The sequence below is a fragment of the Cohnella rhizoplanae genome (genome assembly GCF_948329515.1).
GTDB lineage: Bacteria > Bacillota > Bacilli > Paenibacillales > Paenibacillaceae > Cohnella > Cohnella rhizoplanae.
The window spans coordinates 354,426-469,768 of record NZ_CAOJCN010000002.1 but is presented as its reverse complement, the minus strand read 5'-3'; the positions used below and the strand labels follow the sequence as shown (position 1 = coordinate 469,768).

Genomic DNA, 115,343 nt, shown 5'->3' with positions numbered 1-115,343 from the left:
TCCAGCCGGATACGCGGCTGATCGCGAAGATCGGCGTGAACAGGTCGCGCGGAATGCCGAGCAGCGTGTAGCACGAAGCCGAGTAGAAGTCGACGTTCGGCTTCAGGCCCTTCTGGCCCGTCACGAGCTCTTCGATGCGGACGGACATGTCGTACAGGCGGCTGTCGCCGTTCAGCTCGCTGAGGTTCTTGGACATTTGCTGCAGGTGCTTGGCGCGCGGGTCGCCCGTGCGGTAGACGCGGTGGCCGAAGCCCATGATCTTCTCTTTGTTGTTCAGCTTGTTCTGGATGAACGGCTCGACGTTATCCAGCGTGCCGATCTCGTCCAGCATGACCATGACCGCTTCGTTGGCGCCGCCGTGGAGCGGGCCCTTCAGCGCGCCGATCGCGGACGTAACGCCGGAGTAGATGTCCGACAGCGTCGCGACGGTGACGCGCGCGGCGAACGTCGAAGCGTTGAGCTCGTGGTCCGCGTGCAGCACGAGCGCCTTGTCGAGCGCGGTGACGGCCACGTCGGACGGCTCCTCGCCGGTCAGCATGTACAGGAAGTTATGCGCGACGCCGACGCCGGACTTCGGCGCGACCGGCTCCTTGCCTTCGCGCAGGCGCGCGAAAGCGGCGATCACGGTGCCCATCTGGGCTTGCAGCTTGATCGCCTTGCGGTAGTTGGCTTCCTTGCCCGGGTCGTTGGCCTCGGCATCGTACAGCGCCAGGCTCGAGATCGCCGTGCGAAGAGCGGCCATGGAGTTCGCGCCCTTCGGATAGAGGCGCAGTCCGTCGATGACCTCGCTCGGAACCTTGGCCGCTTCGCTCAGCTGCGCGTTCAGTCCGTCGAGCTCGCTCTTGGTCGGAAGCTTGCCGTTCCAGAGCAAATATGCGACTTCTTCAAAGCTAGCCTTTTCGGCCAACTCGTCGATGTTGTACCCGCGGTACGTCAGCACGCCGTCGATAATGGAACTGATGGACGAGGATGCGGCGACGATTCCTTCTAGGCCTTTGGTAGCTGTCATGGTTCTCTCTCCTTCAATTCCAAGATAACGAATCAAATAAGCGCACGATGCGCTTCGGAAATTAACGGGCCGGGCGGTTCTGACGGGCAGTCAAGCCGGCCGTCGGCCTTATCCGCGTAAACCCATATTACTTTCGGTTTTTGACGCCTCATTTAATGATAAACGATTTCAATTGCGAATGGAACCGAACGAAGCATAAAAATGCTTTATCGCATATATAGACGAATACTCTCACGGTCGCGCGCTGACGCGTCGTCGCGGCGATTCCGGGAGCTTCCCGGACCGCCGCATTTTGGGCGCTTATAGACCGCAGATCCGCCTGCCTCGTTTACATCGAATTAACGTCCATCGTCGCGATATGGCGCTTGGTCTCTTCCGTTCCCCATTCGCTCAAACGGTTATAGACTTCCTTCAAATAATAGTCGTAGCCGTCGTTCTCCGCATCGTTATGGTACTCCAGATACGGCAGGTGAGCCCGCCAATATCCGGCTTGGTCGAATTCGTCCATCGAGTCGAAGAGCTCCCGGAGCTGGACGAGTTCTTCGTCGCCGGCCTCGATCTCGAACTCGTAAGCGGCGTCACCGCGCTGCGTATTGATCGTTCTGGCCTGGACCGACACATAATAGGTTGATTTGCCCATAGGATCCTCCCTGAACTGGCTGATGTTACATGTATTGTGTCCCAGCGGTCCGCGACTTTATGCCGGCGCGACTCGGCGCCCCATAGCTGCGCTTTTGCGCGGGCCCGCGTGATGTTAGAATAGACGATAAAGTGTTCAGGGCGGCCGCCGCGTCAGCGCCAGCGCCGCCGGGGGAGGATTGTATGTCATTCACAGCCCAAACGACGGGCATGATCGATATCGGATCGAATACGGTGCGTCTGTCGGTCTATCGCGTGACGGAAGAGGGCGCTTACCGCGTCATCGATCAGGGCCGGTGGCCCGCCAGGCTGAGCCAGCGCCTGACGGGAGACGGCAGGCTGCCCGCCGAAGCCGTGTCCGAGCTCGGCGAGGTACTCCGCCACTACAAGCGGATCTGCCGCATTCACGGCGTGGAGCGCATCCGCACGGTGGCGACCGCGGCGTTGCGCCAGGCCGCGAACCGGGACCAAGCGCTGTCCGCGCTGTTCGAAGAGACGGGCCTGACCATCGAGCTGCTGCCCGGCGAGGAGGAAGCCCGGCTCGGCAGCCTTGCCATGCTAAGGACGATGAACATCGAAGACGGCTTCGTCATCGACATCGGCGGCGGCAGCACCGAGATCACCCTGCTGCGGGATCGCCGGATCGTGTCTTCGGTCTCTTTTCCTATCGGCTGCGTCAATACGTCCACGCGATTCGGGCTTGGGGAGGATCCGGTCGCCAGAACGACGCTCGACGCGATGGAATCGGACATTCGCGACAGGCTGTCCGCGCAGGAATGGATCGCGCAGCATCCCGGACTCCCGGTCATCGGGCTGGGCGGCACCGTGCGCGCGCTCGCCAAGCTGCGCCAGCGGCTGGACGAATATCCGTTCGCGAATCTGCACGGCTACGAGATTCCCGCCGAAGGACTGTCATCCGCGATCGAGCTGCTCGCGCCGCTTACGGTCGACAAGCGCCGCAAGCTCCCCGGCCTGTCCAAGGACCGGGCGGACGTCATCGTACCTGGCCTCGTCATCCTCCAAGCCGTGCTGCGCGCGTGCCGCTCCGCCCGCATCGTCGTATGCGGAGCCGGGCTCCGGGACGGCTTGTTCTACGATACCTGCCTTCCGGATCTGCGCTTGGACGGGGAAGACGCCGTCGCGGAGGAGGGCATCCGCAACTTGCTCGCCCTGTACCCGGGTGCGCCCGCGAGTCATCTCCAGCAAGTGAACCGGCTCTCGCTCGCCCTATACGATCAGCTCGCGCCGGACGTCCAACCGCCGGCCGAGGGCCGCAGGCTGCTGAGCGCGGCGTCGCGTCTGTTCAGGATCGGCGCCGTCATCGATTACAACGATTGCGCCCAGCATACGTTCTACATGCTGATGCACGCGCACTGGAACGGGATGTCCCACCGCGAGATCCTGCTCGTCGCGGCGATCGCTTCCTACCGGAACGCGAACGCGCTGAAGCGCAGCCTCGCGAATTACCGGACGCTGATCCGCGCGGGCGACGAAGAGCTCGCGGCCAAGCTGGGCATGCTGCTCCAGCTGGCTGCCGCCCTCGACCGGAGCGAATCCCAGGCGATCACCTCGCTCTCCGTATCCAAGGGCGCGAGCGGCCGCCTTCTGCTCGAGGCCGCAGCGAGCCATGCGCTGCCGGTGGAGACGACGGAAGTCCAATCGCTCGCCAAGGACTTCAAGAAATGCTGGGGTTTGACGCCGTCGCTGCGACTCGTCTAATTCTCACTCGGATCCATCGCACGCATTCTGCCGCCGCTTCATCCGGACATAAAAAAAAGGACGCCTTCGGGCTTCCTTTTTTTTAATATAAAATTCTGCGCATCACTCTTACTTCATATCCGTATTTCCCTTGCATCAGCTTCATCTGTTCGTTGATGTAGTCGTACACTTCCTTGAGCCTCGACGTATTCGGCCGGAGCGTCTCTTTGACTTCGCCGCCTACGATGATGTCGAATTCGATCATCCTCGTACCTCCTCTCCATTTCCGTCCCGCATACCTATCGTATGCCGCGAATGTTAATGGCAGATTAGGCGAAGTCGCGTTTCATATCAATTCTTTCGCGTCGGCCGCCGTTTTCCACAGCGGAATGTCGCAGGAGGCGAATTGGCTGCGGAGCGGAGCGAGGTCGTTCTCTACGCGGGCGTAGCTGCCCGACGGCAGCAGTTCCCGGGCCTTGACGTTGTCCTGCAGATTCAGCTCCAGCATGTTGCGAAGCGCAAGCCGGAGCCCCTTGTCGTATACCGGGCACAGGAGTTCCACCCTGCGGCTGAGATTGCGGGACATCCAGTCCGCGCTGGAGATATAGACCTCGTCTTCGCCGTCGGCCGATACGTACAGAATCCGAGCATGCTCCAGGAACCGGTCCACGATGCTGACGACTCTGACGTTGTCGCTAAGTCCGGGCACGCCCGGACGGAGGCAGCACACGCCGCGTACGATGAGATCGACCTTGACGCCGGCCTGGGATGCCTCGTAAAGCTTGTCGACCATAGGCTGGCTCGAGAGGGAATTGATCTTCGCGACGAGCCTGGCCGGCTTGCCCGCCTTCGCGCTGGCGATCTCGCGGTCGATTAATTCGTACAGTCTTGGGCGCAAGCCTACCGGCGCTACCGCGAACGCCCGCCAGTCATGCGGCGTCGAATAGCCCGTCATCTCGTTAAAAAGAGCGGAAGCGTCCGCGCCGATCCAGGGATGGCAGGTGAATAACCCGGCGTCCGTATAGAGCTTGGCCGTATTCTCGTTATAATTGCCCGTGCCCACGTGCACGTACCGCCGCAGCGAGCCGGCCTCCCGTCGTACGACGAGCGTGATCTTGGCATGCGTCTTCAGACCGACCAAGCCGTAAACGACATGGCAGCCCGCCCGCTCCAACTGCTTGGACCAGGCAATGTTCCGCGCCTCGTCGAACCGGGCCTTGATCTCGACGACGACCGTCACCTGCTTGCCCGACTCGGCTGCCCTCGCCAGCGCCTGGACGAGCACGGAGTTGACGCTGACCCGATACAGCGTCATCTTGATGGCGAGCACGTCGGGATCCTCGGCGGCTTCGCTGATGAAGTCGTTGACGACCTCGAACGATTCATAAGGGTGATAGACGAGGGCGTCGCCCCGCTCGCGCAGCACGGAGAGGATGTCGTCTTCGACGTCGAAGGCGGCGGGGTATACCGGCTCGATGGGCGGAAATCGCAAATGCTCCATATCCGGCAGCGAACCCGTGAACTTGGAAAGGAACGTCAAATCGAGCGGCCCGTCGATCTCGAAGATCTCCTCGTCGCCGATCTCCAGCTCCTCCATCAGCAATTCCCGGGCTTGGACGGACATTCCCTTTTCGATCTCCAGGCGTATAGGAAAACCTCTCCGCCTACGGCGCAGCTCCTTTTCCATCTCCTTGAGGAGATCTTCCGCCCCCTCCTCGTTGAGGGCGAGGTCGGCGTTGCGCGTCACGCGGAATGCGTGCACCGACTCGGTCACATAACCGCTGAACAGCTGACCGATCTGCACGCGGATCAGCTCCTCCAAGAGCAGATAAGCGTTTTTGCGGCTCCCCCGCCGCTTCGAGACCTGTACCGTTCTGGACAGGATGGAAGGCACCTGCACGATCGCAAAATAAATTCCGTTCTCATTTACGGGTCCGAGCGTCCCCTCCGGCCTTAGCACGACGGCCAAATATAGCTCCTTATTGTGCAACAAGGGAAACGGACGGCTCGTATCGACCGCCATCGGGGTGAGCACGGGATAGACGATCTCCTGAAAGTAGGCCCGCATCGCCTCTTGCTGCTCGCCGTTCAGATCCTCCCACGACGCCAGCGCGATATTTTCCTTGGACAGCAGGCGCAGCAATTCCCTGTAGGTCTTGTATTGGTGCCGAACCATGCGGCCGACGCGCTTGGACAGCCGCTTGAGCAAGCCGCCTTGCGTGTAACCCGTAAAGTCGGGCTTGTTGAATCCAGCCTTCAGCTGCTCGCGCAGTCCGGCCACGCGGACGCTCATGAACTCGTCGAGATTGCTCGATACGATCGATAGAAATTGAAAGCGTTCGAGCAGCGGGGTGCCGGCGTCCTCCGCTTCCTCCAGCACCCTCCTGTTGAATTCCGTCCAGCTTAGGTCCCGGTTGATATATTTCTGGGATCCGTGCATTCGTGTCGCTCCCCTTTTTAAATGAACGATTGCGCTGCGCGTTATCGTATGACAGTCCTATGATCATTATGTTAGAACGATGTTATCGCAGCGTCAAACGAACGTGAAGGGAATGTAAAAACGGGCGACGATAATAAACCGCTCAGAACCTTCGGAAACCGCCGCCCGTAATCCGAAATGAGCCGGACTGGACCTTTTTCGCGAGCCAACCGTACAATCCGAGCCTAAAGATCGACCGCGTCCAGGGAAACAGCAGCGCTAGACCGACAATGTCGGACAAAAAGCCGGGCACCACTAGCAGCAAGCCGCCGACGAGCACGCAAATCCCGTCCAGAATCGCATGACCTGGCATCTGCCCGGACGACAGCTGCCGGTTTGCCTCTCCCCAAACCTTTCGGCCTTCGGACTGCATGAGCAGGGCGCCGCTCACGGCGCATGCGATCAGCAGCAGAAAAGTCGGCCAGCCGCCGATCCATCGCTGCATCATATAGATGCCGGCCGTCTCGAGCAGAACGGCGGCAATAACGATCCACATCAGACGCTTAACCATGGCGTAGCTCAACCTCCGTCTTCTGTAATACGGCCGCGCGCGAAGCTGCGTTGCAGGAAGGAACTGTACAGTAAAGCGGATCAAACGCATGAATCATGCGCGTTTTAACGGTATCCCCTTTAATCAGGGAAAGGACGGGATCGTCTTCCGGGCGTTTTAACAGTATCCCCTTCGCGCAGGATCGCAGCGCTCCCTGATCGAAAGGGATATCGTTAAAACGGGACCATGCCATGCCGTTATGCTTCGGCCAGCGCCTTGAACGCAGTCCATACGTCAGGCAACTCGCGGTCCAGACGCACCGGCTTCCAATCCTTGTTAACCCACACATGCTTGGTTCTGCCCGATACGAGCAGTTCTCCGGCCGGATCGTCCCGGGACACGCGTCCGACGGACGCCGTCAGATCGCCCTTCAGCACCCGCGATTCGAATTCGATCCGCAGCGCCGTCTTGTCGGCGACGCGCGTGCAGACCGTGATCCAATCGTCGTAACGGGCAGGCTGCGCAAAGTTGACGTCAAGATGGACGAGCGGCAATAGCAGCCCCTTCGCCTCGATCGCGCGGTAGTCGCAGCCGATCCGCCTCACCCACTCCGTCCGTCCGATCTCGAACCAATTCACGTAATTCGCGTGGTAGACGACCCCCATCTGGTCGCATTCCTGGTACCGCACCCGCAGCGGATGCAGCAGCCATGCGCTTGCCATTCCCGATCCCTCCAGAGACGTGATGTAAAAGAAACGGGACGAAGCGGAGCAATCTCTCTCCGGCTGTCGTCCCGCTTGTCCTATTAATTACAGTACTTTGGCTTGTCCGGTGTAGATGACGCCGTGCTCCGCGTACAGCGTGATCTCCATGCCGTCGTGCAGCAGCTGCGTCGCGTTCTCGACGCCGATGATGACCGGGATGCCGAGGTTGAGGCCGACGACCGCCGTATGCGACGTGATGCCGCCCGTCTCGGTGATGACCGCAGCGGCTTGCTGGATCGCAGGCATGTATTCCTTGTCCGTCGCCGGGGTGACGAGGATGGCGCCCTCGGTCATCTTGCGCACGGCTTCGTCCGGCGACGTGGCGACGACGACGCGGCCGGTCGCGCTCTGCGAGCCGATGCCTTGTCCCTTCGCGATCAGCTCGCCGATGTTGTGGATCTTGATCAGGTTAGTCGTGCCGGAACGGCCGACCGGTACGCCAGCCGTGATGATGACCGTGTCGCCGAGACGCACGATGCCGGAGTGGATCGCGCCTTGAACGGCGATATCCACCATCTCGTCGATCGTCGAGGCGGACTTGCCGTCTACCGTGATGACGCCCCATACGAGTTGCAGGCGACGGCGTACCTGCTCAACCGGCGTTACCGCGATGATCGGGGACTTGGGACGGTACTTGGACACCATCCGCGCCGTGTAGCCGCTCTCCGTAGAGGTGACGATCGCCTTGGCGTTCAGGTCCAGCGACGAGTTGGCCACCGCTTGGCTGATCGCCTCGGTCACGGTCGTCTGTTGCGCTTCGGCCTGCTTGGTGAAAATCTCGCGATAGCGAAGGGCGGACTCGGCGCGCTCGGCGATGCGGGACATCGTCTGCACCGACTCGACCGGATACTTGCCCGCCGCGGTCTCGCCCGACAGCATGATGGCGTCGGTGCCGTCGAAGATCGCGTTGGCGACGTCCGACGCTTCGGCGCGCGTCGGACGCGGGTTGCGCTGCATCGAGTCGAGCATCTGGGTCGCCGTGATGACCGGCTTGCCGACGCGGTTGCACTTTTCGATCATTTGCTTTTGCACGAGCGGCACTTCTTCGGCCGGGATCTCGACGCCGAGGTCGCCGCGCGCGACCATGAGGCCGTCGGACACTTCGAGGATCTCGTCGAGGTTGTCCACGCCCTGCTGATTCTCGATCTTGGAGATGATCTGGATGTAGCGCGCGTCATGCTTCTCGAGCAGCTCGCGGATCTCCAGCACGTCGCTCGCGCGGCGGACGAAGGATGCGGCGATGAAGTCGACGCCCTGCTCGATGCCGAAGCGAATGTCGTTGGCGTCCTTCTCGGTGATGCCCGGCATGGAGATGGCGACGCCAGGCACGTTGACGCCCTTCTTGCTCTTGATCGGGCCGCTGTTCACGATCTGGCACTTGATCTCGGTGCCTTCGACCTTGACGACCGTCAGACCGATGAGGCCGTCGTCGATCAGGATCGTGGAGCCGACGTGCACGTCGCCCGGCAGGTCCTTATAGGTAACCGGAATGCGATCGCGGTCGCCGAGGATCTCTTCGGTCGTGAGCGTGATATGCTCTCCGGCTACGAGCTCGATCGGCTCTTCCTTGAGCTTGCCTAGACGGATCTCGGGACCTTTGGTGTCGAGCAGGATCGCGACCGTCTTGCCGAGCTCCTCGCAGGCTTGACGGATGTTCTTGATGCGGTTGCCGTGCTCCTCGAAGTCGCCGTGGGAGAAGTTCAGGCGGGCGACGTTCATGCCGGCGTTGATCAGTTTCTTCGTATTTTCCAGCGACTCGCTGGATGGGCCGATCGTACAGACGATTTTCGTTTTGCGCATAATTAGTGTTACCTCCATTGGATGTCGGGCGGACGGATCTTGCCGTATACCACCGATTGTGCCCGCCCGGCGGCCGATTCAGACGCCGGGAGCGGCTTTGTAACCGTTAAAAATCATGCCGAACGCCCGTCCGAGTACCGGAAGGGCGCGTGGCCTTGCTCATACCAACTCGGGCGCGGCGAACTTGCCTACGCTGCGGAACTTGCGGTACCGGTCTTCCACGAGCGCTTCCGGCGTCATCGCGGACAGTTCCTCCAGGTGGCGCCAGATCGACGTCTTGACGGCCTGGGCCGTCACGGCCGGATCCATGTGCGCGCCGCCCTTGGGCTCGGGGACGATCTCTTCGATGATGCCGAAGCCGAGCAGGTCCTTGGCCGTGATCTTCATCGCCTCGGCGGCCTGGTCGGCCTTGGAGGCGTCCTTCCAGAGAATCGAGGCCGCGCCGTTCGGCGAGATGACGGAGTAGATCGCGTTCTCCAGCATCAGGACGCGATTGCCGACGCCCAGCGCCAGCGCGCCGCCGCTCCCGCCCTCTCCGATGACGACGCAGATGACGGGCACCCGCAGCAGCGCCATCTCCTTGAGGTTGCGGGCGATCGCTTCGGATTGTCCCCTCGCCTCCGCCGAGTCGCCGGGATAGGCGCCCTTGGTGTCGATGAAGGTGATGATGGGACGACCGAACTTATTGGCCTGCTGCATGAAGCGCAGCGCCTTGCGAAAGCCCTCGGGATGCGGGCTGCCGAAGAACCGCTGAATGTTGTCCTTGGTATCCTTACCCCGCTGGTGGCCGACTACCGTCACCGGCATGCCGTTAAGCTTCGCGATGCCGCCGACGATCGCCAGATCGTCCCCGTACAGCCGGTCGCCGTGCAGCTCGATGAAGTCTTCGAATATCTCATTGATATAATCGAGCGTGGTCGGCCTGGAATGCACGCGGGCCAGATGCATGATCTGAGCGCCGGACAGGTTGCTGTATATCTCGTCCTCGAGCTTCTTGTAGGCTTCTTCGAGCCGGGCGATCTCTTCGCTGAAGTCGATCTTCTGCTCGACGCCGACCTTCTTGAGGTGGTCGATCTTGCGTCGCTGCTCGGACAGCGGGCCTTCGAAGGGCAGCTTATTGTCCATCTGAAGAACCTCCTACGCCGTGCATTTCAAGCAGCTTCGCCAGGAATGCCTTCATGTCTTTGCGGTGTACGACCTTGTCCAGCTGGCCGTGCTTGAGATTGAACTCGGCCGTCTGGAAGTTGTCGGGGAGCTTCTGCCGGATCGTCTGTTCGATGACGATGCGGCCCGCGAAGCCGACGATCGCGCCCGGTTCGGCCAGAATATAATCGCCGAGGCTCGCGAAGCTGGCGGACACGCCGCCGAGCGTCGGATCGGTGAAGACGGAGATGAACAATCCGCCCTGCTCCTGGAACCTGGCGAGCGCGGCGCTCGTCTTGGCCATCTGCATCAGGCTCAGGATGCTCTCCTGCATCCGGGCGCCGCCCGAAGTCGAGAACAACAGCAGCGGCAGCTTCTTCTCCGCGGCCAGCTCAATGGCGCGCGTCACCTTTTCCCCGACGACCGAGCCCATGCTGCCGCTGAAAAAGTCGAAGCTCATCACGCCGACGACGACCGGGATGCCCCCGATCTCGCCTTCACCCGTGACGACCGCGTCCTTCAGGCCGGAGCTCGCCTTCTGCTGCTCCAGCTTGGCCTTGTAGCCCGGGAACTCGAGCGGATCCTCGGAGGTGAGGTCGGCATCGATCTCAAAAAAACGCCCGTCGTCGAGCGTCATCGCGATGCGCTCCAGGGCGTTAAGCCGCGAATGGTGACCGCAGGTGGAGCACACCTTGAGGTTCTTCTCCCATTCCTTGCTGAACTGGATGTTGCCGCACTTGGGGCAGCGGTTCATCAGCCCTTCGGGAATCTCGCGCTTGGGACGCTCCCCGGCCGCTGGGGCCTGAGAGACGGAAGGAACGGTAGCATATTTCTTCTTCTGGAATAAATCCTTAAACACAGCGACACCTCACAAGGCGCAAAAATGGCGGTCCCGCCGGCGGCGGGCGATGCTCCGCGCGGGAAAGACCCGTACGGAGGGAACGCGGCCCGCGCGGACGAAATCCGCAGCTATCAGGCGCGACATGCATAGGACGATCCGACCCGCGAAGGACGGCAATCTGCCGCATGAGTCACATATGCAATATACTGCCGAGCACTTCTTGTACTTCCTGCACTTCACCGGAAGGCACCAATATCTCGTACTGCGGCTTGGTCAGATTGATCGCCCGGACCCGAACGAGGAAGCCCTCGCCCTCCAGCCGATTCTGAATCCGCTCCGCAATCTTGGCGGTCGGCGCAATATAAATGACCGTCCACATGACGCGGTACCTCCAAAGGTGATCGATTCTACAATAAGGAAATGATAGCATACAAAGATCGGGACTAGCAACCGTGCGCAGCGGCGACGGCGGCGGCCGCGCGCGGCGGCGAGGCCTAACCGGACGCGGTGGACCTGGCGGAAATCGCGTTAATTTCCGCTTGCGGCGCGGCTTTGAAGCAAGATGGCTTAACCGCCGGGCCGAGCCTTGGTCGCGCCGAATAAAAATTCGCGCAGTCGCCGGAACGCCGCCGCGCGGGAAGCGGTGCGCGGGAAGCCCGGCTTCTACTTCACCCGGGCGGTACCCGCTCCGAGCAAGCTCTCGACCGCTGCTGTCAACTCGGGCGAGGGATGGACGCGATACGCGTCGTTCAGCGCCATTGTTCTGCGCTCGCGCTCGTAGAAGAGGACCGTCGCCAGCGGACCGGCGTGCGCGGACAGCAGCGCTTTCAGGTCCCGGAGCACGGACGGCGCCTCGTGTCCGGTGTCGATGCGCACGTAGAAGCGCTGCGCGGGCTCCGCCGCAGCGAGAGACTCGGTCTCCGCTCCCTTGGCCCGGACCGCGCCGGCCGCGGCGGCTATCCTCGCCATGTCGGGGGCCGCGGCCGGCTTGACGACCGACGTCGTCCTCCGCGTGCCCTCCGCAGCCGGTACGGGCGGCTGCGCGGCCGCACGGCCAGCACGCGGCGCGTCCGCACCGGCCGCGGGCCGCGCGCCCCGGTAGCCGCCGGAGCCGCCGCCTCTGCGCATGCGGGCCGCCTCGCGGCGCAGCGTGTCCGCCGACAGCGGCACGAGCTCGTCCGCCAGCAGCTTGAAGTCCTCGTCGCCCTGCTGGAGCTTGGCCCGCAGGAGTACGAGCGCCCCTTTCCCCGCGAAGGCAGCCGCCGTCTTCCACACGGAAGGGAAGACGACGAGCTCCGCGCCCATGATCCGGTCCTCCAGCTCCAGGAAGGCCATCGCCTGCCCGCTCTTGGCCACGATCGGCTTGAGCGAGACGACCATGCCCGCCGTGACGACCTGGGTCCCGTCCTCGGCTTCCGTCAGATCGGCAAGCCGATCCAGGCCCGCCTCCTCCCACAGCCCGTCGAAGGCGTCCAGCGGATGCCCCGAGAGATACAGTCCGAGCAGCTCCCGCTCCAGCTCGAGCGTCTGGGTCGACGTGTACGGCGACACGTCCGGCAGGTCGACTTCCCAATTCGGCGCGTCGCCGAGGTCGAACAGCTCCAGTTGCAGCTCTTCCTTTTCCTTGCGCCAGACCGCGGCCGCCTCGACCGACTCGTCGAGCGCGGCGAGCAGCTGCGCACGGTGTCCCGGCAGCGCGTCGAGCGCGCCGCACAGCAGGAGCGACTCGAGCACGCGCTTGTTGCAGGCGCGCGGATCCACCCGCCTGCACAGATCGGACAGGTTCTCGAACGGCCTGTCGGCCCGCTCCTTCATGATGCTCTCGATCGCCTGCGTCCCGACGTTCTTGACGGCGGCGAGGCCGAAACGGATGGCGTTGAACGCCATCGCAGGGTCCCCGTCCGCCGCATCGCCGACGTCAGCGGGAGCGGCCCCAGCGCCGCCGGTGCGCACCGGCGTGAAGAGCACCTTGCTCTCGTTCACGTCCGGCGGCAGCACGGGGATGCCCATGCGCCGGCACTCGTCGACGTACTCGGCTGTCTTGCGCTGGTTGCCGATGATCGAGGTGAGCATGGAGGCCATGAACGGAACGGGATAGTGCGCCTTGAGATACGCCGTCTGAAACGCGAGCACGCCGTAAGCCGCCGCGTGCGCCCGCGGGAACCCGTAATCCGCGAAGCGCAGGATCATGTCGTATACCCGGTTCGCTTCTTCTTCCGTATATCCTTGCCCCGCGCTCCCCTTCACGAAGTGCGCGCGCTGCTCGTCGAGAATCTCGCGCTTTTTCTTGCCGACCGCGCGCCGCAGCAGGTCCGCCTCGCCGAGCGAGAAGCCCGCCATCGCGGAGGCGATCTGCATGATCTGCTCCTGGTAGACGATGATGCCGTACGTGTCGCGCAGGATCGGCTCGAGATCCGGATGCGGGTACTCGGCCGCCACCTCGCCGTGCATCGTCTTGATGAACTGCGGAATGAAGTCCATCGGGCCGGGACGATACAGCGCCACGACGGAGACGATGTCCTCGAACGACCGGGGCTTCATGTCGCGCAGCACCCGGCGCACGCCCGCGGACTCCATCTGGAACACGCCGGTCGTGTCGCCCCGTCCGAGCAGCGCGTACGTGGCGGGATCGTCGTACGGAATGTCCTCCCACCGCAGCGCCTTGCCCGTCGATTCCAGCACGCTCTGCATCGCGCGCTCGATGATGGACAGGTTGCGCAGGCCGAGGAAGTCCATCTTGAGCAGGCCGACCGCCTCCAGATGCTCCATCGAATACTGCGTCAGAGGCACGCCGTCCGTGCCCTCCTGGAGCGGCACGTAGTCCGTGAGCGGCTCGGAGGAGATCACGACGCCCGCCGCGTGGGTCGACGCGTGGCGGGGCATGCCCTCCGCGCGCCTGGCCATCGCGATGAGGTCCGCGATCGGCCCGCCCTTCTCCGTCAAGGCGCGGAAGTCCGGGTTGTCCCGGGCGGCGCGCGCGATGGACATGCCGGGTATGCCGGGGATGAGCTTGGCCGCCCGATCTACGTCTCCGTACGGCAGGTTCAGGACCCGGCCGACGTCGCGAACCGCCGCGCGCGCGGCGAGCGTGCCGAACGTGATGATCTGCGCCACGTGTCCGCTGCCGTACTTGGCTGCGACGTAGCGGATGACCTCGTCCCGGCGCTCGTCGCTGAAGTCGATGTCGATATCGGGCATGCTCACGCGCTCAGGGTTCAGGAAGCGCTCGAACAGCAGCTTGTGCCTCAGCGGATCCACGTCCGTGATGCGCAGGCTGTAGGCGACGATGCTGCCCGCCGACGAGCCCCGCCCCGGACCCGTGGCGATCCCCTGCTCGCGCGCGAAGCGGATGAAGTCCCAGACGATCAGGAAGTAGTCGCTGAAGCCCATCCGGGCGATGACGTCGAGCTCGTACCGCAGCCGCGCCTCCGCTTCGGCCCAGCGCGCTCCGGCGCCTGCTGGCGTGCCGGATATGCCGGACACGCCGGATTCGCCTTCGCTGACGATCGCCCCGCCGCCGTACCGTACCCGCAGGCCGGCCAGGCACAGCTCCTCCAGATAAGTCTCCGCCGTATGCCCCTCCGGAACCGGCGAGAACTTCGGCAGGATATGCGCCCCCAGCTCCAGCTCGAGCTCGCAGCGATCCGCGATCAGCGCCGTATTGGCCACCGCCTCCGGCCGGTGGCGGAACAGCGCGGACATCTCCTCCCCACTCTTCATGTACAGCTGGGAAGTGCCGATCCGGAACCGGTCCTGGTCGTCCACCGTCTTGCCGGTGCCGATGCAGATGAGCACGTCCTGCAGGACGTGGTCCTCCTCGTTCAGATAATGCGAATCGTTGGTCGCCGCCAGCGGAATGCCGAGCTCGTCGGCGAGCCTGAGCACGCCGGCCGTGATGCGCTTCTGGTCGGTCAGGCCGTGGTCCTGGATCTCGAGAAAGTAATCGTCGCCGAACAGCTCCCGGTAGCGCAGCGCCGTCTCCCGGGCCTCCGCGTCGCGTCCCTGTAGCAGATGCTGGGACAGCTCGCTGCTCATGCAGCCGCTCAGGCAGACGAGTCCCTCCGCATGCCGCGACAGCGCCTCGAAGTCGATGCGCGGGCGATAGTGGAAGCCCTCGAGGTGCCCGATGGAGCTCAGCTTCATCAGATTGCGGTAGCCGGCGGCATTCTTGGCAAGCAGCGTCAGGTGGTAGATCGGCTGGTCGCGGCGCGAGGCCTTCTCCAGGCGGGAGCCGGCGGCGACGTACGCCTCCATCCCGACGATCGGCTTGATCCCCCGCTCGCGGCAGGCCTTGTAAAAAGGAATCGCCCCGTACATGACCCCGTGGTCGGTCAGCGCCAGCGCCTTCATGCCCAGCTCCGCGGCCCGCGCCGTCATGTCCTTGATGCGCGAAGCCCCGTCCAGCAGGCTGTACTCGCTGTGATTATGCAGATGGACGAATCCGCACATCGCCATCCCTCCCCGTGTTCCCGTTTTTGTTCCCATTAATCGAATTGTATCATATCGGAGCGGGCACGTCCCATACATATAAGCATGGGAGGGATGGACATGAACCGCGTCTATGCGCATGCGGTGCTAGACTTCTGCATCGCCTTCGGCGTCGTGCTCGGCGGGGCGATGCTGGCCGGCATGGCGGCGCTGTTCCTCTGGCGCCCGCCGGCCGAGACGGTGCTGGAGATCGCGAGCAGAATCAAGATATGGGCGGTCGTCGTCGCGGTGGGCGGCTCGATCGATCCGATCCGCGTGATCGAAGCGAACGTGCTGGAGGGGTATCTGTCGCCGGCGGTCCAGCAGATCGGATATATCGTCTGCGCGTTTCTCGGCGCGCATCTGGCTACGGAACTGGTGCAATGGATGTGCAGGAACCCGGGGTGAGACGATGAGGGTACCTGTATTCGCGAAGTACGGACGGGGCATGCAGGCGGCGGCGTTTTTCCTGTGCGGGATGCTCGTAGGCGCCGCGGTGTACAGCGCGCTCGTCCTCGACCAGACGAACCGGATCGTGCTGAACAATTACGAGCTGAAGGAGCAGGCGGAGCTGGCCGAACAGCAGGCGAGGCAAAAGGAGAAGCCGAGCGCGGGCGAGACGGTGATCTCGAGCATCGTCCTCTACGTCAACGAAGCTGCGGGACGGGAGCCGCTCGACGCCGTCACCGAGAGCGCGCTGAAGGAGAAGCTGCTGGCGAGCCTGAAGCGGAGCTTCGTCGGGCGGAAAATATACGACATCGGATCCGATGCGGCGCTCGCCCGCGGACTGCTCAACGGCGCGGTCTATCCGGATATCGAGAAAAAGGATTATACCGTGCAGATCCGCACGGTGCTGGCGGCGGACGGCCGCCTGACGGTATGGGCGGAGGCGGCGCCGCTGCTCAGGCGCTGAGCGCCGGCGGCATTCATCCGTCAGGGGGAAATATGATACAATGGGGGACAATTCCGCTTAACCGAAGGAGCTGCCCCTCTTGTCCAATCTAGAAACGGTCCTGTCCTGGATCTTCGGCGTCGCCATCCTCGCGTCCCTGATCCTGTCCGTCGGCTTCAGCATCCGCTCGCGGCGAAGCGCCGATCCGACGCAGCGAGGCCTGCTGGCCGCGCGAATGAACATCTGCCTCGGCGTCATGCTGATCGCGCTGGCGCTGCTGCAGATGTTCATTTACAGCGGTTCGACGCTCCGCGTCATCGTCGGCTCCGCTTTCCTCGTGCTCGGCATTTTCAACCTGTTCGCCGGCTTGCGCAATCACGCCTTCTTCACGAAGCGTCAATCGTCTGCGCGGTGATCATCGCCTTCGCCATGACCTCGCCGTCCGCCAGCGCGGCGGTGACCTCCAGCTTGAGGTGGCGGCGGCTCGCCTCGATCAGATGCGGCCGGATGGCGAGCTGCGCGTCGATCGGGATCGTCCTGAGGTAATACACCGTCATATTCTCGACGATATGCTCGTGCCGGCCGAGCTCGGAGGCCGTTCTGGCAACCGCTTGCTGCATGAGCATCGTCAGCACGCCCTCGGACAGCGTGCCTAGCGCTCCCGACATCTGGGGCGTCACGAGGCCCGTGAACGACTGGCGTCCCTCCGCGTCCCGTTCCTCGGAGAAGCCCGCCCATACGAGCGCGTCGAACGTCTCCCCGAGCTGCTCGGGGCGGTTCGCGAACTGCATCGCCCGCAGCAGCTCGGCGCGGCTGACGGCGCCCGCGAGCTTGCGCTGGCGGTCGATGACGGGCAGCAGCTCGATGCCCTCCGTCACCATCCGGTGCGCGGCCGACGCGATCGGCGTATTCATCGTGAACCGTCATCGGCCTGCGCGTCATGATCTTGTCCACCGACTGGTCCGCCGGACAGCCCACGACGTCCTTGGACGTCACCATGCCGACGACGCGATTCCACTCGTCGACGACGGGAAAGCGCGTGTATCCCGTGTCCGCGCTCGTCTTGAGGAAGTCAGCCACGGTCGAGGACTGCTTGAGCGAGCCGACCTTCGCGGTCGGCTCGACGAGGTCGGCGATCATCATGATCTTGCGCTTGATAAGCCGGTCGTACATCGCCCGGTTGATCATCGAAGCGACCGTGAACGTATCGTGCTTGCAGGTCAGGATGGGGAGCTGGCGGTCGTCCGCCAGCTCCTTGACGTCTTCGCTCGTCCCGAAGCCCCCCGTGACGAGCACGCCCGCCCCGTGCGCGAGCGCGATCCGGTGCGCGCCCTCGCGGTTGCCGACGATAAGCAGGCTCCCCGCGTCGATATAGCCCGTCATCTCGTCCAGCTCCATCGCGCCGATGACGAGCTTATGAAGCGTCTTGTCCAAGCCTTCGCCGCCGCCCAGCAGGCTGCCCTGCACGATCTCCAGCACCTCGGCGAACGTGAGCTGCTCGGGGTGGCTGCGCCGCTTGCGCCCGACCCGCACCGTGCCGATCCGTTCCTTGGTGCTGACGTAACCGGCCAAGCCGGCCTCCTTGAGCGCCCGGTAGGCCGTTCCCTCCGATACTTCCCTGTCCTTCGCCATCTGCCGTACGGAGATGCGCGTGCCGATCGGCAGATTTCTTATGTATTCGAGCAGCTGCTCGTGCTTGGTCAGTTCATCCCCGGCTTTATCGTTGCCCGCCATTCGCGACGCCTCTTTTCATACGCTCGTATCACTATCTAGCCCTCAATGTAGCATAGCCCCGCAGCCGAGTCGAGTCGAGCAGCACCACGGCCGCATCGCGCCGAAAAAAGCCGCTCAGGCGTCCTGAGCAGCCTTGTCCCGGCGGCGTCGAATGTCCGTCTCCGTCCGTTAGAATAATAACGCCCAGAATAGCGAAAACAGAACGACGTAGGCCGCGACGGAGAGCGTCACCGCGACGAAGGAATCCCGCCGCTCTACCTCGTGCAGCTCCAGCGCATGGATGACCAGCAGCAGCAGGCTGAGCAGCAGAAGCCCTCCGGTCAGCGCGAGCGATAGTTTGACGGACAGAAACGCGACGACGGACGATACCAGGTAGCCCGCGCCGAACATCAGCTGCGAGCCCCCTTGATGCGTGACGATCTCGATCCAAGACCGCTTGCGCCGGCCGAGCCGGTTGCCTACGGCCGATAGGGAAGCGGTCACGCACAACAGCGACAGCAGCCCGAGCAGCAGCAGCTTGAACGCCAGCGCCGCGCTGAACAGGCCGCCCATGAACAGCGTGGAGAAAAAAGAAAGCCCGTGCTCCACCCGGTTCTGGACCGCCAGCACCCATACATAAAACCCGACCACGGAAGCCGCGGCCCCGATCAGGCCGATCGGCAGGTCCTCGGCGCCTCGCAGCGCGAGCGCCGCCGACGGATTGCGCAGCAAGGCCAGCAACAGCCGCGGGTTCGCGGAGAATCGCTCCCGGCTCATTTTCGAAAACCTCCCTCATGCGATCAAAATTCGCTGCTCCCCCTTTTCGACGCAGACCGCAGGATTCCCTTTATCCCGTTCGCTCAAAAAAACCGCCCTCCGAATATCGGAAGGCGGCTGATGGGCCGTTAACGCGCCGCGGCGGCAATCAGGCCTGCAGCTGCTTCAGTTGATAGAACTCTCCGCCCTTGGCCATCAGCTCGTCGTAAGTGCCGATCTCAGCCACCTGGCCGCGCTTCATGACGACGATGCGATCGGCGTCCCGTATGGTCGACAGCCTGTGCGCCACGATAAACGTCGTGCGGTTCTGGATCAGCTTCTGCATCGCCTGCTGCACGAAGTATTCGGACTCGTTGTCCAGCGCCGAGGTCGCCTCGTCGAGCAGAATAATGCTCGGATCGCGGACGAGCGCCCGCGCGATGGCGATCCGCTGCCGCTGGCCGCCGGACAGCTTGCCGCCGTGTTCGCCGACCGCCGTGTCGAGCCCCTGAGGCAGCTGCGCGATGACGTCCTGCAGGTAGGTCATCCGGATGACCTCGTCCAGCCGCTCGTCGCTGACGGACGGGAGTCCGTACGTAATATTCTCGCGGATCGTGCCGGAGAAGAGCACCGTGCTCTGGTGAACGACGGCGATCCGCGACCGGTAGGCCGTCATGTCCAGCTCGTCCATCGGCACCCCGTCGATCGTCACCTCGCCCGTCGTCGGCCGGCTGAAGCCGATCGCCAGATTAAGCACGGTGGACTTGCCCGCCCCGGAGGCGCCGACCAGCGCGATGCATTCGCCCGCCTTCACGCGCAGGTCGAAGCCGTTCAGAACGTGCCGATCCGAGTTCGGGTAACCGAAGCTCACGTCGCGGAAGTCGAATTCGCCCCGGACCTCGTCGAGCTTGCGCTTGCCCTGGTACTCCTCGGTGTCCTGCGAGAGCAGGATTTCCGTGACCGAATAGATGGATTCGAAGCCCTTGGCGATGTTCGGATAGATGTTGATGAGCTGCGTGATCGCGCCCAATATCATGGCGAAGAACGATTGGTACAGCACGATGTCCCCGACGGGAATCTCTCCGCGGAACGCCAGCAGCACGGTAAACGCGAGACAGAGCACCTGGAACGTCTGGAACGTAACCCAGGCAGCCGAGCCAAAGTAGGCCTCTACGATATCCAGCTTGTAGCCTTTGGAACGCAGCTTGCTCAAGGTGCTGTCGATCTTGTTGATCTCGGTCTCCTGCAGGCCGTGGGCGCGCGTGACCGGCATCATGCCGACCATTTCCGACACCTGGCCCGACATCGATTCGATCTGCTTGCGGAAGTCGCTGTTCGTGCGCTGTATTTTTTTGCGGAAAAAAGTCACCATCGCGACGCCGGCCGGAATCGTGAGCAGGAAGAACAGCATGACCGTCCAGCTCTTGCCCGCCGTGATCGCGACCGCCACCACGACGCTGACGATCGCCGGCAACACCGACAGCATCATCTGCCGCGACAGGAATTCGATCGCCTCCACGTCCCGCAGCACCTTGGACTGCAGACGTCCGGCCGCCAGCTCTCCGTGCGCGGACATCGACAGACGCTGCAGCTTGCGCACGAGCGTGCTTCGCAGGCTGGCCTCGACATAACGCACGGCCTTGCTCATGTAGCTGATGTGCAGCACCTGCGTCGGGATGTTCTGCACGATGACGACGAACAGGATGCCGATATTCCACCATAGCGAGCTCGTGGCGTACTTCTCGGGTTTGGTCGCCATATTGATCAGGTTGGCCGTGACGATCGGGAGCACGTAGACCGGCGAATGCTTGATCAGAAAAAAGAAAGCCGACCAGAACAGCTTGATCCAATGGTCTTTATATAGAAGATACAGAATTCTCGAAGGGCGCCGGTCCGTCAACGCTTCGTTTTCGAACAGATGCTCCAGTCCGTACGAGGTCGGCTCCGACTTCGGGACGGCGGCGGTACTCATTTGCGAACACTCCTTTGAACAAGCTTGTAAACGCGTGTTCACCAATTCAATAACTTCCTTATTTTCAAGCATTCCGATCCATATGTAAACCTGCGCTTCTCATAAGGAGAGGGCTGCACCGGCGAAAAGCGGGCTTATTCGCACGGAATGCGACCCAAACTTCAAGATTGCGCGCTATTAAGAGCAATTAAAGCGATTTCCCTCGAATATCGCGAATACGAGCGCTCAGCCGATGCCGAGCGCCCGCAGCATGAGAAGCATATTGGCCACGTAAAGGCCCGGCGCGAACCGCTCCAGGACGTAGTGTCTGCCGATCGACCGGATCCGTTCGCGGAATCCGCCGTCCAGCAGCAGCGCTTCCCCGAGATCCGCCGCGACCGCAATCCCCTGCTGCGGATACAGCAGTCCGGTCAGGCTGTGCTCGATGAACGCTCTGACGCCGTCCGAGTCCGCCGCCACGACGGGGCAGCGGCATAACAGCGCTTCTCCGACCGCGTAGCCGAACCCTTCGGTGACCGACGTCGAAGCGAGAAAGCCGCCCGAATCCCCGATAATCGACAAGTAGTCGGACATCGCCAGATTCGGCACGTTAAAATGACGCTGAATCCGGCCCGCGAGCCCAAGCCGCGCGACTTCCGCCGCGAAGGCGGCCTCCTCGTCCGGATGACTAAGCGTCGGATCCTCGAACATCCACAGATGCACGTCGTGCCCCCGCCTCGCGAGCTCGGCGCCGATCTGGAGATAAGCCCGCCAGTTCTTGTTGGGCTCGATGCGGCCGATCCACCCGACGATCGGGTGGGGATGGATCGGCACGGGATGGTATCCGAAACGCTCCGTATCGAGCAGGTTGTCGAACGAGAACTGCGCGATGTCGCCGTACATGCCCTGAAACAGTTCGCTTAAATGAGATGTCCGCGGATACAGGATCGCATTCGCGATGCCGCGCAGGAAAGGGGATGCGCCGAGCAGCGTCTCTCGGGCCTGCTCCCGGGAGCCCAGGCCTTGCGTCTCGAAGATCAGCGGCTTGTCGAATCCGAGCCGGCGGAATCGCCCCAGCGTCAGTACGTCGTTGGACACAAAGACCGCATCGTAGCTTTCCCGCTTCAGCAGCTCGCGGATCTGCGCGTCGTCGTTCGTAATGAACGTCGGAATGCCCGCCGTGTTGTTCTTGATCCCTTCGCCGTTCCAGAAATAAAGAAGATGGCAATCCACGCCATGCCGGCGCAATGCCTCCGCGCGAAGCCGGTTCAGCGTCTCCATCCCGCCGCTCGGCAGGTAGTAAACGAATAGAAGCCTCATTCCCATCGGCCTCCCGTTCTGGTCGCGTACGTCCATTCTTACTTATTGTATTCGGCGGGCGGCAAAGCGTATGGACCGGTGCGGGGAAACGCGAAGAAAGAGGATGTCGGCGCCAAGACGAAGAGGCGACGCGCGGCGCGGCGCCACGGTGCGTTGTCCCGACAAACCAAAAACCTTCTTTTCCGCCGCCGTCGAGCGGTGAAAAGAAGGCCGGTCCGCGTCCGGATCGCTCCGGATCAGATTTTCAATTCCCCGAGCTTAATCAGCTCAACGACCGCTTGCGAACGACCTTTGACGTTCAGCTTTTGCATGACGTTCGAAATATGATTTCGAACCGTCTTCTCGCTAATGAAAAGCTGCTGGGCAATGTCGCGGGTCGTCTTGTCCTGTACCAATAGTTCGAACACTTCGCGTTCCCGATTGGTAAGAAGGAATTTGTTCTTGTGGTCGCTGCTTCTCAACGTATGTCACCCCTCCTTGCCCGGGATTCAGATGCTTGCAGGGTGAAGGGTACAGTCGATCTATCATATGAGGAGCGGCATTGGCTGGTGCGGTCGGCAAATAAAATGGGCGCGGAAAGAAAAAAACGAACGGCCTGGCGCATAAACGCGGCAGACCGTTCGTCGTAAATTCAAGCGTTCTTCATGAAAACTACGGGCGGGAAACGTTATTCATATGCGGGTGGCGGGCGAAGCCTTGGGTCGTTCCGCCGCCTCCGTTACCGTTCCCCGCCCCGTTGCCGTTGCCCACACCGCTGCCGCCGTTGCCCGTGCCGTTGCCATTGCCCATACCGTTACCGTTGCCCATGCCGCCGGCGGCCGTACCGTTCAGCGTGCCGGTGCCGCCGCCTTCGTTGCCGGTAACCCGGGTGCCGTCCTCTGCGTTCGGAAAAATGCGGTTCACGATCGCGTTGAACTCCGTCAGGAGTCCTTGGATCGGATGCCCCTGCCGCGCTTGGTCCGCATAGCCGCGCATCCGGTCGCCCCACTCCGGGTTGGACGACACGTACACGTGGTCCGTCGCGGGAGATTGCGCCCGGACCTCGTCGGCGATCTCGCCCTTCAGCTTGCTCGAGAGCTCGCGATCCCCCTGGCCTTCGGACATGATCGCGACGTAGGCGTTGCGGTCGGACTTGACGACGAACGCCGACTTGACGTCCGGTCTGGCGGCCAGGCGGTCAGCGATCCGCTGGTCCGACTCGAGTCGGGTATTGTCGTGCATGCCGACGATATTGTTGTTCATGCGCTGCGTGCCGTTCATGCGGTTCATCTCGTTGCGCTGGTCGTCGGCGAACCGGTCGTTCATGCTCTTCGTCCTGATGTTCGAATTGCCCACTTCGCCTTGCTTGTCCGAGCAGCCCGCCGTCGCGAGCGCCGCCGTCAATATAAGCGCGGCTGCCGTTCGTTTATGCCACATAAGCTCGACTCCCCTTTTTATCGCTGATGGTTGGAACGATTGGTGCGCCAATGGTTAGAATGGCCTGCCGCAAATTACGCTATTCGTAATATCAGCCGATTAAGGCAACTTCCGCGCGGATAGTGAATGTCAGGGGCGGAGCCTGCGGCTTAAAATGGACGTTACATCGCAGAAATGCAAACGCTGCCATCATGGGCAAAAAATCGACCCGATGCGAGGAGGAAACGTAATGAAATTCGCAAAATGGCGCGGCGCCGCGGCCGCCCTGCTCTTGTTCGCGAGCGTCGGATGGTCCGCCGAGGGGGCGAGCGCCGCGGAGAGCGGGAGCGCCTCGTTTGAACTGAAGGCGGCGCATGCCTCCGTCAAAGTGAACGAACCCTTCGCCGTGACGATCGAGGCCTCGGGTCTCAGCCGCATGTATGCGTACGAGGTGTTGGTCCAGCTGCCGGACGGAGTCTCGCTCGTCGGCGCCGAGGACCGGCTGCCCGGCGGCCTGTCGGCCGCTCCGGCCGTGATTGGCCATACGGTCCGATACGGGGCGACGAAAACGGGACGCGATCCCGGAATCGACGGCTCGCATGTGCTGGCCAGCCTCACCTTGAAAGCATCGGCCGCGGGCGACGCGGAAATCACGCTGACAAGCGTCAAGACGCTCGATCCGGATCTGGCGGCCGTGACCTATGCGCAGCCCCGGACGGTTAAGGTGCATGTCGCCGCAGGTGGGGCCCAGGGCGGGAACGGCAACGGGAACGGCAATGAGAATGGGAACGGTAATGGCAATGGCAACGGAAACGGAAACGGAAACGGAAATGGCAACGGGAACGGCAATACGCCTGGCGGCAATAACGGCCAGTCGCGCACGTCCGACGAGCCGATCGCGATCGACGCAAAGGCAGGCGAAAATCTGGCGACCTCGGCCCGGATCGTCGTTGAAGCGGACAAGCCCGTACAGGCGGCGCTCTCTCTGCTGCAGTCCTGGGCGAAGACCAACCCGGATGCCGTCCTTGAACTGAACGCCGGCGGCGCGACTTATTCGCTGCCGCTGGACGAGCTGCTCTCTCCGGCTTGGTTGGCCCGACTCGGCGCAGACGCCGGCCAGGCGAACGTCGTGATCCGCGCGGCCGAGGCGACGGACGACCAAGCGGACCGGGCGGAGCGCGGGGCCGCCGGACTCGGCGCCAAGCTGCTGGCCAAGCCGTACGCGTTCGATGTGTACGCGGCGCTGCCGGACGGCCGGACCGTGACGCTCGACCGGTTCGCGTCGTACGTGTCGCGCTCGTTCAAGCTCGGCGGCGAAGTCGATCCGAGCCGGACGACCGGCGTCTACGTCGACCCGACGACCGGCGAGCTGCGACCCGTGCCGACGTCGTTCGGCGTCGTGAACGGGGAAGCCGTCGCGGATCTGTACCGGCAAGGCAACAGCGTCTATGCCCTCGTCCAGCTGGACAAGTCCTTCCCCGACCTGGCGGGACACTGGAGCCGCGAGACGGTAGAGACGATGGCGAGCAAGCTGCTCGTCCAGGGGATCTCCGAACGGCGCTTCGCGCCCGATCAAGCCGTGACGCGCGCCGAGTTCGCGGCGATGCTGACCCGCGCGCTGGCCCTGAACGATGGGGATGAGGGCCAGCCGTCCGCATTCTCCGACGTCGCGACGGCCAAGTGGTACGCCCAGGCCGTCGGCGCGGCCGCTGCCGCGAAGCTCGTAGAGGGCGATCCGGGCGGCGCCTTCCGCCCGGACGCGCCGATCGCGCGGCAGGAGCTCGCGGCGATCCTGAAGCGCGCGGCCGACTACGTCGGCAAGCCTCTGGCCGGCGCGGGAGCGGGCGCCCCGGCGTTCGCCGACTTGCAGGAAGCGGCCGCCTGGGCGCGGCCGGCGATCGCCGAAGCCGCGGATGCGGGGCTGCTGTCGGGCAGCGGACAGAATGCCTTCAACCCGCTGGCGAAGACGACCAGGGCCGAGGCCGCGGTCGTGCTGAAGCGACTGCTCGCGCACGCCGGCATGTTCGGCGAATAGGAAGTAACGGTACGGCCCTCCTCTTCCCGCAGCGGAAGCCGGGAGGGCTTTTTTCATGCGCGCCGCCGGGTCGCTGCGCCCCCCTCATTTTTAAGACTTCCTGTTCAAAATTAAGATATAGCCTTTCGCGCCGCCAAAAGAGATTATAATGAGGCTAACGATCATCGCGCGCAGGGAGGAATACGATGAAGCTGCTGCTCGTGGAAGACGAACAGTTGATACGCAAGGGGATCTTGCTCAAAACGGATTGGAAACGGTGCGGCATCGAAGAGGTCGAGCATGCGGAAGACGGCAGCGACGCCGTCCGGATCGCGGAGCGGTTCCGTCCCGACATCCTGCTCACCGACATCCGCATGCCCCGCATGGACGGGATCGAAGCGGCCCGGACGATCCGCGGCTTCTGTCCGAACGTGCGCATCATCTTCATGAGCGGATTCTCGGACAAAGAATACTTAAAAGCCGCGATATCCCTGCAATCCGTGCACTATCTGGAAAAGCCGATCCGGCAGGACGAGCTGCAGGAAGCGCTCCAGGGCGCGGTCAACCTGGTGATGCACGAGCGGCGGTCGAACCTCGGCGAATCGGAAAGCCAGCCGCTGATCAAACGCGAGATCGCGGCGCTCCTCCTCGCTCCCGACTATCCGTCGGACAGGCTGGCGCGGCTGCTCCCGCTGCTCGGCCGGCCGGCGTCGGACGGGTCCGCCTGCGTGTGCGCCATCCTCAAGTGGCATCGCCCCGCAGGCGCCGGCCCCTCCTCCGATGCCGTGCTCCTGTCGCTGGAGGATACGGCCGGCGACGCCGAGTTGGACTGCTATTGCCTCCGGAAGGACGATTATCACTTCGTCATTCATCTATGCGCGCGCCAGGAACGCCACCCGGCCTTCGCGGCGCGGCTGCAGGACTGGATCGAGCGCGTCCGGACCCGCCTGCCCGACCACCCCGGCTACCATCTGGCCATCGGCAGACAGGTGCAGGGCCTGAACCGGTCCTACGATTCCTACGTCTCCGCCGTCCTCCAGCTCCAGAAGAGCTTCTACCGTCCGCCGAACGCCGTGCTCCGGGAGACGGACGCTGAGGAGCGCTCCGACGCCTACATGTTCGACGACGAACGCGCGGAGGCGTTCGCCTCTGCGCTCCATCAGGGCGGCGCGGAGCAAGCCCGGCAGTGGCTGGAGAATCTGGCCCGCGAGATCCGGCAGCATCCGCACACGGCGGTGTCCTATACCAAAGGCGTCTATCTGCAGCTGTACCAGATCATCCGGCAATTCGGCAAGGAAAGCGGAATTACCGAGTTTAGGCAGGATGCCTCCGTGGGCCCGTTCGCGGAGCGCCTGCACGCCTGCCAGCGTCTGGAGGACCTGCGCGCGCTCCTGAACGGCGAGCTGGCCGCCCTGTTCGAGCGCCTCGACGCGCGCAAGGGCAACTCGATCGTCCGGCAGGTCATGCAGTACGTCGAGCGGCATTACCAGAGCCGGGAGCTGTCGCTCTCCGAGATCGGCGAGTTCGTCGGCGTGACGGTCCCGCACCTTTGCTCCGTTTTCAAAGAAGGCACCGGCGTAACGATCAAGCAGTACGTGTCGGAATACCGGATCAACCGGGCCAAGGCGCTGCTGGCGAACCGCGAGCTCAAGCTGTTCGATATCGCGCTGCAGGTCGGCTACGCGGACGGGGAGTACTTCAGCAAAATGTTCAAAAAAATCGCCGGCATGCAGCCGTCCGAGTACAGGAAGCGAATCGTCGATGCTTAACGCGCTCAACAGGATATTGCTCAAGCTTAAGCTCAAGCACAAGCTCCTGCTGTCTTATCTGCTCCTGATCCTGCTCCCGATCCTCTATCTCCAGCTGTACGCTTCGGGGAAGATCGCGGGCATCATCCAGGAGATGGTCAGCTTCTCGCTGAACCAGAGCTTCAATCAGACGCACTCGTTTCTCTCCTACAAATTAAAGCGAGTCACCGATACCTCGGACCTCATCGCGCTGGACGAGGACCAGCTGACGCGCATCCTGCGGCGCGATCCGTCCGCGTACTCCCTCTACGAGCAGCTTGAGGACGGGAACAAGCTGAGCGTGTTCCTCGAGTCCTACCGGGACGGCACGGACGTGGCCGCCGTGAGACTGTACCTTCCCGACGGATTCTTGTTCGCGAGCGAGGGCAGCTCTATGTTCAGGCTGAGCGCTGCGCAAAAGACCCCATGGTTCGCGCAATTGGAGGCCGCGCAGGTGAAGCTCATGTGGTTCTCGGGACTTGAGGATCCGACGGGCGGCCCCGATGCGCCTCACGTCACCTCACTCGTCCGGCTCATCCGCGATCCCGATCATTACAACCATACGATCGGCCTGCTGCGGCTGGACCTGGACGAGCGCGTGCTCAAGGAGATCGTGTCGCGCGCCAATACGGTCAAGAACAGCCTGACTTACCTGCAGCGCAGCGACGGCACGATTCTGATCGCCTCGGACGAAGCGCTCTTGAAGCGGTACTTGCCCGACGCGGAGACAGAGGCCAGCGCCTATCCCCTGGAGAATATCGACGCCGGCGCCGCGGACGCTCCCGCCATCCTTCCTTCCATGCCGACTGCGGCGAGCGCGAATGAATCGATCGTGAGCAAGGGAGAGCTCGAATTTCTCCAGCTGCGGATTCCCGATACGGATCTGACGATGGTGACGGCGATTCCGCGGTCGGAGATCGTGGAGAAAAGCGCGAGCCTGCAGCGCAGCCTGCTGGTCAGCCTGATCGGGGTCGCGCTGCTCGCGATGCTGCTCGCCCACGCCATATCGCTGAATATGACCCGGCGCATCACGCACCTGAGCCAGAAAATGAAATCCATGGAGACCGGCGCGCTCGAGCCGATCGTGAAGCCCGCGGGCGAGGACGAGATCGGGGAGCTCATCCATAGCTATAACGCGATGTCGCGCCAGCTCGCCCTGCTCAAGGACGTAGAGGTCAAAGCCGTCAAGTCGGAAATGAAGGCGCTGCAATCCCAGATCAACCCGCATTTCCTCTACAATACGCTCGACCAGATTAACTGGATGGCCCAATTCGGCATGAACGATCAGATCGCCTCGCTCGTGCAGTCGCTCGCACGGTATTACAAGCTGACGCTCAGCAACGGGCAGGACATCATCACGATCGGGCAGGAGCTGGAGCTGATCGCCTACTATGTCGAGATTCAGAATGTGCGGTTCGAACAGAAGATCGAGCTGGTCATGGAGGTCGAGGAGGAATTCCTGCCGGGCCTGATCCCCAAGCTGACCCTGCAGCCGATCGTCGAAAACGCCATTCTGCACGGCATTCTCGGCAGCGAAAACCGCGAAGGCAGCATTACGATCTCCTGCGAGCGCAAGGCCGACAGAATCGTGCTGACCGTCATGGACGACGGCGTAGGGGTCGACGAGGAACAGCTCGGACGGTTGCGGGCCGGCGCCAGGTTCCAATCGTCCGGTAGCGGCTACGGCATACGCAACGTGCAGGAACGCATTAAAGTGTATTACGGCGAGAGCTACGGCCTGCGGTTTTTCAGCTCGCCCGGAGACGGCATGGCGGTGGAGATCCATATCCCCTTCGTCGTCGGCGCGGATCCGGCTTAAGTTCGATCCAATAGGAAAGCGGCGGTTCCCGGGAGGGAGCCGCCGCTTCTTGTTATTCTGTCTTCTTGTTATTCTGCCTTCTTGCTCGCCACGTACGCGTCGAGCTGCTTCTGCATCTCGGCCTGCACCTTGTCGAGTCCCGCCTGCTTCATCTTTTCGATGACCTCCGGGATGCCCTCCGAGGGCTTGACGAGGCCGAAGTAGATCGGGAGCAGGTATGTCTTCTGGACGTTGGCCAGGGCGGCCAGCTCGTTTTTGATGTTGGCATCGTCGAGCGCGAACGTTTCGAGCGGACTGTGAATAATGTTGTTTTCCTTCCACTTCTTATAGAACGATTGGAGCACATCGCCTGCAGGACCGTCGAGCGTGCGGACGAGCTCCGTTCTCCAACCCCATGGACATACGCCGTCGGGCGGATATCCGGTAGCTCCCGCCGGAAGCACCTTGTACCTGTCTTCGCCGACCGGCTCCCAGTGCTTGCCCTTGATCCCGTAGGTCGTCAATTCGAACAGCTCCCGGTCGTAGCGGAGCAGGTCGAGCACCATGAGCGCCCGCTCGGGATGCTTGGAGGTGGCGTGAATGCCGACGCCGTTGTTGATGAGCGGATCCTGGAAGCGCTTCGCTTCCGGCGAGAGATCGTAGATCTCGACCTTCCACTCCGGATGCTTCAGGTTCATGGCTTCCATCGTCGAGGACGCCGTGAGGATGTTGCCGGTGTCCGCCGCCATCTTGCCTTCCTTGAAGGCCGCGTGCCAGTCCGTCTTGGCGACGATCGCGTCTTTGGGCCATGCGCCCGTTTGCGCCATGTCGTACATCATATCCAGCTTCGCAAGCGCTTTCGGGTCTTCCAGATAGTTGGTAAGCTGCGGCGATTCGGACTTCATATCATAGACGAGCGGCGCGCTGCCGTGCACGAAGCGCTTCTCGAGATCCAGGAACAGAATAGGCGCGCCCGAGCCGTTAAGCGTAGTCGGCGGTCCGTTGTAAGCGACGATGCCCTTCTCGTTCTTTGCGATCGTCTTCACGTAGTTGACGAAGTCCTCCTGCGTCTTGAGTTCCGGAATATTGTACTTCTCCCGCAAATCGCCGCGGACCATGGCCACGGAGGAGCCGGATTCGAAGGCGTCCTGCGGCACCATATAGATCTTGCCGTCGATCTTGGCCTGATCCCAGCCGACCGGGTCCTGATTCGCCCACGTATTCGGCGCGTAGGTCTTCATCAAATCTTCCGTCAATTCGAGGAATCCGTCCTTGCGAGCCGTCGGATTGTAGAACGCCCAGCTGGCGGTGAAGGCCATGTCGAAGTCTTCGTTCGCCGCGAAGAGCAGCGGGTACTTCTGGTTCATTTCGTTCCAGTCGAGGAAACGCAGTTCGAGCTCGGCGTTGACCTTCTCCGTCAGAATCTTGTTGACCTGCGCGTATACCTCGTCCGTGTCCGGCGCCTTCGGCCCGACCAATACCATTTTCAGCTTGACGTGCTCCGAGGTATCGATCGCCGGCGCCGAAGCGCTGGCCGTAGGCGAGGCGGATGCGCTCGCCGATGACGTTGCCGTCGCGGAAGCCGACGGGCTCCCCGAAGCCGCGTTATTCCCGTTGCCGCCGCTGCAGGCGCTGGCTAACATGCTCATGGCCAGAACCGCGGACGTGCCTAACCAAGCTTTCTTCTTTTTACTCACATGCGTCCCCCCATTTGGGTTTATAAAATGCTTGCTATGATAAACCGAAAAATCCGGCTTTATCCTTTGACTGCGCCGATCGTCAGGCCTTTGACGAAATAGCGTTGGATGAACGGATACAAGAAGATGATCGGCCCGGTTACGACGATGGTCAGCGCCATCTTCAGGCCTTCGCCCGGCATATCCGGAACGGGGCGTCCGCTTTTCTCCGCCACGATCTTCAGCCCCTCGATGTTGCCGAGCACCTTGTACAAGTAATACTGCAGCTCGTACAAGCGCTGATCGCTGATGAAGAGCAGCGAATTAAACCAGTCGTTCCAATAACCCAGCGCCACGAACAGGCCGATCGTCGCCAGCGCGGGCTTGGCCAGGGGCAGGATCAGGCGCATGAAGATCGTGAAGTCTCCGGCGCCGTCGATCTTGGCGGACTCGGTGATGGCGGCGGGAATGCTCCGCATGAAGCTCTTCATGACCAGAATATAGAACACGTTGACGAGCGGGAGCAGCAGCAGCACCCAGTAGGTATCCTTGAGCTTGAGATAGTTGACGACCAGAATGTAGAGCGGGACGAGGCCGCCGCTGAACAGCGTCGTGAAGTAGAAGAAAAACGAGAAGCCGTTGCGCCACTTGAAGTCCGGCCGCTGCAGCACGTAGCTGCACATCGCGATCACGAACAGCGACAGGACGGTGCCGAGGACGGTCAGGGAAACGGTGACGCCGTATGCCCGGAGGATCTGCTCGGGGAACCTGAAGACGAACCGGTAGGCTTCCAAGGATAAATCCGTTGGGATCAGCTTGAAGCCGTCCATCATAATCGCCCGCTCCGACGTGAACGAGCCGCTGAGGATGAGCAGGAAGGGCAGTATGCACAGCAGGGCGACGAATGTAATCCATACGAACGAGATGGCGTTCATGATCCATTGGTCCGCGCGAATCTTGGGGCGGGGCTTCCGGACGATGCCGGCGGCTGCCACTCGGGTATCGGTTGCCGAATTCATCTAGCGGGATGCTCCTTTCCGATTAGAACAAAGCTGAGTCTTTGTCCGCTCTGCGGACGATTCCGTTCACGAGCAGGATGGTGGCGAAGCAGAGGATCGATTGATAGAATCCGATGGCAGCCGACATGCCGATCTCGTTGTTCTCCACCAGCGATCTGTAGACGAACGTATCGATGACGTCGGTCGTGCCGAACAGCAGACCGTTGTTGCCGATCATGTTGTAGAAAAGGCCGAAGTCGCCGCGGAAGATATGACCGACCGACAGCAGCGTCAGGACGATCATCGTAGGCTTGAGCGAAGGAATCGTGATATGCCAGATGCGCTGGAAGACGTTCGCGCCGTCGGTCTCGGCCGCCTCGAACATCTCGGAATCGATGCTCATGATCGCCGCGAGATAGAAGACGGCGCCGTAGCCTACTGCTTTCCAGGCGGAGAAGAATACGAGGAGGAACGGCCAGACGCCCTTGTCGCTGTAGAAGTTGAACGGCTCGAAGCCGAGCGAGCGAAGCAGGGTATTGATGGTGCCGTGCTCGAAGTTCAGCAGATTGTAGACGATCGTGCCGACCACGACCCAGGATATAAAGTAAGGCAGGAACAGCATCGATTGACTGATCTTCTTGAACCATTTGCTCTTCAGCTCCGACAGCATGATGGCGATGCTGACCTGAAGCACCAGATTGATCGCGATGAAGGCGACGTTGTAAAGGACGGTGTTGCGCGTCACCCGCCAGGCGTCTCCCGAGATAAAGAAAAACTTGAAGTTCTCGATGCCGTTCCAAGCGCTTCCAAGAATGCCTTTGCCGTAGGTGTATTCCTTGAAAGCGAGGATCAGGCCGAACATGGGGAGGTATTGAAACAGGACGACGAAAAACAAAGACGGGACCAGCATGAGCAGCATCGTTTTGTAGTTCATAAAGTCGCGCATGAACGCGGATTTCATGGATCTCTCTCCTTTCGCGGGCTGTATGGCGGCGGTCGCCGCGGACGGCTCGCGTTCTTCCGGTTGTCTGACCTTAATTATAGTGGGGTATTCGGCCGGTTCGTCCCCCCTAAACTTTCGATTTTCTGTCAGGAATTAAGATGTCTCGCAATAAAAAAAGCGCCTCCGCCGATGCGAAGATCGCAAAGGGGAGGCGAAGCTTGAAGCTGCTAGCAACCTATCGATTGAGCGCGTTAAACGGACCCGGCGCCGGCTCTCTTGCCTATCGGGTCGCCTGTCCCGCGCCCGCGAGCTCGGCCAGCAGGCCGCCGACGATCGCTTCGCAGGCGTCGTCTTCGAGCAGGAACAGCTCTTCGCGCGTGCGGCGCGACTTCGGGTGCAGCTCCGATAGGTCGTTCCACAGGAATACCGTCTTGAGTCGCTCCGCCAGCCGCTCCCGGTCTCCGCCGCCGCTCACGTATCGCTGCATGATGTCGAAGTCGCGTATGCCCTTCTGCAGCAGCTTGTAGCGCAGCGACAGCATCGGCGTCCCGTCCCTGCCCGGGTAGACGAAGTTCGTGTCTCCCGCCGGAAAGAACGGCCCGTGGTACGTAATCCGCCTTAGCGGGTCGTTCGGCCACACGGTGTAATTCCACCGCAGAAACCCGTCCATTTTCAAAAACCACGATAGCCACGGAATCAGACGGCTCTCCAGCGGATGCGAGTTGATGAACGTGTTGGGCTGCTTGTGCGTACAGGCCACATAGTAGAGCATTCGCCCCGTCTTGTTCTGCACGAGCTCCGCGACCCGGTCGTGCTCCTTGGCCACGGAGTCGAGATTCAGCACGTAGTCCGTGAGCCCCTCGATATTCAGCTCCACGAACTCGGCATGATCGAGCGCCGCCTTGTAACGGAAAGAAGGCGCCATCTCCTTCAGGGTGTTCAGCCTGCCCACGAATCGCTTGAGATCCGCCGGCTCGTCCGCCACGACCCTGACCCGGTCGATCCAACCGCGGTCGATGAAGTTGCGCTCCAGCGCCGTCACGTAGGCGGCGAGCTCGTCCTTGTCCCGCATGTACTTGTACGTCCGGCTAGCCCCGTCGAAGTAACGAATCCGGACCGCGTCGTCCAACGCCTCAATGACCCGTCCGTAGCCCGCATCCTCGAGCATCCAGATGTTGAGCAGACCGAACACCTCGATCTCCTGTTCGATCCGGTGCTTCATGCACAGCTCCACGTAGCGGTTCAGCGCGCCGAAGTCATAATGCCACTCGCCGTCCGGTCGCTTCGTTACCTGCACGATGTTGTATTCGAACAGATTGGCCGGATCGATGCGGTCGTAGCAGGAGGACTGTCCCGACCAAGGAATCTCCGATACCACTAGCGTGCTCGCCTTTTGCCCGAGCGCCGAGAGCGAGGCTACGTAATTCTCGATGATCTCGAAGTGCCTGTCGCTCCACAGCTCGACGTCGTATTTGCGGGCGATGTTCGCGTTGTGCTGCCACAGGTCCAGATAAAACCCGTGATCGGCCGGATCGTTAAGGGTGACGTCCGCGACATGGACCTCGAACGAGAGCTCGCCGACCGGCGTCTCGTCCTCGAAGAGCGTATGCCGGTAGACGGTAATCCGGGGCTCGTACCGCCCCGGCTTGACGTCCCGGTCCAGCTCCAGCTCGACCCAGACGGGCTGCGCCCTGCGCTTTTCCACGTGGATGCTCGTCTGCGGCAGGATCATGTCCGACTTGAGCTGCCGGTCGTCGTCCTCCACGAGGCCGATCAGATTGGCCTTGATGGCGCCCGGCTTCAGGCCTGGCGCGTCTACGTCCACCCGCACGATCTCGATCGGTCCCCGCTCGTAGAAGCAAGGATCCGCTCCCACGCTGACCAGCATCTCCTCGTCCGAGTAGATCAGCAGCTGGACCGCAGCCCTGTCGTTGCGGCCGCAGGTCAGCGAGATGGACTTGGGCTCGCCGAACGGCGCCGAAAACTTGTGAAGGATGCCGAATACGTACTTGAAGCTCTCATGCTCCAAGCCTAGCTGAATGGGCAAGACGGACACCTCTTTCGTTTGTTGTGCGAGAACGCTGCCCGGGTTATCTAGGCGTCAGCCGGCGGAAATGCTCGCGGGTGACGGTGCCGACCGGCGCTTCGCCCTTCGTGAACCGATGAAGCTCGTCGACGATAAAATCGCAAAGGTCTTGCTTCAGCAGGCCGTGGAAGCCGCCGATATGCGGCAGGCAGAGCACGTTATCCATGGTCAGCCATTCGTGCTCCCTAGGGAGCGGCTCCGCGGCGTACACGTCGAGCGCGGCGAAGATACGCCCCGCGCGCAGCTCGTCCGCCAGCGCCTGCTCCTGCACGATCGGCCCGCGCGCCGTATTGACGAAGAGCGCGCCGTCGCGCAGCCGCGAGAGCTGCTCCGCGCCGATCATGCCCTCGGTCCGGGGCGTCCACGTATTGTGCAGGGACACGATGTCGCTGCGCTCGAACAGCTCGTTCAGCCCGACGAGCTCGGCGCCCAGCGCCGCGGCTTCCTCCGGCGGGCAATATCCCGAGTGGAGCAGCAGCTTCACGCCGAACGGCTTCAGCATCGAGACGACCTGCCTGGAGATCTCGCCGTAGCCGACGAGACCGACGGTCCGCCGCGTCACGCCGAGCACGCGCTCCTTGTTGTTGTTGCTCCACTGCCCCCGCTTCAGGCGGGCGGCATAGCCAGCATGGTCCCAGGCGCCGGCCAGGATAAGCGACACGGCGAGCTCGGCGGTCGAGCGCCCGAGCACCGTGTTGGCGCTCGTCACGACGATCGGCGCGTCGAACGCGTCCTCGCCGACGATCGACGCCACGCTGCCTGCGCCGTGGCCGATGAACTTCAGCTTGCCGGCGCGCGCCAGCGCTTCCGGCGTAAAGAAGGGCGAGCCCCAAGATGTGATGCAAGCGTCGTACTCGCCGATCCGCTCGGCCAGCCGCGCGCTGTCGAACCGCTCGCCGGGCGGGACGAAGTCCGCCTCGGAGAAGCTTGCCAGCTTATCGCGGACCGACGGACGCCAGAACATTTCGAGCAAGCCCGGGTCCGAGATCGTTACCAATGTCTTCATGTTATATCCCTCGTTTCGCCAGAGTCTCAAGCATATGTCGCATCCGCGCCGTATAGTCCGGGAATACCGTCTCGGGCTCCATGCCCGGAACCTGAAGCTCCGGCCGCCACTTGGTCTCCCACTCCAGGGAATAGCTGCCCGCGTACCCCGCGCGCTCGAGCGTCTCCACGATCGACGCGATCGGGACCTGTCCCTCTCCGATCCGCGTATACTTCCAGCTGCTGCGCAGCGGATCCTCGAAGGGGACGCCGTCCTTGACGTGCACGTGCGCGCATTGGGCCCCCAGCAGCTCCACCGTCTCCTCCGGCCGTTCGCCTTCTTCGAGCGGATGGATAATATCGTAGATCACCGCGCAGTTGTCGCGTCCGACGTCGTCCAGCAGCTTGCGCAGCGACCGTCCTGTCGCGAACTCGTTGTGCGTCTCGATCCAGACGGGCACGCCGTACGGCGCCGCGTAGTCGCAGGCTGCCGCGATGTTGGTTACGAGCTGCGCGTAAGGAATCGCGGGCATTTCCTGGTCTCTGCTTACGGTGAAGTACCCCAGGAACACCCGCACGCCGCCGGCATGCAGGTCATGCCCGAGCCGCACGGCCCCCTTCAGATTCTCCAGCTGCGCGGCGTCGCCAGCAAGTCCCGTGAAGCAGACGCCGGAGGCGATGTCCGTCACCCGTACGCCCGCCCGTTCGAACTGGCGCAGCGCTCTTTTCCGCTCCTCTGCCGTCATATCGGACGATACGCCCCAGGGAGCGCCCTCGCGCAGCTCCATGCCGCCGAAGCCGCAGCGGACGGCCAGCTCGAGCATGGCGTCGAGCGTCCAGCCCTCGCAGGGCAGCGTGCTGAATGCCAATCGGTTCATGACGCACCCTCCTCTCCATTCCGTCGCATGCGATCGGACATGATGATTATGGCAGGGCCGCCGGCGAAAGCGCCTTCCTTTTTCCGCGCTTCTTTTGAACATTTCCGAGAATCCGTGTACCATGGAGAGTATAGAACGAGACGCTGCGGAGGTCTTATGCCCGATTATCCGATATACGGTTCCAAAGAAATGCTCGACGACGCGTTCCCGTTCAAGATCGAGGTCCGGCGCCCGGAGACGATGAACGCGGTCCTGCACGCCCACGAGCATATGCAGCTGTGCTACATGCGCTCAGGCAGCTGCCTGCACTGGGCGGGCGGACAACGGCATGTGCTGACCAAGGGAGACTTATTCTCGATCCCCCCTTACCAGGAGCACCGGCTCGAGCGGCGGGACGCGATGGACTTCGTCATGATCCAGGTCGACTTCATGCCCCATGCGATCCATGAGAGCTTCAGGGATCTCGCCAGCATCGAGACGTTCGTGGACTTCGCCTTCATCCGTCCGCTCATCGCCGAGGCCGATCTGATGCCCAAGATGACGCTGCCCCTGCCCGCGCAGGCCGTGGTCGAGAACCTGCTGGACGTCATCGTCGCCGAATGGACGGACAAGGAGGAAGGGTATCGGCTCGCGATCCGGGCCGAGCTGCTCAAGCTCCTCGTGCTCACTTGCCGGCAGTATAAGCGCTATTCCGGCGCGGAGAGCTCGCGCGAGCGGCAGCAGGTCGCCCATCACCGCAAAGCGTTTTTCGAAACGATCGAATATATGGAACGCCACTATGACGAGGAGCTGCATCTGGAGGACATGGCGGCCAGGGCGCTCATGGCGCCGTCGTACTTCAGCAATCTGCTGAAGCTGGTGAAGGGCAAGTCGTATATCGAGCTGCTGTCCGCGCTGCGCATCCAATCCGCCATGGAGCTGCTGCGGGGAACGGACCTGAGCGTGACCGAGATCGCGGCACGCGCGGGATACAATCACATCAGCCACTTCAACCGGACGTTCAAAAAGCATACCGGACTTACGCCCGGCGATTATCGCAAGCATCAGACTTGAGGCCTATGCCCGCGCCCCGAGCAGTCAGATCGTTCATGTTTTAATGACATCCTTTATATCCGCGCCGCTGCAAGCGCTCTTATAATAGAGGAAATACGCGAACAAGCTGCGAATACGGAGGATGCGAACATGAAGAAACTGCCTGTCGGACTGCAATTGTATACGTTAAGGGACGAGCTGGAGAGGGACTTCGAGACGGTCATGGGGAAGGTGGCCGAGATCGGGTATGCGGGAGTCGAGTTTGCCGGCTATTACGGCTACGGCCCGGAACGTCTGCGGGACCTGATGGACCGGCTGTCGCTGACGACGGTCAGCAGTCATGTCAACGTGAACCGCCTCCGCCATCATCTGGAGGAGGAGATCGCCATGAACCTGGCGCTCGGCAGCCGTTACGTCGTCTGTCCCGGGATCGCCGCGTCGGAGCGGATGCCCCTGCCCGAGGCCGCCGCGTTTTTCGAGGAATGCGGCAAGCGATTCGCGGATAAAGGCATCGTATTCGGCTTCCACAATCACGCCGTCGAATTCACGGAGACGTACGAGGACGAGCGCTGGTTCGACGCGTTCTTCGGCCGCACCTCTCCGGCATTCATGAAGAGCGAGCTCGACGTATGCTGGGTCGCGCATGCCGGCTGCGATCCGGTCGAATATCTGCAAAAGTACGCGTGGCGCGTGCCCCTGATCCATCTGAAGGATATGCGCAAGTCCGCGGACGGCTCCGTCGAGACGGTGGAGCTCGGCCGCGGCGACATGGACCTGCCCGCCGTCCTGGCCGCAGCCGAAGCCGTCGGCACGGAATGGCTCATCGTGGAGCAGGACGACTGCGCCGGTCCCGCGCTCGACAGCGTGAGCATCAGCAGGGAGTGGCTCACCGCGCGCGGATACTGAGACGCGGCCGGCCGTCTGTCGGAACCGGGTCGGAGGCTCCGGAGGGGGGCGGGCTCCCGAAGCATGAATCGAAGGAGGTCGTCCCGATGTCGGATACGCCTATGCGCGCCGATCCGCTGTACGTCGGCATGGCGCATCACAAGCGGCGTTCGAGGTATCCCTGCCAGCGGCTCGGCACCTATATCATCCGGCTCCAGACGAGCGGCGGCTGCGAAGCGCTGATCGACGGCGCGTTCGTCCGGATCGTGCCGGGCGACCTGCTGATGTTCCGTCCCGGAGATCCGTACGAGCTCATCCTGAAGGATAACAGCATCGATTATTACGTCATCTGCACCGGCTCCTGGGTCGACCGCTGGTGGGATGGCTTCGCGCCTCCCCGGAAGACGTCCATCCCGCTCGACGACGAGCTGCTGAAGCTATGGAGCCGGCTCGAAAAGGAGACGCTCATCGCGGGCGGTGCGGGCAGCGAGCTGACCGACTACACGCTTCGCGCGTTTTGCCTGACGCTGCAGCGCCTGTACGAGACGGCGGGACCGGAGAAGGCGTCCAGTCCCGCGTACACCGCATACGGCATCAAGCGCTACATCGATCAGCACGCCACGGAGCCGCTCACGCTAGAGCAGATCGCGAAGCACGCGGGCATCAGCATCTCGCGGACGGTCTCGCTGTTCAAGCGAAGCTTCAACCAGTCGATCATGAGCTATGCGATCGAAGCCCGTCTCGCCGTCGCCTGCGAGCGGATCCGGCACACCTCGATGACGCTCGACGCGGTCGCCGGCTCCTGCGGCTTCAACAGCTACACGTATTTTCACCGTCAGTTCCGGATGCGCTACGGGCTGTCTCCCCGCCAGTACCGGGAGGAGCAGCAGAAGGGCGCGAGCCTCTGAGATTGGATAAAAATCGCTTTTCGCACAGCCGATTCGGCTATCGAAGAGCGATTTTTTTGCTTTCTCACGCCCATACGCATTCAGCATTCCTGCTGCAGCGGGTGACTCCCAACCTGCTCGTCTCCGTCGCGGGCGCGCGCATCGTCAGTTCTGCCTTTTCCGCTGCTCGCGGCCAAGCTCTTGACCGAGGCCTCGCTCTTCCTGTTCAGCTATTGGTGGCAGCGGAAACACGTATACTAGCAGCCGTCTCATCGATCACCTCTTGGGCAAATGCTCACGCCGCAGCAGCGAGAACTGCTTGGCCATGAACTGCGGCGTATACGGCATGTCCGCGCGCAGCCAGGCGATGATCGTGCCGATCAGTGCCGAGGACCCGTACCAGACGGCGATATCCCGCTTGATCCCCGTAGCCGCGAGACCCGCCTCTCCCTCCGGACGCTCTACGCGGTCGATGACCATGTCAGAGAGCAGCTTAAGCAGACGCTCCGTGAACACCGTCGTCCGCTTGGTCGCGAGGATGACCTTGTAGAACCGGAAGTGCTCCGCCATATGCTCGAGCAGATTCACCATGAGCGGCCATTCCCCGTCCTTGTCCGCGAGCGGATTCGCCTCGTTCAAGCGCAGAATCGCGCGGATGTCTTCGATCATGTCGTCGGCCATCTTCTCCATCATGTCCGGGATGTCCCGATAATGCAGGTAAAAGGTGACTCGGTTGATCGTGGCCCGCTCGGCAAGACGGTTCACCGATATTTTCTCGATCTCCATCTCCTCCAGCAGCTCCACCAAGGCGTCCCGCAGCAGCCGGCGCGTGCGGACGATACGCGGATCCGTGCGCGATGTCGATTGATTCATTCTTCAAATCCCCTTTCACCGCGGCATAACTTACACATTTCGCAAAACCTGTAGAACTTCTCCGGACTAAACGACAAATCATGAAAATAGTGATGACTAATTTACACATTGCGAATTAATGTCGATTGCAAACCGCGCCGATCCGGTTAAAATCTAATTTATGCCGTGTTGATTATATTACAGAGTGTAAATTTAGTCCACCGTGGACTTGAAAGGGATGGCGCAAGTGAGTAAAAACTTGGCTGGAGAGAGCGGTTCGATCCGCAAGGGGCCGATCCTGTTCATTATGATTCTGGGGGCGTTCCTCGCTACGTTGAACCAGACCATCATGAGCGTCGCCACGCCGGAATTGATGGTCGACTTCGATATCTCGGCGACGACGGCCCAATGGCTGACCACCGGCTACATGCTGGTGAACGGCGTATTGATTCCGATTACGGCTTATTTAATGCAGCGGTTCACGACCCGGGAGCTGTTCCAGGCGTCCATGATGATCTTCCTGGTCGGTACGCTCGTATCGGCCGTCGCCTCGGGCTTCCCCGTCCTGCTGACGGGGCGCCTCATCCAGGCGGCCGGCGCAGGCATTATTATGCCGCTGCTGATGAACGTCATCCTGACGCTGTTCCCGCCGAACAAGCGCGGCGCGGCCATGGGGATGGTCGGCTTCGCCATCATCTTCGCGCCTGCGATCGGACCGACGCTCGCCGGATACGTCCTGGAGAATTTCCCTTGGGAAACGATGTTCTACGGCATGCTGCCGTTCGTCGCCATCGTCATTATCCTGGGCTTCGTGTATCTTCGCAACGTGTCGGAGCGGTCCTTCCCGAAAATCGATAGGGTCAGCGTGGTCCTGTCCACGATCGGATTCGGCGCCGTCCTGTTCGGCTTCAGCCGGGCAGGCAGCCTCGGATGGTCGAGCGCGGAAGTGTTCGCTTACCTGATCGCGGGCGTCGTCTCTCTGGGCCTCTTCACGTGGCGTCAGCTGGCGTCGCACAACCCGCTGCTCGACCTGCGCGCGTTCAAGTACGATATGTTCACGCTGACGACGATCATCAACATCGCCGTCACGATGATGATGTACGCGGACATGATGCTGCTGCCGCTGTATCTGCAGAACGCGCGGGGCTATACCGCGCTCGAGTCCGGTCTCCTCATGCTCCCGGGTTCGCTCCTGATGGGCTTCATGATGCCGATCACGGGCAGGCTGTTCGACAAGTTCGGCGCCAAGTGGCTGTCCGTCATCGGGATGGCGATCACGATCGGCACGACGATCGGCTTCATGAACTTGACGGATTCGACCAGTTATACCTATCTGGTGCTCATGTCGACTGGCCGGCGGATCGGGATGGCGATGTTCCTGATGCCGATCACGACGGCGGGCCTCAATCAATTGCCGCCGAGGCTCGGCGCCCACGGCACGGCGATCTCGAATACGATCAAGCAGGTCGCCGGCGCCATCGGCACCTCCCTGTTGGTCACTGTCATGACGGACCGGACCAAGACGCACTATACGGAGATGGCGGCCGCCGGCGGAACGGATCAGGCGCATATGTCGATGGAGGCGATGATCCAGGGCATCAACGACGCCTATCTGGTTATCGTAGCGATCGGCGTCGTCGGGCTGCTGCTCTCCTTCTTCATCAAGCGCAAGGATCATCCGCATGAGGTGAGGGACCTGTCCGAGCGGCCGACCGCGGCCAGGGCGCAGGAAGCTTAAACATCAAAAAGGATGAAGCGGCCGAGGGGCTGCTTCATCCTTTTTTTTGCCGGCTTGCCCGATTACCCGACGACCTGGCGGGTATCGCTCCACTTGTCGTGGAACGGCGCGCGGCGGCGATTGAAAAAGCACCGGACCAGGTGGACCGCCAGCCATGCGTTCATCGCGAACAGCCCCACGGCGTACGGAATGAGCGCGAGCGGGGGAAAATCCCGCACGGCGACGGCCGGATACGCGAGATTGGCGCCGCCCGCGATCAGGTAGAGCAAGCCGTACCGCACGGCGAGCGCGCCGATCGACGGACGGTCGCCGTCTCCCTTGCCGCGCAAGCGAATGCGCACGACCCACTTGCCGGCGGTCCGTCCCTTCGTCATCCAGGGCAGGACGATAAAATAAACGATGACGACGGCCGGATAGACGTACAGAAAGGGAACGCGCATCACTGCCAGCACGGCGCAGACCGGCAGCAATACGCACCAGTCGATCGCGGCCGCGAGCAGCCTCCGCGTATAGCCTACCCGCTTCGCGGCCAGGTCGACGCCTTCGTCCAGCCGGTCGATACGGGGCAGGCGGCTCGCCAGCCATTCCGCCGTGACGTACCCGATCATGCCCCCGAGCGTATTCGTGATCAGATCGTCGACGTCGAACAGGCGGTACGGATAATCGTAGATTCCATAGATGCCCGTCACCTGCGTCGTCTCGAACAAGAGAGACAGACTCAAAGAGAGCACCAGGCACCGCGCCCAGCGGGCACGCAGATAATACCGCAGGAACAGCCCGAACGGGATCGTCAGCAGCACGTTGAACGCCACCTGGAGTACCGCCCGTTCGCCGAACAAATGCGGGTACGTCGACGGACGGCCGAACGATACGCCGGTCTCCCGGACGATGTCGGCCAGGAAGTGGAACGGTATCCACTGGAAATACGAGTCCGCCTCGAGGGGCGCATTATGAATCGACTGCGGCAGCGGCAGCAAGACCAGGTAAACGGCGTTGAGCAGATACAGCAGCAGGAGGTACAGCATCAGTGCCCTGAACTTGTGGATATAGCCATGACGACGATACTGCACGACCAGGAACGGAACGGTGAAGATCGCGGCCGCGATCGGAAAGCTCAGAAACGCGTAGGAGATCGGAAACAAATAAAAGCCGACCATTTAGAAACACCTGCCATTTACATGTTCAGGCTATACTATACCGCATTCCGAAACAAAACGCCCCCGCTCCAGGTCGATTGACCCGCTCGAATCAGGGAATCCATCAAGTGGCTACGCTTAAGCGCTAAGCGCTACGGGATCCCCATGACTAAAGATTCGCATGAAAAAGCCGGCAGCCCAAATGGGCATGCCGGCTCCGGTCCGCGCGAAGCGGGATTACTGCCTGATCACGAGGATGTCGCGCGGCGGATTGCCCGAGCTCTGAATCCGCGAGATCTCGTTGTTCGTCAGATTACGTCCGACCAGAACAAACGAAGACGTCACATTGTTGAAGTTGAGACTGCCCAGGTTCGCTACGTTCTGGCTGCCGCGGAACACGCGGAACGAGCCTTGAAAGTTAACCTGCGAAAACAGGACAAGCGTGACCTCGGCGCTCTGTACGACGTTGCGAAGCCGGAAGCTGGACAGCAGGTTGTTGTACCGGAACGCTCCCAGATCGCGGACGGCGACGCCTCCCCGTCTAAATATAATTCGACGTCCGGTAAAGTTGGTCCCGGACCAAAGCGTGAGGCGAATATCGCGATTTGCCAATATGAACACTCCCTCTCTTAGGATAAAACAGTATATTCGAGCGAGAAGCAATGGAATAAGACATATGGACGAGGAAAAAAGCTTGTTTTATATTCCCGGCGCATCGCGCAATAAAAAACCGAGCGCGGCAGGAACTGTCTCCTGCGTACGCTCGGTTCATCCTTACTTATGGTCGCGGTACCGTTCAACGCGCAGGATGTCCGGCCGCCAGCCGCCTGGCGCGGTACTCGGACGCCGGGACGCCCTCGAGCTCCCGGAATACGCGGTTGAACTGCTTCGCGTTTTCGAAGCCGACCTTTTGCCCGATTTCGTATATTTTCTCGTCCGTCCGCGCCAGCAGCTCCTTCGCCTTGGCGATCCGCACGGCCTTGACGTACGAGATGAAGCTCTGGCCCGTGAATTCCTTGAACAGCTCGCTGAAGTACGAGTAATTCAGCGACACGTGATTGGACACCGTCGCCATATTCAGGTCCTCCGCGTAATGTTCTTCGATGTAGGCCACGGCCTTCTTCATCTCCCGGTTGTCCGCCAGCGCCGAGCGAACCGTCCGGACGTAATCGTTCAGCCGGAACAGGAGATTTTCCGCCTGGTGGAAATATTCGTGAATGTCCGAAAAGCGATAAATGCTGCCCACTCGCTTATACAGCCGCAAAATTTCCAGCGATTCTTCGCCGTAGGTGCGGAACACATCGTCGAACACCATCTCGTTCAGCAGCTTGCTGAGGCGTTCCAAATAGTCCAGCGAGACCTCCGACGTCTTCTTCAAATCGAACAACCGCAACAGTATCGCCTTCATCTCCGGCTCGCGGTCCGTCCCCAGCATATTGGCAAGCCTGCGGATGTCGTCGACCGGCACCTCCAGCACGTCCTCCCTGTCCATTACGCTCTCGTACCGGATGAGCGAAGAGCCGCAGCGCGGCTGCAGCAAGCTGTAGCCCGCGGCCCTCCGCGCCTCCGCGTAGCCGGCGCGGATCTCCTCGAGCCGCTCCTTCCGGCGGCTGAGCCCGATATGGTAGGCGGAGGAGACGCTCTTCTCCTTCAAATACAGCATCAACCGGTCGAACAGCTCCGCCTCGCCGGTCAATATAATCAGATAGCCGTCCTGATCCTCCAGATGGAACGACGCGCGGCCTTCGCGGCTGCGCGCGAGGTACTCCTGCGCAAGCACGTTCTGCCGACCGTCGCCGGCGAACTTGAGCGCGCCGACGCGGAAGGCCGGCTCCAGGCTGTGCAGTCCCGCGGACCGGCAGCGCTCGGCCGCTTCGGCAGGCTCGACGGCGGGATGCACGAAAATATAGTTCAGCTGGGCCGTCCGCAGCGCCTCCCGGACCCGGTCGGCTTCGCCTAACCGGCTCTCCGCATCCTCGGCGCGGTTCAGTTCCTCCTCCACTCTGTCCAGAATGCCGTACATCTCCTCCCGGACGATCGGCTTCAGCAGATACTCCCGGACATCGAATCTGATCGCTTCCTTGGCGTAGCCGAAGTCGTCGTGGCCGCTCAGGATGATGACCGCCGTCCTCGGGGACAGCTCGGCCGCATGCCGGATGAGCGTCAAGCCGTCCATCCGGGGCATGCGGATGTCCGTAATCAGGATATCGACCGGCCGTTCCTCGAGGAACGCCAGCGCCTCCGCCCCGTCGGCGGCCAGCGACACGGCATACCGCTCCCGGTACTGGCGCTCGATCATGGCCTTCAGACCGCAGCGTATGTTTTTCTCGTCGTCGACGATGAGCAGCGTTCGCATCAGCCGGCGCCTCCCGTCAATATAAAGTAAGGAATCCGAATGACGACGCGCGTATAGGCGCCTTCTTCGCTTTCCACCGCGAGCCCGTATTCCTTGCCGTAATAAAGCTGAATCCGCTGATGCACGTTGCGCAGCCCGATGCCTCCGCCTTCCTGGCCGCCATCCGTCCCGGCCGCCGCGCCCGGCAAGACCGGCATCTCATGGGCGATCGAACGGTTGAGCCGGGCCGCCCGATCGGCCGGCATGCCGCAGCCGTCGTCGCGGACGGCGAGCAGCATCGTCCCCTCGCGCACCTCCGCCTCGATGCGGATCGTCAGCGCCTCCGCGGACGAGGCGCGCAGACCGTGCTTAACGGCGTTCTCCACGATCGGCTGCAGCGACATCTTGAGCAGCTCCTGGTCGGGAAGAGACGGCGGGATGTCGAGGGCCAGACGAATCTTGTTCTCGTAGCGGATGTTCATGATGGCGATATAGTTGGTAATATGCGCCACCTCGTCGCGCAGCCTCACGTATTCGCTCGTCCATTTGAGGTTATATCGCATCAATCCGCCCAATGAGGTCAGCGCATCGGAGATCGGATACTGCCCCTCCACCTCCGCCATCATCTTGATGTTTTCCAGCGTATTGTACAGGAAGTGGGAGTCGATCTGATTTTTGAGCGACCGCAGCTCGGTCTCCTTGGACGCCGCCTTCTTGTTCACCGCGTCCGCGATGAGCTCGTTGATCTTGCGCAGCATCTTGCGGAAGTGATGCGCCAGCTCTCCGACCTCGCCCCCTCCCCGGACCGTCAGATCGAACCCGAAGTCCCCCTTGCGCGCCTTCTTCATCGAATCCGCCAGGATATGAAGCTTCTTAAGAATGAGCGCGTTCAGAAAATACGTCGCGATCCCGAGAATCGCGATCAGGATGACGTTGGCCGCGATAATGCGGTCGCGCGTGTGCCTCGTGCTGTCCAGCACGTGCTGCAGCGAGACGATATTCACCATCCGCGCGCCGAGGGGTTCGATCTCGCGGGTCACGGCGAGGAACGGCCGGCCGCCGAGCGCGAGGCGGAACGACCCAGAGGGCGCCCGGTCTGCCAAGCCGAGCGACGCGGCAAGCTCATCCGGCGTTATTCCGGTGGTAGCAAGCAGCTTCTGGTTCCGGTCGTAATAGAGCCTTCCCTGCGCGTCGGCGATGACAAGCTGGGACAGATCGTCCTGGCTGCTGCCGAAGGTCTTGGGGAAGAAGCTCGACATGAGCATATCGACCTCTAGGATGCCGGCATGGACGCCGAGCGGATACATAATCTCCTTCAGAAAAGCCACCTTGGGCATGCCGGCGCCGGCCGAATCTCCGGCCCCGGTCTTCACGGGGTCCGGGTCCCTCGGCGACAGATACCATTCGGTCCGCTCCAGCGAAGCGTTCAGCCGGTCGAACCAGGGCTCCGAGGCGACGCGCCTCTGATCCCAGAACACGGGCGACATCTCGTTGATCCGCTTGTTGTCGAAGAAGATGCGGATATGCGCGAGATTCGGGTTGTTGTACTGCAGCCGGGTCAGGACCGGTACGACCCGCGTGCTGAAGTCGATCAGCTCGGAGGTATCGGGCTCCGTCGCGCGGGAGATATAATCGAGCACGTCCTGGTCTAGCAGGCTCAGATTGGCCGCCCGCTGCATCGTCTCGATATTGTTGTCGATATTGAGCCGCTCGATCTCGAGCGTGCTTTCGTTTTTCTTTTCCATATCGTCGATCGCGCTGCCCGTGAACTGCCTGAACAGCAGCAGCGAGATCAGGACGCTCGGGATGAGCAGGATAAGCACGTAGGACAGGATCAGCCGCGTCTGCAGCGACCACTGCTCCTGCCGCTCCATCAGTCTCCGCATCGTTTTTTTCCAGGGTATCCGTTTACGCATGCCGTCACTTCCGTTTGCCGTCGTAGTCGCCGCTCCGTCTTCAAAATCCAAAAGGACATGCCGTCCCTCGCGGGACGGCAGCCCTTGGTCACAGCCACTCGGCTTACTTCATGAAATCCGCCAGCTTCTTGGCGTTCTCCTCGAACTTCTTCTGACGGTAAGCCTGCATGCCGTCGTAACCCGCCTTGGCGCGGTCGTCCTTGAACTGCTGCAGAAGCTTGTCGAACTCCGCTTCGTTCTTCGCCAGCAGCAGCTTGGGCAGCGCCTTGCTCCAGAGCGTGTCGATCTTGGTCTTCGCGATTCCCTCGGGCGACGTGGCCGGCGGATCGATCAGATCGTACTGCGAGTAGCTGACCGTCTTGCCCCGGGTCCAGTCCTCCATCTGCTTGGCCGGCTCTACGCTCGGCGGCGCCCACTGAAGGTTCATGTTGGTGTCCATCAGCATCCAGAAGGTGTACGACGAGCCGTACTTCTTGTCGAAGGACGTGCGGTCGGACTGCATGAGCTGCAGCGCCTCCGGCTTGAACTGATCCTTGCCGTCGATCGTGTCGTACGAGAAGCCCTTCTCGCCGAGGTACAGGTCCTTCTGCCCTTCCTCGCTGATGAGGTAGCTGAGGAACTTGATGGCGCGCGCTTTATCCTTGACGTCCTTGGAGATGAGGGTCACCGTCCAGCCTGAGATCGAAGGCCCGGCCAGCTTGGGCGGGTCCTGGTTCGCGTTGGCCGGGCCGTCCACGGCGATATAGACCGAGTTCGGGTCCTTCGCGTACAGCACGTTCTCCTGGGCTGCCAGATCGGACCGCTGATAGATCATCGCGAAGTAGCGCCCCTGCGAGATCTTCTCCTCCATCTGCGTGCGCTTGTCGATGAAGATATCCTTGGCGAGCAGGCCGTCCTGGTTCGCCTGGCGGAATACCTTGAGCCACTTCACGTATTCCTCGTTGTCGACGAGCGCGTACTTGTCGTTCAGCTTGCCGTCGATGTCCCGCGGGATCGCCAGGAAGTCCGCCAGATAGTCCTCGAGCGAGTAGTTGCCCGTCGGCGTGAACTCGTGCAGGCCGAGCGGGATGAGCGGCTGGCCGCCCACGTCGGCGAACTTCTCCTTCGCGGCCTTGAGGGCGGCCAGGAAGCCTTCCGGCGTCCGCATATCCGGCTTGCCCAGCGCCTCGTACATATCCTTGCGCACGAGGAACGTCTGGTTGGACGTGAAGTTCGTGCCGTACTTCTCATAGTCCTTGGGCGAGGACGATGCGTTCGGGTAGCCGTACACGTTGCCGTCCGGCTGCGTATACCAGCTCAGCTTCGCCGGATCGGCGACCTTGAAGAAGTACGGGTCGTACTCCTTGGCCAGCTCGTTCAGCGGCAGCACGAGACCGCCCTCCTGCATCTTCTTGACCGCGTCCTCGTACCAGCCGAGCGTGATGAAGTCCGGCAGCTTGCCGGAGGCGATCATCGTGTTCATCTTCTCGTTCTCGTTGCCCGCAGGCACGATGAAGTTGATATTGACGCCCGTCTTCTTGGTGACGTACTGGGAGGTCGGATCGACGCCCCATTTGTTGGGGAACCAGGAGAAGTTCAAGTACCAGTCGAACGTGATCGGCTTGGCGGCGTCGGCCTGCCAGCCTGGCGCGTCGGCGGACGCGTCGCCGGAGGCTTCCGCGCTCGCGGAAGCGGAGGCCGACGGCGCGGCGCTGGCGGAAGGACTGGCACTGCCTGTAGCGGCGCTTGAGCTCGCCTGGTTCTCGTTGTTGCTGCCGCCGGCGCAGGCCGACAGCGAGAACGTCAGCGCGAGCAGCAGCGTGGAAGCGATCGTTTTGTTGGATACGCGTTTGGTCATGTTCGTTCCCCTTTGCACTTATTTTATCAGCTATGGGTAAGTCGTGGTTGCCTGAATGGATGATGCTGCGCGCGTCAGCCCTTGATCGATCCGATCATGAGCCCCTTCACGAAGTAACGCTGCAGGAACGGATAAGCGAGGACGATCGGCAGCGTCGTGACGACCATCGTCGCCATTTTGACAGAGTTAGACGTGACGGACTTCGTCATGCCGCCCGCGGCCGACGTAACCATCTGGCTCGTATCGTTCTGCGCGACGACGCGGTACAGGAACGTCTGGATCGGCTGCAGCTCGGTATTCTGCGTGATGTAGATGACGCCGGCGAAGTAGTCGTTCCACTGCCATACCCCGTGGAAGAGCGCGATCGTCGCGACGACCGGCAGCGAGACCGGGATCACGACCCGGAGGAACAGCACGAGGTCGTTGGCGCCGTCGATCTTGGCCGCCTCCTCGAGACCCTGCGGCAGCTCCCGGAAAAACGAGACGAAGATAATCAGGTCGAAGAAGCTGAACATGGCCGGGATAATGTAAACGAAAAAGTTGTCCAGCAGATGGAGGTCGCGGATCAGCAGAAAGGTCGGAATCAGCCCGCCGTTGAAGATCATCGTGATCGTGCCCAGGACCATGTACGCATTGCGGCCGATCAGCTCCCGCCGGGAGAATGCGTAGGCGACCATCGCCGTGAAAAAGACGTGAAGCGCGGTGCCCGCCAGCGTCTTGGCGACCGTAATCCCCATCGCGCTCAGAATGCCGGGATTGCCGATGACCGCGGCATAGTTGTCCCAGGTGAACACCCGGGGCAGCCAGTAGATGCCGCCTCGCATGGCGTCCTGCCCGCTGTTCAGCGAGTTGGCGAGCACGTACCAGACGGGGTAGAGCGTCAGGAAGCAGATGACGAGCATGAGGACCATGTTGATGCCGTCGAAGACGGCCTCGCCTCGGGTTCTCCGTTTTAATGCGAACATCGGATGCCCTCCTTTCTCTCGATTTCGGTCAGAACAAGGTGGATTGATTCAGGCGCTTCAGGACGCCGTTCGCGCCTAGCAGCAGCCCCAACGTGATGACCGACTTGATCAGGCCGACCGCGGTCGCATAGGAGTAGCGGGACTGCGAGATGCCCGTCTGGTAGACGAAGATGTCGATGACGTTGCTCGCGCTGTCGTTCAGCGCGTTGCGCATGACGAAGATCTGGTCGAAGTTGGAATTCAGGATGCCGCTGACCGCCAAAATGAACAGAATCGAGATCGTGCCGGCGATGCCGGGCAAGGTGACGTACCGCATCTTCTGGAACCGCCCGGCGCCGTCGATCGTCGCGGCCTCGTACATCTCCGGCGATACGCTGGCCATGGCCGCGAGGTAGATGATCGCCGACCAGCCGAGCTCCTTCCAGATATCCGAGGCGACCACGATCGTCCAGAAGTAGTTCGGGCTGGCCAGATAATCGACCGGCTCGCTGATGAGCCCGAGCGCCAGCAGGAACTTGTTGATGACGCCCACGTCCGAGAGCCAGGTCGTCAAGATGCCGCCCAGGATGACCCAGGACAAAAAGTGCGGCAGATAAGAGATCGTCTGTACGGACTTCTTGAATCGGACCGACCGCAGCTCGTTCAGGAACAGGGCGAACAGGATCGGCAGCGGGAATCCGACGATCAGCTTGAGCAGGCTGATCCCGATCGTATTGCGAATGACGCCGGGCAGCTGGTCGTCCGACAGAAATTCCCGGAAATGCGCCAGCCCGACCCAGGGCGCCTCTCCGACCGACTGGATGATGTTGTATTCCTTGAACGCGATGACGAGGCCGTACATGGGGATGTAGTTGAACACGATCATCCATGCCGCGCCGAGCAAGGCCATCGCCTGCAGATATCGCTGCGCGAGCAGCTTTCTCGCCCACCGGGCCGTCCAGCCTCCACTGGCGCGCGTGCGCGGTCGCGGCGCATCCCGAACCTCCGCGGGGGATTCCATGCGGCCCTTCCTCCTGTCTCCCGGAACATGTAAGTGTTTTCATTTATTTGTATTGTACGATTCGGAACTCGGGGTTGGGTAGGCGCGATATTTCGTATCGCGTCTCCGTTTTTCGGAAGTTGAACCGTCACAATATCGTAATACGTTACCCGTTGTGCAACTTTGCCCAATGGGCAATAATATAAATAGGGCTACTGCTTATGATAGAAATCTAAGATTCAAAAAATCGAGGTGTGCGAATCAGCGCGTATGATGATCAAACAAAGCCTGAGGGATCTGAAGAAAGAGGCGACCGCGCACGCGCTGGCCGACGCGGCCTACGAGCTTGCGCTGGAGCGGGGGCTGGACGGCTTCGTGGTCGACGATATCGCGCAGCGCGCCGGTTACTCCAGGAGAACGTTCGCCAACCATTTCTCGTGCAAGGAAGAAGCGGTCGTCATGGCGACCGTCGCCTTCAAGGAGAAGGCCGAGCCGGAGGATCTGCTGGCCAGCATCGCCGAAGACGCTCACCCGCTCGATACGCTGTACCATCTGCTCAAGATGCGGCTAACCGAGGAGCTCTTCCGGAAAATGCGCACGCTCGTGACCATGTCGAAGCAAGCGCCGACGCTTGAGCCGTACATCCTCATCCTGCTGCGCAAGCTGCAAATGGAGGCGGAGACGATACTCGGCGAGCTGTCCCGCGGACGTTATCCGCACAGCTATGCCCAGCTGCTGGCCGGCGCGACCTACGGCATCATGCTCCCGCTCATCGACGGCAGCCTTCACGTGCGCTTCCCTGACGAGCCCGCGGCCGATTCCCCGGACGCGATGACGTTCGAGCAGTATTTGGACCAAGCCTTCCGGTATTTGCGCAGCGGCTTCTAATCTGGTTTCCCGCAATGACTTTTTATAGATAAAAGGAGAGAATCCCCTGCTATGTCGACATTCCTGTACAAGGTGGGCAAGACCGCCTATGCCAAGCCGTGGCAATTCATCATCGGCTGGGTCGTGATCCTCGGCGTCGTCGGCGCCCTGCTCGGCGCGAACGGCATCCATGTCAGCTCTGAAATGAAGATCGAAGGAACGGAATCGCAGAAGGTGCTGGACCAACTGGCGCAGGAGCTGCCGGCGGCATCCGGCGGACAGGCCAGCGTCGTGTTCACCGTGCCGAAGGGCGAACGGCTCGATACGCCGGATCGGATCGCCTCGATCCAGAAGGCGGTCGGGGAAGTGTACAGCCTCGAGTATGTGATCAATCCTGCCGAGCTGGCGGCGCAGGCCGGCGCATCGGCGGACGGCCAGGCTGCCGGGCAAGCTGCCGGTCAGGCAAGCGGCGGCGCAGGAGGCGGCCAGGCAAGCGCGGAGCCCGGCGCCTCGGCCGCTGCCGGAGACCAGAGCCAAGCTGCGGCAGCAAGCGCTGCCAGCGCGCCTTCTTATGGCCCGCTCATGGCCGGCGGCGTCCCGGTGCCGGGCGTGATCCTGTCCGGGGACGGCAGCGTCGCGCTGTTCCAGTTCCAGTTCACCGTACAGCAGACCTCGCTGCCGCAGGAGGTTCCGGACCATGTCCTTGACGCCGTCGCGGCCGTAGAGCAGGGCGGCTCCGGCATCACCGCGCTGCCGAGCGACTCGCTCTCGAGCAAGCCGGCGATCGGCTCTACCGAGGCCATCGGTCTCGTCGTGGCAGCCGTCGTCCTGCTGATGACGCTCGGTTCGGTCGTCGCCGCCGGCCTGCCGCTGCTGACCGCCCTTCTCGGCGTCGGGATCAGCGTCGGAGCCGCTTACGCGTTCTCCACTTTCTTCACGATGACCGATATTACGCCGGTGCTGGCGCTGATGGTCGGGCTTGCCGTCGGCATCGACTATTCCCTCTTTATCGTCAACAGGCAGCGCCGCATGATTATCGACCAGGGCCTTAGCGCCCGCGATGCGGCGAGCCGCGCCGTCGGCACGGCAGGCAGCGCCGTCTTCTTCGCCGGACTCACGGTCATCATCGCCCTGTGCGGCATGCTCGTCATCGGCATCTCGTTCTTGTCCGCAATGGCGCTCGTCGCGGCGGCGACCGTATTCGTCAACGTGCTCCTGGCCCTCACGCTGCTGCCGGCGCTGCTCGGCCTCATCGGCGAGCGCATCTGCTCGTCGAAGGCGCGCGGCAAGAACGGCACCGCCTCAACCCAAGCGAGCCACGGCTTCGCGCATAGCTGGGTGTACGGCATCGTCAAGACCCGCTGGCTGGTCGTGGTCGCCGTCGTCGTCATTCTCGGCGCGGCCGCGATCCCGGTTGCCGATATGAAGCTGGGCATCCCTTCGGGCGCCACGGCGAACCTCGACACGGGCAACAGGCAGAGCTACGACGCGATATCCGAAGGGTTTGGGGAAGGCTACAACGGTCCGTTGCTCCTGGTCGCCGAGCCGAAGGCCCAGGGCGGCAAGATCACGGCCGAGACGCTGGGCGCGCTGGTACAGGGCCTCCAGCAGCAGGAAGGCGTCGCGCTCGTCTCGCCGATGGGCGTCAATCAGGAAGGCAACATCGGCATCATCAGCCTGATCCCGACCACCGGTCCGACCGATACGGCGACCAAGAACCTCGTGCAGGCGCTCCGCGCGCCGGATTCCGCCTTCGCGCAGAAGAGCGACGTCAGCATCGGCGTCACCGGCTTCACCGCCATCAATATCGACATGTCCGCCAAGCTGGCGGATGCGTTCCCGGTGTATATCGTCATTATCGTCATTCTGTCGCTCATTATCCTGCTGCTCGTGTTCCGCTCGATCATCGTCCCGATCAAGGCGACGGTCGGCTTCCTACTCAGCGTGCTCGCCACGTTCGGGATCACGACGGCCGTCTACCAGTGGGGCTGGCTCCATTCGCTGTTCGGATTCGATACCGGCGGCCCGCTCCTCAGCTTCATGCCGATCCTCGTGACCGGCATTCTGTACGGCCTGGCGATGGACTACCAGGTGTTCCTGGTGAGCTCCATGCGGGAATCGTACGTGCACGGACACAAGGGGATGAGCAGCGTCGTGCACGGCTACGAGCAAGCGAGCCGCGTCGTCGTGGCAGCGGCCGTGATCATGGTCTCCGTCTTCGCGGGCTTTATCTTCGCGCACGACATCATGATCAAGCAGATCGGCTTCGCGCTCGCCGTGGGCATCCTGATCGACGCCTTCGTCGTCCGCATGGCGCTCGTGCCCGCCGTCATGGCCCTCTTCGGCAACGCCGCCTGGAAGCTGCCGCGCTGGCTCGACCGCATGCTGCCGAATCTCGACGTCGAGGGCGACAAGCTGCTCGCGAAGCTCAAGGCGGAGGGCGACCGCTGATCGTTGCCGCTAAGCCCTGGCGCCTGCATCCGTTAACGCGGACGCAGGCGCTTTTCACTTACCTCGCCGGCGCTTTTCACATCCGTTCCCAGCATAGCCGGCCGGCCGATTCGGAAAAGCTAATGGAGCTGTTCCATCATCGATCAGGAGGTGCATCCCATGCCGAACAACAAGCAAAACCAAACGACCCGCAAAGGCAAGAACCAGAACGCGAACCCATTCTCCTCCACGAGCCAAAGCGACACGGAATTCGCGTCCGAGCAATCCCCGGGCACCGGCTCCGTCACGAAGCTGCCTAGCCGCAAGGGCTAATCGACGAATCGCATGGATGGACTGCCGCGCAATCGGCAGTCTTCTTTGCGTTTATGACGCCCCTGGCGACGGTCGCGGAAGGCGACTTGCTGGATATATCCGGGAAATTTGGGCAACGTAACTCCGATCGACGGTCTATGCCGCTCCCGAGAGGATGGACAAAAGTTGAACGTAACGGAGAAGCCGGCCGCGCCTTCCATCGTAGAAAGGCTTCGCTACCAGCTGGGCGGAAGCTCGGACTTTATCGTCAGGTTCATCCATGAAGATCCGAAGGATCCTTTCATGTATGCCGTTTGCTACATTGACGGACTTGTAGATAAAAATTTGCTGGCTTTCTTGCTCGAAGCCGTCGCCGCCGAAGCGCGCGATGAATCCGGCTTGCCACCGGACCTCCCGATGTCGCTCGCCTCCCGCGTACCCGTCGGAGCGTTGACTGACGCGGACTCGGACGACGCGCTCGTACAAGCGATGTTGAACGGCGAAGCCGTCATTGTCGGGACCGGACTCACAGGCGGACTGTGCGTCGCAATTCCCGGCGGCCCCTCCCGCTCCGTCGAGGAGCCGTCTTCCCAGACGGTCGTGCGCGGACCGAAGGACGGCTTTACGGAAAATCTAGCCGACAACCTGTCGCTGGTGCGTAGAAGACTCCGTACGCCACACTTGCGAATCGAGGATCGGGTCGTCGGCCGCTACACGCGTACGAAGGTGGCGGTCGTTTATATCGAGGGCATCGTGCAGCCCGTTATTTTGGATGAACTTCGTCGTCGTCTGGATGCCATCGACATCGACGGGATCCTGGAGAGCGGTTATATCGAAGAACTCATCCAAGATACCGCATGGACGCCGTTCCCGACGATACATAACACGGAACGGCCCGATACGGTCGCAGGCCACTTGCTTGAAGGGCATGCGGCCGTTCTCGTCGACGGCACTCCCTTTGCGCTAATCGTTCCCGTTACGTTTTTTAAGTTTTTTCTGTCGAGCGAAGACTACTATCAGCGGCACGATATCGCTTCATTTGTCCGTATTATCCGGTTCATCGCTTTTTTCGTCAGCCTGCTTCTTCCTTCGCTTTATATCGCGGTGACGACCTTCCAGCAAGAGATGATCCCGACGACGATGTTGATCAGCCTGGCCGCGCAGCGGGAAGGTATCCCGCTGCCGGCGCTGCTGGAGGCCTTGCTCATGGAGCTGACCTTCGAGGTGATCCGCGAGGCAGGGATACGCATGCCCCGAGTCATCGGTCCGGCCATCTCCATCGTCGGCGCCCTGGTGCTCGGCCAGGCCGCGGTGCAGGCTGGCTTAGTATCGGGCGCGATGGTCATCATCGTGTCCTTCACCGCCATCGCCAGCTTCGTCATTCCGGCGCTCGGGATGTCGGCGGCCATTCGTCTCATGCGGTTCCTGCTGATGGCGCTCGCCGGATCGTTCGGCTTGTTCGGGATTCTCGCCGGGATGATTCCGCTGCTCCTACATCTCGTCTCCCTCCGGTCGTTCGGCATCCCCTATTTATTGCCGGTCGCGCCTTTGAAATGGAGAAACTTCAGGGATTTGTTCGTCCGCCTGCCCTGGCGGGCGCTCAAAGAACGGCCGGCCGTGATCGGAAGCCGCAATCCCCGGCGCCAGCCTAGAACCGGACCGAAAAAGGAGGAAAATCGCACTTGAAGCGATGGTCGCTGATCCTCTGCGCGACGACGGTCTGCTGCGCGCTCACGGGCTGCTGGGACCGCAGAGAGTTGAACCAGCTGGGCATAACAGCCGCCACGGCGATCGACCGGTCGGGCAATGAATGGGTCGTAACCTACCAGGTCATCGTACCCTCCGCGATGTGGTCCGGTGCGGGAGGCGGCGGCTCGGCGAGCAGCTCCCAGTCTTCCGTACACGTCTTCACGACGCGCGGCCGCACGATTCGGGAAGCGGTCAGCCGCGCAAATCTGGAATTTACCCGGGAGCTTTACTTCTCTCATACCGACGTTCTCGTGGTGGGCAAGGAAGCGGCGCAGCAAGGGATATCGGAAGTGCTCGATTTATATTTGCGAAGCTTCGACGCCCGGGAAACCGTGCTGCTCACAGTCACCGACGGCGTGGGAGCCCAGATCCTGCGGCAGTTCGTTCCGCCGGAAAGGCTGCCTGGAACGGCGATCGCGGCGATCCTGACCACCGATCAAGAAACGGCGGGTCTGATGCCGGCCGTAAGCGTGTTCGACTTGGCCAAGAGCATGTACTCCGACGCTGGCGCGATCCTCGTCCCGGAGATCGGCATTCGCCGCGCCGACGTCGGAGATGCCGACGATCTGGAAGGCGTCGACGCGTTCAAAACGACAGTGGTGCCGACGAAGCTCCGCTTATTGCGCCTGGGCGTATTCAAAGGAACGCGGCTGGTCGGCTGGATCGGGCAATCGGAGAGCTACGGCATCGACTGGCTGAACAACCGGATCAAACAGTCGACGATTACCTTTCCATGTCCCGGCGCGAAGTCCTCCGCGGAGCAAGCCGCCTTCCAGGTTCGAGCCGCCAAAACGCGGGTCGCGGCCGTTAAGTCGGGAGATGCGTTTCAAATGAGCGTAAAGGTCAAAACGAAAGGCACGCTGAGCGAATCCGCTTGCGTTAAAAGATTGGCGGATCCTGACATGATCGCCGCCATGGAAAGACAGATCGAAAAAGTCATTCAGGAAAAAATCCGGTCGGGCTGGAACGCCTCGCAGCGGTTGCATGCCGATCTGGCGGGATTCGCGGACAGAATTCATCGCAAGTATCCGCAAGCTTGGAGACAGTTGAAGGGAGACTGGGATCAGCGCCTCGAGCAAGTTGAATTGAACGTCCATGTTCGAGCGACGGTCGAAAATCCCGGCATGCTTACAAATACGGTCAGCGACGAGCAGCCATGAACAAAGAAGCCTTCGGGCTTCGCGTTTGAAAGGACGTGCGGGCGGTATGAATGATCAAACGACGAACCCTTCGGGTCTGATCGCTTGTCTTGTCATTTACGAAATCGGCAGCACGACGCTGTTTCTCCAGGCGGCCGAAGCCAAGCAGGACGCCTGGATCGCCATGACGCTGGCCTCGGCCGCCGCCTTTTTTCTGCTCGCGATGTACTTGGCCATGCACAGGCAGGATCCGGATCGCGATCTGTTCGCGTTATGCCGCGCTTATTTGGGCAGTTGGGCCGGCACGGCGTGCGGCTTTTTGTTCGTCGGATACTTCGCGTACGAGTCCTCCCGGAATTTGCGGGACCTGGTGGAACTGACGTCGCAGGTGCTGCTTAACCAAACGCCGTTGTTCATCATCGCGATGATCACGATCATCGTCGTGGCCAATACGGCACGGTATGGAGCGCGCATGTTATTTCTTTGCACGCTCGTTCTCCTTCCGTTTCTGCTCATGGGTTATGCGCTGCTTATCGTGATGCTGGCCAGCCAACAAATGATTCACGCGGAAAGCTTGCTTCCCATGTTGGAAAACGGGTGGCGTCCGGTCTTCAAAGCCGCCTTTCCCGAGCTGGTTTCTTTCCCGTTCGGACAAACGGTGCTGTTTCTCGTCTTTTTCCCGCTTGTCCGTACGGGCACGCCCGGATTCAGCAGATCCGTCTACCTTACCTATGGCGGCGTCTCCCTCTTCCTGATCGCGATGAACCAACTGACGGTGTTCGTGCTCGGGCAATCCATCGCCGAGAATGTTACCTTTCCCCTGTTGGAAAGCGTGCAGTTAATCGAGTTCTCCCAGGTATTCGAGCGCATGGACATCCTGTTCGTGTTCGTTCTTTTCCTGGGTCTCGGCACCAAGCTGGCGGCTTTTTTTATCGGCGCCGCGACCGGATTCAGCCAATTGTCGGGGATCGGTTACCGCAAAGGGATTCTGCCGCTCGCCGCGCTGATCTTCGGCCTATCCTTCCTATCCCCCAACTACACGCATCATATCTGGGTAGGGAAGGCGGTCACTTATTGGTTTACGATTTTTCAAATCGCCCTTCCGCTCCTGTTGTTCATAGCCATGCAAATCAACGGCGGCAAAAAAGGACGCGGTCATGGCTGACCGCGTCGGCGCATCGTCCTGCGTATGTCGAAGCGACTTCTTCATGCCCGCTCATGCCATTCGACTTCCGTCCATCTCCCGTCATCCGGGATCGGAATCTCCTTGTCGGCCCCGCCCTCGCGATACCGCAGCAAGCCGCCGCCACGCGTCGCTCTGACGCGGATGCGCGCCTTGTTCATGTCCACCTCCGCCTCTCCGCCTGCGATCGGCACGGTCCCCTTGAACCAGGTCAGCCCCCCGAGATGCGGCTCGACGGCGAAAGTACCGTAGCCAGGGGTCAGCGGCTTGACGCCGATGAAGTATTTTCCGATCAGATAGATCGGTCCCGCGCCCCAGGCATGGCAGAGACTTTTGCCGAAGGGCATGCCGTACATGCCGTAGTGCGCATCGTCCGCCAGCTTCGGGTCGTACTCCTCCCAGAAGGTCGTCGCCCCAAGCGCGATCATGCCGCCCCAGTAGGACAGCATTTCCCGGCGCACATAATCGTGCTCTCCGCTCTCGCACAGCGTCGCAAGCTCATGAAACCGCATATAGGGCGTCCTGATGTCCGGCACGTCGGGGTTCAGCAGCACGTTCCGGATCACGCTCTCCCGCTGCGCCGGCGTCAAATAATCGTACGTCATTGCGAACATGCCGGCATGCTTGGTCATGAGCGGCTTCGTCTCGCCCGCCACCCTGTGGTGCAGCAGCCCGCCCTGCGTCTCGTCCCAGAACAGGCGCAGCGTCGCCGCCTTGATCTCCTCCGCCTGCGCGGCATACGCGGCGGCATCGTCGTCCTCCCCCATGAGCGCGGCGAACTTCGCCATCGCCTCCAGGCTGCGCGCAAGCAGGATCTGCTCCGTGCTCACCGCGCCCGTATTGTCAAGGTCCGCCCAGTCGACGAATACCCAATCCTGTGGCCTGCCTTCGATCAGCCCCTCCGCGTTGAGCTGCTTCAGGCAGAAGGCCATCAAGGAGACCGCGCGTCCGTAGCATTGCCGGATAAAGGCGAAGTCGCCCGTATACAGATAGTAATCGTACAGGGACACGAACCAGTACATCGAGTAATCCAGGATCGTGTTGATATGCGTCGTCAGCGGGTCCTTGCCCCGCAGGGCGACCAGCGTCCGCCGCGTGACGTCGAGATCGAAGAAGCTGTAGTAATTCATCAGGAATGCCTGATAAGCGTCGCCGCACCATACCCAACGGTCCCGCTTGATGCCGTCGAGGAAAAATTCGCGCGTATTGAGGTGCAGCGTATACAGCGACATCTCGTAAATCTCGGTGAGCTTCGCGTCGTCGCATTCGAACGCGCTTCGGTAGGTCACGGGCACGAACTCGTAGAGCATGGATACCTTTTCCCAGCGAACGCCCGGGTCCGCATGAATCCAGACGTATCGGAATGCCTTGCCCTCTTCTACCGTGTATAGCCCTTCCACGCTCCGGGTCGCCGCCGCCCCGGCATCGAACCGGTCCACCGTGACGCAAGCCTCCGGCGACAGCGCTTCGGACAGGGATTCCCCATAGTAGATCCTCGCCTCGCCGTCGCCCGACAGGTCGTGGAAGCGGAGGTATCCGAACGTCTCCCGCCCGAAATCGAGCAGCGCATGTCCCCCGCGAATCTCCGACGCGACCGGATCCTGCGGCGCCACGGACAGCCGGAACGTCGAAGGTCCCGCCTCCGGCGCATCGAAGGTCCAGGCCCCCGCGGCTACCCATTCGTTCTGATAGGAGGTCGCCTCCCAAGACGGGCCGGACCGGATGCGGTCTCCGCTCACGTACAGCGCCGGAATCTCCGTGTCGTTGAACACGCTGACCGCGATCTCGTGCCGGCCGGCGGGCAGCGTGATCTCGGACCGGTCGGTCCGACTATTGTCCCGGCCGTCCAGATATAGCGAGAATCTCCCCTCGGCCGCGATCCGGATCGTCTCCTCCTGCGGCAGATCGTAGACATAACGGAACTTGACGTTGGAGTAATGACGGTCGAGCCGCCAGTACGCCGGATAGGCGACGCCGCGCGCCCTGCGCCAGGTCGACGCCTTCTCGTGGAGCCGGACTTCGAAGTCTCCGGGATACCAGATCCAGGTTGCATCTTGCGCCTTGGCCGGTTTGCTCATATGCGATTCTCCTCTTTTGCGCCGATTGTCAGGATGATTGTATAATAATCGGAACGGAAACATCGCCGGGAGAAGTGACATCATATATGGGCAAAGATGACATGCCGCTTCATCCGCCGGTACGGGCTGCGAGAGCCAGGGCTCACCGCTCGGACTTGTCGGAGCACTTCCGCGGGGACCTCCCGCTGTTCGTGAACCGCTGGGAGGAGGGCTTTGATCTCAGGGAGCACGATCACGCCTACGTCGAGATCGCGTACGTGATGTCCGGCGAGGGCTATCACTATGTCTCCGGCGCCGCGTCCCGAACGGGCAAGGGCCGGTTGTACATCCTGCCTGTCGGCACCACGCATATCTTCCGTCCGGTCGGCGCGACCGGCTCGTCCAGACTTCTCGTGTACAACCTCGGCATCAAGCCCGATTGGCTGCCCGAGCTGAAGCGCTGGCTGTCGCGGCACGGCGGCGGAGCGTCGCTCCGGATCTTCGAGGGCGAACCCGGCACGCATATCGCCCTCGCGGACAAGGACATGACGCTCGGCCGGACGATCGAGCGCCTGCACCGGGAATACACGGACGGCGTCCCCGGCTTCGAGACGGTCCTGATCGCCGGGCTGCTCGAGCTGTCGGTCCGAATATGCCGGCTGGCCGAGAGCGATCCGGCCGCGCACGGAATTGCGCGCGACGCGGCGCGAGGTACACCGGAGATGTCCGGCCTGCTGACCTTTGTAGACGCGCATGCCTCCGAACCGCTGACCGTCCGCGAGCTCGCGGCCCGGGCCGGGCTGAGCGCCCGGCATATGATCCGTTTGTTCCGGCGGCATGCGGGAATGGGGTTTTCCGAATACGTGCAGCACAAGCGGGTCGAGCAGTCCTGCAGACTCCTCCTCGATACGGAGCGCAAGATCGCCGATATCGCGAAGAGCGCCGGCTACCGCGACCCCGCCCACTTCCGCGAGGTGTTCCGCAAAGTCATGGGCGTAAGTCCTGGCCAATACCGCCGGGCCGGTCGCCATCTTGAGCCCGAATAACGGCCAAAAAGCCGGCGCTGAGCGCCGGCTTTTGGCATTGGACGCGCGACGATCAGCAAACTAGCGATCCAGCGCATGGCTAGGTATATAATAGTCGACGGACTATTGAGTATCATTTCTCGCTGTTCATGGTTTCAAAAGTTTGACAGTTCTTAACGAAGAACAGGATAATAGTGGTAGCAGAATGGATGTACAGCGAGGGCTATCTTTTCTATATTATACTTATTGTGATATTGACAAGGCGGAGGCTTACCATGTACAGCATTACCGATCAAGAATTGCTAGAAGCTTATTCCAGCTCCATGGAATCGGGACTGGACGATGAATTTATAAAGCAAATCAGAAATGAATTAATACGACGCGATATCGTATTAGATAGACGGGAGGGCAGTATTTTGACTAAAATGCTTGGAAAAGCGGAATTGGATTACGATCAACTGGTTAAGTATTCTCTCGAAGCGATATTCGTGCTTCAAAACTGGAAAGTGATCTATGTGAACCAAACCGGTTTTAATTTTCTAGGCTTGTCTTTCCCTGACGAAATTATCGGCGTCGATATCCGGCACTTTTTGCATCCCGATTATCACGGCGTTATTAACGAGCAGCATGAAATTATGAACAGCAGCGCGCCTGTAGAGCTGGTTGAACAGAAAATGATCCGGAAGGACGGCGAGCTCATTGACGTCGTCATCGCGGCCGCGCCCTATTTTCTGGGAAACGAAACCCTTATCCAACTGCGTGTATTAGATAGTACGAAGCGAAAAGCCGCGGAAAAACGATTGTCCGCCGCGGAGAAATTATCCGCGATCGGGCAAATGGCGGCCGGCATTGCGCATGAGGTTCGAAACCCCTTGACCACCGTTAAAGGGTTTGTTCAGCTTTTGCAAAAGCAAATGAGCCACTCTTATTTTGATATCGTCGTCGAGGAATTGGATAATGCCATCAAAACGCTCAACAATCTATTGCAAGTCGCGAAGCCGGATTTGGATGATGAACAAAGCATACCGATCTATCTTTGTTCGGAGTTAGAATCATTGATCTTTTTGTTTCAAGAGAAGCTATACAACATAAAAGTAACGAAAATTTTCCACGACCAGGACAAGCAAATTATGGGCAAGAAAAATTTATTGTTAAAAGCCTTTTTTAACTTGATTAAAAATGCATTGGAATCGATTGAAGGAAAAGGCGAACTTACGGTCGAGCACTATTACAAAGATGGATTTATTCATCTCAAATTCAAAGATTCGGGGGTAGGGATTCCGGAGGATCAAATTAAAATGCTGGGAACGCCGTTTTTCTCCACGAAAAACGAAGGAACAGGCATGGGATTGACGCAAGTATTTACGACCATTCATCAGCACGGGGGGTCTATTAATATAGCCACGAAATTAGGCCAAGGTACGACCTTCCACCTCCACCTTCCCGCGAAGCCTTTTTAATTGACGTAGTCTTGTCAAAGAATCGAACTTAAGCAGCTCTGCCAGGAATGGATTCAATCCCTTGAACCCAACTTGGAGGAGCTGCTGCTTTTTACAGATGGTCCAGAATTAGCGATGCCAGCAGGCCTAAGGCGGCCATAAGACCGATGACGGGTCCACCCTCGTCGTAGGCTTCCGGCAACATGGTAGACGCGATCATGGCCATGATCCCGCCTCCCGCAAAGGAAGCTATAATGGCCGTTGCATATTCGCCTGCGTTTTCCATAAAAAGGTACCCGCCAAGCGAAGCCAAAGCCGAAATCAGGAGAACGACTGCCCAAAGGCCCAAAATTTTGGTCCGCGAATACCCTCCGTTTTTCAAGCCAACAGTGCTGGACAGTCCCTCCGGAATGTTACTGATAAAGATGGCGATAACCAGCAGCATACTGACGCCGGCTCCCGTGATTAGACTGGCGCCGATCATGATGGATTCCGGAACGGCATCAATCACCGTCCCGATAAAGATGCCCAGTCCGCCCGCTTTATCGCCCGATACGTCCGAGGATCGCCCGTCCGATCGTTTTCGGTTGGCGCCGCCCTTCTTGGACACATACCAGTCAAACACCGTGAAGACGACGGCGCCCGCAAAGAATCCGATACTCGTCGGCTCCAGTCCGCCCTTGCGAACGGACTCGCCAACCAATTCAAAGGTTGCCGCACCGATGAGAACGCCTGTGCCGAAGGCCATGATAAAGCCTATCAGTTTCTTTGGAATCTTAAGATACAGGGCGAATAAAGCACCCAGAAGCACGGCCGAACCCGAAATGCCTCCCCATAATGCAGCCAGCCACAACCCGGCTTCCCCCTTAACTTGCGCTTTTACCGGCGCTAGACGCTCAATCGTAAACCATTTAACCTCGTCGTCCACATCCTAAACCAACAAATCCTCTGATTAGCCGGCAACAAAGGACCCGGTCCATCAGGACCGGGTCTTCGAAAGACGAACGATGGAACTGCGTTAAGCATGACGAGGTACCATCGGTCAGGAGGTCAGCTCCAAGGTACCGCCGGCTCCGTCTACGATCACCCATGGCGGTCCGGCGAACGTCTTCGGCCCCGTTGCGGCCCCGCCATTCTCAAAAATGAGTCCCGCAGGCGCGCTCACGACATTGTAAGTGCCTGCCGGAACGCTGGTCAATTGGCCGTAGCTGGCCGTACCGCCCGCATAAGTGCCGTGAGCCGCCAAGGCATGCGTGCCGATGACCGTTCCGTTCAGTTTCACGGTGAGCGTTACGCTCGGTTTGGGGCCAGGCACCGTCGCGGCGTTCAGCTTGAAGCGTCTGCCGGATTCGGACCGGATGGTGAGCACGTTCCCGGTTTTGGTCCAGTGAACGCCTTTGGCGATCATGTTGGCGTCTGCGTTCCCTCCCGAAGCGACCTCCGCGTATTTCTCGTCATAGAGATGGTTCGCAGCGTTCGCGAATTGGACCTCGAGCTCAGGCGCGTCCCCGGAAATGGAGATTTCCGAAACGCTTGCCGCGACGGTTGCCGGAACGTTCGATTGAAGCAAGACTACGCCGTCCTTCTCCAGCCGCACGCCGTCCAGAAGCATGACATTGTCCCCGCGAACGACGGCGGCCGTGCCGTCGAATTTGAAGTTGGCGTTTACCGTGATAAGCCCGCTGCCCGTCAAGCGGACATACACCATCGTTCCGTCGGAGAACGCAAGACTCTGATAAGTCGTATGGTTTTGCGACGTGATGGCCGGAGGCGAAGAACTTTTGAGATACGGCTGGTACGTGGAGATGATCGTCTGCGCCGCAGCCGAAGGAAACGTGAACTTGGCATGCCGCTGCGAGGGCGGCTGCGGGTTCAGATTAGGCGCGATTGTGGTACCGGACGCCGTCTTAAAATCGGAAGTTACCGCTGCGCTTGAAGCGGTCGGATAGATCATTTGGACCTTCATGGCCGCTAGCGTCTTCTCTATCGTCGCCCCTTGCGAATTGCCGTCGACCGTCAGGCTGCCGTCGCCATGGAGCAAGTATTCGAAGGGTACGCTGGACGTCCCCTTCGCATCGAGCTTGTCGATGACGACGAAGGCGTTCGGCTTGACGTAGATGATGCCTCTTCTGGCCAGGTCTAGGCCGGACAGCGAGGAATCCTGATTGTAGGCGTTAGTCGCATCGCCTACGGTTCCGTCGAACGCTCCGATGGACGCGAATCCCGCGATCCTTCCGGATGCGCGGATATCGTTGGTCTTCTGGCCCTTATTGCCGTCGTACGTGATGGCGTTATGGGCCAAGGTCGTCCGGTAGTAATTGTTATGAAAGCTGCTCCCGTAAGCGTCGTAATATCCGGCATCGATCGCCAGCTTTTCGCCGAAGGCATCGATCGTAAAGCTGTTCTGATCGGCGTGACTATGATTGTAGCTGCCGTAAACGCTGGATTTGAAGTACAAAGAAATTCGATTCGGGTCGTACAGACTGGAGTGCATGGCGACCCAGCCGACATCCTTTAACCAGCGGGCCGACGGCAGCTCGAACGGCGGCCGCTTCGCTACGTTATCGTCGCCGTATGGGTAGGTGAACAACTTATACGGATCCAGCGCGACCGGCGCGGCCGCGGCGGCCCACTGGGCGCTCGGGTTTCCGTATATCTGCGCCTGGCGCCTCAGGAGATTGACGGTTTCTCTCATCATCGGCTTCTCGGCGCTGTCGCCGAATCGATTGCTCGGCGACCCGACCGGCAAGAAGTAGGGAACGAGATATTGTTCGTTCCGGGAAAAAGCCTTGTTATACAAATTCACGCCGGTCGCGGCCAACAGGACGTCCGCCACTCGCTTGTCGGCCAAGTGCGACGCTTCCCAATAACCGGTGCCCGACGCCCAGCCTCCCTGCTCTCCTCCCACCGGCGGATACCAGTTGATCCGGACCGGAACCGAATTTTTGAACCACGCCTTGGCGTACTCGTGCATGGCAATGCCGTTAACGGTCCCCGTCTCGTGCATCATGGCCGTCGCGATGATCGCCACATAGCCGGCGGCCGTTCCGCCATGCGAATTATACGGTTGCTTGTATAGCGAGCTGACATCGAGAATGTCGTTGTAGAGCGTTTGCGTCCTCGTATGGATGGCCGCGAGCAGTTTCTGCCGATCGGAAGTGCTAAAAGCGCTGCTGTTCGTCACATTTAACCAGTCGTATGCAACCGCCGCGGCCAATACGATCTCGCGGAACGAACGGTCGTCGTTCTGATAGCTCGTAGTACCGTCCGGGTTCCACTCGATGATGTTCATTAATCGCGTTTTCGTAAAGTTCAGATAATCCGGGTCCTCCGTAATCAGATACATCAACGCTCCGGACAAGATCGTGGTCGTCTCTCCGTAAGTGATCCCGAACACGTCCGAGTTCGAAGCGGGATTGCCGGGCGTGCCGGTCTGAGCTGCGATCATGCCGTCCACTCTCGTTTGTGCAAAAGCATAAATAGGCGCACCCACATTATTCTTAAGCTGTTTGAACGCGTTCAGCGTATTCGCGGTCGTTAAGATTCGGGGCCTGCTGCTCGGTATGCCGTTCAACATCGTGTCGATATCGGGCACCGTAAAAGGGACGGCGTCCGCCTTGATGCCGAATTGCCTGGTGTCGCTCCATGCCGACCAGCCCTGCGGAAGATGGTAGCGCACGCGCCAATAATAGCCGGCGCCCGCAGTCAAGGTGCTCGGAAGGTTAAATACGTTGACGGGGATTCCCGCTTTAGCGTAAACGGTCGTCGTAAAAGAATCGCTCGTCGAGATCTGAAGCTCGTACTGATCGGCCCCTTCTACGTAGCGCCAGGAGAAATCCGGGGGATTCTGCTCGACGGACGACCGGTCGGCGGGCCTGAACGGCATGGACGGCTCGTTTAGCGAGTCGGCGGGCCAGCCGAACCGCAGCTCGGCCGAGTCGAGCACCGCCGTATCGGCAGCAGAAGAATCGGTGGACAGCACCACTCTCACCGACGAAGCCCAGTTAGGCGGCGATACCGAAATTTTTAACGTCTGCCAGCCTGATACGCCGGCGGTCGATTGAACGGCGGCCGAATAATCCGTAAGCACCGCTCCTCCCCAATTTAAGGATTGGAGCGCGAGCTTCACTTTTCCCGAGGTCACGTTGGCTTTTATGGAAGCGGTATAGGTGGAGCCGAGCTTGTGCTTGACGAGCGCGCTCTGCAGCTGCAAGTTGGCATTGTCCGAATCGGCGAGCTTGACGGCCTTACTGCCGTGATCGACCGGGTTAGGGGCAGTTACCCAGCTCACGCCGTTGGCGGGCGTACCGGTCGGGATCCAGCCGTCGGGCAAGGCGCCCGTCCCGGACTCGAAGCTTGGATTGAAGAGCAGCTCGCTGCTTGTAACGGACACTTCGTCGATATATGCGGTCGTGGCGGCGTTCTCGTCGCGCCCGTAAATCATGAGGACGAGGGTCGACGTATAAGGAGCCTGCGGCGTATACGAGAACGACACGGTCTGCCAGCCGGCTGCCGCGGACCGCGTAACGCCCGGAATCTGGCCGTATTGCGCGCCGCTGCCGTCAAAGGACCGGGCAAGCACCGCAACAGTGCCTGCGTCGACTTTGACTTTCACCTGAATGTCAAACGTCTCGCCCGGGCGGATCGGAATCGGCGGCGTCTTCATGCCGATCGTACCGACCGTACCGCTGTTGTCGACGATTTTGACGCTTCGGGCGCCCGCGCTGACGTTAGCCGTCCCCGTCTCCGTCGTCACGGATGAAGGCGCCCCGTTGGCGGCAAACGGCACCCAGCCGGCAGGAAAGCCGTTCGGCGTCCCGGGATCGAGCTCGAAGCCGCCGTTTGCCGCCAGATTCCCCGTATGCCGCAGCGTGGCTTCGTCGATCGTGGCCAAGGCGGACGCGGGCGAGGAAGATTCATACACGGACACGATCGCGGTAGAGCTGAAAGCTTGCGGCGGCGTGAACGTGACCGACAGCGTTTGCCAGCCGGTTATCGAGGTTGAAGCGCTCATATACGACTCGGAACCCAGGTTGCCGCTTGCATCCTTGGTTTGAACCTTGAGATAGACCGTTCCCGTCGTCACGTTTGCCTTTACTTCTGCCGTATACGAAGCGCCGTAGACGATCGGGACCGGATTCGACACGACGCCGACCTCTCTGGTTCCGCCCGCGGTATCCGTCAATTTTAATCCTTGCAATCCGCTGGTCTTGAGCGCAGTATCCACTGAGATATAGGAGGCCGTGTTCGGCATCTTGAGGGTCCAATCGGTGGGGAAGCCGCTAGGGGTCGTTTCGAAATTTCCATTGGCGACACCTTCCTCGCCGTATGGCCAATTCGCCGCCTGCGCCGCTCTCCCCGCGAGGCTCTGGGGCAACAAGCCGATGGCAAGCGCCAGCGTCAAAAACAACAAAGGAAACTTATGGCGAAAAACCGTTTTATCCATCGTTAACCTCTTCCCGGGAGCGTTCTCCCTGTTGGTTGATGTATTGCAAAACGGTAGGAAGGAAAGCGAATCCGACGCCTGCGACGCCGGACTCGTTTGTTTAAGGTTTTACGGTTACCGTGATCTCTTGGCTATTCGTGATGCCCGCTGCGTTGATCAATTCGGCCAGATATACGTAGGTGCCGGCCGCTCTGCCCGAGATCGGCGTGCTCGCCGATTGCGCCTGGGGCGTACCTGCCGTCAGCGTCTTCGTATCGACCAGATGGCCGTTCTCGTACAGCTTGTAGGTCGTCCCGTTCGTACCCCACCACATATTCATGGCGATGGCATAATCTCCGTTCTGATCCCAGTTGTCGTGAGACAATACCGGCTTCCCGGGATTCGCGTCCTTGACGACGACGGTCGCTGGGGCGCAGGCGGTGGCGCCTCGCGCGTTTTTCAGCTCGCAGGTATAGACGTACGTGCCGTTAAGTTTGCCGATCACGGCCGTCTCCGCATGCTGCGCGCCTGGCGTACCGTCCGTCAGCCGCTTATCGTCGATCGGGACGCCGTTCTCGTACAGCGTATACCGCGTGCCGTTCTGTCCCCACCACAGGTTCATCGTCACCTTGTAATTGCCGTCGTGCAGGCCGTTCGCATATCCGCTATCGCTGGCGAGCACGGCTTTGCCGGGTATCGCCGACGCCGTCGGCACCAGCGCATCCAGAGCGGCCTGGATCCTGTCCGCAGCTTCGTCCACCTGCGCTTGCGTCGCTGCCTCGTCTTCGTTCAAGGCGTTCGCCTCCGTCAACGCGTCCTGCAGATTCGCCCAGGATGCAGGCGTATACTCCTCCTCATAGACCGACTGCGCGACCGAGATCTTGGCGGCCAGCGCGGATTTGTCCGCGCTCTCCGTCTCCGCCGATGGAATCAGCCCGACCCAATCCAGATTCATCGGACCGAGAACGTTCCACATCGTCAAAGTGGTCTTGCCTTGCGCCAGCTCGGTGCCGGTCTTGATGCGAAGCGCCTTCCAATTTTGCGGCTGCGTGCCCCAGTCGATCGTGCGCGGCGCTTCGGCCGTATACATGTCTCCGCCGAGCTGAACGAGCCGCGAGGTCTGGTCGTCGCCGGTCAAGGCCCATCCGGCCACGTACTTCACGACGACGTCGTATTTTCCGGCCGCCGGTACGTCCAGCTGCCATGAGATCGATTGGCCCTTCTGATCCCAAGCCGCCACGCCGGTGCCGTTCGACAGGAACGGACGCGACGTATAGACGTCGAACTTGCCGCCGGCCGCGGATTGGAAATGCTCCGCCTCCTTGAAGGAAGCGAGGCTGTCCTTCACCGCGTCATAGTCGTCCGCCGCTTCCGTTGCCGTCAATTCCCCCGAGCCTGCCGTGCGCAGCCGGAGCGTTCCCCCCGCCCCTTCCATAATGACCATGGGCGAAGCGCTCAGGAACATCGAGGTTTTGGGAGTCCCGAACTTCTGGAATACGAGTCCTTCCGGCGCCTCCAGAACCTCGTACAATCCGTCGGGCACATGGGCGAGCTGCCCCCACGCGGCCGTGCCGCCGGCATAAGAACCGTACGCCTTCAGCTCGACCGGCGTGCTCACGCCGTCGAGTTCGACATTCAGCGTGACGGGAGCCTGAGGCGACGGAGCGCTCCCTTCCCTGAGATGGAAGCGGTGATCGCCGCGTCCCGCCCGGACGGTCAGCAGCTGACCGTTTTTCTCCATATAAAGGCCGCGTTCGTTCAGCGCTTCCTGCACGTCGCCGCCAAGCTGAACCGGGTTGTACAGCTCGTCGGTGATCGCCGCGTCGTCAGGAATGGCCACCTGTACTTGCATATCTGTGCCGCTCGATACCGTGAGCGTCTCGTCGTCGATGACGATCGTGGACGGCACGTCGGATTGGATGCGCGCGACCCCGTCCTTGACGAGCTTCGTCCCGCCGACCAGCATGAGGCTGTCGTCCTTCACCGTGACGGCGATGCCGTCGAATTCGATGCCGTCAGCCGTCGTTACCGTACCGCCGTCGGTCAGACGCACGTACACATGGGTTCCGTCGGCAAAGGCCAGATACTGATAGGTTCCGTTGTTCGTCGACGCTGTGATCCCGAGCGGCTGCGAACCAGCGCGGTAAGGCTCGAACGTGGAGACGATCGTCGTGACTTGCGTCTTGGGGAACGTGAACGTCGCATGCCGCTGCAGCGGTTTGGACGCCCAACTGCCCGTCGGCATCACGACTGCGCCCAGCTCGGTCAAGTACTGATCGGTCGCGCTTGCATCCTGAACGGCGGGATAATGGAATTTTACGTCCAGGGCCGCGTTGTTCTGCGTGATCGATGCGCCCTGCTCGTCTTCGTCGATCTTCAGATTCGTCATCGCATGCAGCCTGAATTCGAACGAGGAACCGGCCGGATCCTTGGCCTTCAGATTGTCGACGACGACAAAGGCGCCCGGCTTGACATAGATGATGCTTCGCTGCGCCTGCGCCAACCCGGGGTAATCCGGATTGTTGTACGTGTTGTACGACTGCGTCGCGTCTCCCACGGTAGCATCGAAGGCTTGGCTGGAAACGAAGCCCGTGATTTTGCCGGAAGCCGTCATGTCGAGAATTTTCTGGCCTTTGCCGCCGTCGTACGTTATTGCATTGTGCGCCAGCGTCGTTCTGGTGAAGCCTTTGTCGTGATTGCTCAGATAGCTGTCGTATTGCCCCGCGTCGATCGCCAGCTGTTCGCCGTAGGCATTGATCACGAAGCTGTTCTGGTCCGCATGGCTGTGACCGTAGCTGCCGTAGTTGCTCGACTTGAAATAGAGCGATACCCGCTCGGGATCGTATAAACTGGAATGCATCGCTACCCAATCCGTGTCCTTCTGCCATTTGGCCGTCGGCATGTCGACCGGCGGTCTTCCCTCGAGCGTCGGATCGCCGTAGGAGAAGCCGAACAGGTAGGACAGGTCCCGCGCGTAGCTGCCGGATTCGGCATACCATTTGGTCACCGGATTCTGGTAGATCTGCGCCTCCCGCTGCGCATGCGTAGCAGTGGCTGCAGACATCGGGTCGTGCGTGCCGTCGCCGAACACCCCGTTCGGCTGGCCGTTCGGCAGGAAATAAAGGCCGAAGGCTTGCGCATTGCGAGAGTAGGCCTTGTCGTACAGGCTGAGTCCCGAAGCGGCGAGCAGCACGTCCGCGAACAATTTGTCCGCCAGATGCGAGACCTGCCAATAGTTCGTTCCCGACGCCCAGCCGCCGTCATCGCCCGCTACCGGCGGGAATACGTTGATCCGGGCCGGAACGGACTTTTCGAACCAATCCTTGGCCGTGACGGATATCGGCGATCCGTTCACGATCGTATCGTCGTGCAGCAGCGCGATCGCGATCGTGCCGACGTAGCCGGACGCCGTCCATCCGTGGGAATTCCAAGGATTTTTGTACAACGAGGCTTCGCCCAGAATATCGTTCGCGAGCGTCTGCGTACGTCTGGCGATCATCGGCAAAATATTCGGCTTATCTTCCTCGGCAATAAGCGGATAAATCCAATCGTACGAAATCGCGCCTTTGTACGCGATCTCGCGGAACGCCTGGTCGACTTGCCTATAGTTGGTAGCGCCTTCGGGATCCCATGTCAAGACATTGAGCAGCCGCTCCCTGGCGAAGTTCCCGTAAGCCTCCTCACCGGATACGAGATAAACGAATGCGGCGTTCAGCATCATGTCGGTTTCTTTCCGGGCGTATTGCGTCACCGCAGTGGTATCCGCTACGAAGGCCGGATCCTGCAGATTGTAATAATCGCGCGGATAATTCAGCACCGGCTCGGCAGGCAACGGCGCGTTCAGGTTGACTGCGTTCTTCGCTTGTTCGAAGATCGGTTTGCCTATACCGTCTTTGTACGCGCGGAAATCCTCCAGCTCCTCGGCGTTGGTCAAGATTCGGGGGTGGGTCGCCGACACATTGTCGAACAGATCGTCCAGCTCCGGCACGAGGAAAGGAACGGCATCCGGCGTCAGACGGAATTTGCGGCTGTCGCTCCACTCCGACCATCCGGCCTCGATGTGGAACCGCACCCGCCAGTTGTAAGAGTTGCCGGGCTCCAAGGCGGTCGGCAAATTGTGCAGATTGGCCTTCAGATCGTTTTTGGCATAGACGGGCGCGCTGAACGCGCTGTCCGCAGCCGCGGCGATCTGAAATTCGTATTTGTCCGCGCCGGCGATGTAAGGCCAAGCGAAATCGGGCGCGTTCTGGCTCGTGACGGTCTGATCGGCGGGTTTAAAATGCATGTACTGGCCGGCCACCAGATTATTCGGCCACTCCAGCGAGCTTTGCGGCTCTTCCGTGGCCGGTCCGCTCGCAGAACGGAGCTCCGCGGAATCGAACACGATCGTCGATTGGTCCGACGCCGAAGACCCGAGCAGCACGCGCACGAACGCCGTGCCCGCCGGCGTGGCGCCGCTGGCCGTCAGCTTCTGCCATCCGTCAGCCGTAACCGCGCTCGCTTCGTGCTGTCCTAGCAGTACTCCGTCTCCATCGAGGTACTGCAGGGAGATTCTCGCGGTGCCCGATCCCACATTCGCTCGCACCGAAGCCTTATATTCCAAGTCTCCGGCATGGGGGACGAGACCGCTGCGGATGCCCAGCGGCAGCTGAGCGCTCGTATCCGTCACGCGGACGGCTCGGGACCCGTGGTAGACCGTGTCGGTGACGGAGACGACGCTGCCCGCCGTCGGCTGATACACGCTCCAGCTCTCAGGCAGCCCGGCGGATGCCCTCTCGAAGCTTGCGTTGGCCAGCAGTTCGTCGCTGCGCATGCTCGCCGCATCGACATAAGCCGTTGTCGGCGACGTCGCGTTATTTTCGTAAATATAAACGACTGCATGATGGCTGTAGGCTACCGCAGGCGTATATTGAAAGGTTACCGTTTTCCAGCCGGTCGTCGGGCCCACTTCCTCGAACCTCTGCACGAACTGCCCGGCAGCGTCGAAGGCGCGGAACATCACGAACAGCTTGCCTTGCTCGACCTTTGCTTTTAGATTCACGGTGTAGGTCTCGCCGAAGCGAATCGGAATTTCCGGCGTTTTGACGCCGACTTCCCGGCTTTGTCCGATTCCGTCATCGTGTATTTTCAGGCTTCTCGTTCCTTCGAACACCGTAGCCGTATCCAGAGAGAGATTCACGGCTTGCGCAGAGACGGTCGGAATCCACACGGCCGGCAGCGCGCCCTGCGCATTCTCGAACCCGCCGTTCGCGATCATGTCGACCGCCGGCTGCGGCGAGTTATCCTCATAACCCGTAATGCGCAGCTCCGCCGAGTCGAAGGACACGACCGATTGCGCCTCCTGGCCCGACCAGGCCAGCAGCTTGATCGTCGCCGCGGCGGACGGCGGCGACGCCGTCAAGACAAGCTGCCGCCAGCCGGATCCGGCAGCGGGCGCGGCTTCGGCGCTGCCGATCAGCGTACCGGCTGCATCGAAGTATCGCAGCGACAGCGCGGCGGAACCGCTCTGCACGTTCGCCCAGATCGAGGCGCGATACAGCGCGCCCGCCGTGTGGGCGACGGCCGCGCTCTGGATGCCCAGCGCATCCTGGGCGCTGCTATCGGCCACCTTCACGCTGCGGTCGCCTTCGTAGGCCGGGCTCGTCGCGGAGGTCACGCCGGAGGCCGGCGCGCCATACACGCTCCAAGAGACCGGCAGCCCGCCGGCAGCCGTCTCGAAGCCCGGATTGGCGAGCAGCTCTTCGCTCGTCATCGTCACGGCATCGATGTAGGCGGTCGTCGGCGCCACGCCGCTGCCCTCGTAGACGTACACGACGACATGATGGCTGTAGTCGGCAGGGGGCGTCACGGAGACGGATAGATCCTGCCAGCCTGCCGCGGCGCCGGCGGGCGCGTTTTTCTGCTGGTAGCCGCCGGCGGCATTAAAATAGCGAACCAGCAGGGTTATGCTGCCCTGCGCAACATTCGCTTTGAGAGACACTTTGTAGGTCTCTCCGAAGCGAATCGGTAGGTTCGGCGTCTTGACGCCGACCTCGCGGCTGCCGCCGACGCCGTTGTCGCTGAGCTTCAAGCTTCTGCTTCCCTCGGCGATGGTAGCCGTATCCGACGTGATGTTAGCCTTCTGCGCGGCCACGGTCGGAATCCAAGTCGTCGGAAACTGATCGCCGTCCAGGCTCTCGAAGCCGCCGTTCGCGATCAGTTCCGGCCCCCGCGGCCATTCCGCCGGAGCTGCCGCGCTTGCGGAGCCATACGAGATTAAATTCGCGAACATTCCTCCCAGCATCAATACGATTAACATCATCGATATCTTCTTGTTGAGCGATGGATGAATCAAACCTGTCACCTCTTCCGGTTTAAGTGGCTAACATTTTGACAGCGTTTTCAATTCTCGATTCTCGGATCGCGCGATTCAAGGACTCCTGCGGACCCGCAAGAAATGGATTGAATATTCCCCCTCCTCTTAATTGTTCAACAATATTGATGACCTATTAGAAATGCTATACGCGATGGCGGTCGGTGTCAAGATAAAGATGAGCGCGACCAGGCGGTTCCGGGCAGAAGGATATGTGCCTCTATTCATAGAAAGTTAGAAAGAGTATGAGGAGGGATATCGAAATGGAGATTGAACGCCGCGTTAGCGAATGGGGCTTGTACCTGCCCGAGCCGGCCAAGGTGCCGGCGGACGTCGAATTGGATTTTGCGTGGGCGCGCGTGTATGGGGATCGGGTATACGTGTCGGGACACGGCCCGCAGGCGCCCGACGGCAGCGTCATCGGCCCGTTCGGCCGCGTGGGCGTAGAAGTGACGGCGGAACAGGCGGCCGAGGCGGCCCGACTGGCGACGCTCGCGGTGCTGGGCAGCGTCCGGCGCGCTATCGGAGATCTGGACCGCATTACCGCTTGGCTGCGGGTCGACGGCTACGTGCTGGCAGCGCCGGACTTCAACCGGACGACGAACGTCGTGAACGGATGCTCCGAGCTGCTCCATCGCCTGTTCGGCTGCGAGGTCGCCCAGCATGCGCGCACGGCGATGGGCGTCGCGGCCACGCCGTTGAGCTGCCCAGTCGTCATTGCAGCAGAGCTGGCGTTCAAAGTGTAGATACGACGACCATACACAGCAGCTTAGAAAAGAAAAACGAGGTAATCTCAACGGTGAGATCCCTCGTTTAACAGGTTCTTTTATCGCTGGCGGCTTCCAGTGAAACGGTTTAATTCAGCCAGAAGCTGTAGCTTGCGCTGGATAAACTTCCGGTGTCGGACACGACAAAGTAAGCTTTGCCTCCCGGTCCAACCGTTATTTGAACCGAATCTAAACCACCGATCCCGTTATCCCAAGGATTAAGGTACGTGACAGAGCCGCCCGCACTGTGAACTTCTACCCAGTAGTTATAATTAACGTCTGCAGGGGATAGAAGATTTGCCGTGGTCGTTATCGATTGAGCGGTGTTATTCTTGAAGACGAAAATATCGGCTTCACCGCCTTGCAGAAACGTTCCGTAGCCGGAACCGCGGCTGACATTTATGGCCGTACTCGTCGTATCGCCATATCCATATTGGGCATATGCAGAAGGCACTCCAACCAACATTGCACAGATCGACAGCAAAACGACGAACTTCTTCATCAATATACACCCTCTCGAATTTAGATTGAAAACCGGCCAGTTCTCTACGATAGACGACAATCCCAAACTGGTAATCGTTTTCATAATCTTTTAAATTTATAAAAATATACGGTTGTCTTCGCAGCACCTCCCCATTGACCGGGATGACCCCGCATTGGATCGAAGTTGACGACGGGTGACTGTATTTACTTTTCGTGCATGTATATTTTATAAAGCAAAGCAGCGGCCAACCATTCAAATATTAATCGATACCTATCTTTTTCGATCTCAATTTCCTACGCCCCTAACGATTTATTCAAGAGTTATTGATAAATAAAAAAATCAACTCAGCTCACTCTCCCCATGATGTTTTTGTTTTCTCCAGGCGTTAGGCGTTAAGCCTGTGTACTTCTTATACGTTTTGATGAAATAGCTCACATTATCGAAGCCGCTTTGAAGGGCAACATCCAAAACGGATAAATCGGTATACTTCAACAGGTTGGCGGCTATCCTCGTCCGATGACGGTTAACGTAAGTCACCGGGGTCTCTCCCGATATCTGTTTGAAAAATTTATAGAAATGGTCCACGCCGATCCCCGCTGCCTTCGCAAGATCCGCTACCGTTATTGGGTGGATATAATGTTCCTGAATATACGAAATGGAATTTTGGAACCGTACCAGCTTTTCACTGGGCACTACCGGCTGTTCGTTCTGAGTTAAAAATGCTTTGTTCGCAATGATTTCAGCCAAAATAGCGAAAAAACTGGACTTGATCACCCATTCGTATCCGAAGGGCTGTTGCCGGTACGTCTCGACGATGCGCTTTATTTCGGAGATTACCTTCGCCTGCCAGCCAGGTTTGTTCGGAATATAGGAAGGAAATTGATATCGTCCGCGAAGAAAGGGTTCAAGATACTTGCTTTGGCAGACATCGGGTTCATGGCTGCCTAACATGTCCAGCTTAAAAATAATGCCGAACATGCGACAATGCTCTTCATTCTCGCAATAACCGCTATGTATCTCATTTCCATTGATTATGACGGCGTCTCCCGCATGCACATGGATGCGACGGGTACCGATCTCCATCACGATACTTCCCTCTATCACATAATTGAATTCAATTTCATCATGGTAATGACAGTACACAAGTCTGTCCGACTCATTCACTACGTTCCTAGAGTCGTTGAAGGCTATCCTCACCGGGAAATCAGGCGTTTCAGACGGCCCTTCGAATATGAGTGCTTTATTATTTTTCATACTGCCTCCCATAACAGAATGGTGTTATAAATCTCCATAATATCGCAAGAACAATTCCGGAAATAACAATATCATAACATCACAGATGCGCGAGAGCATTGTTCGAGCTACTGTTAATGATTCATCATTCGGGAGGTCTAAACTAATGCGTTATTTGGATATGTACGTTCAGAATCGGTTTGTAAAGGAAAACGTTTTCTTGAAGTCCGCAGCGGAAAATAAGGCTCTGCCGATTTTCGAGTATGCAAAAGAAATATTGCCAGAGCCCTTTTGGGAGGGCCATGATAGGGCCATCTCTTGCTACTGGAAGGCATGGGAATTGGCTTTTAAAAACTTAAGAAAACCAACGTCCGACAATGGATTCGTAACCAATTACATAGACACCGCTTTTAACGACTGTCTTTTTATGTGGGATTCCAGTTTTATCTTGATCTTTGCCCGATATGGAAAGCGTGCCTTTGAATTTCAAAAGACGTTGGACAACCTGTACGCCAAGCAGCACGAAGACGGTTTTATCTGCAGGGAGATTAGGGAAATGGACGGTAAGGATCAGTTTCACCGCTTCGACGTAAGCAGCACGGGACCGAATATCATGCCGCTTACGGAGTGGGAATATTATTTGAATTACAATGACAAGGCGCGTTTAGAAAAGGTGTTTCCCGTATTGGCTGCTTACCACTTGTGGCTCAAGGAATTCAGAACATGGACAGACGGAAGCTACTGGTCAACCGGGTGGGGCTGCGGCATGGATAACACGCCCCGATTGGAAGAGAAATACCATGAGTCTTTTTCTCATGGGCATATGATCTGGGTGGATACCTGCATCCAGCAGATTTTAAGCGCTAAATTGCTTTTAAAGATGAGCGACGTCATCGGCAGAAGACAGGAGATGCAGGAGTTCGAGGAGGAGATCGCCTTACTATCGGATCTCGTGAACCGTAAGCTGTGGGATGACGATAGCGCGTTCTATTACGATCTTTGGAAAAGCGGGGAGCTTAACCATGTGAAGTCCATCGGGGCTTACTGGGCTTTGCTCGCCGATATCGTACCGGAGAACCAAAAGGAAAGGTTCATTTCCCACCTAAGCAACGAAAACGAGTTTAACCGTCCGCATCCGATTCCCACCTTATCCGCAGATCATCCTGCGTACCAACAGGACGGCGGCTACTGGAGAGGCGGCGTTTGGGCGCCGACGAACTACATGGTCCTGAAAGGCCTTCATACGGCCGGATACGATGCCTTGGCGCATGAGATTGCTACCAAGCATCTTGACTATATGACGATGGTTTATGAAAGCACAGGAACCATTTGGGAAAACTATTCTCCCGAGCACGTAGCCCCCGGAAACCCGGCCAAGCCGGATTTTGTCGGATGGTCCGGGATTACGCCCATTGCTGTTCTGTTCGAATATGTCTTCGGCCTGAAGCCGAATGTGCCCCATGCTACCCTCGAGTGGGATGTTAGGCTTCTGGATGCGCACGGCATATCCAGATATCCATACGGAAACGACGGTATCCTGGATCTCCGCTGTGAGAAGAGAACGTCTCCCAAGGAGAAACCGGTAATCACTGCGAAAGCCAATATTCCCGTTACCCTTGTTGTGAGATGGGAAGGCGGAAAAGAAAGTTTGAAGCTGGGTTAGGTAAGCAGGGCCATTTGCGCCGGACCGGGCTTAAAGCGTATTCTTATAAACGGCTGCATTTTTCATGATGAACCGAATATTGCCTGCATCCGCCAGAATGTCCAGATCCTCGACCGGATTACCTCTGACAACGAGCAAGTCCGCAAACGAACCTTTCTCCAAAACGCCGATTTTGCCCTCTGGATATGGATTCTGATAGGTGGTTAATTGAATGAGTTCATGAATATTCCCGGTCGCCGCCACGATGCCGCGAAAACTGCCAAACCGCGACTTGTATAATCTGAAATCGTCAAGCTGGATTTCCGCTGCTCTATGGATATCGCCAAAGGCGTCGGTTCCGTATAGAATGGGAAGATTGTATTTGTCGATCCACTCGGTCGAACTTCTTTCTCCGTTGCGAAAATCTTCAATGAGCTTGATGGTTGATTTCGGCAAGCCTGTCGTTGGATATTCCCTGCCCAATTGAGGGCCCGGCGTGATCCAAATGCCCTGGTCGGCAACGATCCTGGCAGTTTCTTCATCGAGCAGCGTGGCGTGCTCGAAGCACTTTACGCCCGCTTGGGCCGCGCGCTGCATGGACGCCGGCGTATACAGATGCGCCATGACATAGGTGCCAAAGTCCGCGGCCGCGCAGACGGCGGCTTTCATTTCCTCCAAACTAAACTGTACGGTCCAAATCGCGTCGTAAGCGGAACTGAATCCTCCCCCCGCCATCAGCTTGATCTGGGACGCCCCCAAGAATAGCTGTTCCCTGACGGCGCGAGTCACTTCGTCGACGCCGTCCGCAATAACCGATAGCTTGCTGTTCAGATCGGCAGAGGCATAGATTCTGTCCGTGATCCGTTCTTCCGCATGACTTGCCCTTATATCGCCGTGTCCGCTAGTCTGCGAGATCATGGAATTCGAAGGCAGGATTCTAGGTCCGTCCAGAAATCCGTTGTCGATGTTTTTCTTCAAGCCGAAGGTGATGCCGCCCGCATCGCGCACGGTCGTAAACCCGCGCAGCAGCATTTCCTTAGCGAACCTGACAGAGCGGACGGCCTTCTCGTCGATCCGCCAGCCGTCCGACAACGAATTGCCGGTTATGGATAAATGCACATGCGCATCCGTCAAGCCTGGTATGACGGTATGATGATTCGCATCATACACCGCTTCATAGTCGTCTTCCGGAATAGATCCGCCGACAATTTCCTTCACAAGATTTTGCTCAATGACGATATTGACGTTTTCCTGCAGAGCGGCATGTTTGCCGTCAAACACGTTTGCGTTTTTAATTAAAATATTCAATGCTTTCACCTCGCATTTGGGCTTGGCTCGCAACGCGTCGGATACGGGTCGTCAACCAGGCGATTCCAATGAAACGTTCCATTCAGTAATTGGCTGACTTGGAGCAAGGCGCTCGCGATTCCCGCAGCACCGTGCATATACCCTTTGTTCAAGGTAATCTTGTCCGGCTCAAGCCGCGTCTCTGCAAGAGGCCAAGCGATCGCGTCGTTGCCCACGTCCTCCGCTTCGCCAAGAAGGACTCGGGCGCAGCGCTTCGCCGCATCCAGATAATGCCGATCCCCGAACGCCGCGTATACAGCGACATGAAACTGCAGGATCGCCGCCGTGCCGCAGCACAGGCAGGTATTATTCCAATAGCCCGAGGATTGAACTTCTGGCGCGCCGAGGCTGAGAATGCCTTTACTCATCTCCTCAATCTCGCTCTTGTAGCGCTCATCCCCCGTCATACGGTAGAGCTGATAAAACACCTTCGACGTTCCGCCTGCTCCATGGCACGCGCCTAAATAAAAAGTCCGTTCCTGCGGATCATCCGTCAGTGGAACAAGCGTCCCTTCTTCCTGGGGGACGGAGATTGCGCTCAGATAGTCCGCCGCCGATCTAGCCGAAGTCAAGAAAGCTTCGTCTTGCGTATGCTCATAAAATACGGACATCGCATAGCCGATTCCGGATGTTCCGATCACAAAATTGGGAAAGTTGTGCGGATACCCGGGAGGCTTTATGTTCCATGCTTTTCCGCCTCGGGGGTCCGGATTTTGGCTTTTTAAGATCGTTCTAGCTGAGGCCACTGCCAACGCATGCATCTTCTCGTCGTTCAGCGCAAGGGCCAATCTCAGCAACAGGAGGGCAATGCCCGCGTCTCCCACGGCATAGTAAGGCAGTCCTGTCCAGCTTACATCGCCGTTGTTCTGTTCGGCTGAATCGGCTATATACACGGCAATTTCTCGCAAGGCGGTCAGGCTTTCGGTGTCCGGTGCTTCTTCGTAATACGCCAGAAGCGCGCTTGCAATGCTCCCCACACCCGAATTGACATTCAGTTCGTAATACTTCGCGTTCGGGTTTTGAATCCGCAATTGCTTTCGCCAGTGTCGGCGAATATACCGGAAGCCCTCTTGCGCGATCCGCGAATAGTCGGTATTTTGGGTCGTCTTGTACAGCGCCAGATAGAAATAGGCAATACCCGCTGCGCCGTTTTCAAATCCGAGATCAGTATCGGCATGGGGCGCGTCGATCCAGTAAAAGCCATCCGGATCGGATACGCGGAATTGCTCCATATAGCGATGCGCCTTGTGAACCGCTTCGAGAAAATCGGCCGCTTCCGCCTTGGGGACGGATGCAAAGGGTTTTCCTATCGCATGCGTATGGTCTCTCATTCGACAGCTCCTCAGATGTTAAATTCAACCGGCTTCAAAATTCGTTTCAGAAACTGCCGGGTTCGTTCTTCCTTCGGTCGGACCAATACCTCGTCAGGCGTTCCTTCCTCCACAATGACGCCGCCATCCATAAAAATGACCTTGCTTGCCACATCGTAAGCGAACGAAATTTCGTGCGTTACGATCATCATCGTAATGCCTTCTTGAGCGATCTTCTTGATCAGCGACAACGTCTCCCCGATCAACTCCGGATCCAGAGCCGAGGTCGGCTCGTCGAACAGAATGACTTCCGGGCTGAGTGCGACCGCCCTGGCGATGCCGACGCGCTGCTGCTGTCCGCCGGAAAGCTGCGATGGGTAATAGTCGTGCCGATCCGCAAGCCCCACCTTTGCCAAAGCGTTTTTGGCGATTTCGACGGCTTCCGCTTTCGGCATTTTTCTCCCGACGATCAGGCCCTCGGTGACATTTTCCAATGCCGTTCTATTATTGAAAAGGTTGTGATTCTGGAATACAAATGCTGTTTTCTTTCGAAACGCAACAATATCCCGTTTTTTCGCCTTGTTCAGCTCGACCGTCCTCTCGCCGATGGTGAGCGTGCCTTGATCGGCGCTTTCCAGGAAGCTGATGCTTCTCAGGAGGGTCGTTTTGCCGGAGCCGCTTGCGCCTAGGATAACGACGACCTCGCCTTCGTCGACATGAACGTCCACGCCATTCAAAATTTTATTTTTTCCATAGGATTTGTGAATGTTTTTGATTTCGATCACGCGGGGTCCCCCCTGTACCTTCCGATGCTCTTTTCCACGGATTTCCCCAAGAACTCAATAACGAGACTGAGTCCCCAGTAAACCAAGGCGGCGGCCAAATACGCTTCAAAGTAGCTGAAATAAAGGTTGGCGTACTTCAAAGCGCCGTTCATTACATCGACGACTCCGATCAGGATGACAAGGGACGTGGCCTTCATCAGCGCAATGACGATGCCGGTCAACGAAGGCACGAATACAAGCATCATTTGCGGCAAGATAATCCGGCGAAAGGTCTGCAAAAAAGTTAATCCGACCGTGTATCCGGCTTCATACTGGCCTCTGTCGACCGACAGGAGCGAACCTCGGATAAACTCGCTCATTTGGGCGATCGCAGGAAATGACAGAGCAAATATACCGACATAAATGCGGCTGACATCCCGTACGGTAACAGTCAGATGCAGGAAGCTTGCGATACTGTTAAAATGCGTAACGAATAAGAGGCTGGATACGACTAGAATCAAGTTGATCGGCATCGCCTTGAAAATAATCACGAACCCGTCGGCAGCATGCGAAAGCACCGGAACGCGATAGGTCCGAATGGCCGCGACAATGATTCCGAACAACAATCCGATAACGACAACTACGAGCGTGATGAGGAGAGTAATAGGGATGTAGGATACGGCACTCTTGAAAGCTTCCCATATCAATTCCGGTTTAATATTCATAACGACCCATCCACCGATTTCCTTCCATAGTTCAGTTTCTTAATGAGGATCGCGGAGAGCTTTTCAAGAATAATACTGGCTGCTATAAAAATAATGGCTGCGTCCGCATAACCTTCCAGCGAATGCTGCGAACTGTAGCTGATGGTTGTAATCATGCCCATCATATCTGTGACGCCAAGCAAATAGGCGAGAGCGGTTGCCGGAAGCATGCTTACGACCATGGCGCTCAACCCCGGCAATAGCACCCGGAAAGCCTGCGGCAACACAATCCTGCGAAACGTTTGATAACCGGTAAGTCCAACCATGAGCCCCGCTTCGGTTTGTCCGCGCGGAACGGAGAGAATGGCGGCGCGGATGTGTTCCGCCAAAAAACCTGCTTCGTTCAACCCGTACGCCAAAAATACAAATATCAATTTATTCCAGCCTGATGCGATGTTGTGCCCGAAAACGGCGTTTAAGAGCAGAGGCAATCCGTAATATACGAGAAATAAATGAATCATAATGGGAGTGCCTCTGACAAAAGAGATATAAACGCCGGCCAATTGATGCAGCACCGGTATTTTTCGGATTCGGATCATAGCCAATACTGTTCCAAGGATCAGCGCCAATGCCGTCGACACAACCACCACATACAGCGAAACCGGGAACTTCGACAGTATGATCGGGAAATAATCTAGCAACCGTTCAAATGAAAAGAAATCGCTATTCATCCGCATTTTCCGATTATTCCGGCTTGACGGTAACGTCGATACCTAAAACCTCTTTGGACAGATTGCTCAGCGTGCCGTCCTCAAGCAGCTTGTTGATTGCCCCATCTATTTCATTCCTTAGTGATTCGCTGCCATAGTTATACAAAAGATACGTGCCGTTTTTCTTGCTGGAATCGTAAAACAGATGGTCTCCGGCAATCTCGAACGCGTCCTTGCCGTATGCTTCCAACAGCGCTTTATCGTTCAACGGCTCGCCGAAGAGCGCGTCGATCGCACCGCTTTTCAGATTAGCCTGCTGTTGCTCGACCGTACCGGTGTCCCACACGATTTCGATGGGCTTGTCCGAGTGCTGCTCGTTATATTTTTCTACATCGCTGGCAACGGCAGCGCCAGGCGCAAGCGCTATTTTCAAGCCGCCTAGATCATCCTCGCTTTTTACGACAATACCGGAGCCTTTCTTGACCTTTAATGTGTAACCGGAATTCTCATAGTTGCTTGCCTCGCCATAAAGGTATTTGTCCGCCCGCTCTTTCGTCCAGCTGGCATGTACGGCAAGAAAATCGAATGCCTTCGTATCAAGCCCGACGAAAGCGGCCTGGAAATCGGTGATCGGTTCATATTTGAAAACGTACTGCGGCAGGAGGTCATCGATCTTGACAAGCGTTTCATAGTCGTATCCCTGCCATTTTCCGTTTTCATCCAGAACGCTGATTTTAGGTATACCATTGACAAGACCCACCGTAATCGTCTTCGGTCCGGACGCCGCGCTTTCCTGACCGGATGCACCGGATGTGTTTTCGTTATTGCCGCAAGCGGCAACGGATAGCGCCAATACAAGCGTGAGAGCAAACCTAATAAGCCTATTCATTGTCCAATTCCTCCATTGTCGCTAGTATTCTTAGTGTTCTAAGCACATTACTTGGTTTAGAATTCATAATATTACCACAGAAAAACAAAGTCAATACTTCATTAACAAAAAACATTACCAAGGTAATGAAATGCTATTTATCTTTTAAATGAATTATAATAATGCCAAAGGAGTTGGAAGCAGATTATGAGTACGAGAGGCGCAACCAAAGAAGCGATCTTGACCACAAGCATTGAATTATTTAATAAATATGGATTCGAGCAAGTCACGATCAATCAGATTTGCAAAGAAATCAATGTGACCAAAACCGCGTTCTATTACCACTTCAAATCCAAGGACGAATTGATTTCGGATTTCTTCTCTTTTGAAAATATGGTATCGAACGATGATTTACTGAACCTTCTCTCAGTCACCGATTTTGCCGATCAGGCCATGAAAGCCATGGAGATTTTCGTGAAGCACATCGTTCGTTTAGGGGTCGAGATGACCAAAGAAAATTATAGGGTCCACCTCCGGAATCAGATACCTCCTCTCGATAAGAGCAAGTCTTCTTTGCTCGGCAGCGTGATCCCCACGCTGATCCAACGGGCCAAGGATGCCGGCCAACTCAAAAACCCGGCGAGCGCCGAAGATTTGCTCGATTCGATGTGCAATATCGCTAATGGGGTCATTCTTAACTGGGCTATCATGGGTGGCAGCTTCGATGTTCTGGAAGAAACCAGGAAGCGGTTTGCAATTTTACTGATTGTGAATGAGGATTAAACCCTCTTTAACTTTACTTTGGTGTTGACTTAACTTTACCTCGGTAATATAATCCGATTATTCACTCATCAGATGGGAGAGATCGGATATGGAGAACAGCCATGCAAGATTGATCATGGTTATAGGCGGCACGGGTACGCAAGGCGGCAATGTAGCCCGCGAGTTATTGAAGCACGGTCATCGCGTGCGGATCTTAACCCGGAATCCGGAGTCGGCGGCTTCGCAAGCGATAGCTGCCAAGGGGGCGGAAATCATTCAAGGAGACCTGGCCGACCCGGGATCGCTGGAGCCTGCCATGCAAGGCGTATCGGCCATTTTCTCGGTACAGTACGCGGATCCCTATGACCTGACGATTGAGCCGCGGAACGCCGCGCACATGGTACAGGCCGCGAAGAAAGCCGGCGTCGAACAAGTCGTGCATACCTCAGTCGCTGGCAGCAACCTGTTTCCCCGGTGGGATAAACACAAGTATTTGGTTCAGACTTGGGAGAATAAATACGTCATCGAAGAGCTCGTCCGGAACGGCGGTTTCCGGTATTGGACCATTTTGCACCCAAGCTGGTTTATGGAGAATTTCGTCGAGCCCCATTCGGCCATTATGGCACCGGAATTAAAAAGCGGTGTTTTGTTTGGCACGTTAAAAGGGGACACCCCCTTAAAACTGAATTCCGGAGGGGATACGGCCCAATTCGCCCGCGCAGCATTCGAAAATCCGCCGAAGTTTCACGGAAAGGATATCAATATCGCAAGCGACGAGCTGTCCATGACGGAGATTGCGCAGACGTTGAGCCGCATTCTGGATAAAAAAGTGGCTTTTGAAACGGTCGGCAGCGAGGAAACCCGCGAACGCGGCATGCTGGAAGGAACGATTCACTTTATGGAGTGGCTGGAGGAAGTGCCTGGCTATGGTTTCGATATTCAGGAAACAAAGCAATACGGCGTTCCGCTCAAGTCATTTGCGGAGTGGGTCGAGGAAAACAAACATCGCTTTGACATCAACGAATAAATCTATCCCATCGTTTGTCGCCAGCGCAGGCTCTATGCGTACGACCGGACACGGCGCAGACGCTCCATGAATATGGACTCTATCGCCGCTTGCATGCTACTGCAACCTAGCAGCGCAGCAATACTCGCTCCCTTCGGTGCGCTTATATCCGACTCAAAATACGGCTCCATACACAAAGGCCATGCAGGATTATCCTGCATGGCTCGCGGTGCGCGCCCACTCTGCCGGCCTGATCAAAGTCGGATCCGCCGATGGCATTGACATCCTCCCGATAAAAGCATACTATAATAACACCTAGTATTAGTACCAGATACCATGAATGGAGGCGACCGATGATGACCGAGGAACGCAAGCCTTCCTTTCTTTCCCGCTCCGCCATTACCGCGATCGGCAGTTATGTACCGGACCGGGTACTGGGCAACGACGAGCTGTCCGCCTTGGTCGACACGAACGACGAGTGGATCGTGCGCCGCACCGGCATACGCGAGCGCCGCATCGCCGCGGAGGACGAATTCACGAGCCACCTCGCGATCGCGGCCGTCCGCGACCTGCTGAGCCGATATCCGACGGCGACGGACGATATCGACGGCGTACTCGTCGCGACCACGACGCCGGACAGTCCTTTCCCTTCGGTCGCCTCGCGCGTGCAGGGGGCGTTCGGCTTCAGGGCCGCGCTCGCATTCGACCTGAACGCCGCCTGCGCGGGCTTCGTCTCCGCGCTCCAGACGGCGAACGGGCTGATCTTGACGGGCATGTACCGCAAGATCCTCGTCATCGGCGCCGAGACGCTCAGCAAGATTACGGACTACACGGATCGTTCCACCTGCATCCTGTTCGGCGACGGCGCCGGCGCCGTGCTCGTCGAGCGCGCGGAGCAAGGCAGCTTCCTCGCGTCGCACGCCGTCACGGACGGCACGGGCGGCATCCATGTGTACGCCTCCGGCCTGTCGCTCGACTGGAACGGCCAGCCGCTCGCGGGCGACGGCCGCATCGTGCAGAACGGCCGAGAGGTGTACAAGTGGGCGCTATCTACCGTGCCGGACGGCGTCCGCAGCTTGCTGGAGGACAGCGGCCTGGCCGCCGAAGCGCTCGATTGGCTCGTGCCGCACAGCGCAAATCTGCGCATGATCGAGGCGATCTGCGAGCGGCTCGGCCTGCCTTACGAGCGCGCGCTGACGAGCGCGGCCGAGTTCGGCAATACGTCGGCGGCGTCGATCCCGCTCGCGCTCGACCTGGCCGCGCGGAGCGGCCGGCTCGCCGCCGGGCAGACGGTCGCGCCGTACGGGTTCGGCAGCGGCCTCACGCAGGCCGGCCTGCTGCTCCGCTGGACGATCTGAACCGGCGCCCGGCCGAGCCGGGACGCTAGCCCCCGGTCAAGCGTCGTGCCTCCCTACCCGCATCGGACATACACTGTTACGTACAGATGCGGGGAAGGAGAGCATGCGATGTCTGGCCCCTTAGTGAGCATCATCATCCCTTTTTACAATGACGCCTACGTCAATCAGGCGGTTGCCAGCGCCTTGGCGCAGACGTATCCGCATATCGAAGTCATCGTAGTGGACGACGGCTCGACGATGCACCAGCACCTGCTGGACCCTTACCGCTCCAGAATTCATTACATCGGCAAAGCGAACGGCGGCACGGCGAGCGCGCTGAACTACGGCATCCGCATGGCCAGCGGCGACTATATCGCCTGGCTCAGCTCCGACGATATCTTTTATCCGCACAAGGTGGCCGGCCAGCTCGGCCATATGCTGACCCGCGGCGCGTTGATCAGCAGCACGGACTTCGACCTGATCGGCGCCTACGGCGAGCTGCTGAAGCCTCAGCTGGCCGTGAAGTTCGCCTCCGCCGGACAGTTCCTGCGGGCGATGCATACGTTCTGCCCGGTCAACGGCTGCACCGTCATGATGCACAAGAGCGTCGTCGCCCGCGTCGGGTGGTTCGACGAGTCGCTCCGCTTCACGCAGGATTACGACTACTGGCTGCGCGTTATTCTCAACCGCATCGACTTCCACTTCGTAGACTCGCCGCTCACCGCCTACCGTTGGCACGTTAATTCGGGCACCTCGCGCCACCTGGACCATGTCAACGCGGAGTTCGCCCTCGTTCATGGCCGTTACGTTCACGGGCTCAACGGACTGATCGCCAGCGTAGGCGGATGAAGGATGAAGGATGACGGATGACGGTGACGTTCACGGTAACGGGCAAATGTAGATTGCAAAGCGCCGGCCGATGGGCCGGCGTTTTTGTGTCGTCCGGTGCTTGTCCGGCTCAACGATGCTCCCTTCGCAATCTAGCCCCCGGCTGCTCGAAACCAGTCTCAGCCATTGCCTGCCGAGCCGAAATAGCCGCTCCGCCGACGCTCCGGCAGGACGGCTATTTCTGCTTCCGCGCTTCATCTGCCCTTGCCCGCCGTCGGCCGCAGCGCGGTCAGCAGCCGGCTCAGGCTGCCCCTGTACCTGGCCGCCGTCGCCCTGAATTCCGCTTCCGCTTCGTCCCGGTGGCGGATCGTGCCCATCCGCTCGTGCTGGCGGTACTCCGTGAGCACTTCGTTCAGGTAGGACGGCGGATAGCCGGCCAGCGTAGCCCGGACCCACATATCGTAGTCGTGCGCGTACGTCGCGCGTTCGTCGAAGCCGCCCAGCTGCTCGAACAACGATCTGCGCATCATGACCGTGCAGCCGTTGATGGCATTCGCGCGCAGCAGCGAGCGGTAGAAGTCGTACCGGCTCTCGAAGGCCAGCCGCACCGGCTTCTTGCCCGGCACGCCCGCGGCATCGATGAGACGGAAGGCCGTATGGCTGATCGCCGACCCGGTCCGTTCCATATGCTCGATCTGGCGCGCGAGCTTGCCCGGCAGCCAGCGGTCGTCCGAGCTGAGCCAGGCGACATACTCGCCCTTGGCCATGCGGAATCCGTGGTTCAGCGCGCTCGCGGTCCCGCCGTTGGCCTTGCCCAGCACGTGGATGCGGTTCTGGAACGGCGCGAGCCGCCATGCTTCGCTCGTGGAGCCGTCGTCGACCACGATGACCTCGAGCCCCTCGCAGCGCTGGGCCAGCACGCTCTCGACGGCTTCGGCGATATAAGGGTCGTTGTAAAAAGGAATGACGGCGGTTACCTTCGGCCTGCCCTCGTTCAAGCGCGATTCCTCCCCTCCGCGTCGATTTCCCCTGCGTTATTTCCCATTCATTAATTTTCATGCTTCATTCCGCCGCTTTTAATTCCCAGCTGCCAGGCGCTCCCGCTCCGACTGCAACGTATCGGCGATCGAGCGCGCGAACGGAATCTCCGGCCGCCAGCCGATGGCGCGCGCGGCGGACGCGTCGCGCGGCTGCGGCGACGGACCGCCGGATGCGCCGATCTCCCACCGCAGCGGGACGCGGCTCGCCAGGTCGAACGCCTCCTTGACCTCGCCGAGACTGCGCAGCGTGCCGGATTCGAGCGCATACGAGCAGCCGGACGCGCCCGACCGCAGCAGCGCCGCATAGGCTGCGGCGGCGTCGCGGACGTCGAGGAAGTCCCGGCGTTCGTCCAGCGAGGACAGGCGGAACGGCTCCGGCTGCCGCAGCCCGGACTGCCGCGGCTCCGGCGCATCCTGCGCTTCGTCCGCCAGCTCGCAAGCGGCGGCCCAGCGCGCGATCTTGCCGCAAATGCCGGTGCTGCCTCCGGGCCCGATCAGATTGCAGGGCTCGGCGACGACGACAGGCTGGCCGTACCAATGGTGCCACGCGAGCGCCGCCGTCACCTGCAGCGCCTTGCTGAAGCCGTACGGGTGCAGCGAACGCGCCAGATCCTCCCCCGGCCGGGGGCTCAGCATCGAGCCGACGACGAGCGTGCGGCAGCCCGGGAGCGCGCGGGCGCCCTCGAGCAGATAGACGGTGGACATCAGATTGGCGGCGAGCGCCTGGTCCGGCGCGCGCCACGATTCGTCCACCGCGTTGCGTCCGGCCAGATGGAGCACGGCGTCCGGACGGACCTGCGCAAGCAGCGACAGGACGGACGCGCGGTCCGTCAGGTCGCAGGGCAGCTCGGCGACCGCGCCGGCGACGGGCGGACGCCCGTCGTCCGCGGACGCGCGCGGAGACACGACCGCGGCGACCTCCATCCCCTCCAGCGCCAGCCGCTCGCACGCGTGCCGGCCGCTGAACCCCGCGGCGCCCGTGACCAGCACCCGCATCAATCCGCGTCGCCATCCATCCATCGACGCAGCTCCGACAGCATCTGCGCGTATCCCGCGGGCCGGTAGCCGAACCCGCTCTCGGTAGGCGCCAGCGTGCGGTCGATCGCGGGCTCCGCCTGCGGCACGACCTCGATGTCCGTCCGGCCGAACGCTTCCGCGAACATGCCGAGCAGATCATGCTTGCTGACCGCCTCCGGCGCGGTCAGATGCACGAGACCGCCGAACTCCGGATGGTCCATCGCCCATACGACGGCCTTGGCCAGCTCCAGCGTCGTCACGCCGTTCCAATGCACGTTGACGTAGCCCTGCACGCTGCCCGAGCTGCCGAGGAACCACTTGAGCAGCCCGATCCCGCGGCTCCGCAGCTCCGGTCCGATGATCGACGTGCGCAGCGTCAGGCAGGAGGCGCCCACGACCTCGCCGAGCGCCTTGCTGCGCGCGTATACCGTCACGCCGTCCGGCCGTTCTTGCTCCGTATAGCCGCCGCGGTCTCCGAGGAACACGCAGTCCGAGCTGATATGAATCAGCCGTCCGCCGCCGCGCGCGCACAGATGCCGCAGCCAGTGCGGCAGCAACCCGTTCACCAGATACGCGTCCAGCGGATTCTCCTCGGCCTGCCGGTTCAGAACGCCGACGGCGTTGACGACGATATCCGGCCGCGCGTCCTCGACCAGCTCGGCGACCTGCTCGAAGCGCCGCGCGTCCAGGACGCGGACGGCGAGCGCCGGTCCTGCGCGGTTGCCCCCGGCGTCCCGCGGCCCGCCGCCCGCGAGGCCGCAGGCTTGCCGGACGACCGGGATATCCCCGGCCGTCCGAACGGTGACGATCACTTCGTGCTCGGTGCGATGGAGCAGATAAGACGCTATGACATGGCCCGCCATCCCGCTTCCGCCAAGCACCAGCACCTTCATTGGAGGAACCCCCCGCGCACGAGCATGCTCCGGATCTCCTCGTGATTCATAAGTCCCGTCCCGGAGCTGTAGCTGTGCAGCTCGGCGCGCGGATAAGCGTCGTAGTGCGACTTGAGGCCGTCCAGCTCCAGCGTCGGCAGGATAACCAGGTACTGATCGTCGTATTCGACGGTGCTCTGGCTCTCGTACTCGGTCAACAGGATCTCGTCGAGCTTTTCGCCCGGACGCACGCCCGTCTCCACGATCTCCGCGGTCTTGCCCATCGCGTCCATCAGCACCTCGGCGAGGTCGATGATCCGGCAGGTCGGCATTTTCATGACGAAGATCTCGCCGCCGACGCTGACCTCCACCGCCTTGAACAGCAGCTTGATCGCGTCCTGCAGCGTGAGGAAGAAGCGCGTCATGTCCCGGTGCGTCAGGTTGACCTGGCCGCGGCTGCGGATATGGTCCATGAACAGGTGGATGACGCTCCCGTTCGTGCCCAGCACGTTGCCGCCGCGGACGCAGACGAACTTCGTGTCGGACTTGAGCAGGTTCGCGTATACGATGAGCTTTTCGCCGATCGCCTTGGTCATGCCGTAGAAGTTGGAAGGATTGGCCGCCTTGTCGGTCGAGATGTTGATGACGCGGTCGACCTTATTCTCGATCGCGGCCTCGATGACGTTTTGCGTGCCGAGCACGTTGGTCTTAAGCGCCTCGTACGGCTGAATCTCGCATACGGGCACATGCTTCAGAGCGGCCAGATGGAACAGGATATCGACGTCCTGGCAAGCCTTGGACAGCGCCTCGCGATCCCGTACGTCCCCGATGAAAAAAGTCAGCCTCGCGTCCTCGAACTCGCGGCTCATCGCCACTTGGCTGGACTCGCTGCGCGAATAGACGATGATCTCCTTCGGTCCGAGCGTCAGCAGCTGACGAACCAGCTCGTGTCCCCACGACCCGGTGCCCCCGGTTACGAGGATGCGTTTGCCTTCATACATCCATAATCCCTCCAAGCACGTATTTGGCTACCTTTGAAGATACATGTCGGTCCCCATAGCCTTCCGGCAGCTGCCAGCCCGCGCCGAGGCGGATCATCGCCTCCGCGGATCTCGCGATGCTGCGCGCGTCGACGCCGGACACGATATTGCTCCCGCAATCGACCGTCTCCGGACGCTCCGTCGTCCGCCGCACCGTGACCGCCGGCACCTGGAAGATGCAGCACTCCTCCTGGACCGTGCCGCTGTCGGTGAGAACGCAGCGGGCGCTGCGCTCCAGATGCACGAAATCGAAAAAGCCGAACGGCTCATGAAACTCGAGCAGCGGATGGATCAGCTCCGCCATGTCGGTCGTCAGGCGAGAGCGCGTCCGCGGGTGAAGGCTGCAGATGAGCCGCATGCCCTGCTGCTCCGCGACCATCCCGAGACCGGTCACGATCTCCCGCAGGCGGTTCGGGTCGTCGACGTTTTCGGCGCGGTGGATCGTGGCGAGCAGGTATCCGCCCGGCTTCAGTCCGAGGCGCTCCAGCACGTCGCTCGCGTCGATTTTCGGCTTGTAATGCTCGAGCACCTCGAAGATCGGATTGCCCGTCTTGAAGATCCGCGCGACGGGAAAGCCTTCGCGCAGCAGATTCTGCTTGCTGTTCTCCGTATACGGCAGGTTGGCGGTCGACACGGCGTCGATGATCCGGCGGTTTTTCTCCTCCGGCACCGCCAGGTCGAAGCAGCGGTTGCCCGCTTCCATATGCACGACCGGGTAACCGAGCCGCTCGGCGAGCACCGCGCAGAGCGCGCTGTTCGTATCCCCGAGCAGCAGCACGCGGTCCGGACGCTCGCGCAGCAGCACTTCTTCGACGGCCGCGAAGGTGGCGGACAGCTGGGCGCCGACCGTCTCCTTGCGGGCCGCGATCTGCACGTCGGGCTGGCGGAGCTCCATTTCTTCGTAGAAAATGTCATTCAGCCTCGGCGAAAAATTCTGCCCGGTATGCACGATAACGTGACGACCTGAGAGATCGTCCAGAAGGCGCGTGAGCAGGCTGAGCCGGATGACCTCCGGCCGCGTGCCCAGGATCGTGACGACTCGCATGCCATCATCTTCCTTTCCTTTTCCTCGCTGATGCGGATTTTCTTCTCAAGCGTCTGCCGCTCCTCGCGGAGATGCGCCTGCGCCCCCGGCTGCGGCGGCGCGGCGCGCGGACGCGGGTCCCGCGAATCCGCGAGCGCCCGCGCAGCCGCAGCCGGCGCCGGCCCCTGCGCGGCCGCCGCCTCCGTCTTCGGGAAGACGAGGCTTCCAGCAGCGGCTCGCCGTCCGGGAGGAAGTCCAGGACCAGATCCGGCACGGCGCGCACGTCCGCGAACCGGAAGCCGTGGTCGCGCAGCGCCTTCGGCGAGCTGAAAGGACGCTTGCGACCGTGCTGGATGAGGTACACCGTGCTGCCGGCGCCGCGTACGAGACCCTCTCGCGGAATCTCGGGCGGCGGCGGCGCGGGCTGCTGCGAGGCGGGCGGCGGCAGGGTTCGCAGCCAGGCTGCGAGCGCGTCGCGGAACTGCCCCACGCCGAACCGCTCCACAGCCATCCGCGCATTGTGCGCGCCGAGGGATTGCCGCAGCGCGGGATTGCTCATGAGCATGTGCAGCCGCTCGGTCAGCCCCTGCGCATGTCCCGTCGGCACGAGCCAGGCGGCAGCCTCGGATTGCTCGAGAATCTCGCGCAGGCCGCCCGCCGCGAAGGCGACGACCGGCTTGCCGAACATCATCCCCTCCAGCGCGGTCATGCCGAAGCCCTCGGGCACGAGGCTCGGGACGACGACCGCGTCCATCGGGGCGTAGATCTCCTCGATCCGTTCCCGGAACTCCATCCACGCGAAGCGGCCGCTCAGGTCCTGTCGCCAGATGAGATCGCGGCAGGCGTGGACGTAGGCTTCGTCGACCGACTTGCCGACGATCATCGCGCGGACGCCCGGATGCTGCTTCATGAGCGGGATCATCGCGTGGACGAATTCCAGCAGCCCCTTGTTCGGATAGATTGTGGCGGCGACGAAGCCGGCCACGAACTCCTCCTCCCGGAAGCCGAGCCGTCCGCGCTGCCTCGCGCGGATCTCCGGCCACCGCTCCGGGGCATGCGCCGCCGGCTCGACGTACGGCCGCAGCACGGCCGTCTTGCCCGCCGCGCCGGACGCGCGGTAGGGCTCGAGCACGCTGTCGGAGATGCCGACGATCAAGCGGCTGTACAGGCTGACGATGGCCGCCGCCTGCGGGCGCGCCGGCGTATCGCGCATCGTCTCCATGACCGACCAGACCGTCGGAATGCCGAGGGACGTCGCGGCCATCGCGGGCATCGGGTGCACGGTCGTATTGGTCCACACGTAATCCGGCGACTCGCGGAGCAGCAGGAATACGAGCGGCTCCCACGACGGGTGCGACGGCAGCGAGCCGACCTCGGCATCCGACTCGGGCAGCGCGCTGAACAGCGCCAGGCTGAGCGGCAGCTCCATGTGCAGCGTCCCGATCCCGGCGGCGCGCGCCTGCGCGGCGAGCACGCCTTCCTGCGGTACGACGAGCCTGCAGTCGAAGTGCGCCGCGAGCTCCCGGATGAAGAGCAGGAAGAGCTTCTCCGCGCCGGTCATCACGTCGACGCCGCTGAGATGGGAGAATAGAAGCAGCTTCGGCCTTCCGCCCACGGCCTCTCATCTCCTTTTGGTCAATAAGTTACGCCAGCGGAATCATCGCCAGATCCAGCAGCTGCGACAAGCGGGAGACGTACGTGTGGTCCCGCAGCGTGCGGTACAGCCCGCGAAGCGCGATCTGCCGGCGCTCTTCCTCGTGCGCGAGGTAATAATCCATCTTGTCCGCCATGTCCTGCGCGGAGTCGTACGTGACGATCTCGACGCCCGGCGTGTAGAACTGAGCCAGATCCTCGCGGTTGTCGCTCATGAGCAGCGTGCCGCAGGCGGCGATCTCGAAGGTGCGCGGGTTCGGGGACACCGCCGGCACATTGTACAGATTGCGGTTAAAGGTGCTGTCGTCGTGCGCCCGGTGGACGTTGATCACGATTTTGTGCGCGTTGTACTGCTCCGCCGTGTCCGTCGGTCCCATCCACTTGCCCAGATCGATCCGATCCCGCCATCTCGCGTAGTCGGACAGCCGATCCCACCAGAGTCCCGACAGCTTGAAGCTGCGGTGGGCCATGCGGGGCAGCAGTTCCTCGAACAGGCGGATCCGGTTCCAGTAGGCGCTGCCGATGAAGCATACGTCGCCCCGGAGCTGGTACCTCGGGTTGCGCGGCCGGAAGTCGACCGTGTGCACGCCGAGCGGCAGATAATGAACGCGGGCGCAGCCGCGCTGCTCGTAGAACGGCACGCAATTGCGCTCCAGCGTGAAGACGAAGTCGTAATGCGGCGCCAGGTCCGCCGTCACCTCGGTATAGTAAGGATCGTCCGTGAACCAGATCGCGGTCCGGATGCCGAGCTCGCGCAGCGCGTCGATCGTGGATACGGGAAAATCCAGTCCGTCCAGCACGACCGCAAGGGCGGGCCGCTCGCGCGAGGCGACGCCGACGATGTCGTCCTTGGGGGACATAACGGTCAGCCTGGATACCAGCTGCATGAGCGTCTGACCGACCGCGGCGTCGAGCGGGCTGTACGGGAAGCCTTTGCCGGAGGTGATAAAAAGCACGTGAACGTCGCGGATATAGTAAGGCACGGTCGTCCGCTGGACGATCGATTCGCATTGGCCGTACCAATACCCGTGCTGCCAACCCATGTTGAATCCGCTGGTCGCCGGCGTCGCGCGCTGCAGTCTCTTTTTTCTGGCCGCCGCGATTGCTTTATTCCTGCGAACCCTGATCTTAGCCAAGCGTCCATCCCTCCCCGGCAGGCGGCGGCGCAGGGTCCGCTAGCCCGATCGTATCGAGCAGCCGCGAGACCCGGCCGACGAACGTGTGCTCGGCGCGCGTCCGTCTGTAGCCGCGGGCGGCCACCTTCAGCCGCTCCTCTTCGTTGCGCAAGTAATAGTCGACGATCTCCATCAGCTCGCTTGGTTTAGTAAAAGAAGCCATCTCGTGACCCACGCGGTAGTACTCGGGCAGCTCCGGCCGCAGGTCCGTCAGCTGCAGCGTGCCGCAGGACGCGATCTCGAACGTGCGCGGGTTGACCGAGTGGCCCTCCCACTCGCGCGTGTTCTTGTTGTCGCTCAGCGGCTCGGTCGTGCGGTGCATGTTGATGACGATCTTGGCGCCGTTGTAATACTTGACGGTCTCCGGCACCTCGATCCAGCCGCTGCGCACGAACTTCGCGAGCTTGCCGTAATTGCTCATGCGGTCCCAGTGGCTGCCCGCGATGAGCACCTTCTTGTCTCGCAGGAAGCCCGCGATGCTGTCGAACAGCGAGACCCGGTTCCAGAAGGCGACGCCGATGAAGCAAATATCCGTCCTGTACGCCTCGTCCACGGCCATCGGCTTGAACAGCTCCTGATCGGCGGCGAGGGGCAGGTGATGCACCTGCGCGCATCCGAGCTCCGCGTACCGCTGCACGCAGCTGCGCTCGTGCGTGAACACGAAGTCGTAGCTCGGCGCGATCTCCGCGGAGTCGCCCGATACGTAAGGATCGTCCACGAACCAGATCGCCGTCTTGATGCCCAGCCTGCGGATTCCCTCCACTTGTTCCTTTTGGTTGGCGGGAAAAGTATGAAGGCCGTTCATCACGAGCACCGCATCCGGCCGGTAAATCTCCGCGTACTGCAGCATTTCCGCCTGCGGCGCAACGATGAGATGCGTCGTCGCGGAGAGCGCGGCGACGACGCCCTGATCGATCGCGTCGAAGCCTTGGGGCACGTACATGACGCGCCACGGCCTGCGCCTTGCCGCGGGCTGCGGCGTCTCCTCCGCAATCCGCCGGCAGGCGCCCAATCTCCACCCCTCCAGCCAGCCTTGCCTGCGTCCCGCCGTGAGGTTCGGCCCGGGACGCGTATGTCTGCGATGGCGTCTGGCTCTGTGTCCGCGCTTGTACGGCATGATCATCACCCGGATACAATATATGCGCCTCTCTCGGACAGGACTTGGACGCTTATCCATCCGCAAGCGCCAATTCGGGGCAATCCTCCCCGGACAAGTCGCCGGGATCGCGGGACGATCGCCGCGTCTCGGCCTGGCGCGCGCAACAAACAGCCCCGAGAAGGCGCGATCCCTCCCGAGGCTGTTTTTCACTGTTTTTATTTTTCGCCGATTTAGGGTTATTGCACGCGGTGCACGTTCACGACGCGGTCGACGGTATCGTCCACCCGGACGACGACGGTCGCCTTTTTGACGACGCCGTTCGTATAGACGGCCGTGAATACGAACGCGTAGTCGCCTTCCGGCAGCTCCTTGAGCGGCCGGCCGTACTGCGCGCTTCCGATCTCCCCTTTCCAAACCGCAGGCCGGCTTGGCAGGACGGCTTGCAGCGCCGCCTTGAGCTTCGGTCCGGCCTCGACCGCGACGGACGCGGCCTTCGTCGCCGAAGCGCCCGTGTCCGTGGTCGCCGCCTCCAGCATGAATAATTCGCCCGCCCAGAACCAATGCGCCGGCCTTTCCTTGCCCGGATGGTCCGCATTGTAGCGCTGGCGTTTGTCCTCCCACGCCGCGGTATGGAGCACCTGTCCCGTCACGCCGAGCGGCGCGACCGGGATCGTCCTGCTGACGGTGACGGCGGGCGCCTTGCCGTCGCTGACCGTCAGCCGCACCTTCCAGCTGCCCGGGATGTCCGCCGTGACGGAGGGTCCCGCTCCGCCGTATGGCGGCAGCCTCTGCTCGCTGACGGTCCGCTTCGCGCCGGTCGGCGACTCGATCTCGTAGACCGCGTCCAACCTGTCGCCGTCCGGATCCGACAGCGTCGGCAGCAGCTTGATCGTGTCGCCTTCCCAGACGGGAGAGGGCGTCCAGGCCAGATCGGCCGTCGGCGGCTTGTTCGTCACGATCCGGAAGTAACGCGGGGCGCTCCAGTCGGACCAATCGATGCCGTCGAACGCCCTTACGTGCACATAATAGGTCGTATTGTCCGCAAAGTCGGCAGTTGGCGTCCATGACCGGTCCGATCCGATCCGAGCTCCGGAATCCCGGTAGAACGAGCCGTCCGACTTATAAAAGTGCAGCTGGTACTGGGTTTGCGGATCGCCGTCCCCGTCGCCGTAGGTCCACTTGATCGCGGGCCGCAGCGTATCATACATCGTCGGCGCGGCTGCGGTTGAACTGGCCGGGTCCGAGACGCTGGCGTACGGCCTGCGGTTGACAATCGATACGTTATGCGACGTCTCCGCATAAAGGCCGTAACTGTTGATGACCACCTGCCTGATCTGGAACACGCCGAGCGTGCCGAATTCCTTGCTCCAGCTCGTCCGGACGTCGCTCTGCAGCGATTCGGGTCCGCCGGACGTCAGATTCTTTATATAGTAGGCATGCTCGATGTTCCCGCGCGCCCCGTCCTGCGGGTCGCTGGCCGTCGAGTCGATCGTCACCGCTGTGAAACGGTATTGCGTCGTCGGCGCGATCGTAAAGCCCGGATTCGGCGGCAGCGGCGCAGATCCGCCGGCTACGATCGTTTGCGTCGCCCATTCCGACCAGGCGTTGTACTCGTCGCGGACCGACAGCTCGATGACGTACGTGCCGCCGAACAATTTAGCGGGCTTTATGTCCATATACGTCGAGCTCCCGGCTGCGCGGTACCGGTAGCGATACTCGAGCACGCCGCGCGTTGCCAGGTAGTCGATGCCGGTGTTCTCCGTCGAATACGAACCGTTGGCCGGGTTGTAACGATCCGGGTCATAGGAAGCGTCGGCATAGGAGACCGTGCCGTTCGAGTTCCAGGTCGCCGTAAAGTTCGCAATCGGCCGGCGATGCACGCGGATCTTGCCGGTCACGGTATTGGACGCCTGCCGATAGGCGTCATACGCGTTGTCCGGATACCGATGCTGCGGATGCGGATCGTCCTTCGTCTTGTAGGTGAACGTGTAATCTCCCGAAAACGGAAAGCTGGTCACTGCGGCGCTCAGCGTCTGCCCATTGAAGCTCGCGGTCCCCTGCGGCTGCAGCAAGGCGTTCGGATTGTGCGAGTACGCCCACGAATCGCCCGCCGTCAGCTTCGGGTCGCTTTCCTCGTCGCTGTAGGACATCGTGTAGCTCACCTGTTGGCCGACGAGCGCGATTCCTTCGATCTTTCCGTACCCGGCCGGCGTCGCCTCCGTCGATGCGCCCAGGAACGACACGTCCTGCTGCGCCCGGTTGATGATGCCATACTTGCCGTCCGTCCACGTTGATTCGTTGATCGTAGCTTGGTAGAGCCGATTCACGTAGACCTCGAACGAGCTGGCCGCCGGCACGATCCGCACGTCGTACACCTGATTCGCCACCATGGGGAACGGCTTGCTCCAGACGACGCTCGTACCGCCGTTTACCGTATTTTTGACGCGCAGTTCGCTCGCTTCCCACTCGAGGCTGTAATAATTCCGGTCGTCGCGGATCCGGAAGGCGATACCGGTCCCTTTACCGTCGGGTGCAGCAGCTTTAAGACTGGCCTTTAGCGTCTGGTTAGCGGCCACGAACGAACCCGTAACCAGATCCGGCGTCGATTCGCCGGCATCGACGATCTTGGGACGCGGTGTGGCTCCGTTCGTCTTCAGCGTGTAAAAGGCCCGATCATTGTCGCGGAATTCAATGATAAAGGTCTGATCGTCATGCGGATGGATAAAAGTCGGAAATCCTGTTCCCGGATTTCTGTTGGGGTACGCGTACATCGCCATGTTCGGCGTGTTGCCCTCGACGACCACCGATAAATCGGTCGGATCAATGACCAAATACTTAAAATAGACAGCTTGGCCTGTTGGTGCTTGCGTATCCAAGCACATCCCCATGATCGTCACAAGGCCGTCCGCTCCTACGAATCCATACTGAGACCGGCAAATGACCCCTGGATTGCCAGGGCGCAGTTCCGGCATGCGAAACGGGAATACCTTTAACAAGTTGGCGCTCTCGTCGTAGACTTTGACCTCATGCGCATCGTACGACGAGCCGGAAAACCAGACATGGTCCTTGTAATCCAGCGCCAGGAGCGTCATTTTCAAGTCGTCGCCGTCGAGACGTAAATTCGGGAATTGCGCGTAAGTCAACGCGCCGTTCGGTGCCAGCTTGTAGATTCGGGTTTGGCCTCCGTATGGCGGACCGTACAGGGGATCGCCACTGCCCGCGCCGATCAAATTGCCGTTGCTGTCCGTCCCGATGAAATAAGGCTGAGTATGATCCCGATCGCCATTTGCCCAATTGTTGCCGTAATCGGCCTTCGGGGTCATGTTCGGATTAAACATGACGTAGTTGTTATTCGAGTTGCCGTAATAATAGTTGTACTTAAATGAAGTGAATGCGCGATCGGCTTGCAAGAAAGGGAATGTAATTCCCGTATCGTTGCCGTTAAAGTCATATTTCTTCGTACCGAGCAAGTAGCCGTCCGGCCCGATGAACGAGCGTCCGTACGTCTCGGACGGGATCTTAAAACTTTCGCTGCCCGTATCTCGGTTATAGCCTATGAAGAATTCTTGCGCCGGATCATTTTTATCCCGAACCGTAATCGTCAGCGTATGGTTGTGGACCCGCATCACTTGCTCGCTTGTGTAGTATTGTCCGGTAAAATGGATGGTATCGATATAGGAACCGTACACCCATCGCTGAGTCTCTATTGGCGTATAGGGGATCGCCTTGCTCCATACCAGGTTGAAGGACTTGTCGTACACGAACAGCGTCTGATCGTTATACCAGTACCGGTCCGGCTGCGTCATAATGTAGGTGTATTTGTCGTCCTCGATCCAGCCCATGACGGACCCGGTCAAGCCTGGAATATAGAGCTGGGTCGTGCTTGGGTTACTTTGCATACTGAAAAAAGGCGTTGCCACGCGGTTATCGAATCCATACGTTTCGCCGTAATCGGACAATGTCCCATTATCCGAAAAGCCCTGATAATAGTACGGTACGCCGTTCTGATAATCGGAAGTAATGGCTTTGTGCGCTTCGCCCACGTTGCGCAAGGGCGTTTTCAATTTGGATTTTAGTACGCCGTTCTCAAGCTTCCAGCTCGATTTATCGCCTACGGCCCCCTTGGCCATGTTGTAGAAACGACCGTTATTAAACAAGTCCGTCATCAGCATCGGCGTGGAGCTCGGCGGATCCGTGACGTCCGATTCGGTCTTCACGTCTGCGGTCGGTGCCAGGTTCGTCACGTTAAGCGTACGGGTTGCTTGGGCTTGGCTGTCGGTGTTACCGCACTTCCCGAAGTCCTCGCAGACCGACTCCTGGAACAGATACTTGCCGACTCGGCTCGGCGTAAACGTATAGCTATCGGCGTCGCCGTTGCCGTTTACGACCGTCTGCCAGCTATCATTGGCAAAACCGTCGTTCGCCGCGTCGTACTTCATTTCGAGCTTATGGGATACGATCTGATCGTAGTCCGGGCTGTAGGCACCGCTCTGGATCGTACTGGTTCCTAGACGCGTCCCCTCAGACGGTACGGCCAGCGTATCGATCGGCGGAAGATCCGGGAGAACGGCGATCGTCTTTTGCGCGAGGTCGGACCAGCGGCCTTCCTCGTCCTTGACGCGCAGCTTCACGATCTCGTTTTCCGGCGTGTAATAGCGATCCGCTTTATTGGTCCAATCATATTCCGTAATCTGCAGACCTAACGGGCTATAGGACATCGTACCGTCGATCGGCGACGGCAGCGCCCGCCCTTCGACCACGTTGATCGGCGCGCGGATGACCGCGACGGGCTTCGCATCGACGACATTCAGCGTGGCCGATGTCGTGTAGGTTGCGCCCTTCGTATCCTGGAGCGTCATTTTGATCGTATGCGCCCCGAGCTCCGTAGCCGCGATGCCTGCGAATCCATTAATGGCCTCGTACGGACTGCCACCGAAGGATTCGCCTTTGGATTTCAGCCATTCCGAGCTGCTGTCGAAGTCCCAGTCCTTGACCGTCACTTCATCGCCGTCCGGATCGCTTTTCTCCATCAGCTTGACGTCCACGACGCTGTTCAGCGCGACTACTGCGACTTGCGACGTCGTACCGGACTTTAGCCAGCTAATGCGAGCGACCGGCGGCTTATTATCCGGAGCGGGCGTCGGCCCGGATGTAGGCGCTGGCGTAGGCGTCCCGCCCCCTCCATTATTCTGAATATTCAGTGTTTTTGGGCCAATCCAATCGCTCCCGCAGCTCGTCTGGATCTGCATATACACTTCATGCTCGGCGCCTGCTTGAATGACGAAGGGATACTTGGCCGACGTATATACATCGTCCGTCGTTTTGCTGGCAATCGCCGTTCCTTCGTAAACGAGCGTTCCGCGGGTAATGCGAAACTTCACCGATTGGAACGTACAAGTGCCGGTCGTCTCGATTTCTCTTGGATGGAGCTTAAAGGTATCTCCGTATGTAATTGAGTGGGAAGGCAGGATATCGAAGTCGCCGGTGAACCCGTTGGTATTTGGCGGTGGCGGTTCGTAGTTGATCGTGATGCTGCCCTGGTAGGCGTAGGTGGTGGCTTGCCAGGAGGTCTTAATGTTCATGAAATAGTTACGCATGATTTTAAGGCCGCTTTTTCCGTTATCAACGGGTTCATAATCTATACCTTCCGCTCCCGCGCTTGTTAGTGCTCGATGTGCTTTCAGCATTCCCTTCCCACAATTCCCCTTACCAAAATCAATTACAGAAACACCAGTTTGGTTGGGGATTGCGCCAGTAATTGTAGCGGAACAGGATACTATCGAGGTCCAAGGAATACGCTGAGCAGAGTCTGTTGTTTTCGATAAATACATATTCTCTACCGCCGGCACATCTTTCGAGTAACTATACGCGTCGCCGTTGCTAAACCGCAGAACATTGTTTGGAATAGTTATCGTTGCATTGTTACTGAGCAAATTCGAGCCTGTCGTTGGAATTAAACCTGGGCACCCGGTAATACCTCCCGTATAGCAACCGGACCCTGACATAGGCGTGTATTTAATAGAATAATTTGTGCCATTGTCTGGATTGGTAGCGCCGATAGTCCATGCATTGCCGTCGCGGGAACGTTCAACGACATACCCAGGATTCGAAAACCCCTCACCGTATATCGTGGTCGCTTTTCCGTTTGCTATAAACGTAATGGTACTACCCGAAACTGGACCACTCAACGTCGTACTAGCACCGTTGACTGTGTACGTGTAATTTTTAATCGCTCGACTGCTGGAGATCGGAATCTTCACATCCAGGGATGCTTTATCAAAATAATAGCTGTCCTTGACCTTCTGAATGGCTGTTGCACCAAAATTCAGATTTAAGGTTTGTGAATTGGATGTTGCAGCTTCTGTTACTGAAGGTGCAGGTAACAAACTGGCTAGTAAAGTTAGTAATAAAGTGAGACTTAACCAACGCCGAATACGCAATAGACTTCAAACCTCCTTACGCCTCATTGCTCAAGAAGACATAACCTTGTTTAAATCCATTAAAAATGACGACTTCTTTGTTTTCAGGGTGTTGCTTTAAATAGTTTTTCAAAATTGCCATAACATACCAACCTTCTTTGCTTTGTTGCTTTGCTAAATTCATTGCCGTGAGCGGATGGAAATAGTCATTCGCCACATCATTTACGTCGTTATAAACCCAGTGGTACCCGGTCGTATCTGTCATTGGGGTAATTTTGTTGCCGTTAAATGACCACATACCAGACGAGATTTTTGCTGTTTTTAAATTGAAATGCATTGCCACGATATAGGCATCCATTTTGAAGAAGCTGCCATCGAATACGCTTTTTAGGTTGATCGCCCGTTTCCGCAGTGGCGACTTCGGATCATCCAAATCAATAACAACCATTTTATCTAGCGTCACGTTCACCTGCGGACCGAAATCTAGCTTCGCCGGCAGCGTAATCGGTTTAACGCCCCAGGCTTCCTCCAGATTCGTTCCCTTGTAGATAATGGCCGCGTTCTGCACGGCATTCTTATCCACCGTCAGTTTGCCACCAGCCCGGACGCTCGAGAGACGCTCGATCACGGCCACAGCCTCGGCCCGCGTTGTCGTTCCTTTTTCATTCAAAGTACCGTCCGCGATGCCGCCGATCAGCCCGGCCGAGGCAGACTTGAACAGCGCCTCGCCGTCCGTCACGATCTTGCCGCGCACCCCTTCATCTGTGCCTCGGACAAGCAGTTTGGACATCTCGGTGCGATTCATATCGCCTTCCCAGCCCGTTCCTAAGTCGGATTCGCGCAGAAGTGCAGCACTCTTCAGGGCACTTACGTATGGCAAGTACCACTTCTCGCCCTTGGTCGTCGCCGGGACAGGCAGATGCATAGAATCCGTAACCATCTTCACGAACTCGGCGCGCGTGACTTCTTTGTTTGGTTTAAAGGTGCCGTCAGGGTACCCTTTAACGTATCCCTTAGTGATCGCTGTCTCGATGGCTTGCTTGGCCCAATGATTGGCGATATCGCTAAAACTCGAAGTCGTGCTGACCGCTGTCTGAGCGACTGGGGTTGACTTTGACGGGTCGGCACCATGCACAGCAGATGTGCGCATCAGAGCCGCCGTCAATATGACCGAGATCAATACAAGCCGCGATGCTTGTCCTTTCTTCTTCACCCATCCATATTGCCGCATCGTTACAAATCCCCCGTTTCGTATGGTTGATATGCTAAAAATAGTTGCCGAAAAGCATTTAATTTCACACGCCATCCAAAACAACAATCCATTAGTTGCCGAAAGGCATTTAATTGCCGGTATTTTTGCTCTTCACGCTCATTTGAGACGGATTAACTGCTTATTAGCAGCTAATTGCGGTACAACCGACCTGATTGTATAAAATAAATGCCTTTCAGCACTTATCGCTTCGAGACAAGCGACTTACGCCTCGCGGGCTCATGCCTAATCGTCCTGTCTCGCTTGGCACTACGCTACCCTTGCCGCCATGCAATCCGCGACACCTCGCAAAATCGGCATAAAAAAGGAAGCACGAGCGACGTGTGGTTCGTCTGCGGGTGCTTCCTCGCATCATCGATATCCTATTTTTGGATAGTATATAATCAATCGGCAATTTTCGTCAATAGTTCATTTTTTCCGCCAACTCAATCGCCTTTTACACCTGCTGATCGTAAGCCAACTGATGCCCGTCCTCGAAGCCCTTTGCGAAACCGGCGTTGTAGCCTTCGTTGTACGCCTGGTTGAAGCTGACGCCGCGGTCCGCCGTCCCGCGCTTGCGGCTCCTGACGCGGCCGACCCGACGCTTGCTTCCGGCAGTGGCCCGCTTCCTCATGCCCGGCTTCCGCCTGACGACGCCCGCACGCTTCCTGCGCACCGGACGCCCCGTCCGTCCCGCCTTGGCCCGGCTCTTGCTCCGCAACGCCTGCACCGCCAGCAATTCCTCCATCGCGGCTCTCCTCCTTCTCAGATTCAGCCTCGGCGTCCGCCGTCCTCGCGCAACTTGACGACGGTAAAACGTACGGCCGCCGCCTTCTTCAGCCACGGCCCGGCAGGCACGCCCTGCTTGGGCTGCGCCCAGGAGACGCCCGCCACGCTCCTCGCCATCGCGGCCTGCAGGCCCGTGAGCACCCGCACGTGCTCGCGGAGCACGGCCGCGGACGGGTCTCCCGCCGCGCTGACGTCAGCCGCGCTCTCCAGCATGCGCGCCATCGCTTCCTGGCTTCGCGCGATCGCCTTCAGCATGGAGAGTTTGGCCTCCCACTCCGCGTTCAGCCGGCTCATCCGTCCGAGTCGCTGCCTCCGAAGCCGTCGAGCAGACCGGACATACCGCCATCCTCATCGTCGCCGCCCGGCGAGAGGATCGTTTTCATGCTGCGGTTCATGCCCTGGCACAGCTTGGTGAGGCTCTCGATCAGCTCCACGTTCTGCTCGTGGATCTTCAGGGAGGTGGACAGGTTCGAGGCATGGTCCGGAATGGAGTCCGTCGTCACGTGCATGCACAGCCAGTTGCGCACCTTTTCCGCCTCGAAGGCCTTCGCTTCCAGGATCATCGCCATGTTCCACTGCATCTTGGCGATCGCGTTCAATGTATTATAGTAGGCTTCTTCTCTCGTCATCGCTGCTCTCCTCCCTGCGAAGCCCGCCCGTTATTCTTCGTCGGGAATGTTCGCCGCCTTCACGATCTGCTCGAGGCTGTCCGCCAGCGCGTCGTGCATGTCGGCCAGTCCGACCACGTAGGCAATAATATTTTTGGTAACGTCCGCCGAGCCCTCCAGCAGCCCCTCAAGCCCGCTTAATTCGGGATGCATATCCGGAATGGCCGTCACCATCTGCGACATCCGGACCGCGACCTGGCGCTTCGCGTCGAGAATGCGCGCCATGTGCTGGTGGGAATGGGAAAGGTGAACCGCCACTTCGGTCAATAAGTTTTGCATGGCCCCGCCACCGTCCTCCGCGCTATCGTACATGCCGTTGACGCCGATTCATGCCTCCATCATCTTATGCGGCGCTTGCCCGTTTGCCACCCCGAAGCTTCACCGCCGCCTGCAAAAAAAACAAGCCGCCGAACCTGAACGGTTCTGCGGCCATCCATTCAGAGCGCCTGCAGCAGCTTCGGCAGCGCGATGATGGGCGCGCCGCTGCGCCAGCCCGCCAACGCCTCGGGCGACACCTCCGCCATGGGCTTGAGATGGAGGTTCCAGCTCCTAAGCGCAGCGGGACCGAGCACCCGCCTCGCCGTGTCGCCCTCGAGATAGTAGGCCGTGCCGTCCGGCAGCAGCGCGACCGCGCACGCCCGGCCCAGGCTTCCTGCCGCATCCGCAGCTGCGCCCGACCAGCGAGCGGCCGCTTCCTCCGCTGCGATCGGCTCCCCGATCGGCCACCGGCGAAGGTCGATGCGCGACAGCTTTACCGATTCGAACGGCAGAACGCCTTCTACGCGTCTGCGCTCGCCTCCCTCGACCCAATAGACGTTGGCATCTGCCGCCTGCACGGCAATCCCGCTAGGGAACAGTACGCTGAGTCCCAACGGAGGGCGCGAACCGGACCGACCGTCTTCCGCCGGCTGCGAGGCTGCGATTCCGATGCCCGCCCACTGCTGCCAGCCCCGCCATTTGTCGAGATAGTAGCGCTCGTTTTTCGTATGAATTTGGTTGAAGCCGTCTCCCAGCGCGCGGATGCTGACGCTCCCGACGTGATGGATGAAGGTGTCCCCGGCGATGACGAGGCGCTGTCCGAGGAGCCTCACGCGAATATTGAAGTCGTCGTCCTCGAAGTTGCCCAGCTCGAATCCTTCGTCCAGGTAGCCGACCCGCAAGAACGTCTCTCGCCGCATCAGCACGCAGAACCCCACGAGACGCTCCGTCTCCTGCCATCGGTCCGGATTGCGGCGGTTGAACCCCGCGGCGAACGCCTGCATATCGTGAATTTCCGAATAAGGAACCGGGATCTGCTGTTCTCCGCTGATAAAGTTCGTCACGGGCCCGACCATGCCGATGTCCGGATCGCTGTTCAGACAGGCAAGCAGGTTATCCAGCCAATTCTCGGTGACGAGGGTGTCGTTGTTCAGCAGCATCAGCGTCTGTCCCTTGGCCATCATGAGTCCGATATTACAGGCGCCGGCAAAACCCAGATTGCGCTCCAGCGCCCGGTACCGGACGGTCCCGCCGAGCTTCTTAAGATATTCGGCCGTGCCATCCGTCGAGCCGTTGTCGACGACGATGATCTCGTAGGACGGCTCCGTGTGCCGCACGATGCTGTTGATGCAGCGTCTAAGCAGCTCCTGCTGATTAAACGTAGGGATGATAATGCTGGTACCGTCGAAAAGCGTGTCGAAGCTCTGAAGTCCCGCTTGTACGCCCTCGCGATAACCGTTGCCGTAGCCGTCCCCGAAGCCCGGCAGCGCCCGGACGCGCGGGCCGCGCGCGGCGCGCCGTCCTTGACGCGGCCGGCGGGAGCGTCTTCCGCCGGGCGAGGCTCGTTTTTTGTTCATCCGCGTCTGCCTCCTTTCTTGAAGACTGCCGGCCGGCGCTACACGATGGCGGGGACGGCCACGCCGCCCAGCCTGTCGGCCATATGGCCGAAGTCGATCGCGGCCTTGCCCGTGCGCTCTGCTAGCCCGACGCAGATCGGCACCGCCGCGATGCCGGCCGACACGAGGGCCAGGTCGAAGGACACTGCGCAGGCCCTGTCCTCCGCGCTCGACGCATCCGCAATGCCGTCGACCGGCGCGACCGTATGCACGACGTCGATGCCTCTGCCGCGCAGCGCGCGCGCCAGCGCCTCGGCGCTATTGCCCACGATGGCGATTCGCTTCCCCGCGAGGAGCCGCATCAGCAGTCCGGACTCGTACAGCGAATAATTAATCATGGAGCTGGTCAGCCGCAGCGATTCGGGAGCCACGCCGTTGCGTCTGAGCGCCTCGAACAGGAGCGGCTGGTAGTTGGGACGGCGCGACAACGGCACGCCGACGACCGTCGCCATGCGGATTGCCGCGGCCAGCGCGTCTCTGGCCCCTCCGTCCGGCGCGTCCACGCCCGCATAAGACAGAAAGGGACTCTCCCGCGCGATCTGCGCCGCCGGCTTCACCGTATCCTGCGCCAGCGTAAGCAGCTCGCCGTCGCCCAGCCGCACGACGCTGAACGGCTTGCCCGCCGCCAGCGCGGTCTCGATCTCCGCGCAGAGCGCTTCCGGCCCGATCAGCCGGATGCCGCGATGCAGCACATGCGGCAAGCCCGCGGCGACGAGCTCGGCCACCGAGACGTCCGGCACGATCAGATCGCCCGGCATGGCGGCTTCGAGCAAGCGTTCGCCGCCGTCGTACAAGCCTTCCTGGTATCCCTCTTCGTAACCGGGAGACTCCAGCTGCCTGGCCTCGCCCGCATCTCTCGGCACAAGCGGCTTTATTCGTCTGCGGCGCATTCTTCCCTTTCGCCTGGCGGCGCCCCGCCTCCCGGCTTGCCTTCCCCGCGCCCTGGACCGTTTCCCACGAGCCCCGCTTCGCGCGCGGACGGCCCTTTTCAAGGCAATACGCCCTTCAGCTGCCCGCTCGCTTCCTCCAGCGACTCGAACGTGCCGGCGTCGTTCCACCAGCCCGACAGCTCGCGGAACGTCAGCTTGCCCGCGTGCGCGTAGGCATTGTTCACGTCCGTGATCTCGAGCTCGCCTCGCTGCGAGGGCTTGATGCCGTCGATGATGTCGAATACGTCCGTATGATACATATACAGTCCCGTCACGCAATAGGAGGAAGCTGGATTCTCCGGCTTCTCCTCGATATGGACGATCTTGCCCCCCGCCTCATCCATCTCGGGGACGCCGTAACGGCGCGGGTCGTCCACCGGGTAGATGAGCACCATCGCGCCTTCCTTTTGCTGCGCGAAGTCCTTGAAGTACGGAGCGACCGACTCCGCGAACAAATTGTCCCCGAGCAGAACCGCGAACTTCTCGCCGGGAGCCAGCAGCGGGCGGGCCAGCTCCAGCGCCTGCGCGATGCCGCCCGCCTCCTCCTGGACGCGGTATACGATCGAGACGCCCCAATCGCGTCCGCTGCCCAGCACGTCGACAAAATCGCCGAGCCAGGCGCGCCCCGTGACAAGCACGATATCCCTTACGCCCGCCTCGCGCAGCCTCGCGATGCCATAACAGATCATCGGATACTTGCCGACGGGCAGCAAATGCTTGTTCGTCCAGTACGTCAACGGCTTCAGCCGCGTTCCCGAGCCGCCAGCCAATATTACGGCTTTCAAAGCCACCCCTCCTTCATATTAAGGCGAGCGAATCCAGACTCCATTTCTCGGCAAACGTCTGCCGGTCGAGCGCCTCCTCGCCGGGACGGGCGTCCCCTCGCGCATGGCTCGGCGTGCCCGAGCGACGAACGATCCGCGTCTCCGTCAGCCTCGGTTCGCAGCCGTACAGCCGCGCGCGCAGCGCGTAATCGGCGAATGCCCAGGCGATGCTGCGGTAGCGGGGGTCGAGCAAGCCGATCCGATCGATCGCCCGTCTGCGCACAGCGATACAAGCCTCTCCGATCCGCGCCTCCGCCGGGGTCTTGGAATCGCGGCCATCGCCATCCCCAGGATCCGGCATCCATGCCAAGCCGCCGCGGTTGCCCGCGCCCAGCGCCTCGTTCAAGGCGGCCAACCAGCCGGGGAGTACGAGCCATTCCTCCCCCAGCACGACGATCCGGTCCGACGTCGCGAGCCGCATCCCCTTATTGCAGGCTTCGACCACGCCAATCTCGGCAGACAGGGCGATACAGGCGATCCCGTCGCGGCCGCACCAGACCGCCGTATCCGGCGTACGGCCCACCGCTACCGCGATCACTTCCACAGGACCGTCCGCATCGGCGCGTACCGCGTTCACGCAATCGCGAAGCCCGGCGGATCCGTTATAGCTGGGGATGACGACCGTCGTCCGATCCATCTCCTCCGCCTCCGATCGCTTGCCGATTGCGCTTATGATCGGGGAATCCGAGCCTCGCGCCTCGCGCCGACAGACAATCCAGCCATGCGGCCGTATGATAGTCGGCGGCGGATGACGGCGAATCCCGTTCTCCGGAAAAAGGGACGTCATCGCATACCGCGACGCGAAGGCCCGAAGCAAGCAATGACGCCTGCGCCCTAGCCGGCATCTCGAGCGCTTCCGGCCCGATCGCGTCGAGCGCCCGCCGCGACAAGGCGAAGGGAACGCCGCCGACGGCGTTGGCGCGCAGCCCCGGTTTGCCGAGCGTGACATTAAGGAACTCCCGCAGCCACGAAGCCCCGCCGCGGCGGTCGAACGTGCCCTCTTGGGCCGTCCTGTCGCTCAAGACCGCGTCCGCGCCGGCATCGGCTTCGACGAGGAGCAAGCCGAGCAGCCTCGCAGGGCAAGGCTCCGCGCCGTCCGCGAACAGCACCGTGTCGGCGCCCGTCAGCCTGGCGCCGGCAGCCCGCGCCGCATGGGGGCTTGCGTAGCCGTCCGGCGAACCCACGGTCACGATCCGGGGGTGCGACAGCAGCTCCGCCTGCATCGGCAGCGCGTCCGGGCCGAGCACGACGACGATCTCGACGAGGGGAAGACGCTCCAGCTCGGCCAGCACCGCGCGGAGCCGCTGGGCGTCCGCGCCCGCATAGACGACGGCCGACGCCGTGCCCTTCAGGGGGAGGAGCTCCCCTGGCACCTCCATCCCGCTGCCTTGCCGGATTCCCGCCGCATAGGCCGAGCCGTCCCGGCACAGCCGCTTCCGCTCCGCCCTCGATGCGGATGCGAGGCTGCCATGCGCTTTTTCCGTCCATGCGCGCTGCGCGTACGGCCATAGCTCCTCGGCCGTTCCGGCCGGATGCGCCGCGCGCCATGCCGCGCCGTCCGCCGCGCCTTCGCGCTGCCAGCGAGCGGCCGCGCTGCCGGCGGCCTTCGCTGCGAATGCGCGGCTGATCCGGCCGGAAGCCGACTGCCGGTGCGTCCTGGCGGAACGCCGCTGTCTTCGGCCAGCGCCGGGGCGGGCGGCCAGCGGACGCCTGCTCCCCGTGCGACTGGCAGCGCGGCCGACCGTCCGGCCGCCCGCGGGAACCTTCCGGGGCCGCTTTCCTTTAAAAGACTTCTTCATGCTTCCGGCAGAGACTCCGTTTCTCATGCGCCGTCACCTCCAAGCGCTTCGGCGGCCGGCTTCGGCGGCCCGCTGCCATCGCGTTTCAGCCACCAGCCGATCGCCTCCAGATGATCGCCGATGATGAGCGGCTCCAGCGATCCGGTCCGCTCGCGCTTCGTCCGGGGCCTGTTGAGCGAGCCGACGTCGATATGCCGGACCCGCTTGATGTTCATGCCTGCGTGAATCGCCTTCGTCATCGCCAGCGGCGGCACGGCGAGCGCCTCCGCGCCGATCGCGGCCAGCGCGCGGCGGCTCATCGCGTGGGGCACGGCGGTCATCGACGCGCCCTCCAGATCCGGCCTGCCGAGCAGCGCGTTCAGCGCGTGCTTCGCCAGGATGACATTGTGCACGACCGGTCGCTTGCGCGGTCCCGAATAATCGTTCAGGGCGATATCCGTGCCGCGCTCGATCGCCTCGGTGAAATCCCGCAGCCGGGCTGCCGGTATAACCATATCCGCATCGACGAACAAGAGCGTATCTCCCGCCGCTTCGCGCGCCCCTACGGCCCGGCCGACGTCATGGCCGAGCGGGCGGTCGAACGCTAGCACGCGGGCGCCGCTCGCCTTGGCGATCGCGAGGGAGCCGTCGGTCGAGCCGTTGAGGACGGCGATGACCTCGGTGCGCGGATGGACGCGGTACGCCTCTCGGATGACGCGGGCAAGCGTCCGCTTCTCGTTCATCACCGGAATGATGACCGAGACCGCGGGCGGGCGCCAAGCCTCTTCTCCGCGGGCGCCTGTCCGGTCCGCGCCCTGGACGGCCCCCGGCTCCGCTGCCGCGGACGGTCGCCGCGCGGTTCTCCTCGCAGGCCGGGCGGACGCCCTGCCTTTGCCCGCGGGAAGGGCCCGCTTCCTGTGAGCGGGAGGCCGTGCGCGCCGCCGACGCGGGAATCTGTCGCTGCCGGTCCGATCCTTCATCGAATCCCCCCCTGTCAGGCAGCAGTGTACAGGACATCTTATGTGCAACGTGTCCATACGCAACGGCACTTGTACGAGAGGCAGGAGCCCGTACCACTCTTGGATGCAGGATCATGCGAAGCGCACCAAAGCCTCCGCCGCCGCCGCGAGGCGGAGCGAAGGCTCCAGGAAGATCGGTTCAGTTCGTTCCGGCGCCGACGGACATCCACTGGATGCGGCCGCTCGGCGCGGGGGATAGCCGCGTGCGGCAAACGTCGAACGTAGCGCCGGCCGCGGTCTTGTGCTTCAACGTGCATACGCAGCCCGGATGGTCCGCCATCGCGAATACGACATAGGCGTCGTCCGCGTAAGGCGCATCGAATGTCACCGATACCTCGATCCGGTCCTCGTTGCCGCCGAAGTCATAATTCGCGTGGCCGAACGCGAGCCCCACGCCCGGTACGGCGGCCGCGACGGCGAGCATCGGGAGCGCCGGCGCTTCTTGCTTGGTCTCCGCCGCCTGGGCCAACTGCTGCCGCGTTGTCTGGAGCGCGCCGCTCAGATCGGTGAGCAGGCCGCCGATCTCCGGCGCGAGCTTGTCGAAGGTCACGGCGCCGGCGGCGATGTGCGCGTTGTTCACGCTGTCGCTTTGCAGCTTATCCCCGCCGACTGCGCCCTCGGCCAGCTGCTCGCTGCCGACCGCGCCCGGCGCCAGCTTGCTCGCGTTCACGCTCCACTCGCCCAGCGCTTCCCGTTCCACGGCGCCTTCGCCAAGGTGGTAGGCCAGAATCGCGCCTTGGCGAATATGCCCCGAATCGACGCTGCTCTCGGCCAGCTTGCCGCCGTCCACGGATCTTTCCTCGATGTGCACGGTGCCGACGCTGCCCGCCGCCAGCTTATCGAACGTCACCGCGCTGTTCTCCAGTTGGTTCGTGCCGACCGCGAAAAACGCGAGCGCCGAGGATTGGACGCTGCCTGCCGCCAGCTTGTCGGAGGTGACGCTGCCTCCGGCCAGCGCCGTGGCGTCCACGCTGCCCGCGGCCAGCTTCGCGGATGTTACGCTGCCGTCGGCTAGCGCCGAGGCTTCCAAAACGCCGTCCGCGAGTTTGGCGAATGTCACGCTGCCGTCAGCAAGCGCAGACGCATCTACGCTGCCTGCCGCGAGCTTGTCGGACGTCACGCTGCCTTCCGCCAGCTTGCCGGACGTAACGCTCCTTTCGGCCAGCGCCGACGTATCCACGCTGCCTTCCGCCAGCTTGCTCGTCGTGACGCTGCCCTCGGCCAGAATCGACGCATCCACGCTGCCTTCCGCCAGCTTGCTCGTGGTGACGCTGCCCTCGGCCAGAATCGACACATCCACGCTGCCGACCGCCAGCTTGCCGGACGTCACGCTGCCTTCGGCCAGCGCCGACGTATCCACGCTGCCTTCCGCCAGCTTGCTCGCCGTCACGCTGCCATCGGCCAGCGCCGACGTATCCACGCTGCCTTCCGCCAGCTTGCTCGCCGTCACGCTGCCTTCGGCCAGGATCGACGCATCCACGCTGCCTAGCGCCAGCTTGCCGGACGTCACGCTGCCTTCGGCCAGCGCCGACGTATCCACGCTGCCTTCCGCCAGTTTGCTCGTCGTCACGCTGCCTTTCGCAAGCGCAGCCTTATTCACGCTGCCCGCCGCCAGCTTGCTCGACGTGATGCTTCCTTCGGCCAGCGCATCCGTCTCCACGCTTCTCGCCGCCAGCTTGCTCGCAATGACGCTGCCTTGAGCTAGCGCGTTCGTCTCCACGCTGCCGACCGCCAGCTTGCTTGCCGTCACGCTGCTCTCGGCGAGCGCTTCCGTCGCCACTACGCCGGCCGCCAGCTTGCCCGCGGTGACGCTGCCTTCGGCCAGCGCATCCGTACCTACGCTGCCTGCCGCCAGCTTGCTCGCCGTCACGCCGCCCTCGGCCAGGGCGTCCGTCTCTACGCTGCCCGCGGCCAGCTTGCTCGCGGTAACGCCGCCCTCGGCCAAGGCTTTCGCATCGACGCTGCCCGCCGCCAGTTTGCTTGCCGTCACGCTGTCGTCGACCAGCGCCGCCGTGCCCACGCTGCCCGCCGCCAGCTTGCTCGCGGTGATG

88 protein-coding genes and 1 pseudogene (2 of these 89 cut by a window edge) are annotated in these 115,343 nt (G+C 60.6%); 25 read left to right on the top strand and 64 right to left on the bottom strand.

The window, feature by feature from the left end; genetic code table 11:
• Positions 1–1,009, bottom strand: partial view of a citrate synthase gene (gene citZ / locus PQG80_RS06215; RefSeq protein WP_271750356.1) — the 5' portion only. 104 nt of this gene lie to the left of the window's left edge; the window shows 1,009 of its 1,113 coding nt (coding positions 1–1,009); its start codon is at positions 1,007–1,009; the stop codon falls past the left edge of the window.
• 328 nt (positions 1,010–1,337) lie between these two features.
• Positions 1,338–1,649 carry a hydrolase gene (locus PQG80_RS06210; protein ID WP_271750355.1) on the bottom strand — a complete coding sequence of 104 codons (312 nt, stop codon included), beginning with the start codon at positions 1,647–1,649 and terminating at the stop codon, positions 1,338–1,340.
• A gap of 182 nt (positions 1,650–1,831) precedes the next feature.
• On the opposite strand from PQG80_RS06210, the gene PQG80_RS06205 reads away from it, so the two are divergent.
• Positions 1,832–3,367 (top strand): Ppx/GppA phosphatase family protein, encoded by a 1,536-nt coding sequence (locus PQG80_RS06205; protein ID WP_271750354.1) that lies wholly within the window; start codon positions 1,832–1,834, stop codon positions 3,365–3,367.
• Between the two features lie 82 nt (positions 3,368–3,449).
• Here PQG80_RS06205 and PQG80_RS06200 read toward each other — a convergent pair whose 3' ends face one another.
• The 9 genes from PQG80_RS06200 to PQG80_RS06160 form a co-directional block, all read right to left on the bottom strand.
• The gene (locus PQG80_RS06200) at positions 3,450–3,611 is read right to left on the bottom strand and encodes a mechanosensitive ion channel protein MscL (protein WP_271750352.1); all 162 of its coding nucleotides are present in this window, start codon (positions 3,609–3,611) and stop codon (positions 3,450–3,452) included.
• Positions 3,612–3,692: 81 nt separating this feature from the next.
• Entirely contained in the window at positions 3,693–5,786 is a 2,094-nt protein-coding gene (gene ppk1, locus PQG80_RS06195) for a polyphosphate kinase 1 (protein ID WP_271750351.1), read from the bottom strand.
• Between the two features lie 142 nt (positions 5,787–5,928).
• On the bottom strand, positions 5,929–6,336 hold the full coding sequence (locus PQG80_RS06190) for an FxsA family protein (RefSeq protein ID WP_271750350.1): 408 nt from the start codon (positions 6,334–6,336) through the stop codon (positions 5,929–5,931).
• A gap of 236 nt (positions 6,337–6,572) precedes the next feature.
• On the bottom strand, positions 6,573–7,037 hold the full coding sequence (locus PQG80_RS06185) for an acyl-CoA thioesterase (RefSeq protein ID WP_271750348.1): 465 nt from the start codon (positions 7,035–7,037) through the stop codon (positions 6,573–6,575).
• An 87-nt stretch (positions 7,038–7,124) separates the two neighbouring features.
• Entirely contained in the window at positions 7,125–8,879 is a 1,755-nt protein-coding gene (gene pyk / locus PQG80_RS06180) for a pyruvate kinase (RefSeq protein WP_271750347.1), read from the bottom strand.
• Between the two features lie 159 nt (positions 8,880–9,038).
• Complete coding sequence (locus tag PQG80_RS06175; RefSeq protein WP_271750346.1) at positions 9,039–10,004, bottom strand: acetyl-CoA carboxylase carboxyltransferase subunit alpha; 966 nt, start codon at positions 10,002–10,004, stop codon at positions 9,039–9,041.
• The gene (gene accD, locus PQG80_RS06170) at positions 9,994–10,881 is read right to left on the bottom strand and encodes an acetyl-CoA carboxylase, carboxyltransferase subunit beta (RefSeq protein WP_271750345.1); all 888 of its coding nucleotides are present in this window, start codon (positions 10,879–10,881) and stop codon (positions 9,994–9,996) included. Before accD ends, PQG80_RS06175 begins: the two co-directional genes overlap by 11 nt.
• 172 nt (positions 10,882–11,053) lie before the next feature.
• A complete protein-coding gene (locus PQG80_RS06165) occupies positions 11,054–11,242 on the bottom strand; it encodes a glutamate decarboxylase (RefSeq protein ID WP_271750344.1) in 189 nt (62 codons plus the stop codon).
• 284 nt (positions 11,243–11,526) lie between these two features.
• Positions 11,527–15,312: a DNA polymerase III subunit alpha gene (locus PQG80_RS06160; RefSeq protein WP_271750343.1), complete on the bottom strand. Its 3,786-nt coding sequence runs from the start codon at positions 15,310–15,312 to the stop codon at positions 11,527–11,529.
• 99 nt (positions 15,313–15,411) lie between these two features.
• Here PQG80_RS06160 and PQG80_RS06155 point away from each other — a divergent pair, with 99 nt between their 5' ends.
• The 3 genes from PQG80_RS06155 (at position 15,412) to PQG80_RS06145 (ending at position 16,637) form a co-directional block, all read left to right on the top strand.
• Positions 15,412–15,738, top strand: coding sequence for a YtrH family sporulation protein (locus PQG80_RS06155; RefSeq protein ID WP_271750342.1), 327 nt, complete (start codon positions 15,412–15,414; stop codon positions 15,736–15,738).
• Positions 15,739–15,742: 4 nt separating this feature from the next.
• Positions 15,743–16,243, top strand: a complete 501-nt coding sequence (locus tag PQG80_RS06150; protein ID WP_271750341.1) for a sporulation membrane protein YtrI — start codon at positions 15,743–15,745, stop codon at positions 16,241–16,243.
• Between the two features lie 79 nt (positions 16,244–16,322).
• Entirely contained in the window at positions 16,323–16,637 is a 315-nt protein-coding gene (locus tag PQG80_RS06145; RefSeq protein WP_271750340.1) for a YtpI family protein, read from the top strand.
• On the opposite strand, the pseudogene PQG80_RS06140 reads toward PQG80_RS06145, so the two are convergent.
• The 6 genes and pseudogenes from PQG80_RS06140 to PQG80_RS06115 all read right to left on the bottom strand — a co-directional run bounded on the left by PQG80_RS06140 (position 16,609) and on the right by PQG80_RS06115 (position 23,378).
• Positions 16,609–17,956, bottom strand: a pseudogene (locus PQG80_RS06140) (DRTGG domain-containing protein). The gene PQG80_RS06145 and the pseudogene PQG80_RS06140 overlap by 29 nt on opposite strands.
• Before the next feature lie 168 nt (positions 17,957–18,124).
• Positions 18,125–18,712: a hypothetical protein gene (locus PQG80_RS06135; protein WP_271750338.1), complete on the bottom strand. Its 588-nt coding sequence runs from the start codon at positions 18,710–18,712 to the stop codon at positions 18,125–18,127.
• A 148-nt stretch (positions 18,713–18,860) separates the two neighbouring features.
• Complete coding sequence (locus PQG80_RS06130; protein WP_271750337.1) at positions 18,861–20,663, bottom strand: ABC transporter ATP-binding protein; 1,803 nt, start codon at positions 20,661–20,663, stop codon at positions 18,861–18,863.
• A 225-nt stretch (positions 20,664–20,888) separates the two neighbouring features.
• Positions 20,889–21,962: a glycosyltransferase family 4 protein gene (locus tag PQG80_RS06125; RefSeq protein ID WP_271750336.1), complete on the bottom strand. Its 1,074-nt coding sequence runs from the start codon at positions 21,960–21,962 to the stop codon at positions 20,889–20,891.
• 236 nt (positions 21,963–22,198) lie between these two features.
• Positions 22,199–22,423 (bottom strand): helix-turn-helix domain-containing protein, encoded by a 225-nt coding sequence (locus tag PQG80_RS06120; RefSeq protein ID WP_271750335.1) that lies wholly within the window; start codon positions 22,421–22,423, stop codon positions 22,199–22,201.
• 190 nt (positions 22,424–22,613) lie between these two features.
• Positions 22,614–23,378: a YhcN/YlaJ family sporulation lipoprotein gene (locus PQG80_RS06115; RefSeq protein WP_271750334.1), complete on the bottom strand. Its 765-nt coding sequence runs from the start codon at positions 23,376–23,378 to the stop codon at positions 22,614–22,616.
• Positions 23,379–23,607: 229 nt separating this feature from the next.
• On the opposite strand from PQG80_RS06115, the gene PQG80_RS06110 reads away from it, so the two are divergent.
• The 3 genes from PQG80_RS06110 to PQG80_RS06100 all read left to right on the top strand — a co-directional run bounded on the left by PQG80_RS06110 (position 23,608) and on the right by PQG80_RS06100 (position 28,977).
• Positions 23,608–25,392: an S-layer homology domain-containing protein gene (locus PQG80_RS06110; RefSeq protein ID WP_271750333.1), complete on the top strand. Its 1,785-nt coding sequence runs from the start codon at positions 23,608–23,610 to the stop codon at positions 25,390–25,392.
• Positions 25,393–25,577: 185 nt separating this feature from the next.
• A complete protein-coding gene (locus tag PQG80_RS06105) occupies positions 25,578–27,140 on the top strand; it encodes a response regulator (protein WP_271750332.1) in 1,563 nt (520 codons plus the stop codon).
• Positions 27,133–28,977 (top strand): cache domain-containing sensor histidine kinase, encoded by a 1,845-nt coding sequence (locus PQG80_RS06100; protein WP_271750331.1) that lies wholly within the window; start codon positions 27,133–27,135, stop codon positions 28,975–28,977. Before PQG80_RS06105 ends, PQG80_RS06100 begins: the two co-directional genes overlap by 8 nt.
• Positions 28,978–29,045: 68 nt before the next feature.
• Here PQG80_RS06100 and PQG80_RS06095 read toward each other — a convergent pair whose 3' ends face one another.
• From PQG80_RS06095 to PQG80_RS06070, 6 genes are all read right to left on the bottom strand, one after another.
• Entirely contained in the window at positions 29,046–30,653 is a 1,608-nt protein-coding gene (locus tag PQG80_RS06095; protein ID WP_271750330.1) for an ABC transporter substrate-binding protein, read from the bottom strand.
• A 59-nt stretch (positions 30,654–30,712) separates the two neighbouring features.
• Positions 30,713–31,651: a carbohydrate ABC transporter permease gene (locus tag PQG80_RS06090; protein WP_271750329.1), complete on the bottom strand. Its 939-nt coding sequence runs from the start codon at positions 31,649–31,651 to the stop codon at positions 30,713–30,715.
• Between the two features lie 22 nt (positions 31,652–31,673).
• Positions 31,674–32,591: an ABC transporter permease gene (locus PQG80_RS06085; protein WP_271750328.1), complete on the bottom strand. Its 918-nt coding sequence runs from the start codon at positions 32,589–32,591 to the stop codon at positions 31,674–31,676.
• A gap of 262 nt (positions 32,592–32,853) precedes the next feature.
• Entirely contained in the window at positions 32,854–34,620 is a 1,767-nt protein-coding gene (locus tag PQG80_RS06080; protein ID WP_271750327.1) for a DUF4091 domain-containing protein, read from the bottom strand.
• A gap of 43 nt (positions 34,621–34,663) precedes the next feature.
• Complete coding sequence (locus tag PQG80_RS06075; protein WP_271750326.1) at positions 34,664–35,665, bottom strand: hydroxyacid dehydrogenase; 1,002 nt, start codon at positions 35,663–35,665, stop codon at positions 34,664–34,666.
• Between the two features lies 1 nt (position 35,666).
• Positions 35,667–36,521, bottom strand: a complete 855-nt coding sequence (locus PQG80_RS06070) for a sugar phosphate isomerase/epimerase family protein (RefSeq protein WP_271750325.1) — start codon at positions 36,519–36,521, stop codon at positions 35,667–35,669.
• Between the two features lie 156 nt (positions 36,522–36,677).
• Between PQG80_RS06070 and PQG80_RS06065 the strand changes: the two genes are divergently transcribed.
• The 3 genes from PQG80_RS06065 (at position 36,678) to PQG80_RS06055 (ending at position 39,346) form a co-directional block, all read left to right on the top strand.
• Complete coding sequence (locus PQG80_RS06065) at positions 36,678–37,574, top strand: AraC family transcriptional regulator (RefSeq protein ID WP_271750324.1); 897 nt, start codon at positions 36,678–36,680, stop codon at positions 37,572–37,574.
• Positions 37,575–37,703: 129 nt separating this feature from the next.
• Entirely contained in the window at positions 37,704–38,459 is a 756-nt protein-coding gene (locus tag PQG80_RS06060) for a sugar phosphate isomerase/epimerase family protein (RefSeq protein WP_271750323.1), read from the top strand.
• 86 nt (positions 38,460–38,545) lie between these two features.
• Positions 38,546–39,346, top strand: coding sequence for an AraC family transcriptional regulator (locus tag PQG80_RS06055; RefSeq protein WP_271750322.1), 801 nt, complete (start codon positions 38,546–38,548; stop codon positions 39,344–39,346).
• A 255-nt stretch (positions 39,347–39,601) separates the two neighbouring features.
• Here PQG80_RS06055 and PQG80_RS06050 read toward each other — a convergent pair whose 3' ends face one another.
• Positions 39,602–40,198: a TetR/AcrR family transcriptional regulator gene (locus PQG80_RS06050; protein ID WP_271750321.1), complete on the bottom strand. Its 597-nt coding sequence runs from the start codon at positions 40,196–40,198 to the stop codon at positions 39,602–39,604.
• Between the two features lie 217 nt (positions 40,199–40,415).
• Between PQG80_RS06050 and PQG80_RS06045 the strand changes: the two genes are divergently transcribed.
• A complete protein-coding gene (locus tag PQG80_RS06045; protein WP_432432720.1) occupies positions 40,416–41,915 on the top strand; it encodes a DHA2 family efflux MFS transporter permease subunit in 1,500 nt (499 codons plus the stop codon).
• Between the two features lie 62 nt (positions 41,916–41,977).
• Here PQG80_RS06045 and PQG80_RS06040 read toward each other — a convergent pair whose 3' ends face one another.
• The 7 genes from PQG80_RS06040 to PQG80_RS06010 form a co-directional block, all read right to left on the bottom strand.
• Entirely contained in the window at positions 41,978–43,072 is a 1,095-nt protein-coding gene (locus tag PQG80_RS06040) for a VanZ family protein (protein ID WP_271750320.1), read from the bottom strand.
• A 216-nt stretch (positions 43,073–43,288) separates the two neighbouring features.
• Positions 43,289–43,663 carry a hypothetical protein gene (locus tag PQG80_RS06035; RefSeq protein WP_271750319.1) on the bottom strand — a complete coding sequence of 125 codons (375 nt, stop codon included), beginning with the start codon at positions 43,661–43,663 and terminating at the stop codon, positions 43,289–43,291.
• Positions 43,664–43,847: 184 nt separating this feature from the next.
• A complete protein-coding gene (locus tag PQG80_RS06030) occupies positions 43,848–45,407 on the bottom strand; it encodes a response regulator (RefSeq protein ID WP_271750318.1) in 1,560 nt (519 codons plus the stop codon).
• The gene (locus PQG80_RS06025; protein WP_271750317.1) at positions 45,407–47,302 is read right to left on the bottom strand and encodes a sensor histidine kinase; all 1,896 of its coding nucleotides are present in this window, start codon (positions 47,300–47,302) and stop codon (positions 45,407–45,409) included. Before PQG80_RS06025 ends, PQG80_RS06030 begins: the two co-directional genes overlap by 1 nt.
• Positions 47,303–47,405: 103 nt before the next feature.
• Positions 47,406–49,139: a type 2 periplasmic-binding domain-containing protein gene (locus PQG80_RS06020; RefSeq protein WP_271750316.1), complete on the bottom strand. Its 1,734-nt coding sequence runs from the start codon at positions 49,137–49,139 to the stop codon at positions 47,406–47,408.
• 74 nt (positions 49,140–49,213) lie between these two features.
• Positions 49,214–50,104 carry a carbohydrate ABC transporter permease gene (locus PQG80_RS06015; protein WP_271750315.1) on the bottom strand — a complete coding sequence of 297 codons (891 nt, stop codon included), beginning with the start codon at positions 50,102–50,104 and terminating at the stop codon, positions 49,214–49,216.
• Positions 50,105–50,132: 28 nt separating this feature from the next.
• Complete coding sequence (locus PQG80_RS06010; protein ID WP_271750314.1) at positions 50,133–51,104, bottom strand: ABC transporter permease; 972 nt, start codon at positions 51,102–51,104, stop codon at positions 50,133–50,135.
• 249 nt (positions 51,105–51,353) lie between these two features.
• Here PQG80_RS06010 and PQG80_RS06005 point away from each other — a divergent pair, with 249 nt between their 5' ends.
• The 6 genes from PQG80_RS06005 (at position 51,354) to PQG80_RS05980 (ending at position 58,745) form a co-directional block, all read left to right on the top strand.
• Entirely contained in the window at positions 51,354–51,971 is a 618-nt protein-coding gene (locus tag PQG80_RS06005) for a TetR/AcrR family transcriptional regulator (protein WP_271750313.1), read from the top strand.
• Positions 51,972–52,022: 51 nt separating this feature from the next.
• On the top strand, positions 52,023–54,401 hold the full coding sequence (locus tag PQG80_RS06000; RefSeq protein WP_271750312.1) for an MMPL family transporter: 2,379 nt from the start codon (positions 52,023–52,025) through the stop codon (positions 54,399–54,401).
• A 159-nt stretch (positions 54,402–54,560) separates the two neighbouring features.
• Entirely contained in the window at positions 54,561–54,713 is a 153-nt protein-coding gene (locus tag PQG80_RS05995; protein ID WP_271750311.1) for a hypothetical protein, read from the top strand.
• 165 nt (positions 54,714–54,878) lie between these two features.
• The gene (locus PQG80_RS05990; RefSeq protein WP_271750310.1) at positions 54,879–56,378 is read left to right on the top strand and encodes a spore germination protein; all 1,500 of its coding nucleotides are present in this window, start codon (positions 54,879–54,881) and stop codon (positions 56,376–56,378) included.
• Entirely contained in the window at positions 56,375–57,601 is a 1,227-nt protein-coding gene (locus PQG80_RS05985; RefSeq protein ID WP_271750309.1) for a Ger(x)C family spore germination protein, read from the top strand. The genes PQG80_RS05990 and PQG80_RS05985 overlap by 4 nt, the downstream gene beginning before the upstream one ends.
• A gap of 46 nt (positions 57,602–57,647) precedes the next feature.
• On the top strand, positions 57,648–58,745 hold the full coding sequence (locus tag PQG80_RS05980; RefSeq protein ID WP_271750308.1) for a GerAB/ArcD/ProY family transporter: 1,098 nt from the start codon (positions 57,648–57,650) through the stop codon (positions 58,743–58,745).
• A gap of 41 nt (positions 58,746–58,786) precedes the next feature.
• Here PQG80_RS05980 and PQG80_RS05975 read toward each other — a convergent pair whose 3' ends face one another.
• Positions 58,787–60,841, bottom strand: coding sequence for an alpha-L-rhamnosidase-related protein (locus tag PQG80_RS05975; protein ID WP_271750307.1), 2,055 nt, complete (start codon positions 60,839–60,841; stop codon positions 58,787–58,789).
• 86 nt (positions 60,842–60,927) lie between these two features.
• Between PQG80_RS05975 and PQG80_RS05970 the strand changes: the two genes are divergently transcribed.
• Positions 60,928–61,866, top strand: coding sequence for an AraC family transcriptional regulator (locus PQG80_RS05970; protein WP_271750306.1), 939 nt, complete (start codon positions 60,928–60,930; stop codon positions 61,864–61,866).
• A gap of 254 nt (positions 61,867–62,120) precedes the next feature.
• A complete protein-coding gene (locus PQG80_RS05965) occupies positions 62,121–63,305 on the top strand; it encodes an ATP-binding protein (RefSeq protein ID WP_271750305.1) in 1,185 nt (394 codons plus the stop codon).
• Positions 63,306–63,396: 91 nt separating this feature from the next.
• Here the strand turns inward: PQG80_RS05965 and PQG80_RS05960 are convergent, their stop codons facing one another.
• The 3 genes from PQG80_RS05960 to PQG80_RS05950 all read right to left on the bottom strand — a co-directional run bounded on the left by PQG80_RS05960 (position 63,397) and on the right by PQG80_RS05950 (position 75,007).
• A complete protein-coding gene (locus PQG80_RS05960; protein ID WP_271750304.1) occupies positions 63,397–64,137 on the bottom strand; it encodes a ZIP family metal transporter in 741 nt (246 codons plus the stop codon).
• Between the two features lie 189 nt (positions 64,138–64,326).
• The gene (locus tag PQG80_RS05955) at positions 64,327–68,730 is read right to left on the bottom strand and encodes a carbohydrate binding domain-containing protein (protein ID WP_271750303.1); all 4,404 of its coding nucleotides are present in this window, start codon (positions 68,728–68,730) and stop codon (positions 64,327–64,329) included.
• A gap of 100 nt (positions 68,731–68,830) precedes the next feature.
• A complete protein-coding gene (locus PQG80_RS05950) occupies positions 68,831–75,007 on the bottom strand; it encodes a carbohydrate binding domain-containing protein (RefSeq protein ID WP_271750302.1) in 6,177 nt (2,058 codons plus the stop codon).
• A gap of 317 nt (positions 75,008–75,324) precedes the next feature.
• Between PQG80_RS05950 and PQG80_RS05945 the strand changes: the two genes are divergently transcribed.
• The gene (locus PQG80_RS05945) at positions 75,325–75,807 is read left to right on the top strand and encodes a RidA family protein (RefSeq protein ID WP_271750301.1); all 483 of its coding nucleotides are present in this window, start codon (positions 75,325–75,327) and stop codon (positions 75,805–75,807) included.
• 109 nt (positions 75,808–75,916) lie between these two features.
• Here the strand turns inward: PQG80_RS05945 and PQG80_RS05940 are convergent, their stop codons facing one another.
• Positions 75,917–76,330 carry a hypothetical protein gene (locus PQG80_RS05940; RefSeq protein ID WP_271750300.1) on the bottom strand — a complete coding sequence of 138 codons (414 nt, stop codon included), beginning with the start codon at positions 76,328–76,330 and terminating at the stop codon, positions 75,917–75,919.
• Between the two features lie 321 nt (positions 76,331–76,651).
• Positions 76,652–77,566: a helix-turn-helix transcriptional regulator gene (locus PQG80_RS05935; RefSeq protein WP_271750299.1), complete on the bottom strand. Its 915-nt coding sequence runs from the start codon at positions 77,564–77,566 to the stop codon at positions 76,652–76,654.
• 145 nt (positions 77,567–77,711) lie between these two features.
• On the opposite strand from PQG80_RS05935, the gene PQG80_RS05930 reads away from it, so the two are divergent.
• Positions 77,712–79,208, top strand: a complete 1,497-nt coding sequence (locus PQG80_RS05930; RefSeq protein ID WP_271750298.1) for an MGH1-like glycoside hydrolase domain-containing protein — start codon at positions 77,712–77,714, stop codon at positions 79,206–79,208.
• Between the two features lie 30 nt (positions 79,209–79,238).
• Here PQG80_RS05930 and PQG80_RS05925 read toward each other — a convergent pair whose 3' ends face one another.
• From PQG80_RS05925 to PQG80_RS05900, 6 genes are read right to left on the bottom strand one after another with little or no spacing between them, the layout of a single operon-like run.
• Entirely contained in the window at positions 79,239–80,495 is a 1,257-nt protein-coding gene (locus tag PQG80_RS05925; RefSeq protein WP_271750297.1) for a metal-dependent hydrolase family protein, read from the bottom strand.
• Between the two features lie 5 nt (positions 80,496–80,500).
• On the bottom strand, positions 80,501–81,865 hold the full coding sequence (locus tag PQG80_RS05920) for a lanthionine synthetase LanC family protein (RefSeq protein WP_271750296.1): 1,365 nt from the start codon (positions 81,863–81,865) through the stop codon (positions 80,501–80,503).
• A gap of 11 nt (positions 81,866–81,876) precedes the next feature.
• Positions 81,877–82,629 carry an amino acid ABC transporter ATP-binding protein gene (locus PQG80_RS05915; protein ID WP_271750295.1) on the bottom strand — a complete coding sequence of 251 codons (753 nt, stop codon included), beginning with the start codon at positions 82,627–82,629 and terminating at the stop codon, positions 81,877–81,879.
• Positions 82,626–83,333, bottom strand: a complete 708-nt coding sequence (locus PQG80_RS05910; RefSeq protein WP_271750294.1) for an amino acid ABC transporter permease — start codon at positions 83,331–83,333, stop codon at positions 82,626–82,628. The genes PQG80_RS05915 and PQG80_RS05910 overlap by 4 nt, the downstream gene beginning before the upstream one ends.
• Positions 83,330–84,043: an amino acid ABC transporter permease gene (locus tag PQG80_RS05905; RefSeq protein WP_271750293.1), complete on the bottom strand. Its 714-nt coding sequence runs from the start codon at positions 84,041–84,043 to the stop codon at positions 83,330–83,332. The genes PQG80_RS05910 and PQG80_RS05905 overlap by 4 nt, the downstream gene beginning before the upstream one ends.
• Positions 84,044–84,056: 13 nt before the next feature.
• Positions 84,057–84,911 (bottom strand): transporter substrate-binding domain-containing protein, encoded by an 855-nt coding sequence (locus PQG80_RS05900; RefSeq protein WP_271750292.1) that lies wholly within the window; start codon positions 84,909–84,911, stop codon positions 84,057–84,059.
• 186 nt (positions 84,912–85,097) lie between these two features.
• Between PQG80_RS05900 and PQG80_RS05895 the strand changes: the two genes are divergently transcribed.
• From PQG80_RS05895 to PQG80_RS05880, 4 genes are all read left to right on the top strand, one after another.
• On the top strand, positions 85,098–85,673 hold the full coding sequence (locus tag PQG80_RS05895; RefSeq protein ID WP_271750291.1) for a TetR/AcrR family transcriptional regulator: 576 nt from the start codon (positions 85,098–85,100) through the stop codon (positions 85,671–85,673).
• A gap of 88 nt (positions 85,674–85,761) precedes the next feature.
• On the top strand, positions 85,762–86,679 hold the full coding sequence (locus PQG80_RS05890) for an NmrA/HSCARG family protein (protein ID WP_271750290.1): 918 nt from the start codon (positions 85,762–85,764) through the stop codon (positions 86,677–86,679).
• 335 nt (positions 86,680–87,014) lie between these two features.
• Complete coding sequence (locus PQG80_RS05885) at positions 87,015–88,016, top strand: ketoacyl-ACP synthase III (RefSeq protein ID WP_271750498.1); 1,002 nt, start codon at positions 87,015–87,017, stop codon at positions 88,014–88,016.
• A gap of 108 nt (positions 88,017–88,124) precedes the next feature.
• On the top strand, positions 88,125–88,844 hold the full coding sequence (locus PQG80_RS05880; protein ID WP_271750289.1) for a glycosyltransferase: 720 nt from the start codon (positions 88,125–88,127) through the stop codon (positions 88,842–88,844).
• Positions 88,845–89,077: 233 nt separating this feature from the next.
• Here the strand turns inward: PQG80_RS05880 and PQG80_RS05875 are convergent, their stop codons facing one another.
• The 21 genes from PQG80_RS05875 to PQG80_RS05775 all read right to left on the bottom strand — a co-directional run.
• Positions 89,078–89,821 (bottom strand): glycosyltransferase family 2 protein, encoded by a 744-nt coding sequence (locus tag PQG80_RS05875; RefSeq protein WP_271750288.1) that lies wholly within the window; start codon positions 89,819–89,821, stop codon positions 89,078–89,080.
• 78 nt (positions 89,822–89,899) lie between these two features.
• Positions 89,900–90,883, bottom strand: coding sequence for an SDR family oxidoreductase (locus tag PQG80_RS05870; protein WP_271750287.1), 984 nt, complete (start codon positions 90,881–90,883; stop codon positions 89,900–89,902).
• The gene (locus PQG80_RS05865) at positions 90,859–91,773 is read right to left on the bottom strand and encodes a dTDP-4-dehydrorhamnose reductase family protein (protein ID WP_271750286.1); all 915 of its coding nucleotides are present in this window, start codon (positions 91,771–91,773) and stop codon (positions 90,859–90,861) included. Before PQG80_RS05865 ends, PQG80_RS05870 begins: the two co-directional genes overlap by 25 nt.
• Positions 91,770–92,753, bottom strand: a complete 984-nt coding sequence (locus PQG80_RS05860) for an SDR family NAD(P)-dependent oxidoreductase (protein ID WP_271750285.1) — start codon at positions 92,751–92,753, stop codon at positions 91,770–91,772. The genes PQG80_RS05865 and PQG80_RS05860 overlap by 4 nt, the downstream gene beginning before the upstream one ends.
• The gene (gene wecB / locus PQG80_RS05855) at positions 92,746–93,837 is read right to left on the bottom strand and encodes a non-hydrolyzing UDP-N-acetylglucosamine 2-epimerase (protein ID WP_271750284.1); all 1,092 of its coding nucleotides are present in this window, start codon (positions 93,835–93,837) and stop codon (positions 92,746–92,748) included. The genes PQG80_RS05860 and wecB overlap by 8 nt, the downstream gene beginning before the upstream one ends.
• Positions 93,838–93,841: 4 nt before the next feature.
• Positions 93,842–95,431 (bottom strand): glycosyltransferase family 4 protein, encoded by a 1,590-nt coding sequence (locus PQG80_RS05850; protein WP_271750283.1) that lies wholly within the window; start codon positions 95,429–95,431, stop codon positions 93,842–93,844.
• Between the two features lie 28 nt (positions 95,432–95,459).
• A complete protein-coding gene (locus PQG80_RS05845) occupies positions 95,460–96,605 on the bottom strand; it encodes a CgeB family protein (RefSeq protein WP_271750282.1) in 1,146 nt (381 codons plus the stop codon).
• A complete protein-coding gene (locus PQG80_RS05840) occupies positions 96,598–97,761 on the bottom strand; it encodes a CgeB family protein (protein WP_271750281.1) in 1,164 nt (387 codons plus the stop codon). The genes PQG80_RS05845 and PQG80_RS05840 overlap by 8 nt, the downstream gene beginning before the upstream one ends.
• Positions 97,762–97,979: 218 nt before the next feature.
• On the bottom strand, positions 97,980–103,340 hold the full coding sequence (locus PQG80_RS05835) for a fibronectin type III domain-containing protein (RefSeq protein ID WP_271750280.1): 5,361 nt from the start codon (positions 103,338–103,340) through the stop codon (positions 97,980–97,982).
• 859 nt (positions 103,341–104,199) lie between these two features.
• Positions 104,200–105,393 carry an S-layer homology domain-containing protein gene (locus tag PQG80_RS05830; protein WP_271750279.1) on the bottom strand — a complete coding sequence of 398 codons (1,194 nt, stop codon included), beginning with the start codon at positions 105,391–105,393 and terminating at the stop codon, positions 104,200–104,202.
• A gap of 475 nt (positions 105,394–105,868) precedes the next feature.
• Entirely contained in the window at positions 105,869–106,159 is a 291-nt protein-coding gene (locus PQG80_RS05825) for a hypothetical protein (RefSeq protein ID WP_271750278.1), read from the bottom strand.
• A 23-nt stretch (positions 106,160–106,182) separates the two neighbouring features.
• A complete protein-coding gene (locus tag PQG80_RS05820; protein ID WP_271750277.1) occupies positions 106,183–106,494 on the bottom strand; it encodes a hypothetical protein in 312 nt (103 codons plus the stop codon).
• Entirely contained in the window at positions 106,491–106,829 is a 339-nt protein-coding gene (locus PQG80_RS05815; protein ID WP_271750276.1) for an alpha-helical endospore appendage domain-containing protein, read from the bottom strand. Before PQG80_RS05815 ends, PQG80_RS05820 begins: the two co-directional genes overlap by 4 nt.
• Positions 106,830–106,859: 30 nt before the next feature.
• On the bottom strand, positions 106,860–107,147 hold the full coding sequence (locus PQG80_RS05810; RefSeq protein WP_271750275.1) for a nucleoside-diphosphate sugar epimerase: 288 nt from the start codon (positions 107,145–107,147) through the stop codon (positions 106,860–106,862).
• Positions 107,148–107,305: 158 nt separating this feature from the next.
• Positions 107,306–108,703, bottom strand: a complete 1,398-nt coding sequence (locus PQG80_RS05805) for a glycosyltransferase family 2 protein (RefSeq protein WP_271750274.1) — start codon at positions 108,701–108,703, stop codon at positions 107,306–107,308.
• Between the two features lie 38 nt (positions 108,704–108,741).
• Positions 108,742–109,632: a GT-D fold domain-containing protein gene (locus PQG80_RS05800; protein WP_271750273.1), complete on the bottom strand. Its 891-nt coding sequence runs from the start codon at positions 109,630–109,632 to the stop codon at positions 108,742–108,744.
• Between the two features lie 98 nt (positions 109,633–109,730).
• Positions 109,731–110,456 carry a sugar phosphate nucleotidyltransferase gene (locus PQG80_RS05795; RefSeq protein ID WP_271750272.1) on the bottom strand — a complete coding sequence of 242 codons (726 nt, stop codon included), beginning with the start codon at positions 110,454–110,456 and terminating at the stop codon, positions 109,731–109,733.
• A 13-nt stretch (positions 110,457–110,469) separates the two neighbouring features.
• Positions 110,470–111,132, bottom strand: a complete 663-nt coding sequence (locus PQG80_RS05790; protein ID WP_271750271.1) for a glycosyltransferase family 2 protein — start codon at positions 111,130–111,132, stop codon at positions 110,470–110,472.
• A complete protein-coding gene (locus PQG80_RS05785) occupies positions 111,098–112,321 on the bottom strand; it encodes a hypothetical protein (protein WP_271750270.1) in 1,224 nt (407 codons plus the stop codon). Before PQG80_RS05785 ends, PQG80_RS05790 begins: the two co-directional genes overlap by 35 nt.
• Complete coding sequence (locus tag PQG80_RS05780; RefSeq protein ID WP_271750269.1) at positions 112,318–113,253, bottom strand: glycosyltransferase family 2 protein; 936 nt, start codon at positions 113,251–113,253, stop codon at positions 112,318–112,320. The genes PQG80_RS05785 and PQG80_RS05780 overlap by 4 nt, the downstream gene beginning before the upstream one ends.
• 178 nt (positions 113,254–113,431) lie before the next feature.
• Positions 113,432–115,343, bottom strand: partial view of a WIAG-tail domain gene (locus tag PQG80_RS05775; RefSeq protein ID WP_271750268.1) — the 3' end only. 3,659 nt of this gene lie beyond the right edge of the window; the window shows 1,912 of its 5,571 coding nt (coding positions 3,660–5,571); the start codon falls outside the window, past its right edge; the stop codon is at positions 113,432–113,434.

Excerpts from the sequence above, each read along its gene's own strand:
- PQG80_RS06025 (WP_271750317.1), bottom strand. The coding sequence starts at position 47,302 with ATGCGTAAACGGATACCCTGGAAAAAAACGATGCGGAGACTGATGGAG.
- PQG80_RS06000 (WP_271750312.1), top strand. The coding sequence starts at position 52,023 with ATGTCGACATTCCTGTACAAGGTGGGCAAGACCGCCTATGCCAAGCCG.
- PQG80_RS05835 (WP_271750280.1), bottom strand. The coding sequence starts at position 103,340 with ATGCGTAACTATTTCATGAACATTAAGACCTCCTGGCAAGCCACCACC.
- PQG80_RS06190 (WP_271750350.1), bottom strand. The coding sequence starts at position 6,336 with ATGGTTAAGCGTCTGATGTGGATCGTTATTGCCGCCGTTCTGCTCGAG.
- PQG80_RS05785 (WP_271750270.1), bottom strand. The coding sequence starts at position 112,321 with ATGAGAAACGGAGTCTCTGCCGGAAGCATGAAGAAGTCTTTTAAAGGA.
- PQG80_RS06160 (WP_271750343.1), bottom strand. The coding sequence starts at position 15,312 with ATGTGCGGATTCGTCCATCTGCATAATCACAGCGAGTACAGCCTGCTG.
- PQG80_RS05910 (WP_271750294.1), bottom strand. The coding sequence starts at position 83,333 with ATGAATATTAAACCGGAATTGATATGGGAAGCTTTCAAGAGTGCCGTA.
- PQG80_RS05940 (WP_271750300.1), bottom strand. The coding sequence starts at position 76,330 with ATGAAGAAGTTCGTCGTTTTGCTGTCGATCTGTGCAATGTTGGTTGGA.
- PQG80_RS05800 (WP_271750273.1), bottom strand. The coding sequence starts at position 109,632 with ATGCGCCGCAGACGAATAAAGCCGCTTGTGCCGAGAGATGCGGGCGAG.
- PQG80_RS06210 (WP_271750355.1), bottom strand. The coding sequence starts at position 1,649 with ATGGGCAAATCAACCTATTATGTGTCGGTCCAGGCCAGAACGATCAAT.
- PQG80_RS06005 (WP_271750313.1), top strand. The coding sequence starts at position 51,354 with ATGATGATCAAACAAAGCCTGAGGGATCTGAAGAAAGAGGCGACCGCG.
- PQG80_RS05825 (WP_271750278.1), bottom strand. The coding sequence starts at position 106,159 with ATGGAGGAATTGCTGGCGGTGCAGGCGTTGCGGAGCAAGAGCCGGGCC.
- ppk1 (WP_271750351.1), bottom strand. The coding sequence starts at position 5,786 with ATGCACGGATCCCAGAAATATATCAACCGGGACCTAAGCTGGACGGAA.
- PQG80_RS05905 (WP_271750293.1), bottom strand. The coding sequence starts at position 84,043 with ATGAATAGCGATTTCTTTTCATTTGAACGGTTGCTAGATTATTTCCCG.
- PQG80_RS06040 (WP_271750320.1), bottom strand. The coding sequence starts at position 43,072 with ATGGTCGGCTTTTATTTGTTTCCGATCTCCTACGCGTTTCTGAGCTTT.
- PQG80_RS06130 (WP_271750337.1), bottom strand. The coding sequence starts at position 20,663 with ATGAGTACCGCCGCCGTCCCGAAGTCGGAGCCGACCTCGTACGGACTG.
- PQG80_RS05900 (WP_271750292.1), bottom strand. The coding sequence starts at position 84,911 with ATGAATAGGCTTATTAGGTTTGCTCTCACGCTTGTATTGGCGCTATCC.
- PQG80_RS06185 (WP_271750348.1), bottom strand. The coding sequence starts at position 7,037 with ATGGCAAGCGCATGGCTGCTGCATCCGCTGCGGGTGCGGTACCAGGAA.
- PQG80_RS06100 (WP_271750331.1), top strand. The coding sequence starts at position 27,133 with ATGCTTAACGCGCTCAACAGGATATTGCTCAAGCTTAAGCTCAAGCAC.
- PQG80_RS05865 (WP_271750286.1), bottom strand. The coding sequence starts at position 91,773 with ATGAAGGTGCTGGTGCTTGGCGGAAGCGGGATGGCGGGCCATGTCATA.
- PQG80_RS06075 (WP_271750326.1), bottom strand. The coding sequence starts at position 35,665 with ATGAAGACATTGGTAACGATCTCGGACCCGGGCTTGCTCGAAATGTTC.
- PQG80_RS05820 (WP_271750277.1), bottom strand. The coding sequence starts at position 106,494 with ATGAGCCGGCTGAACGCGGAGTGGGAGGCCAAACTCTCCATGCTGAAG.
- PQG80_RS05970 (WP_271750306.1), top strand. The coding sequence starts at position 60,928 with ATGGGCAAAGATGACATGCCGCTTCATCCGCCGGTACGGGCTGCGAGA.
- PQG80_RS05965 (WP_271750305.1), top strand. The coding sequence starts at position 62,121 with ATGTACAGCATTACCGATCAAGAATTGCTAGAAGCTTATTCCAGCTCC.
- PQG80_RS06125 (WP_271750336.1), bottom strand. The coding sequence starts at position 21,962 with ATGAGGCTTCTATTCGTTTACTACCTGCCGAGCGGCGGGATGGAGACG.
- PQG80_RS06045 (WP_432432720.1), top strand. The coding sequence starts at position 40,416 with ATGGCGCAAGTGAGTAAAAACTTGGCTGGAGAGAGCGGTTCGATCCGC.
- PQG80_RS05810 (WP_271750275.1), bottom strand. The coding sequence starts at position 107,147 with ATGCAAAACTTATTGACCGAAGTGGCGGTTCACCTTTCCCATTCCCAC.
- PQG80_RS05880 (WP_271750289.1), top strand. The coding sequence starts at position 88,125 with ATGTCTGGCCCCTTAGTGAGCATCATCATCCCTTTTTACAATGACGCC.
- PQG80_RS05840 (WP_271750281.1), bottom strand. The coding sequence starts at position 97,761 with ATGCCGTACAAGCGCGGACACAGAGCCAGACGCCATCGCAGACATACG.
- PQG80_RS06085 (WP_271750328.1), bottom strand. The coding sequence starts at position 32,591 with ATGAAATCCGCGTTCATGCGCGACTTTATGAACTACAAAACGATGCTG.
- PQG80_RS06175 (WP_271750346.1), bottom strand. The coding sequence starts at position 10,004 with ATGGACAATAAGCTGCCCTTCGAAGGCCCGCTGTCCGAGCAGCGACGC.
- PQG80_RS05890 (WP_271750290.1), top strand. The coding sequence starts at position 85,762 with ATGGAGAACAGCCATGCAAGATTGATCATGGTTATAGGCGGCACGGGT.
- PQG80_RS05895 (WP_271750291.1), top strand. The coding sequence starts at position 85,098 with ATGAGTACGAGAGGCGCAACCAAAGAAGCGATCTTGACCACAAGCATT.
- PQG80_RS06135 (WP_271750338.1), bottom strand. The coding sequence starts at position 18,712 with ATGAGCCGGGAGCGATTCTCCGCGAACCCGCGGCTGTTGCTGGCCTTG.
- PQG80_RS06050 (WP_271750321.1), bottom strand. The coding sequence starts at position 40,198 with ATGAATCAATCGACATCGCGCACGGATCCGCGTATCGTCCGCACGCGC.
- PQG80_RS06150 (WP_271750341.1), top strand. The coding sequence starts at position 15,743 with ATGAGGGTACCTGTATTCGCGAAGTACGGACGGGGCATGCAGGCGGCG.
- PQG80_RS05980 (WP_271750308.1), top strand. The coding sequence starts at position 57,648 with ATGAATGATCAAACGACGAACCCTTCGGGTCTGATCGCTTGTCTTGTC.
- PQG80_RS05950 (WP_271750302.1), bottom strand. The coding sequence starts at position 75,007 with ATGTTAATCGTATTGATGCTGGGAGGAATGTTCGCGAATTTAATCTCG.
- PQG80_RS06155 (WP_271750342.1), top strand. The coding sequence starts at position 15,412 with ATGAACCGCGTCTATGCGCATGCGGTGCTAGACTTCTGCATCGCCTTC.
- PQG80_RS06105 (WP_271750332.1), top strand. The coding sequence starts at position 25,578 with ATGAAGCTGCTGCTCGTGGAAGACGAACAGTTGATACGCAAGGGGATC.
- PQG80_RS06115 (WP_271750334.1), bottom strand. The coding sequence starts at position 23,378 with ATGTGGCATAAACGAACGGCAGCCGCGCTTATATTGACGGCGGCGCTC.
- PQG80_RS05830 (WP_271750279.1), bottom strand. The coding sequence starts at position 105,393 with ATGCGGCAATATGGATGGGTGAAGAAGAAAGGACAAGCATCGCGGCTT.
- PQG80_RS06030 (WP_271750318.1), bottom strand. The coding sequence starts at position 45,407 with ATGCGAACGCTGCTCATCGTCGACGACGAGAAAAACATACGCTGCGGT.
- PQG80_RS05805 (WP_271750274.1), bottom strand. The coding sequence starts at position 108,703 with ATGAACAAAAAACGAGCCTCGCCCGGCGGAAGACGCTCCCGCCGGCCG.
- PQG80_RS05975 (WP_271750307.1), bottom strand. The coding sequence starts at position 60,841 with ATGAGCAAACCGGCCAAGGCGCAAGATGCAACCTGGATCTGGTATCCC.
- PQG80_RS05860 (WP_271750285.1), bottom strand. The coding sequence starts at position 92,753 with ATGTATGAAGGCAAACGCATCCTCGTAACCGGGGGCACCGGGTCGTGG.
- PQG80_RS06205 (WP_271750354.1), top strand. The coding sequence starts at position 1,832 with ATGTCATTCACAGCCCAAACGACGGGCATGATCGATATCGGATCGAAT.
- PQG80_RS05935 (WP_271750299.1), bottom strand. The coding sequence starts at position 77,566 with ATGAAAAATAATAAAGCACTCATATTCGAAGGGCCGTCTGAAACGCCT.
- PQG80_RS06110 (WP_271750333.1), top strand. The coding sequence starts at position 23,608 with ATGAAATTCGCAAAATGGCGCGGCGCCGCGGCCGCCCTGCTCTTGTTC.
- PQG80_RS06200 (WP_271750352.1), bottom strand. The coding sequence starts at position 3,611 with ATGATCGAATTCGACATCATCGTAGGCGGCGAAGTCAAAGAGACGCTC.
- PQG80_RS05945 (WP_271750301.1), top strand. The coding sequence starts at position 75,325 with ATGGAGATTGAACGCCGCGTTAGCGAATGGGGCTTGTACCTGCCCGAG.
- PQG80_RS05815 (WP_271750276.1), bottom strand. The coding sequence starts at position 106,829 with ATGACGAGAGAAGAAGCCTACTATAATACATTGAACGCGATCGCCAAG.
- PQG80_RS06070 (WP_271750325.1), bottom strand. The coding sequence starts at position 36,521 with ATGAACCGATTGGCATTCAGCACGCTGCCCTGCGAGGGCTGGACGCTC.
- PQG80_RS06010 (WP_271750314.1), bottom strand. The coding sequence starts at position 51,104 with ATGGAATCCCCCGCGGAGGTTCGGGATGCGCCGCGACCGCGCACGCGC.
- PQG80_RS05870 (WP_271750287.1), bottom strand. The coding sequence starts at position 90,883 with ATGGATGGATGGCGACGCGGATTGATGCGGGTGCTGGTCACGGGCGCC.
- pyk (WP_271750347.1), bottom strand. The coding sequence starts at position 8,879 with ATGCGCAAAACGAAAATCGTCTGTACGATCGGCCCATCCAGCGAGTCG.
- PQG80_RS06165 (WP_271750344.1), bottom strand. The coding sequence starts at position 11,242 with ATGTGGACGGTCATTTATATTGCGCCGACCGCCAAGATTGCGGAGCGG.
- PQG80_RS05790 (WP_271750271.1), bottom strand. The coding sequence starts at position 111,132 with ATGGATCGGACGACGGTCGTCATCCCCAGCTATAACGGATCCGCCGGG.
- PQG80_RS05920 (WP_271750296.1), bottom strand. The coding sequence starts at position 81,865 with ATGAGAGACCATACGCATGCGATAGGAAAACCCTTTGCATCCGTCCCC.
- PQG80_RS06065 (WP_271750324.1), top strand. The coding sequence starts at position 36,678 with ATGCCCGATTATCCGATATACGGTTCCAAAGAAATGCTCGACGACGCG.
- PQG80_RS06015 (WP_271750315.1), bottom strand. The coding sequence starts at position 50,104 with ATGTTCGCATTAAAACGGAGAACCCGAGGCGAGGCCGTCTTCGACGGC.
- PQG80_RS05780 (WP_271750269.1), bottom strand. The coding sequence starts at position 113,253 with ATGAAGGATCGGACCGGCAGCGACAGATTCCCGCGTCGGCGGCGCGCA.
- PQG80_RS05930 (WP_271750298.1), top strand. The coding sequence starts at position 77,712 with ATGCGTTATTTGGATATGTACGTTCAGAATCGGTTTGTAAAGGAAAAC.
- PQG80_RS05955 (WP_271750303.1), bottom strand. The coding sequence starts at position 68,730 with ATGGATAAAACGGTTTTTCGCCATAAGTTTCCTTTGTTGTTTTTGACG.
- PQG80_RS06090 (WP_271750329.1), bottom strand. The coding sequence starts at position 31,651 with ATGAATTCGGCAACCGATACCCGAGTGGCAGCCGCCGGCATCGTCCGG.
- PQG80_RS05995 (WP_271750311.1), top strand. The coding sequence starts at position 54,561 with ATGCCGAACAACAAGCAAAACCAAACGACCCGCAAAGGCAAGAACCAG.
- PQG80_RS05885 (WP_271750498.1), top strand. The coding sequence starts at position 87,015 with ATGACCGAGGAACGCAAGCCTTCCTTTCTTTCCCGCTCCGCCATTACC.
- PQG80_RS06060 (WP_271750323.1), top strand. The coding sequence starts at position 37,704 with ATGAAGAAACTGCCTGTCGGACTGCAATTGTATACGTTAAGGGACGAG.
- wecB (WP_271750284.1), bottom strand. The coding sequence starts at position 93,837 with ATGCGAGTCGTCACGATCCTGGGCACGCGGCCGGAGGTCATCCGGCTC.
- PQG80_RS06020 (WP_271750316.1), bottom strand. The coding sequence starts at position 49,139 with ATGACCAAACGCGTATCCAACAAAACGATCGCTTCCACGCTGCTGCTC.
- PQG80_RS06055 (WP_271750322.1), top strand. The coding sequence starts at position 38,546 with ATGTCGGATACGCCTATGCGCGCCGATCCGCTGTACGTCGGCATGGCG.